This is a genomic window from Polaromonas sp. P1_E11 (assembly GCF_056405995.1).
Window position 1 is genome coordinate 1 of the sequence record NZ_JBFUBA010000001.1, and the last position, 112,374, is coordinate 112,374.

At 61.6% G+C, this 112,374-nt stretch carries 105 protein-coding genes, 1 tRNA gene and 1 pseudogene (1 of these 107 only partly in view); 45 read left to right on the top strand and 62 right to left on the bottom strand.

Going from position 1 to position 112,374, the window contains the following annotated elements:
- On the bottom strand, nt 1-1,037 hold a 1,037-nt coding region (locus AC1D11_RS00005; protein ID WP_477651413.1), incomplete at its 3' end, for a HAMP domain-containing protein.
- 199 nt (nt 1,038-1,236) lie between these two features.
- Here AC1D11_RS00005 and AC1D11_RS00010 point away from each other — a divergent pair.
- Nucleotides 1,237-2,055 carry a hypothetical protein gene (locus AC1D11_RS00010; RefSeq protein ID WP_477649376.1) on the top strand — a complete coding sequence of 273 codons (819 nt, stop codon included), beginning with the start codon at nt 1,237-1,239 and terminating at the stop codon, nt 2,053-2,055.
- 249 nt (nt 2,056-2,304) lie between these two features.
- A complete protein-coding gene (locus AC1D11_RS00015) occupies nt 2,305-3,075 on the top strand; it encodes a hypothetical protein (RefSeq protein ID WP_477649377.1) in 771 nt (256 codons plus the stop codon).
- Nucleotides 3,076-3,113: 38 nt separating this feature from the next.
- On the opposite strand, the gene AC1D11_RS00020 is transcribed toward AC1D11_RS00015, so the two are convergent.
- Nucleotides 3,114-3,299: a hypothetical protein gene (locus AC1D11_RS00020; protein ID WP_477649378.1), complete on the bottom strand. Its 186-nt coding sequence runs from the start codon at nt 3,297-3,299 to the stop codon at nt 3,114-3,116.
- A 389-nt stretch (nt 3,300-3,688) separates the two neighbouring features.
- Nucleotides 3,689-4,099 carry a response regulator transcription factor gene (locus tag AC1D11_RS00025; RefSeq protein ID WP_477650921.1) on the bottom strand — a complete coding sequence of 137 codons (411 nt, stop codon included), beginning with the start codon at nt 4,097-4,099 and terminating at the stop codon, nt 3,689-3,691.
- Between the two features lie 54 nt (nt 4,100-4,153).
- Between AC1D11_RS00025 and AC1D11_RS00030 the strand changes: the two genes are divergently transcribed.
- Nucleotides 4,154-4,711, top strand: a complete 558-nt coding sequence (locus tag AC1D11_RS00030; RefSeq protein WP_477650920.1) for a hypothetical protein — start codon at nt 4,154-4,156, stop codon at nt 4,709-4,711.
- Nucleotides 4,712-4,815: 104 nt separating this feature from the next.
- A complete protein-coding gene (gene katE / locus AC1D11_RS00035) occupies nt 4,816-6,990 on the top strand; it encodes a catalase HPII (protein ID WP_477651414.1) in 2,175 nt (724 codons plus the stop codon).
- A gap of 15 nt (nt 6,991-7,005) precedes the next feature.
- Here the strand turns inward: katE and AC1D11_RS00040 are convergent, their stop codons facing one another.
- From AC1D11_RS00040 to AC1D11_RS00050, 3 genes and pseudogenes are all read right to left on the bottom strand, one after another.
- Nucleotides 7,006-9,576 (bottom strand): penicillin acylase family protein, encoded by a 2,571-nt coding sequence (locus AC1D11_RS00040; protein ID WP_477649408.1) that lies wholly within the window; start codon nt 9,574-9,576, stop codon nt 7,006-7,008.
- A gap of 99 nt (nt 9,577-9,675) precedes the next feature.
- The gene (locus AC1D11_RS00045) at nt 9,676-10,608 is read right to left on the bottom strand and encodes an FHA domain-containing protein (protein WP_477649382.1); all 933 of its coding nucleotides are present in this window, start codon (nt 10,606-10,608) and stop codon (nt 9,676-9,678) included.
- A gap of 141 nt (nt 10,609-10,749) precedes the next feature.
- Nucleotides 10,750-12,177 (bottom strand): annotated as a pseudogene (locus AC1D11_RS00050) (aldehyde dehydrogenase family protein).
- Between the two features lie 294 nt (nt 12,178-12,471).
- Here AC1D11_RS00050 and AC1D11_RS00055 point away from each other — a divergent pair.
- A complete protein-coding gene (locus AC1D11_RS00055) occupies nt 12,472-12,813 on the top strand; it encodes a hypothetical protein (protein WP_457282784.1) in 342 nt (113 codons plus the stop codon).
- Between the two features lie 158 nt (nt 12,814-12,971).
- On the opposite strand, the gene AC1D11_RS00060 is transcribed toward AC1D11_RS00055, so the two are convergent.
- A complete protein-coding gene (locus AC1D11_RS00060) occupies nt 12,972-13,916 on the bottom strand; it encodes an LD-carboxypeptidase (RefSeq protein ID WP_477650918.1) in 945 nt (314 codons plus the stop codon).
- 77 nt (nt 13,917-13,993) lie between these two features.
- Between AC1D11_RS00060 and AC1D11_RS00065 the strand changes: the two genes are divergently transcribed.
- Complete coding sequence (locus tag AC1D11_RS00065) at nt 13,994-14,602, top strand: trimeric intracellular cation channel family protein (protein WP_477649384.1); 609 nt, start codon at nt 13,994-13,996, stop codon at nt 14,600-14,602.
- On the opposite strand, the gene tadA is transcribed toward AC1D11_RS00065, so the two are convergent.
- The 6 genes from tadA to guaB form a co-directional block, all read right to left on the bottom strand.
- A complete protein-coding gene (gene tadA, locus AC1D11_RS00070; protein WP_477649385.1) occupies nt 14,586-15,989 on the bottom strand; it encodes a tRNA adenosine(34) deaminase TadA in 1,404 nt (467 codons plus the stop codon). The genes AC1D11_RS00065 and tadA overlap by 17 nt on opposite strands.
- 64 nt (nt 15,990-16,053) lie before the next feature.
- On the bottom strand, nt 16,054-16,281 hold the full coding sequence (locus tag AC1D11_RS00075; RefSeq protein WP_477649386.1) for a hypothetical protein: 228 nt from the start codon (nt 16,279-16,281) through the stop codon (nt 16,054-16,056).
- Nucleotide 16,282: 1 nt separating this feature from the next.
- Nucleotides 16,283-16,921 carry an FMN-binding negative transcriptional regulator gene (locus tag AC1D11_RS00080; protein WP_477649387.1) on the bottom strand — a complete coding sequence of 213 codons (639 nt, stop codon included), beginning with the start codon at nt 16,919-16,921 and terminating at the stop codon, nt 16,283-16,285.
- A gap of 80 nt (nt 16,922-17,001) precedes the next feature.
- On the bottom strand, nt 17,002-17,586 hold the full coding sequence (locus tag AC1D11_RS00085; RefSeq protein ID WP_477649388.1) for a 2'-5' RNA ligase family protein: 585 nt from the start codon (nt 17,584-17,586) through the stop codon (nt 17,002-17,004).
- 11 nt (nt 17,587-17,597) lie between these two features.
- A complete protein-coding gene (guaA, locus tag AC1D11_RS00090; RefSeq protein ID WP_477649389.1) occupies nt 17,598-19,217 on the bottom strand; it encodes a glutamine-hydrolyzing GMP synthase in 1,620 nt (539 codons plus the stop codon).
- Nucleotides 19,218-19,288: 71 nt separating this feature from the next.
- Nucleotides 19,289-20,758 carry an IMP dehydrogenase gene (gene guaB / locus AC1D11_RS00095; RefSeq protein WP_477649390.1) on the bottom strand — a complete coding sequence of 490 codons (1,470 nt, stop codon included), beginning with the start codon at nt 20,756-20,758 and terminating at the stop codon, nt 19,289-19,291.
- Between the two features lie 165 nt (nt 20,759-20,923).
- Here guaB and AC1D11_RS00100 point away from each other — a divergent pair, with 165 nt between their 5' ends.
- On the top strand, nt 20,924-21,463 hold the full coding sequence (locus tag AC1D11_RS00100; protein ID WP_477649391.1) for a DUF4124 domain-containing protein: 540 nt from the start codon (nt 20,924-20,926) through the stop codon (nt 21,461-21,463).
- Between the two features lie 62 nt (nt 21,464-21,525).
- On the opposite strand, the gene AC1D11_RS00105 is transcribed toward AC1D11_RS00100, so the two are convergent.
- Nucleotides 21,526-21,885 (bottom strand): RnfH family protein, encoded by a 360-nt coding sequence (locus AC1D11_RS00105; protein ID WP_477649392.1) that lies wholly within the window; start codon nt 21,883-21,885, stop codon nt 21,526-21,528.
- Nucleotides 21,872-22,318, bottom strand: coding sequence for a type II toxin-antitoxin system RatA family toxin (locus AC1D11_RS00110; protein ID WP_477649393.1), 447 nt, complete (start codon nt 22,316-22,318; stop codon nt 21,872-21,874). Before AC1D11_RS00110 ends, AC1D11_RS00105 begins: the two co-directional genes overlap by 14 nt.
- A gap of 79 nt (nt 22,319-22,397) precedes the next feature.
- Between AC1D11_RS00110 and smpB the strand changes: the two genes are divergently transcribed.
- On the top strand, nt 22,398-22,931 hold the full coding sequence (smpB, locus tag AC1D11_RS00115) for an SsrA-binding protein SmpB (RefSeq protein ID WP_477649394.1): 534 nt from the start codon (nt 22,398-22,400) through the stop codon (nt 22,929-22,931).
- 130 nt (nt 22,932-23,061) lie between these two features.
- Entirely contained in the window at nt 23,062-23,436 is a 375-nt protein-coding gene (locus tag AC1D11_RS00120; RefSeq protein ID WP_477649395.1) for a COG4315 family predicted lipoprotein, read from the top strand.
- 9 nt (nt 23,437-23,445) lie between these two features.
- On the opposite strand, the gene AC1D11_RS00125 is transcribed toward AC1D11_RS00120, so the two are convergent.
- From AC1D11_RS00125 to AC1D11_RS00180, 12 genes are all read right to left on the bottom strand, one after another.
- Nucleotides 23,446-24,561 carry an enoyl-CoA hydratase/isomerase family protein gene (locus AC1D11_RS00125; protein ID WP_477649396.1) on the bottom strand — a complete coding sequence of 372 codons (1,116 nt, stop codon included), beginning with the start codon at nt 24,559-24,561 and terminating at the stop codon, nt 23,446-23,448.
- On the bottom strand, nt 24,558-25,433 hold the full coding sequence (locus tag AC1D11_RS00130; protein ID WP_477649397.1) for a DMT family transporter: 876 nt from the start codon (nt 25,431-25,433) through the stop codon (nt 24,558-24,560). Before AC1D11_RS00130 ends, AC1D11_RS00125 begins: the two co-directional genes overlap by 4 nt.
- A 176-nt stretch (nt 25,434-25,609) precedes the next feature.
- Complete coding sequence (typA, locus tag AC1D11_RS00135) at nt 25,610-27,436, bottom strand: translational GTPase TypA (RefSeq protein ID WP_457282768.1); 1,827 nt, start codon at nt 27,434-27,436, stop codon at nt 25,610-25,612.
- Between the two features lie 35 nt (nt 27,437-27,471).
- On the bottom strand, nt 27,472-28,518 hold the full coding sequence (truB, locus tag AC1D11_RS00140) for a tRNA pseudouridine(55) synthase TruB (protein WP_477649398.1): 1,047 nt from the start codon (nt 28,516-28,518) through the stop codon (nt 27,472-27,474).
- Nucleotides 28,519-28,607: 89 nt separating this feature from the next.
- On the bottom strand, nt 28,608-28,976 hold the full coding sequence (gene rbfA / locus AC1D11_RS00145; RefSeq protein ID WP_457282766.1) for a 30S ribosome-binding factor RbfA: 369 nt from the start codon (nt 28,974-28,976) through the stop codon (nt 28,608-28,610).
- A gap of 60 nt (nt 28,977-29,036) precedes the next feature.
- A complete protein-coding gene (gene infB, locus AC1D11_RS00150; protein WP_477649399.1) occupies nt 29,037-31,934 on the bottom strand; it encodes a translation initiation factor IF-2 in 2,898 nt (965 codons plus the stop codon).
- A gap of 28 nt (nt 31,935-31,962) precedes the next feature.
- Nucleotides 31,963-33,489 carry a transcription termination factor NusA gene (nusA, locus tag AC1D11_RS00155; RefSeq protein ID WP_457282764.1) on the bottom strand — a complete coding sequence of 509 codons (1,527 nt, stop codon included), beginning with the start codon at nt 33,487-33,489 and terminating at the stop codon, nt 31,963-31,965.
- Nucleotides 33,490-33,521: 32 nt separating this feature from the next.
- Nucleotides 33,522-34,124 (bottom strand): ribosome maturation factor RimP, encoded by a 603-nt coding sequence (gene rimP / locus AC1D11_RS00160; RefSeq protein ID WP_477649401.1) that lies wholly within the window; start codon nt 34,122-34,124, stop codon nt 33,522-33,524.
- Between the two features lie 459 nt (nt 34,125-34,583).
- The gene (locus tag AC1D11_RS00165) at nt 34,584-36,227 is read right to left on the bottom strand and encodes an ABC transporter ATP-binding protein (protein ID WP_477649402.1); all 1,644 of its coding nucleotides are present in this window, start codon (nt 36,225-36,227) and stop codon (nt 34,584-34,586) included.
- Nucleotides 36,227-37,381 (bottom strand): ABC transporter permease, encoded by a 1,155-nt coding sequence (locus tag AC1D11_RS00170; RefSeq protein WP_477649403.1) that lies wholly within the window; start codon nt 37,379-37,381, stop codon nt 36,227-36,229. The genes AC1D11_RS00165 and AC1D11_RS00170 overlap by 1 nt, the downstream gene beginning before the upstream one ends.
- A complete protein-coding gene (locus AC1D11_RS00175) occupies nt 37,347-38,381 on the bottom strand; it encodes a microcin C ABC transporter permease YejB (protein ID WP_477649404.1) in 1,035 nt (344 codons plus the stop codon). Before AC1D11_RS00175 ends, AC1D11_RS00170 begins: the two co-directional genes overlap by 35 nt.
- 119 nt (nt 38,382-38,500) lie before the next feature.
- Nucleotides 38,501-40,303, bottom strand: a complete 1,803-nt coding sequence (locus AC1D11_RS00180; protein WP_477649405.1) for an extracellular solute-binding protein — start codon at nt 40,301-40,303, stop codon at nt 38,501-38,503.
- Nucleotides 40,304-40,407: 104 nt separating this feature from the next.
- Between AC1D11_RS00180 and fabI the strand changes: the two genes are divergently transcribed.
- Nucleotides 40,408-41,217 carry an enoyl-ACP reductase FabI gene (gene fabI / locus AC1D11_RS00185; protein ID WP_477649406.1) on the top strand — a complete coding sequence of 270 codons (810 nt, stop codon included), beginning with the start codon at nt 40,408-40,410 and terminating at the stop codon, nt 41,215-41,217.
- Nucleotides 41,218-41,521: 304 nt separating this feature from the next.
- Here the strand turns inward: fabI and AC1D11_RS00190 are convergent, their stop codons facing one another.
- On the bottom strand, nt 41,522-42,262 hold the full coding sequence (locus AC1D11_RS00190) for a GNAT family N-acetyltransferase (RefSeq protein ID WP_477649407.1): 741 nt from the start codon (nt 42,260-42,262) through the stop codon (nt 41,522-41,524).
- A 156-nt stretch (nt 42,263-42,418) separates the two neighbouring features.
- A complete protein-coding gene (locus tag AC1D11_RS00195; RefSeq protein ID WP_477650928.1) occupies nt 42,419-42,766 on the bottom strand; it encodes a GFA family protein in 348 nt (115 codons plus the stop codon).
- A 163-nt stretch (nt 42,767-42,929) separates the two neighbouring features.
- On the opposite strand from AC1D11_RS00195, the gene AC1D11_RS00200 reads away from it, so the two are divergent.
- The gene (locus tag AC1D11_RS00200; RefSeq protein ID WP_477649889.1) at nt 42,930-43,859 is read left to right on the top strand and encodes a DNA ligase; all 930 of its coding nucleotides are present in this window, start codon (nt 42,930-42,932) and stop codon (nt 43,857-43,859) included.
- Between the two features lie 145 nt (nt 43,860-44,004).
- Here AC1D11_RS00200 and AC1D11_RS00205 read toward each other — a convergent pair whose 3' ends face one another.
- Both AC1D11_RS00205 and AC1D11_RS00210 read right to left on the bottom strand, forming a co-directional pair.
- Complete coding sequence (locus AC1D11_RS00205; RefSeq protein ID WP_477649890.1) at nt 44,005-44,430, bottom strand: DUF3592 domain-containing protein; 426 nt, start codon at nt 44,428-44,430, stop codon at nt 44,005-44,007.
- Between the two features lie 61 nt (nt 44,431-44,491).
- On the bottom strand, nt 44,492-46,780 hold the full coding sequence (locus AC1D11_RS00210) for an Orn/Lys/Arg family decarboxylase (RefSeq protein WP_477649891.1): 2,289 nt from the start codon (nt 46,778-46,780) through the stop codon (nt 44,492-44,494).
- A 199-nt stretch (nt 46,781-46,979) separates the two neighbouring features.
- Between AC1D11_RS00210 and AC1D11_RS00215 the strand changes: the two genes are divergently transcribed.
- The 4 genes from AC1D11_RS00215 (at nt 46,980) to AC1D11_RS00230 (ending at nt 48,892) form a co-directional block, all read left to right on the top strand.
- Entirely contained in the window at nt 46,980-47,405 is a 426-nt protein-coding gene (locus AC1D11_RS00215; RefSeq protein ID WP_477649892.1) for an NfeD family protein, read from the top strand.
- Between the two features lie 10 nt (nt 47,406-47,415).
- Nucleotides 47,416-48,333 carry an SPFH domain-containing protein gene (locus AC1D11_RS00220; protein WP_477649893.1) on the top strand — a complete coding sequence of 306 codons (918 nt, stop codon included), beginning with the start codon at nt 47,416-47,418 and terminating at the stop codon, nt 48,331-48,333.
- Between the two features lie 25 nt (nt 48,334-48,358).
- Nucleotides 48,359-48,733, top strand: coding sequence for a DUF2237 family protein (locus AC1D11_RS00225; protein ID WP_477649894.1), 375 nt, complete (start codon nt 48,359-48,361; stop codon nt 48,731-48,733).
- A 69-nt stretch (nt 48,734-48,802) separates the two neighbouring features.
- Nucleotides 48,803-48,892, top strand: a tRNA-Ser gene (locus tag AC1D11_RS00230).
- A gap of 172 nt (nt 48,893-49,064) precedes the next feature.
- Here AC1D11_RS00230 and AC1D11_RS00235 read toward each other — a convergent pair.
- From AC1D11_RS00235 to AC1D11_RS00250, 4 genes are all read right to left on the bottom strand, one after another.
- On the bottom strand, nt 49,065-50,195 hold the full coding sequence (locus tag AC1D11_RS00235; RefSeq protein ID WP_477649895.1) for a branched-chain amino acid ABC transporter substrate-binding protein: 1,131 nt from the start codon (nt 50,193-50,195) through the stop codon (nt 49,065-49,067).
- Nucleotides 50,196-50,416: 221 nt separating this feature from the next.
- Nucleotides 50,417-50,767 (bottom strand): hypothetical protein, encoded by a 351-nt coding sequence (locus AC1D11_RS00240; protein WP_477649896.1) that lies wholly within the window; start codon nt 50,765-50,767, stop codon nt 50,417-50,419.
- Nucleotides 50,764-51,201, bottom strand: a complete 438-nt coding sequence (locus AC1D11_RS00245; RefSeq protein ID WP_477649897.1) for a DNA polymerase III subunit chi — start codon at nt 51,199-51,201, stop codon at nt 50,764-50,766. The genes AC1D11_RS00240 and AC1D11_RS00245 overlap by 4 nt, the downstream gene beginning before the upstream one ends.
- Entirely contained in the window at nt 51,198-52,757 is a 1,560-nt protein-coding gene (locus tag AC1D11_RS00250; RefSeq protein WP_477649898.1) for a leucyl aminopeptidase, read from the bottom strand. Before AC1D11_RS00250 ends, AC1D11_RS00245 begins: the two co-directional genes overlap by 4 nt.
- A 70-nt stretch (nt 52,758-52,827) precedes the next feature.
- Here AC1D11_RS00250 and lptF point away from each other — a divergent pair, with 70 nt between their 5' ends.
- The 6 genes from lptF (at nt 52,828) to AC1D11_RS00280 (ending at nt 58,094) form a co-directional block, all read left to right on the top strand.
- Nucleotides 52,828-53,952, top strand: coding sequence for an LPS export ABC transporter permease LptF (gene lptF, locus AC1D11_RS00255; protein ID WP_477649899.1), 1,125 nt, complete (start codon nt 52,828-52,830; stop codon nt 53,950-53,952).
- The gene (lptG, locus tag AC1D11_RS00260; RefSeq protein WP_477649900.1) at nt 53,949-55,091 is read left to right on the top strand and encodes an LPS export ABC transporter permease LptG; all 1,143 of its coding nucleotides are present in this window, start codon (nt 53,949-53,951) and stop codon (nt 55,089-55,091) included. Before lptF ends, lptG begins: the two co-directional genes overlap by 4 nt.
- A 15-nt stretch (nt 55,092-55,106) precedes the next feature.
- Complete coding sequence (locus tag AC1D11_RS00265; RefSeq protein ID WP_477649901.1) at nt 55,107-55,484, top strand: sirohydrochlorin chelatase; 378 nt, start codon at nt 55,107-55,109, stop codon at nt 55,482-55,484.
- 90 nt (nt 55,485-55,574) lie between these two features.
- The gene (locus tag AC1D11_RS00270; RefSeq protein ID WP_477649902.1) at nt 55,575-56,519 is read left to right on the top strand and encodes a CysB family HTH-type transcriptional regulator; all 945 of its coding nucleotides are present in this window, start codon (nt 55,575-55,577) and stop codon (nt 56,517-56,519) included.
- Nucleotides 56,520-56,635: 116 nt separating this feature from the next.
- The gene (locus AC1D11_RS00275) at nt 56,636-57,811 is read left to right on the top strand and encodes a pyridoxal phosphate-dependent aminotransferase (RefSeq protein WP_477649903.1); all 1,176 of its coding nucleotides are present in this window, start codon (nt 56,636-56,638) and stop codon (nt 57,809-57,811) included.
- A 124-nt stretch (nt 57,812-57,935) separates the two neighbouring features.
- On the top strand, nt 57,936-58,094 hold the full coding sequence (locus AC1D11_RS00280) for a DUF3309 family protein (RefSeq protein WP_007856361.1): 159 nt from the start codon (nt 57,936-57,938) through the stop codon (nt 58,092-58,094).
- Nucleotides 58,095-58,348: 254 nt separating this feature from the next.
- Here the strand turns inward: AC1D11_RS00280 and hrpA are convergent, their stop codons facing one another.
- Complete coding sequence (gene hrpA / locus AC1D11_RS00285; protein ID WP_477650917.1) at nt 58,349-62,248, bottom strand: ATP-dependent RNA helicase HrpA; 3,900 nt, start codon at nt 62,246-62,248, stop codon at nt 58,349-58,351.
- A gap of 130 nt (nt 62,249-62,378) precedes the next feature.
- Nucleotides 62,379-63,599, bottom strand: a complete 1,221-nt coding sequence (locus AC1D11_RS00290) for a diguanylate cyclase domain-containing protein (protein ID WP_477648629.1) — start codon at nt 63,597-63,599, stop codon at nt 62,379-62,381.
- 237 nt (nt 63,600-63,836) lie between these two features.
- On the opposite strand from AC1D11_RS00290, the gene argA reads away from it, so the two are divergent.
- From argA to AC1D11_RS00315, 5 genes are all read left to right on the top strand, one after another.
- Nucleotides 63,837-65,186, top strand: coding sequence for an amino-acid N-acetyltransferase (gene argA / locus AC1D11_RS00295; RefSeq protein WP_457282738.1), 1,350 nt, complete (start codon nt 63,837-63,839; stop codon nt 65,184-65,186).
- 99 nt (nt 65,187-65,285) lie between these two features.
- Nucleotides 65,286-65,534 carry a DUF1272 domain-containing protein gene (locus AC1D11_RS00300; protein ID WP_477648628.1) on the top strand — a complete coding sequence of 83 codons (249 nt, stop codon included), beginning with the start codon at nt 65,286-65,288 and terminating at the stop codon, nt 65,532-65,534.
- Nucleotides 65,531-66,163, top strand: coding sequence for a LysE family translocator (locus AC1D11_RS00305; protein ID WP_477648627.1), 633 nt, complete (start codon nt 65,531-65,533; stop codon nt 66,161-66,163). Before AC1D11_RS00300 ends, AC1D11_RS00305 begins: the two co-directional genes overlap by 4 nt.
- Before the next feature lie 167 nt (nt 66,164-66,330).
- On the top strand, nt 66,331-68,037 hold the full coding sequence (locus tag AC1D11_RS00310) for a PAS domain-containing hybrid sensor histidine kinase/response regulator (protein ID WP_477648626.1): 1,707 nt from the start codon (nt 66,331-66,333) through the stop codon (nt 68,035-68,037).
- A complete protein-coding gene (locus tag AC1D11_RS00315) occupies nt 68,034-68,513 on the top strand; it encodes a response regulator (protein WP_477648625.1) in 480 nt (159 codons plus the stop codon). Before AC1D11_RS00310 ends, AC1D11_RS00315 begins: the two co-directional genes overlap by 4 nt.
- A gap of 55 nt (nt 68,514-68,568) precedes the next feature.
- Here AC1D11_RS00315 and AC1D11_RS00320 read toward each other — a convergent pair whose 3' ends face one another.
- On the bottom strand, nt 68,569-69,480 hold the full coding sequence (locus AC1D11_RS00320; protein ID WP_477648624.1) for a LysR family transcriptional regulator: 912 nt from the start codon (nt 69,478-69,480) through the stop codon (nt 68,569-68,571).
- A 124-nt stretch (nt 69,481-69,604) separates the two neighbouring features.
- Between AC1D11_RS00320 and gstA the strand changes: the two genes are divergently transcribed.
- Nucleotides 69,605-70,213 carry a glutathione transferase GstA gene (gstA, locus tag AC1D11_RS00325; RefSeq protein ID WP_477648623.1) on the top strand — a complete coding sequence of 203 codons (609 nt, stop codon included), beginning with the start codon at nt 69,605-69,607 and terminating at the stop codon, nt 70,211-70,213.
- Nucleotides 70,210-71,307, top strand: a complete 1,098-nt coding sequence (locus AC1D11_RS00330) for an NAD(P)H-dependent flavin oxidoreductase (RefSeq protein ID WP_477650916.1) — start codon at nt 70,210-70,212, stop codon at nt 71,305-71,307. Before gstA ends, AC1D11_RS00330 begins: the two co-directional genes overlap by 4 nt.
- Before the next feature lie 76 nt (nt 71,308-71,383).
- On the opposite strand, the gene AC1D11_RS00335 is transcribed toward AC1D11_RS00330, so the two are convergent.
- The 3 genes from AC1D11_RS00335 to imuA are packed head-to-tail and all read right to left on the bottom strand — an operon-like array spanning nt 71,384 to nt 76,821.
- A complete protein-coding gene (locus tag AC1D11_RS00335) occupies nt 71,384-74,572 on the bottom strand; it encodes an error-prone DNA polymerase (RefSeq protein WP_477648621.1) in 3,189 nt (1,062 codons plus the stop codon).
- Between the two features lie 7 nt (nt 74,573-74,579).
- Nucleotides 74,580-76,028 carry a DNA polymerase Y subunit UmuC family protein gene (locus tag AC1D11_RS00340; protein WP_477648620.1) on the bottom strand — a complete coding sequence of 483 codons (1,449 nt, stop codon included), beginning with the start codon at nt 76,026-76,028 and terminating at the stop codon, nt 74,580-74,582.
- A complete protein-coding gene (gene imuA / locus AC1D11_RS00345; protein ID WP_477648619.1) occupies nt 75,988-76,821 on the bottom strand; it encodes a translesion DNA synthesis-associated protein ImuA in 834 nt (277 codons plus the stop codon). The genes AC1D11_RS00340 and imuA overlap by 41 nt, the downstream gene beginning before the upstream one ends.
- A gap of 230 nt (nt 76,822-77,051) precedes the next feature.
- Between imuA and AC1D11_RS00350 the strand changes: the two genes are divergently transcribed.
- On the top strand, nt 77,052-77,801 hold the full coding sequence (locus AC1D11_RS00350; RefSeq protein ID WP_477648618.1) for an SDR family oxidoreductase: 750 nt from the start codon (nt 77,052-77,054) through the stop codon (nt 77,799-77,801).
- Nucleotides 77,802-77,820: 19 nt separating this feature from the next.
- On the opposite strand, the gene AC1D11_RS00355 is transcribed toward AC1D11_RS00350, so the two are convergent.
- A complete protein-coding gene (locus AC1D11_RS00355) occupies nt 77,821-78,327 on the bottom strand; it encodes a disulfide bond formation protein B (RefSeq protein WP_477648617.1) in 507 nt (168 codons plus the stop codon).
- 247 nt (nt 78,328-78,574) lie between these two features.
- On the opposite strand from AC1D11_RS00355, the gene AC1D11_RS00360 reads away from it, so the two are divergent.
- On the top strand, nt 78,575-78,985 hold the full coding sequence (locus AC1D11_RS00360; protein ID WP_477648616.1) for a VOC family protein: 411 nt from the start codon (nt 78,575-78,577) through the stop codon (nt 78,983-78,985).
- Between the two features lie 85 nt (nt 78,986-79,070).
- Nucleotides 79,071-79,346 carry a DUF2277 domain-containing protein gene (locus AC1D11_RS00365; RefSeq protein ID WP_477648615.1) on the top strand — a complete coding sequence of 92 codons (276 nt, stop codon included), beginning with the start codon at nt 79,071-79,073 and terminating at the stop codon, nt 79,344-79,346.
- A 49-nt stretch (nt 79,347-79,395) separates the two neighbouring features.
- On the opposite strand, the gene AC1D11_RS00370 is transcribed toward AC1D11_RS00365, so the two are convergent.
- Nucleotides 79,396-80,454, bottom strand: coding sequence for an SDR family oxidoreductase (locus AC1D11_RS00370; RefSeq protein ID WP_477648614.1), 1,059 nt, complete (start codon nt 80,452-80,454; stop codon nt 79,396-79,398).
- A 94-nt stretch (nt 80,455-80,548) separates the two neighbouring features.
- Here AC1D11_RS00370 and AC1D11_RS00375 point away from each other — a divergent pair, with 94 nt between their 5' ends.
- Entirely contained in the window at nt 80,549-81,436 is an 888-nt protein-coding gene (locus AC1D11_RS00375) for a LysR family transcriptional regulator (RefSeq protein WP_477648613.1), read from the top strand.
- Nucleotides 81,437-81,486: 50 nt separating this feature from the next.
- Here the strand turns inward: AC1D11_RS00375 and AC1D11_RS00380 are convergent, their stop codons facing one another.
- From AC1D11_RS00380 to AC1D11_RS00410, 7 genes are all read right to left on the bottom strand, one after another.
- On the bottom strand, nt 81,487-82,575 hold the full coding sequence (locus AC1D11_RS00380) for a sulfate/molybdate ABC transporter ATP-binding protein (protein ID WP_477648612.1): 1,089 nt from the start codon (nt 82,573-82,575) through the stop codon (nt 81,487-81,489).
- 11 nt (nt 82,576-82,586) lie between these two features.
- On the bottom strand, nt 82,587-83,513 hold the full coding sequence (gene cysW, locus AC1D11_RS00385) for a sulfate ABC transporter permease subunit CysW (protein WP_477650915.1): 927 nt from the start codon (nt 83,511-83,513) through the stop codon (nt 82,587-82,589).
- Nucleotides 83,510-84,403: a sulfate ABC transporter permease subunit CysT gene (cysT, locus tag AC1D11_RS00390; protein WP_477648610.1), complete on the bottom strand. Its 894-nt coding sequence runs from the start codon at nt 84,401-84,403 to the stop codon at nt 83,510-83,512. The genes cysW and cysT overlap by 4 nt, the downstream gene beginning before the upstream one ends.
- Nucleotides 84,404-84,414: 11 nt before the next feature.
- The gene (locus tag AC1D11_RS00395; RefSeq protein ID WP_477650914.1) at nt 84,415-85,422 is read right to left on the bottom strand and encodes a sulfate ABC transporter substrate-binding protein; all 1,008 of its coding nucleotides are present in this window, start codon (nt 85,420-85,422) and stop codon (nt 84,415-84,417) included.
- Nucleotides 85,419-86,024, bottom strand: coding sequence for an RBBP9/YdeN family alpha/beta hydrolase (locus AC1D11_RS00400; protein ID WP_477648633.1), 606 nt, complete (start codon nt 86,022-86,024; stop codon nt 85,419-85,421). The genes AC1D11_RS00395 and AC1D11_RS00400 overlap by 4 nt, the downstream gene beginning before the upstream one ends.
- A gap of 109 nt (nt 86,025-86,133) precedes the next feature.
- A complete protein-coding gene (locus AC1D11_RS00405; RefSeq protein ID WP_477650913.1) occupies nt 86,134-86,784 on the bottom strand; it encodes a peroxiredoxin in 651 nt (216 codons plus the stop codon).
- Between the two features lie 353 nt (nt 86,785-87,137).
- Nucleotides 87,138-88,070 (bottom strand): LysR family transcriptional regulator, encoded by a 933-nt coding sequence (locus tag AC1D11_RS00410; RefSeq protein WP_477648607.1) that lies wholly within the window; start codon nt 88,068-88,070, stop codon nt 87,138-87,140.
- Nucleotides 88,071-88,253: 183 nt separating this feature from the next.
- Here AC1D11_RS00410 and AC1D11_RS00415 point away from each other — a divergent pair, with 183 nt between their 5' ends.
- From AC1D11_RS00415 to AC1D11_RS00445, 7 genes are all read left to right on the top strand, one after another.
- Nucleotides 88,254-89,765: an ABC transporter substrate-binding protein gene (locus AC1D11_RS00415; RefSeq protein WP_477650927.1), complete on the top strand. Its 1,512-nt coding sequence runs from the start codon at nt 88,254-88,256 to the stop codon at nt 89,763-89,765.
- A 76-nt stretch (nt 89,766-89,841) separates the two neighbouring features.
- Nucleotides 89,842-90,759 (top strand): ABC transporter permease, encoded by a 918-nt coding sequence (locus AC1D11_RS00420; RefSeq protein WP_457282713.1) that lies wholly within the window; start codon nt 89,842-89,844, stop codon nt 90,757-90,759.
- Between the two features lie 9 nt (nt 90,760-90,768).
- On the top strand, nt 90,769-91,680 hold the full coding sequence (locus tag AC1D11_RS00425; RefSeq protein WP_477648606.1) for an ABC transporter permease: 912 nt from the start codon (nt 90,769-90,771) through the stop codon (nt 91,678-91,680).
- A gap of 12 nt (nt 91,681-91,692) precedes the next feature.
- Nucleotides 91,693-92,679 (top strand): ABC transporter ATP-binding protein, encoded by a 987-nt coding sequence (locus AC1D11_RS00430; protein WP_477648605.1) that lies wholly within the window; start codon nt 91,693-91,695, stop codon nt 92,677-92,679.
- Complete coding sequence (locus AC1D11_RS00435) at nt 92,676-93,536, top strand: ATP-binding cassette domain-containing protein (RefSeq protein WP_477648604.1); 861 nt, start codon at nt 92,676-92,678, stop codon at nt 93,534-93,536. The genes AC1D11_RS00430 and AC1D11_RS00435 overlap by 4 nt, the downstream gene beginning before the upstream one ends.
- Nucleotides 93,537-93,590: 54 nt before the next feature.
- Entirely contained in the window at nt 93,591-94,994 is a 1,404-nt protein-coding gene (locus tag AC1D11_RS00440; RefSeq protein WP_477648603.1) for a M20 family metallopeptidase, read from the top strand.
- Nucleotides 94,991-96,163, top strand: a complete 1,173-nt coding sequence (locus AC1D11_RS00445; RefSeq protein ID WP_477650912.1) for a M20 family metallopeptidase — start codon at nt 94,991-94,993, stop codon at nt 96,161-96,163. Before AC1D11_RS00440 ends, AC1D11_RS00445 begins: the two co-directional genes overlap by 4 nt.
- Nucleotides 96,164-96,533: 370 nt before the next feature.
- Here the strand turns inward: AC1D11_RS00445 and AC1D11_RS00450 are convergent, their stop codons facing one another.
- From AC1D11_RS00450 to AC1D11_RS00465, 4 genes are all read right to left on the bottom strand, one after another.
- A complete protein-coding gene (locus AC1D11_RS00450; protein ID WP_477648601.1) occupies nt 96,534-96,818 on the bottom strand; it encodes a hypothetical protein in 285 nt (94 codons plus the stop codon).
- Nucleotides 96,809-98,137, bottom strand: coding sequence for an RHS repeat-associated core domain-containing protein (locus AC1D11_RS00455; protein WP_477650911.1), 1,329 nt, complete (start codon nt 98,135-98,137; stop codon nt 96,809-96,811). The genes AC1D11_RS00450 and AC1D11_RS00455 overlap by 10 nt, the downstream gene beginning before the upstream one ends.
- A gap of 68 nt (nt 98,138-98,205) precedes the next feature.
- On the bottom strand, nt 98,206-98,439 hold the full coding sequence (locus AC1D11_RS00460; RefSeq protein ID WP_477648599.1) for a hypothetical protein: 234 nt from the start codon (nt 98,437-98,439) through the stop codon (nt 98,206-98,208).
- Nucleotides 98,440-98,562: 123 nt separating this feature from the next.
- Nucleotides 98,563-99,468, bottom strand: coding sequence for a LysR substrate-binding domain-containing protein (locus tag AC1D11_RS00465; RefSeq protein WP_477648598.1), 906 nt, complete (start codon nt 99,466-99,468; stop codon nt 98,563-98,565).
- Nucleotides 99,469-99,721: 253 nt separating this feature from the next.
- Here AC1D11_RS00465 and AC1D11_RS00470 point away from each other — a divergent pair, with 253 nt between their 5' ends.
- Nucleotides 99,722-100,372: an FMN-dependent NADH-azoreductase gene (locus AC1D11_RS00470; protein ID WP_477648597.1), complete on the top strand. Its 651-nt coding sequence runs from the start codon at nt 99,722-99,724 to the stop codon at nt 100,370-100,372.
- 130 nt (nt 100,373-100,502) lie between these two features.
- Here AC1D11_RS00470 and AC1D11_RS00475 read toward each other — a convergent pair whose 3' ends face one another.
- Together AC1D11_RS00475 and AC1D11_RS00480 are read right to left on the bottom strand one after the other, a co-directional pair.
- Nucleotides 100,503-100,859, bottom strand: coding sequence for a cyclophilin-like fold protein (locus AC1D11_RS00475; protein WP_477648596.1), 357 nt, complete (start codon nt 100,857-100,859; stop codon nt 100,503-100,505).
- Nucleotides 100,860-101,020: 161 nt separating this feature from the next.
- Entirely contained in the window at nt 101,021-102,166 is a 1,146-nt protein-coding gene (locus AC1D11_RS00480; protein ID WP_477648595.1) for an alpha/beta hydrolase, read from the bottom strand.
- Between the two features lie 186 nt (nt 102,167-102,352).
- Here AC1D11_RS00480 and AC1D11_RS00485 point away from each other — a divergent pair, with 186 nt between their 5' ends.
- The gene (locus AC1D11_RS00485; protein ID WP_477650910.1) at nt 102,353-103,255 is read left to right on the top strand and encodes a LysR family transcriptional regulator; all 903 of its coding nucleotides are present in this window, start codon (nt 102,353-102,355) and stop codon (nt 103,253-103,255) included.
- Nucleotides 103,256-103,397: 142 nt separating this feature from the next.
- Nucleotides 103,398-104,309 (top strand): TauD/TfdA dioxygenase family protein, encoded by a 912-nt coding sequence (locus AC1D11_RS00490; RefSeq protein WP_477648593.1) that lies wholly within the window; start codon nt 103,398-103,400, stop codon nt 104,307-104,309.
- Between the two features lie 331 nt (nt 104,310-104,640).
- Here AC1D11_RS00490 and AC1D11_RS00495 read toward each other — a convergent pair whose 3' ends face one another.
- From AC1D11_RS00495 to AC1D11_RS00520, 6 genes are all read right to left on the bottom strand, one after another.
- On the bottom strand, nt 104,641-105,189 hold the full coding sequence (locus tag AC1D11_RS00495) for an NADPH-dependent FMN reductase (protein ID WP_477648592.1): 549 nt from the start codon (nt 105,187-105,189) through the stop codon (nt 104,641-104,643).
- A gap of 138 nt (nt 105,190-105,327) precedes the next feature.
- Complete coding sequence (locus AC1D11_RS00500) at nt 105,328-107,262, bottom strand: family 2A encapsulin nanocompartment cargo protein cysteine desulfurase (protein WP_477650909.1); 1,935 nt, start codon at nt 107,260-107,262, stop codon at nt 105,328-105,330.
- Nucleotides 107,263-107,274: 12 nt separating this feature from the next.
- On the bottom strand, nt 107,275-108,207 hold the full coding sequence (locus AC1D11_RS00505; RefSeq protein ID WP_477648590.1) for a family 2A encapsulin nanocompartment shell protein: 933 nt from the start codon (nt 108,205-108,207) through the stop codon (nt 107,275-107,277).
- A gap of 85 nt (nt 108,208-108,292) precedes the next feature.
- Nucleotides 108,293-108,562: a helix-turn-helix domain-containing protein gene (locus AC1D11_RS00510; protein WP_092125932.1), complete on the bottom strand. Its 270-nt coding sequence runs from the start codon at nt 108,560-108,562 to the stop codon at nt 108,293-108,295.
- A complete protein-coding gene (epsC, locus tag AC1D11_RS00515) occupies nt 108,559-109,500 on the bottom strand; it encodes a serine O-acetyltransferase EpsC (protein WP_477648589.1) in 942 nt (313 codons plus the stop codon). The genes AC1D11_RS00510 and epsC overlap by 4 nt, the downstream gene beginning before the upstream one ends.
- 4 nt (nt 109,501-109,504) lie before the next feature.
- Entirely contained in the window at nt 109,505-109,975 is a 471-nt protein-coding gene (locus AC1D11_RS00520) for a rhodanese-like domain-containing protein (RefSeq protein WP_477648588.1), read from the bottom strand.
- Between the two features lie 366 nt (nt 109,976-110,341).
- On the opposite strand from AC1D11_RS00520, the gene AC1D11_RS00525 reads away from it, so the two are divergent.
- The 3 genes in view from AC1D11_RS00525 to AC1D11_RS00535 are tightly spaced (each overlapping or abutting the next) and all read left to right on the top strand, a layout consistent with a single transcriptional unit that may run on beyond the window.
- Nucleotides 110,342-111,370 carry an ABC transporter substrate-binding protein gene (locus AC1D11_RS00525; protein ID WP_477648587.1) on the top strand — a complete coding sequence of 343 codons (1,029 nt, stop codon included), beginning with the start codon at nt 110,342-110,344 and terminating at the stop codon, nt 111,368-111,370.
- Complete coding sequence (locus AC1D11_RS00530) at nt 111,367-112,221, top strand: ABC transporter ATP-binding protein (protein ID WP_457278541.1); 855 nt, start codon at nt 111,367-111,369, stop codon at nt 112,219-112,221. The genes AC1D11_RS00525 and AC1D11_RS00530 overlap by 4 nt, the downstream gene beginning before the upstream one ends.
- Nucleotides 112,214-112,374 carry the 5' portion of an ABC transporter permease gene (locus tag AC1D11_RS00535; RefSeq protein WP_477648586.1) on the top strand. 679 nt of this gene lie beyond the right edge of the window, so the window shows 161 of its 840 coding nt (coding positions 1-161); its start codon is at nt 112,214-112,216; its stop codon lies beyond the right edge, outside the window. The genes AC1D11_RS00530 and AC1D11_RS00535 overlap by 8 nt, the downstream gene beginning before the upstream one ends.

Below are 112,374 nucleotides of genomic sequence, written 5' to 3' on the forward strand. Positions count from 1 at the left end.
GAGGCAAAGGACCGCAGCTGGTCCACCATGGTGTTGATGGTGTTCTTGAGCTCCAGAATCTCGCCCTTCACGTCCACCGTGATCTTCTTCGAAAGGTCACCGGCCGCCACAGCCGTCGTCACTTCGGCAATATTACGCACCTGCGCCGTCAGGTTGGAGCCCATGGAGTTGACCGAATCGGTCAAGTCCTTCCAGGTACCGGCCACGCCCTGCACGTCGGCCTGCCCGCCCAGCTTGCCCTCGGTGCCCACTTCTCGTGCCACCCGCGTCACTTCAGCTGAGAAGGTCCCCAGCTGCTCCACCATCTTGTTGATGATCATGGCCGTACGCAGGAACTCGCCTTCCAGCGCCTTGCCTTCTGCTTCGAGGGCCATGCTCTTGGACAGATCGCCCTGGGCGACGGCACCAATCACACGCGCCACCTCGCTGGTTGGATGAACCAGATCCGCTATCAGGGAATTGATGGATTCGGCAGAGTCGCGCCAGAAGCCGGACGCATCAGGCACGAATGCACGCTCTTTCAAGCGGCCTTCCTTTCCGACCACCCGGCTCAATCGCTCCAGTTCTCGCGCCATCCGGACATTCTCGGAAACGACATCGTTAAATGCATCTGCAACCTTGCCCGGTACACCCGTCCAGTCCTGCGGCAACGACGCATGCATATCGCCTTTTTTAAGGTCGGTCAACGCCGCAAGAATAATTTTTGCCTGGTCTGCTGCCGTATCGGCGTCATCAAGCACGGTGTTAACCGCGACAGCGTTTTCCAGCCAGAAGCCGGATAATTTTTCTTCCGGCAGACGGCGGCTCACTCGCGCTGCGGAGCGGGATTTGGTAGCAAGTCCCTTGCAGCGGCTCGTGGTCGCCGCCGTCATGGCCGACAGCTGATTGAATTCAGCGGCTATTTTCCCGTAGACGCCTTCCCATTCGGTCGGAAGTGTGACTGCGAGTTCGCCCCGCCGCAACGCGCTCAGGGATTTGAGAATGAACTTGAGTTCAGTGTCGCGCTCCACCACCGAAAGCTTGGCCAGTGCCTCCATATCATTCATCCTGTATTGAAGGTAACGTTTTGTAGAAACGGGTGCCGAGATTACTCGCGAACATTCAGAATGACAATAAAAGCCCACACTATTTACCTAGGGTTCAGCAATTTTCGGCATGCCAGTCACAGCCTGTTCAACTGTAGGTTTTGGCTTACACGATCCTCGATTCAAACGCTGTATATTTTGAAGTTACGCCTTGAAAATATCGCAGCAGGATGTGTTCAAAAATGGCGAAGCCCTGCAACCGACCTTGCAGTTTTATTGGAGAATTTCCAACGGCACCCGCACCATGAATGCTCAATTTCACAGCACATCAATCCAGGAGACGGCATCAGCAAGATGCGTGACGGAGGCCGCGCAATACGCACTCCTGCGGCGGCTTGCCCCCGTGATCCGCCACAATTTGGCGGGAACGCTGCAGCCGATTGCCATGGTTGCGGCCATGCTGGAAAGGCGACTGCAGAAAGCAGACACAGACCAGGAAACGTTGCTGCGAAATGCACGCGACATCATGGCGTTATCCAAAGAGGCGGCCGCATCCTGCGTTGATTTGATGGGCTGGCTTGCCCCGCGCGAAAACAAGTCCGTCAAAGTCGCAGAAGGCATTGCGGACTGCCTGGGCATGGTGGCAACCCAGCTCTCGTTCAAGGGCATTTCCATTGTCGACAACACCGGCCAGCCCGATGTTGAGCTGTCCCAGTCGGCGCTGCGTAATGTGTTAACAGCTGCGATCATTACCCTGACCGACACGGCCACCGGACCCAGGGCACTGCTCATGGAAACTGAATTCACCGAGGGCTTCGTTTCCGTTCAGGCTTCATTGGTTGAACAGAGTGCGTCCGCACCGGCGCGGGTGCCTGAGAAGTCGTCGTATCGGCAACTTGAATGGCATGACCTGGAAGCGTTGGCGCTGCGGGAAGCCGTGCGCCTGACCCGTACGGAAAATCGGATCGCGCTGCTATTTGAAGCATCCCAAACAACGCCAGACAGGCTGGCCGAAGCGGCACAAGCCTGACCACATCTTTTTGGGCTCCCATTCCCTCCCTTCCTCCCTCCCTCTTTCGGCGATAAATGTAGGACGATGGAGCGTATGGCCCAATTGCCTGTTTTCCACTGGCACACTGAGATCATGAGCAACGTCAAACCCCTCGTGGTCACCTGTTGCCTGGCATTGGGCACATACCTGCCGCCGGCTGCCGCGCAAACGCAGCAAGCCGCCGCTGTTTCCGCAGAACCCCACGCCGCTGCCCTGCTCGAAAAGCATGTGGCATTGGCCGGGCAGCTGGCGCAGAACGCTTACCACAGGCCGCTTTTTCTGGAGTCTGCAGAAGGCACCAACACGGTCAGTGGAAGTGCGTATGCTGTACTGAATTCCCCTTTCAATACGGTTAGCGCCGCTTTCAAAAGTCCTAATCGCTGGTGCGAAATGCTGATGCTCCATATCAACACCAAATATTGCCACGCCAGTTCTGATAGCAGCCCCAGCACCCTGAAAATGAATATCGGCAAAAAAACCGCACAGCAGCTGGAGGACTCATTCGCGTTGCAATTCAACTATCGACTGACCGCCAGTTCTTCGGACTATCTGGGCGCCCAACTCAATGCCGATAAAGGGCCGCTGGGGACCAGCAATTACCGGATCGAATTGCAGGCGGTTCCGCTACCTGGTGGAAAAACCTTCATTCATTTGGGTTACTCCTATGGCTACGGCATCACCAGCCGCCTGGCCATGCAGGGCTACCTTGCCACGGTGGGCAATGGAAAAGTGGGATTCACCCAAATACGGCAAGACCAGAGCATGACGCATGTAGGCGGGATGCGCGGCGCGGTAGAGCGCAACACCATGCGTTATTACCTGGCGATTGAAGCTTACCTCGCCGCTGTGGACAAACCAGCCGCGCAGCAACTTGAAGCGCGTATGCTGCATTGGTTTGATGCCACGGAGCAGTACGCGCGGCAGCTTCATGAGGTAGACAAGAACACTTATCTCACCATGAAAAGGGCTGAATACCAGCGGCAGCAGGCCGCCCTGTAAGCTATTGCGCTGAGTGCCCGCGCGGGCCGGAGATAGGTTTAAACCGCCTGCGGCGGCACATTGGTAGCCGGCTCGCGAATCGGTAGCGTCGGCTCCGGCGGTGGATCATTGACCTCAGGCGGCGCGCCAGGTGCGGGAGGAATAATCACCGGCGGCACCTCGGTGGGAACATGGATGCCCGGGGTGCCGGGACTGGGTTCTGGAACGGGAACATGAAGTTGCATTGGATGCTCCGGGGCCAGGAGTTATCTGATCCAGCGTGGCAAGTGCGGACCAGCGCGGCGACGCAGCTGTGATCGCAGCACGATCATGGCCAATGCGCCGGCGGCGGCGGCCATCAATGCCGAGCGGCACGGGTATTCCGCGACCTGGATTCGAAGAGAACTCGTGAGAAGGGCCCGCTTATCGTGGGCGCGGACTGGCTGTAGCCGGGTCGCCCGGGCGTCGGATGGAAAACCGCCTGCTCCATGGGTCTGCTCCGCCAATACGGCCTCTTCGGCGGACGGAAAAATATCTTCTGACAGCTTGCGTGGACCTGCACCGGAACGGTAAACAGCCCCATCCGTAGGCTGGCCTGTTAACACTGCGGATTCATTCATGCTGTTCCCCGGTTTCAGGCTCGCTGGAGCTCGGATTCGTCATTCGCAACCCGGTCCAGTTTTTGGCTTTGAGTCACGCAGTAAGCCAGCAGGCAGTCGATTTCAGTCGATTTATCAAATACCGCATCGACACCCAACTCTGCACAGCGCCTGCGCATTTCGGGTGTTGCATAGTTGCTGAACACCACTATTTTTTGAAGCGGCCGGCGCGCGCGGCAAGCCTGCAATACCCCGAGACCGCTTCCTTTCTTGAGAAAGAGGTCGACGATGGCCAAATCCCATTGCGCCTGGTTGCGCATCAACCACTCTGCCCCCTGCTCTTCAGTATCAGACGTTCCAACCGCTTCCACCGGAGCGAGTTCTTCCAGCGTACTGATCAGGTTTTCGCGGATGGTCGGGTTGTCCTCTACGACATAGGTCTTCATTTTTGGCAACGTCATCGGCGTATCCCCGTCTGCAACTGGGCATGGATGTCTTTCATGGCTGCAAATTTAAGCGAAGCGTCTTCCAGTTTGTGCCGGAAGGACGAGCATGCCTGTGTAGGAGAAAAGGCCAGCGCGCCGCCAAGCGCTGAAACCTGGCGTCCACATGAACATTTTGCACACGCCGAAACGGTAAGCCATGTCTTACGCCAGGAGAAGAAAGGCCTTACAGGGCGCACCGGCATCCGGCTACTGGATATGGATCTGTGGGCCAGTATGGTCTATGCACCAGACAACGACACCGGGACACAAACCGGTAGAGCGCAAACCAAACGGGGAATCACCATGAAACTGATGGGCGGACTTTTGGCAGGCATGGCAGCAGGGTTGCTCACCGCCTGGCGAATTCATGCAAGCCCCCGGGATATCGACCTCGTCCATGCATTTCTCACCGCCCTTGTCTGCGCAGCAAGCCTGTTTTTGTGTTCAATGCTGTTGCCCGATGGCCTTGCCGACGCACTTCAGGAACTCATGGGCTGGTGCCTGGCCGGCACCGTTGCCGCACTGGCACTGCTGGCCTGCGTGAAGGGGCTGGAAGGTTTGCTCGATACGTGACGGCTATATTGCGCCGGCCAAACCGCCGGCCCGCCTGCTACCAAACCAGGCGCTCCTTCCTTTCACCCGCCCCTGACGCCATCTTTTAAGAAGAAAGACTTTTCATGCCGCCATCCAAGCGCAACGCTATCAACCCTGGCCGAAATGCGGAAGGTGCAAAAGACAAAAAGTCGCAGCTTGAGGGATTTTCTGCCGGCCCTGCTGCTGCCCTGACCACCAACCAGGGCCTGCAGATTCCGGACAACCATAACTCGCTGAAGGCGGGCGGGCGTGGCCCTACCCTGCTGGAGGATTTCATCCTTCGCGAAAAAATCACCCATTTCGACCACGAACGCATTCCGGAACGCGCTGTCCATGCGCGAGGTTCCGCTGCACATGGGTACTTCAAACCCTACAAGTCGATGGTGCAATACACCAGCGCCGCCTTTCTCCAGGACCCGGACGTGGAAACGCCGGTATTTGTGCGGTTTTCTACCGTGGCCGGCTCCAGGGGCTCTGCAGATACCGTGCGTGACGTGCGCGGGTTTGCCGTGAAGTTTTACACCTCCGAGGGAAATTACGACCTTGTCGGCAACAACATTCCCGTTTTCTTTATCCAGGACGCCATCAAGTTCCCAGACCTGATCCATGCAGTCAAGCCCGAACCGCACCATGAAATGCCCCAGGCGGCCAGTGCCCACGACACCTTCTGGGATTTTGCTTCGCTGATGCCCGAAACCACACACATGCTGATGTGGGCCATGTCAGACCGCGCCATACCGCGCAGCCTCCGCATGATGGAGGGTTTCGGTGTCCATGCATTTCGTTTTATCAATGCCCGCGGCGATTCGCACTTTGTGAAGTTTCACTGGAAACCCAAGCTCGGGATTCACGGACTGGCATGGGATGAAGCCCAGAAGATTKCCGGCAAAGATGCTGACTTTCACCGGCGCGACCTGTGGGAGGCCATCGAAAGCGGCAATTTTCCCGAATGGGAACTGGGCGTTCAAATCGTGGACGAAGGCAAGGAGGACGAACTGGGGTTCGACATCCTCGACCCGACCAAACTGATTCCGGAGGAACAGGTGCCCGTGCAGATCATCGGCAAGATGGTGCTGAACCGTAATCCGGATAATTTCTTTGCTGAAACCGAGCAAGTGGCATTCCATCCCGGCCACCTGGTGCCGGGCATCGATTTTTCCAATGACCCGCTGCTGCAGGGCCGCCTTTTTTCCTATACGGACACGCAGCTGTCACGCCTGGGCGGCGCCAATTTTCACGAAATTCCGATCAACCGCGCCGTCTGCCCGATGCACAACTTCCAGCGGGACGGCATGCACCGCCAGGCGATCAGCAAGGGGCGCGTAGCGTATGAGCCCAATACGCTGGGCAATGGGACAGAGTTCAGGGTTGATGGTGGAGCGCACGGCTTCCAGTCGTACCCCGAACAGGTAGAGCCACCCAAAATCAGGCGCCGCAGCCCTTCGTTCGATGACCATTTCTCCCAGGCGGCACTGTTCTGGAACAGCCAGAGCGCGGTGGAAAAAGACCATATCGTTGCGGCATTCCGGTTTGAGCTCTCCAAAGTGGAGGTCCCTGAAATCCGCCAGCGCATGGTAGACAACCTGGCTCATGTGGACCTGAAACTGGCCGCCCGTGTTGCAACGCCGCTGGGCATCAATCCGCCGGATCCCAAGGCGGCATCCGGCAGGCTGGGTTTCCGGGACTACCGAATCACCAGCAAGATCGAGGAAGACCCGGCTTTGCGCATGGTTGGCCGTACCGGCGGCAGCGTCAAAACGCGCAAAGTTGCCATCCTGGTCGCGGACGGTGTCGAGGCCGCAGCGCTCAAGCGCATCCAGCAAGACCTCCTGGACGCCGGTGCGCTGTGCAAACTCGTCGCGCCGCACCTGGGCACGGTTAGCACCTCGTCCGGCCGGCAGCTTGCGGTGGACCATACCTTCACGAATATGCCCTCCGTGATGTTCGACGCAGTGCTGATCCCCGGGGGAGGCGACAGCATAGGCACCCTGGCCGCCATGGGCGAAGCCGTGCACTTCGTGCTGGAGGCCTACAAGCATTGCAAAACGATTTGTGCCATTAACGATGGCGCCCAACTTTTAAGCACACTGGGTTTCAGCCTGGGCAAAGACCCGGAGCTGATCCACGTGCCGACGCCAGGAGTCCTGATAGCCGATGCACGCAAAGTGACTGAGGGGCAGGTTTCCCAAGACTTCATGGCAGCCATTGCCCTGCATCGCCACTGGGACCGGTTGAATGTCGACGCCATCCCGGCGTGAGACTTCAAAGGCCTTTCAGGGACTCAGCGTGAGCCGGTGCACGTAGGTTGACGGGTTCATCTGCAACGGCCGGTATTGCACTGCGGCCCAGCGGTCCTTCATGTCGCGATAGCGCCCGGAAAACACCAGGCCGCTTTGCCCCGTCTGGTAAATGAAGCGTGAGTTCTCCAGGTCCGCGAGGTCATACACGGCCCGCAAGGAAGCGGCCTGCCGGTTGGCAAAAGGCGCCGCGTCCCCGGTCGCCCAGTATTGCCCCACGTTGACGGTAAAGGCGTCCCCACCGGTAGGAACGCGGACATCGAAGAATTGCGCGAGCCAGGGAACGTTGCCGAATGGTTTGTGAGCTGACAGCGCGAAGTGCGCCCTGCCCCAACTCCAGGCTTCTACGTCGTTCCCATAGGCTGCCTGGAGGCGATCCAGCGCCCGGTTCAACGCAGCAACAGACTGCGCCGCACAACCAGCAGTGCCGCACCATTCTGTGTCGTTACGCTCGAGAATGTCTTCCAGCGTGCTCCTGAAATGGCGCTTGCCGTACAGGGCCTTGAACGCGGGCTCACCCAGTTTTGCACCGATGATGCCCCGTGTGAGCTCGTCTGCCCAGGCGGCAAACACCAGCGGCGCCACGCGGTCGGCATCCATGGTCCCGTCAAATCCTGCCATCTTGCGGCGTACCGCTTCCGCCAGCGGATGGCCGGGAGACCGCGACAGCGTTTCCTGCAGGAAAGGCAGGAGCCGCACCGTGGCCGGCGAGAACTGGTCACCCTGTATTTTTTGCATGGACTCCATGGTGTGCCTGGGTGTGGCAGCCAGCAATTGTTCGATGCGGTTGTAGCGGTAAGGCACGGTCCAGTCCTGCCCCATGAAGAAGGGGTACGCGGGTGGCGTAATGCGCTGGTTCGCCGTAGACCACCAGCCCTTGGCATCAATCACCGGATTGGCGGCCTCGGGCGTCTGCGCATAAGGCACCCAGCCTGCCCAGTCGTATCGCGCCTCCCACCCGGGTGACGGCGCGGTCCCGAGGATGTCGTTATCGGGTTTTCGCAGCGGCACCTTGCCGACCGCCTTGAAACCGGTCTGGCCGAAGACATCCGCCGTCACGACGTTTTGCATGGGCGAGTGATAGGCCGAAAATGCCGCCAGCAATTCCTGGGCAGACTGTGCCCGGTTGGCGCGCAGGCCTGCCAGCACGGTCTGGTTGTCGGCGTCCAATGCGCTCCAGCGCAGCGCAATCACATATTTGCGGATGTCGAGCAGGTCGGCATGCGACTTCTGGACATCGCTGAGAACGGGGCCGTGGCGGCTTTCCCGCACATTGAGCACCACGTCAGGCTGGCCTTTCACTTTGATCGTCTCGCTGCGAACCTTGAAGTCCTCCCAGGCCATGTCAGCGTTTGCGCCGCCCGCATGGGGTATGCGGTACTGCTGTGCATTGGCGGGGTTGATCTGCTCCAGGTACAAATCCTGCACATCCGGGGCCGTGTTGGTGAAGCCCCAGGCGACCTTTCCGGTATGCCCCATCACCACAAAGGGCAAGCCGGGCAATGTCGCGCCGATCACGTCCAGCGCCGGCGCGCTACCGCCGTTGGCTGTCTTGCCTTCGGGGGCCTGCAGCCGCGCGAAATACCAGACAGCCGGCGCCGACAGTCCCAGGTGCGGGTCGTTGGCGAGTAGCGGCTTGCCGCTGCCGGTGTGGGAGCCGGCCACCACCCAATTGTTGGAGCCTTTGCCCTCTACGTCACCGAGTGCCAAGGCCCAATCATTGATGCTCGAAGCCAGGGATGCGACGTCCAGCGGTTGATTTTCAGCCTCAAATAGCCTTCTAGACCTTGACTGACGGGCGCTGGCAGCTATCTTTTTAGTAGCATCCGGAAGGTCGGGCCGGTAAACGCCCAGGCCCGCATACAGTTTGGCAAAGTCCACTTTCGAGGCAGGCTGTTCGCCTGGGTAAGGCGGAAACAACTGCTGGAGCTCTGCGGGCTTCAGCAGCCGGGCCGCCGACAGGCGCGCGAACTCGGTGCCCCAGTTGCCGCCCAGGTCCAGCGCCATCATCAGCGACCATGCGACGCTGTCGGTGGGAGACCAGGCTTTGCCCGAAAGGCCTCCGGGTTTGACGCCCACGATATGGAACTCGGGAGACAGCGCCTGCGAAGAGCCCTGATAAAAAGCATTGATGCCGTCGCTGTAGGCCTGCATCGCATCGCGCCCCTCGGCCGGAAGGTTCTGCCATTGGCGCTCGGCGGCCTGCACAACACCCAGGGTGCGCAGCAACTTGTCGGTTTCAAGTGTGGCCGGGCCAAACACCTCGGACAGCTCACCGTGCATGACCCGCCGGTTGAACTCCAGTTGCCATCCACGCTCCTGGGCATGGACATAACCAAGGGCAAACCAGGCGTCGTGGGGCGACTGGGCCTTGATGTGGGTGACATCCGCGGTGTCGCGGGCAACCGATACGGAGCCACGCAAGCCCGCGGCCTGGAGTTCACCGTCGAGTGCCGGGAAGGTCCGGTAAATATAGAAACCCGCCGCAGTGGCGGCAATCAGCAGCAATACCAGCAGCGCAGCAGAAATGCGTTTGAACCAGACCATCATGTTCCATCGGGTGATACGGATAGCGCAGCCAGATGCCCATGGCAATGAGCCGTTGGCATGCCAGGCAGAACCGGGTCGGCCCCTGCCGGCACGACGCTATTTTGTTTGAAGATGGACTTTGCCGTCGGCAAACTTGAAACTGACGGTAGGCACAGTGAAGTCTTCAAAGGGGGCGCCCAGCGCAATCTCACCCTCTTGCAGCAACACACATTCCTGCCGGCGCAATGCCACCACAGCGGCGCTGTCGGAAAATCGCACCCAGGTGCCGTAACTGCTGACATCTTCAAGGTAAAACTTGCCGGCACGCCATTCAATCCTGGCGTGCCTGCGGGACACGCGGGGGTCTTGAACCACAAATTGCGCGTCCTGGTCTCGGCCGAGGAAAATCGGCAGATCACCTGATGCGAACTCGGTATTGATGTCCAGCCAGCACAACTCGATCGACGCCAGAGCCAGGGGCTGCGGGGCCGAGTGCGCCGTCAGGCTGGAAGGTACGGTAAATGATTCGGTCATGACCTCTGCCTGCCATTCGATACGGTGGACCAGGCAAGCTTCGGTGCGGCCGCGAATATCCATGGCGCCAAGATTTCGGGAGCGTACGAGTGTGTCGGCCGGCAGCTTTTCGATGACGGCTTCGGTCGCGAGTATCTGGTCCGGGCCCGACAGGTCACTTAACCGGGAGGCCACATTGACGGCGTCGCCGAAGCAGTCACCGTCCTGCTCGACAATTTCTCCGCGCGCAACACCCAGCTGCAACCGCATCTTGAGGTGCTCGGGCCAGTTCCGGATACGGTCGCGGTGAACCCGCTGCAGCTCGGTTACGGCGTCAACGGCGTCTGCGTTGTCTGGAAACACCACCAGCACACCGTCGCCCAGGTATTTCACAACGTGGCCGCGATAGGCCACACTGACCTTGCCTATCCACTGCGTCAAACGTGTGATGGCCTGAGTTGCCTTGGCATTGCCCAGCGATTCAAAAACCCCGGTGCTTCCGGTGAGATCGGCAAAAACGACGGTAACTTCTGCCATAGGGTCTATGTAACTGCTTGTAGCTATCTTGCGTAATTAAAACATAAGCATGATTACGACAAGAAGAAATTGCGCGCCGGCACCCGCACATGTAACTAAATGTTTTAACCCCCGTCAATCGGCAGGGTTGAGCCAGGCAGCTCAGGCCGCGGCGGCTTTTAGCTGGATGGCCTTGAATTCCAGAAATTCTTCAAAACCATAAACGCCGTTTTCGCGGCCATTACCCGATTGTTTGTAGCCACCAAACGGCGCCTGACCGTTGAAAGGTCCGCCATTGATATCCACCTGCCCGGTGCGCAGGCGGCGTGCCACTTTCATGGCCCGTTCGTCTGTGCCGCCCCACACCGCCCCGCCAAGACCATAAATGGTGCTATTGGCGATTGCCACGGCCTCGTCCTCATCCTTGTAGGAAATAACGACCAGGACCGGGCCGAAGATTTCTTCCTGTGCCAGTGTGTCTGTCGCCTTGATACCCAGGATGGTGGGTTGGACAAAATAGCCCTGCGCGAAATCAGGCGCCTCAGCACCGCCGGCAATCACATCCGCACCTTCTTCAATGCCGGTTCGGATAAACCCGAGGACGCGGTCACGCTGGGCTGCACTGACCAGCGGTCCGAGTTTGCTGGTTTCCACCAGGCTGGGGCCAATACTGAATTTCGCGACAGCTGCCTGTGCGAGCGCCTTGGCTTCCTCTTAGCGCCCGGCCGGCACCAGCATGCGGGTGTGCGCCGAACAGGTCTGGCCGCTGTTGAGCATGCAGGCCGATACAGTGCCTTTGACCGCAGCTTCGAAATTGGCATCTTCCAGGATGACACTGGCCGACTTCCCGCCGAGCTCGAGCGCTACCCGCTTGACCGACTGGCTGGCCAGTTCGCTCACACGTTTGCCTGCCCGGGTAGAGCCGGTAAAGCTCAGCATGTCGACTTCGGGATGCGTTGCCAGCACCTCGCCCACCACGGGGCCAACACCGTTGACCAGGTTGAACACGCCGGGCGGCAGGCCGGCCTCGTGAATGATTTCAGCCAGGATCATGGCGTTGACCGGGGCGATTTCGCTGGGCTTGAGCACCACGGTACAACCTGCCGCCATGGCGGGGGCGATCTTGAGCGTGATCTGGCTGAGCGGGAAATTCCAGGGAGTGATGCACCCCACGACGCCGATCGGCTCGCGTACCACGAGCGAGTTGCCGACCTGCTTTTCCCATTCGAACTGGCGGGCCACCCTGGCAAAGTTTCCCCAGTGCCATGCGGGCCCTCCTACCTGGACGGCCCGGGCCATCTTCAGGGGCATGCCCACCTCGCGCGCAATGGCCACGGCCAGGTCTTCGGTGCGGGCCTTGATGCCGGCAGCCACTTTATCCAGGTAAGCAGCGCGCGTCTCGACGGGCAACGCTGACCATCCGTCAAACGCAGCACGGGCCGCCAATACCGCAGCCTCTGCTTCCCCGACGGTACCGGATGGCACGGTTGCCATCACCTCTTCGGTGCTGGAATCATGGACAGGAAGGGTCTCCGAAGACTGGGCTTTGATCCATTGGCCGTTGATGTAATGCGCGGGATATGCGGTCATTGTGTTGTTCATGTCGGGTCTGGCTGGGGCTGCAAAATGGGACGAATGGTGGAAGGGTGACTTTTGTCTACAGCTGAAACTTAATGTAAGTCTAAAGATTTAAACACTGTTCAATACCAGAATCAACTTGACATCTAGTTACTAACTCCTTGATTCATTTGTTGTTTTGCGTTAACCATTTCACACAAAACGTCTTGCAAATGAACCGCCGCAGTCTTAATCTAACAGAACAAACCGTTCCTCGGGAACGTGAACAAATACCCTACGGATGCCCGGTAGAAAGTTGTGAGACACATGCGCTGGTTAAAACCGAATCTGAAAAGCAGTTTCATGGCTTTGCTGGGCACTGGTGAAGTCACTGCTTCCGTTCTGGAAGACCGCACCGAAGAAATCCGCCAATTCATCCTGGATGAGCTTGGCGAGTTTGGTGAAAAGCACTACCCCAAGATCACGCGCCGCGTGCGCTACGCCCAAGACGTTCAAGGCCTGTGGTACACCCGCGGCGACATCATGGCGGTGCTTGCTGCCATGCATGGAGAAACAGTTGCCCGCGAAAAAGTCAGCCGTATCAGCGACAAATTCAAGGGCATGCTGCCGCGCGGCCTCAGTTCCCGGTCCAGCCCCCTGACAACCTGACCTTCCAGCTTTTAGTTTTTTCGCTTTTTCCGCCTGTTTTTTTCCGTTTTCTTCCTGGCCTCCAAGGCTATTTTTAAACCAGCTTCGTGCTGGTTTTTTTTTGCCCTGAACGCCGCCGCCGGCAACGAAGCTCAGCCGGGCCGGCGTTTTAACGCCAGTTAGTGCTGGTGGCCCCAGAGCAGGAAGGCATCCCGGTCTTCTACCACCAAGGTGGTTTTGCAGCCCACAGGCAGCAGGACCTTGGTTGGCACGTGCCCGAACGGCAGGCCGGTCAACACGCGTGCCTTCACCTGACCCTGAAGCCAGGCAATGACGGTATCCAGCTTGAAGCCCTTGTCGTTCGGCGCCAGCTTGTAGTTGGTGAACTGGCCGAAAATGATTGCCTTCTGCTGCGCCAGAATGCCGGCTTGCAACAGTTGCGTGAGCATGCGCTCCACCCGATAAGGGTGTTCGCCGACATCCTCGACAAACAGGATGCCGCCTTTGACAGCCGGCAGATAAGGCGTTCCCACCAGCGCAGACAGGATGGCCAGGTTGCCACCCCAGAATACCGCGTCTTTAATGGTGAATCCGGCCCCAGCCTTTTGACCACGAGCGGAAGCAGCTATTAAATTCATAGCAGATTTGGGCAACTGCCAGCCGGTGCCTTCACCCTGCCCCGTGATCAGGTCGTCAAAGCAGGCTTCCATGATGTCGTCAGGTGCTTCCGCCCCAAAGTCGTCCAGCGAGGGGCCCGCCCAGGTCATCGCGCCGGTTTTGGCCAGCAAGGCCATCTGGAAGGCCGTGAAGTCGCTCAGGCCGACAAAGCGGGTGCCTCCGGCGGCAGCCTTGGCGACCGCCTTGTAGTTGATCTTCGGCAGGATCCGGGTGAGGCCGTAGCCGCCGCGGGAGATCAGGGCGATGTCGGCCCCGCTGGCTGCCGCACGGTGAATGGCGGCAAGCCGGGTTTCGTCGTCGCCGGCAAAACGCTGATGCTGCGCCAGCGCATCGGCATCGATTTCAACTTCATGTCCCTGGGACTCGAGGCGCTTCACGCCACGCTTGAAAGCTGCTTTGTCGCGCACCGCGCTGGAAGGAGAATAGATGTAGATATGTTTTTTCACGGATGCAAGTATCCCATCCCGCGAAGGACTTCGCCCCTTCCCTGCCGCGGATCGCAGCAGGTATAAACGAGTCAACCATGGTCCTTTACCTGCTTGACCTCTTCGGCGTTGCCGTGTTTTCAGTGAGTGGCGCACTGGCGGCGGGACGCCTGCAGCTTGATTTGCTGGGTGTGCTGGTCCTGGCCTCGCTGACGGCCATCGGCGGAGGCACCCTGCGGGACTTGCTGATGAACCGGCACCCGGTGTTCTGGATGGCCAACCCCACCTACCTGCTGGTGATCTGCGCGGCGGCACTGGGCACAGTGCTTTATGTGCAGCTCCTGCCGATTCCTGCGCAGGCCCTGCTGGTGGCCGATGCCTTCGGCCTGGCCCTGTTTGCCCTTTCAGGTGCGCAGCTGGCCGAGGCGGCACGGCTGTCGCCCATCATCGTGGTGTTGATGGGCACCATGACCGGCGTGGCCGGCGGCGTGATGCGCGACATCTGCAGCAACCAGATCCCCCTGCTGCTGCGCCAGGACATTTATGCCAGCGCGGCGATTGCCGGAATTGTGCTGTACCTGGCTCTGAAGACGCTGGGCCTGAGACCCTCCTGGGCGTTCGGCATCGGGCTGGTGGCCGTGGCGGCGCTGCGGCTGAGCGCCATTTTCCTGGGCTGGCATTTGCCGGTCTTCAAGCTGGCGGGCTGAAAAACCGCACTGCTTGCTGCGCAATCGGCTCACCGTGCTCTTGCACAAAGTGGCCGGCCTGCGGCAGCATCACGGGCTCGCGGCAACCGCGGATCAGGGCTTGCAGTTCCTTCATGACGGACGGGCCCAGCACCGGGTCCTGCGCACCCACCACCATCAATGTCCGGCCGGTCCAGTCGTTGTGCCAGAAGGCGCGCGCCTGGCGTGAAATGGCCGCGCCGTCAGCATCAGATGCATCCGGCACCATGGGCGGGAACGCGCGCAGCGCGCCGCGATGCCCTTTGTCCGGAAACGGCACGTTGTAGGCCGCGCACTCCGCGGGGCTCATCTGCGGATTGCCACGCGCAAAAAGGCGCGCCACATCAAACTCGGGGTTCCTGGCGCACATCTCGCGCCAGGCCACAAAGCCTGCAGGCAAGGGAGCATCCCCGGTGCCCAGCATGGTGTTCATGACCAGCAGGCCTTTGTAGCGATGCTGCGCAGCCATCGGCAGTGTCAGGCCCAGCAAGCCGCCCCAATCCTGCACCACCAGCACTACGTTCTGCAGATCCAGTTTTTCTACCAGCTCGAGCAGTATCTGGCGATGGGCGGTGAAGCTGTGAAAGCTGTCCTTCTTGGGCTTGTCGCTTTTGCCAAACCCGACCATGTCCGGGGCAACAACGCGGTGCCCGGCCTGCAGCAGCGGCGGGATCATCTTGCGATAAAGATAGCTCCAGGCCGGGTTACCGTGCAGGCACAGAAAGGTCAGACCGCCTCCTCCAGCTTTGTTTTCACCCTCACCCTCGTCAAGGTAATGCATGCGCAGTCCCTGCAGTGCCGGCAGGTCGCTCACATAACGAGGTGGCCACGGATAGCCCGGCAGGGCATCAAACGCGGCGTCGGGCGTGCGCAATGCATCGTCGCGCAGCGGATGGGCCAGCCGCGATGCCTCCCGCTGCTCATCCCTGCGCCGGCGAAAGAACTCCTGCAGCAGTGCGCTGCATTCCGCAGCCAGCACCCCACCCTGCAGTTGGGTCTGGTGGTTCAGCCGGGACTCGGCAAACAGGTCGATGACCGAGCCGGCGGCGCCGGTCTTCGGGTCGGTCGCGCCAAACACCACGCGTTTGAGGCGGGCATGCAGCATGGCGCCGCTGCACATGGCGCAAGGCTCCAGCGTCACAAACAGTTCGCAATCGTCCAGCCGGTAGTTACCCAGCGCCTGAGCCGCCGCACGCAACGCCACGATCTCGGCATGTGCCGTCGGGTCGTGCCCGTCTACCGGGGCGTTACGCCCCGTGGCAATTACCTCGCCACCCCGCACCACCACTGCGCCCACAGGCACTTCACCCAACGCGGCTGCCTGACGGGCCTGCGCAAGCGCCTGCTGCATGAAGGTGATGTCATTCATTTGCTATTATTTTAATAGCTGCTTGCGCTCGTCTTGAAAGGGCTACAGCCTTTTTCTTCTTGAATTATTTTTCGTCCTGCGACGGCCGGGGCTGCTGCATCAGGCTTTCCACGGACTGTTTGACCTGCTCCTGCACTTGCCGGCTTTGTTCTTGCGGCGTGGCGCCGCCAGAGACTGCGGGCACGCCAGCCGCCGGTGGGCTGGCCAGCTGGCTGCCCAACTGCTTCTTGACCAGGAACCCCACGATGGCCAATACGACCAACAGGCTCACGATGCTGAACATGGCGCGCATTTCAAGCCTCCGTTGATGTTTTGCCTGGGCCGGCCATGCCCAGGCGGGCCATCCAGTTGGCCAGACCGCGCTCGTTTTCGTTTCCGGCGGCGTACATGGCCTTCATCGCCGCGTGGGACTCGGGCCTGTGCTGGTTGATCTTGACCTTGCACTGAAGATCGGTCACCTGCAATTCAAAAGCCACAATGCCGGCCAGCATCTTGTGGGCAAACTCTTCGCCCAGGCCACGCCATTGCTCGGCGTAAGGTGGCTCATGGTCGCCAATCAGCTTTTTAAGCAGGCGGTCTTTTGCCAGGGAATCTTCGATCAGCGTGGCCTGCACGGTGCAATGCACGGCCAGGTAGTTCCAGGTCGGCACCCGCGCCAGGTCTGGGTAGACCTTGGGCGACAGGTAGGCATGAGGCCCCAGAAAGGTGGCCACGGCCTGCGGTCGTGCCTGCAGGTAGCGCCAGTGCGCATTGGGCTTGGCCACATGGCCCAGCAGCACCAGCTGATCGCCGCGATCTTCCAGATGCAGCGGCAGGTGCGTGACATACGGCAGACCGGCGTCGTCGACGCTGATCAGGCTGGCAAAGGGGTGTTCCTGGATCAGCGCCGCAGCCTTTGCGCGGTCGCCTTTGAATTGGGGCGGCATGTACATGGCCTGAAGCATAGGCCAAAAACTGGATTTGGCGGCGGCTTGACCAGTCGGAAATTTCCCTGGAATCCGTTACCGCGGGCTCAGGGGCGCAATGGCCAGCGGGCCAGTGGAACGTGCAGCGTCTGGCCGATCAGGCTGCGCACAAGGACAAACTCGCCGGCCGTCCAGGTGATGGGCTCAACCGCTTGTTCGGTCACCGCGCGGTCGTCGTAAAGCAAGGTGACGTGGGGCGTGTAGGCCGGTTTCGCCCAGCGCCCCAGCCCGGCCTTGGTCATCTCAATGCCCAGCGCCCGCTGGAACGCCATCAAGTCGGCAAGGCCGGCGTCACCGCGCAGGACAAAAGGTCGGTTGCGCGGAGAACTGGAGAAACTCGCGGTACGGTCAAAGGTGACGGAAAACGGTACCGCCTTGACCGCTGCGGCGGCTTGGCTCGCCATCTCGATGACGCCTTGGGGCAAGCCGGCGTAATCACCCAGGTGATGCAGCGTGATGTGAAAGCGCCCGGTTTTCAGCGGCGTGCCGTGAAGGCCGTGCTCTGTGCGCAATTGCCGAGCACACAGCGCAATACGCTCGGCGGTCTCAGCATCAGGAAAGAGCGCGAAAAACAGTCTGTCCGTCGGCGCCGGCGTGTCATCAAAGCCGGGTAAGGAGGATTGCCCGGGCACGGGTCAGTTCCTCATTCCCACTCAATCGTGGCCGGCGGCTTGCTGCTGACGTCGTAGGTCACGCGGTTGATGCCGCGCACTTCGTTGATGATGCGGCCCGACACCTTCTTGAGCAACGCGTAGGGCAACTCCGCCCAATCGGCGGTCATGAAGTCGCTGGTCTGCACGGCACGCAAGGCCACCACGTAGTCGTAAGTGCGGCCGTCGCCCATCACGCCCACGCTTTTGACCGGCAGGAAGACGGTGAAAGCCTGGCTGGTGAGGTCGTACCAGGTTTTCCCGGTCTCGGCGTCTTTGAAGTTGCGCAGCTCTTCGATGAAGATCGCGTCGGCGCGGCGCAGGAGGTCGGCGTATTCCTTCTTGACTTCGCCCAGGATACGCACACCCAGGCCGGGGCCGGGAAACGGATGGCGATACACCATGTCGTGCGGCAAGCCGAGTGCGACGCCCAGTTCGCGGACTTCGTCCTTGAACAGCTCGCGCAAAGGCTCCAGCAGCTTCAGGCCCAGTTGCTCAGGCAAGCCGCCGACGTTGTGGTGGCTCTTGATGGTGACGGCTTTTTTGCTTTTGGCGCCGCCGGATTCGATCACGTCGGGGTAAATCGTGCCCTGGGCCAGCCATTTGGCGCCCTTGTGGCCGCCGGTGCCGGCCTTAAGCCGGGCCGCTTCGGCCTTGAACACCTCGACGAACTCGCGGCCGATGATCTTGCGCTTGGCTTCGGGCTCGCTGACGCCTGCCAGATGGCCGAGGAACTGGTCGCTGGCATCGACGCGGATCACGTTGGCATGCAGCTTGCCGACAAACATCTCCATGACCATGTCGCCTTCGTTGAGGCGAAGCAGGCCGTGGTCGACGAACACACAGGTCAGCTGGTCGCCGATGGCGCGGTGGATCAGCGCCGCAGCCACTGAAGAGTCAACACCACCGGACAGACCCAGGATGACTTCCTCGTCACCCACCTGCACGCGGATTTTCTCGACGGCTTCGCTGATGTAGTCACCCATGACCCAGTCCTGGCGGGTGCCGCAAATATCGAGCACGAAGCGCTTGAGGATGGCGTTGCCCTGCTTGGTGTGCGTGACTTCGGGATGGAACTGCACTGCGTAAAAACGGCGGTCTTCATCGGCCATGCCGGCGATGGGGCAAGAGTCGGTGGAGGCCATAAGCTTGAAGCCCGGCGGCATTTCGGTGACCTTGTCGCCGTGGCTCATCCAGACGTCGAGCATGCCCTGGCCTTCGGGCGTGGTGTAGTCGGCGATGTCCTTGAGCAAGGCAGTGTGGCCTCGGGCCCGCACGTCGGCAGAGCCAAACTCGCGTTTGTGGCCGCCTTCAACCTTGCCGCCGAGCTGGTGCGCCATGGCCTGCATACCGTAGCAGATGCCCAGCACCGGCAAGCCCAGTTCAAACACCGCTTGCGGCGCCTTGTCGGTGGTTTCTTCGTAAATGCTGGCGTGGCTGCCGGACAGGATGATGCCCTTGAGCGTGCCGTCTTTGGCGTATTCGCGGACCCAGTCGTCGCTGACATCACAGGGATGAACTTCGCAAAACACGTGGGCATCGCGCACGCGGCGGGCGATCAGCTGGGTAACCTGGGAGCCGAAATCGAGAATGAGTATTTTCTGGTGCTGCATGAGGGTGTTACTCCAAGGCAAAAAAAGAAAAAGGCGTCTGGTTCATCAGACGCCTCAGGCCGCTTTCAGGCTCAATCAGCCCGGTAGTTCGGCGCTTCCTTGGTAATCTGCACGTCGTGGACATGGCTTTCGCGGATGCCGGCCGATGTGATTTCCACAAATTCGGCCTTGTCGCGCATGTCCTCGATGGTGGGGCAGCCGCAGTAGCCCATGCTGGCCCGCAGGCCGCCGGCCATCTGGAACACGATGGCGACCATGGAGCCCTTGTAGGGGACGCGGCCTTCAATGCCTTCAGGGACCAGCTTGTCGGCGTTCGGATTGCCGGTGCTGGATTCCTGGAAATAACGGTCGGCGCTGCCTTGCTGCATGGCGCCAATGCTGCCCATGCCGCGGTAGCTCTTGTAGCTTCGGCCCTGGAACAGGATCACTTCACCCGGGGCTTCTTCGGTGCCGGCGAACATGCCACCCATCATCACCGTGTTGGCGCCCGCCGCGATGGCCTTGGCGATGTCGCCGCTGTAGCGGATACCGCCGTCGCCGATGAGCGGAACGCCGGTGCCGCGCAAAGCCGTGGCGACGTTGTCGATGGCCATGATCTGCGGCACGCCCACGCCCGCCACGATGCGGGTGGTGCAAATGCTGCCGGGGCCGATGCCGACCTTGACGCCGTCGGCGCCGGCTTCCACCAGTGCCAGAGCCGCGGCGCCGGTGGCGATGTTGCCGCCAATAACGTCGACCTGGGGATAGTTCTGCTTGACCCAGCGCACCCGGTCGAGCACGCCTTTGCTGTGGCCGTGGGCGGTGTCCACCACAATGGCGTCGACGCCGGCTTTGACCAGCGCCTCGACGCGTTCCTCGGTGCCCTCACCCACCCCGACAGCCGCACCCACACGCAGCTTGCCGTGCAAGTCACGCGCTGCATTCGGGAAGGTGGTCTGTTTGGTGATGTCCTTGACGGTGATCAGGCCCTTGAGCTCGAAATCGTCGTTGATCAGCAGCACACGTTCGAGGCGGTGTTTGTTCAACAACGCCTTGGCGTCGGCCAATGAAGCAGTTTCAGAAATGGTGATCAGGCGCTCGCGCGGCGTCATGATGGTGCTGACCGGCACATCCATGCGGGATTCGAAGCGCATGTCGCGACCGGTGACGATGCCGACGACCTTGCCCCCGTCAATCACGGGGAAACCGGAAATGCCGAGTTGCTCGCTGAGCGCCATGACCTGGCGCACTGTATGCGTAGGGGTGATGACCACCGGGTCGCGCAGCACGCCGCTTTCGTAGCGCTTGACCTTTGCAACCTCGGCTGCCTGCTGCTGGGGCGTCAGGTTTTTGTGAACAATGCCTATGCCGCCTTCCTGCGCAATGGCAATGGCCAGCCGGGCTTCGGTGACCGTGTCCATGGCCGCCGAGACAAGCGGCAGGTTCAGGCGGATATTTCGGGAGAACTGGGTGGAAAGTGAAGTGTCCTTGGGCAGGACCTGGGAGAACGCTGGCACCAACAATACGTCGTCGAAGGTGAGCGCTTTGCCGAGTAGGCGCATAGGGATGGCTCCAAAAACACGATTGTACCCTTGTCGTCATACGCCGTCGGTACTTACCCCTAGCAGCCCTTCACGGCCTTCGCTCCTGCCTGCCAAGGGTTGTAAAAAAGCCGCTTTACCCAACAGCCGGAAGAAAACCGGACGGCACGGCGCTACACTGACGAAATGCACTCCAAATCCGTTTTTCGCCCCCTCCTGCTGGCACTCGCCTGCGGGTCATTTTCACTGACAGTGTTTGCCCAATGGCAGTGGATCGATAAAGACGGCCGCAAGGTCTATAGCGACCGTTCGCCGCCCGCCGACATCCTGGAAAAAAACATACTGAAGCGACCAGGCGGCATGGCGCGAACGGCAGCAGCCGCTGATCCCGCCCCAAATGCAGCCGATCCGGCCGCGCAGGCAGCGTCTGCACCAGCCGGCAAAGCCAGCGCGCCCAAGGTGTCCGGCAAGGACACCGAGCTTGAAGCCAAGAAAAAGCAGGCCGATAGCGAAGAAGCTGCCAAGAAAAAAGCCGAAGAAGAAAAGCAGGCCAAAAGCAAGGCCGATGCGTGCGATCGCGCCAAACGGTATTTGGGCACCCTGCAATCAGGCGTGCGGATTGGAACGACCAATGCCAAGGGTGACCGCGAAATCATGGATGACGCAAAGCGTGCGGAAGAATCCAAACGCGCCCAAGGTATCGTTGACGCAAGCTGCAGCAAATAGCCGTTGCAGGCGCCTTGCCAGCTCAGGTCGGCTGCTGTATCCGGCCTTCTTGCCTTCTATTCTTAATAACCCGCTTTGGCGCCGGGCCGCATTTTGGCGAACAGCCCGGCGCTTTTGGCGCCCTGCCGGCTGAAACGTTCTCGGCGTGCAACCTTGGGGTCCACCCGAAGTCCGCGGTAGACCTCAACCCTGTCGTGGTCATGCAGCGCATGCCCCAGGGTAGTTTTACGGCCCCAGATACCGACGACCGGGCGGCTGCCCTGCTGCAACTCCGGGAATTCATCAAAAACCCCGGCCGCAGCAAGCGCCTGTGCCACCGTGGTGCCCGCCGCCAGCTCCAGCGCCCACTCGCGGACCTGCCGCGGCGCCGCTGAATAAACCAACGTAACTTTGAGCGGCGCGCCGCCCTCAGGCTTCGCCATAGACGTCTTCAGCCCTTTTGACAAACGCATCCACCAGGCTTCCCGCTATTTTTTCGAAGACGGGACCGACCAGTGCCGCCAGCGCGGCATTGTCAAAGTCATAACGCAGCGTGAAATCCACCTTGCAGGCTCTTTCACCGGCCTTGCCGACAGGCGTGAAATCCCAGTGGCCGTCGAGCTTGGAAAACGGGCCGTCGACCAGCTTCAGGCTGACCTTCCGGTTTTTTTCGTGTGTGTTGCGGGTGGTGAAGCTTTGCGTCAGTCCGGCCAGCGAGATGCCGACCTTCGCTGTCATGCCGCGCGCGTCTTCCTCCAGCACAGAGGCCTGGTCACACCACGGGAGAAACTCGGGATACCTTGCGACATCAGTGACCAGCCCAAACATTTCGGCGGCGCTGTACCAGATTAAAACGGACTTGTGAACGGTTTTCATACAATCGAGGGCTGGGCGCAATTGTATTAGCCACTTCGCGGGCACTGTATTTTTCAGATTTCGCCCCTATCTTTTATCCATGGCCACCAAAGAAGCATCCTCCTCCAAAAAAGCGGCCACAGCGCCTTCCGCCAATCTGTCCCCCAAGGCAGCGGCGGCGGCCGTGCGCATTGCCGACAATAAAAAAGCCCTTTTCAATTACCAGATTGAAGAGCGCTTTGAGGCGGGCATGGTGCTCGAAGGCTGGGAAGTGAAGTCCCTGCGCGAAGGCAAGGTCCAGCTTACTGACGGCTATGTCGTCATTCGCAATGGCGAACTCTTCATCATCGGCTGCCAGATCAACCCGCTGGGCACGGCTTCGACCCACGTACGTCCCGACTCGGTACGCACCAAGAAGCTGCTGATGCACAAGGAAGAAATCCGCCGCCTGATCGGCAAGGTCGAACAAAAAGGTTTCACCCTGGTGCCGCTGAACATGCACTGGAAAGCCGGCAAGGTGAAATGCGAGATCGGCCTGGCCAAAGGCAAGGGCGAGCACGACAAGCGCGACACCATCAAGGACCGTGAAGGCAAGCGCGAGGTCGAACGCGCCATGAAGTCGCGCAACCGCTAGGGCTTATTCCAAAACGCGGCGTCCGCCGCTTGCCCTTCTCCGGAAATCGTGGAAGTATGTTTCGAGTAAGCCCGGGTCCACCGGTGTTTATGCTTGTGCAGCCATCCGCTGTTATCACCGGAGCTTTTCCATGAAATTCCTGACGACCGCCTTGTTGACCGCCGCCCTGCTGGGCGGCTGTGCTTCCACGACATCAAAACATCCCGCCACCGTCGCCGATGGCGTGCTGGTCGGGCCCAACGGCATGACGCTTTACACCTTCGACCGCGACACCGCCGGTAGCGGCAAGTCGGCCTGTAATGGCCAATGCGCGGCCAACTGGCCGCCCCTGGTGCCCACCGCGACGGCCCAGCCGCTGGGCGACTACACCATCATCACCCGTGATGATGGCAGCCGGCAGTGGGCGATAAAGGGCAAGCCGCTGTACTACTGGGTCAAGGACGCCAAGCCCGGGGACAAGACCGGCGACAACGTCATGAATACCTGGCGCGTCGCCCGTCCCTGAGCAAGCGACTCAGAGCCCGCGCAGCGGGTGTTCGTCCGCCGTCCAGGGGCTGACAAAAAAAGCATCGGCCATGCCGGGCTTCACGTCTTCGATGCGCGCGGGCATCCACTGCGGCTTGTAGTCCTTGTCAACGGCCAGCGCACGTATGCCTTCGACGGTTTCGCTGGCTGCGCCGGGCCGCAGGTGAAAGCACTGGTACACCATGTCACGCTCCATGCGCAGGTCGTCGGCCAGTGTCATGGTGCGGGCGCGGCGGATTTGCTCCAGTGTCACATGCAGCATCAGCGGTGAACGCTTGCGCAAGGTGGTGGCCGTCTTCAATGCCCAAGGGTCGGTTGAAGCCTCCAGTGCGTCCACGATGTGTTTGACCCGTGCCAGCGAAAAATAAGCATCAAAATGACCGGTAGCCGAAACAGGGCGGGCGCCACCAGCTATCAATTCAGTAGCAATCCACTGCTCTGCCTCAGAAGCTGAAGCGAAAGCCCGCCCGCCCAGGGCGTCCCAAAGTGCCGGCAGGCGGGCGGCTTCCAGCTTGACGTCCGCCAGACCGTAACCGATGGCTTCATCCGCGCCGATCACGTCACCCGTGAGTGCCAGGTACTCGCCGGCGTGGCCCGGACAACGGCTCAGGAAGTAGCCGCCGCCGACGTCCGGAAACAGGCCGATATTTGTTTCCGGCATGGCCATTTTGGTGTGCTCGGTGACGATTCGTACCTTGGCGCCCTGGCTGATTCCCATACCGCCACCCATGACCACGCCGTCCATGAAGGCGATGTAAGGCTTGGGATAGTTGTGGATCAAGTGGTTGAGCGCGTATTCCTCGGTGAAGAAATCCTCCAGCGCGGAATCGCCCGCGAAAACCGCCTGGTGGAAAAAGCGGATGTCGCCCCCCGCGCAAAAACCGCCGAAGAGGCTCTCGGGCGTGCCTGGCTGGCCCTTCTTGTTGGTGCCGCGTATCGCCACCAGATGAATCTCAGGGTCGTCACGCCAGGCCAGCAAGGCGGCGGACAGGTCCCGGATCATGGCCAGCGACAGCGCATTGAGCGCCTTGGGGCGGTTCAGGGTGATGAGCCCGGCACTGCCGCGCCGCTCGACCAGCACATCGTTTCTGCTGACGGTATTCATGCCCGCTGCCTCCATCCAACCAGTTCATTCACCACCAGCGCACCTATCACCAGCGCGCCGCCTGTCAGTACACTCGCGCCGGGCACCTCACCCGCGCCAAACCAGGCCAGCAAAATACCAAAAATCACTTCCAGCAGCGCCAGCAGGGCGACTTCCGGCGCCTTGAGAACGCCGGCGCACATCACCGACAGCACGCACGGGATGGCCAGCTGAACCAGGCCCAGCAAGGCCAGCAGGCCGACGTCATGTGGCGTAGCGGAAAACGGGAACGACAAGGGCAAGGTGGCCAACGATGAGATCACCGCCCCCACCAGCACGGCAGGCACCAGGTCGATGTTCTTGCCGTGGGCACGGCTGTGCTGCACCACGGTCCAGTTGCTGGCGCTCGCCAGCGGTACCATCAGGGCGACCAGCGTTCCACCCAGGTGGCTGGAAAGGTCCATCTGCCCGCCGTACATCCACGCAATACCGGCGCCCGCCATGGCAATGGCCAGCCAGGTGCGGCCGGGAATGCGGTGGCCGATAAACGCGCGTGCCAGCAAAGCCGTGATGAAAGGGCTGACCGCCATCGTCACCAGCACATTGGCCACCGTGGTGAGCGTGAGCGCCACCATGAAAGCCGTGAACATCACGCTCCAGCAGAAACCGGAAATCCAGAGCGCCGAGCCACCGTTGCGGATTTTGGTGAACACCGCCCTGCCCTGCCACAGCGGCAAGATGACCAGCAGCGAAACCACCGTGAAAAAGCTGCGCCAGAACGTGACTTCAAAACTGCGCGCCGACTCCAGGTGACGCGTGACCACACCCGCAATCGACCACATCATGGTCACGAAGATCATCAGGAAGACGGCTCTGGAATGCGTGAGTTTCATAGGCTTGTTATCTGGAGCCCCCACGGTCGCTCACTGCGTGTAGCTTCCTGCCCCCCGAGGGGGCCGCCCGCCTGTGGCCCGGCAAAGCCGGTTCCACGGCTCATGCTGGGTTGAAAGGCAGGGGCGAGGGCAGCTCCTGTTGGTGGCAAACGAGGAACGCTAGCCACCGTGAAGGCTCAGGACCTGCCTGCGCGCTTGCGATCGCTCTCTTTGAGGTGGCGCTTGCGCAGGCGAACCGACTTGGGCGTGATTTCAACCAGCTCATCGTCCTCGATGAACTCAACGCCGTATTCGAGCGTGAGTTCGATAGGCGGCGTGATCTTGATCGCGTCTTCCTTGCCGCTGACGCGGAAGTTGGTCAACTGCTTGGTACGTGTAGCGTTCACCACCAGGTCGTTGTCACGGCTGTGGATGCCGACGATCATGCCTTCATACACCGGGTCATTGGCGCGCACAAACATGCGGCCGCGGTCGTCCAGCTTGCCCAGGGCGTAAGTGAAGATTTCACCGTCGTCCATCGAGATCAGCACACCGTTTTTACGGCCGCCGATTTCGCCCTTGTGCGCTTCGTAGCTGTCGAAGATGTTGGAGATCAGGCCAGAACCACGCGTCAGGTTCAGGAACTCGTTGGTAAAGCCGATCAGGCCACGCGCCGGGATGCGGTACTCAAGGCGCACGCGGCCTCTGCCGTCCGGCTCCATGTTCACCAGCTCGCCCTTGCGCTCGCCCAATGCCTGCATCACGCCGCCCTGGTGCTGGTCTTCGATGTCGGCCGTGACCAGCTCGATAGGCTCGTGCTTTTCACCGTTGACGTCCTTCATCACGACGCGCGGCTTGGACACCGCCATTTCGAAGCCTTCGCGGCGCATGTTCTCCAGCAGGATGGTCAGGTGCAGCTCGCCGCGGCCCATGACTTCAAAGATGCCTTCTTCGTCGGTTTCGCTGACGCGCAGCGCCACGTTGTGCTGCAGCTCTTTTTGCAGGCGGTCCCAGATCTGGCGGCTGGTGACGTACTTGCCTTCGCGGCCGGCCAGCGGGCTGGTGTTGACGCAGAAGTTCATGGTCAAGGTTGGCTCATCGACCTTGAGCATGGGCAGCGGCGCGGGGTTGGTCGGGTCGGTGATCGTCACGCCGATACCGATGTCGGTCAGGCCATTGATCAACACGATCTCGCCGGGGCCGGCTTCCGTGGCCTGCACGCGTTCCAGTCCCTGGAAGGTCAAGACCTGGTTGACACGACCCTTGACGGCCTTGCCGTCCGGGCCTTCCATGACGACCACGTCCATCATGGGCCTGATCGTGCCCTGGCTGATGCGGCCGACGCCGATGCGGCCGACGAAAGTCGAGAAATCGAGAGCGGAAATCTGCAATTGCAGCGGCGCAGCGGGGTCACCCTTTTGCGCAGGCACGTGCTTGAGGATGGTGTTGAAGAGCGCCGACATGTCGGGGCCCCACTGCTCGTTCGGCGGACCTTCTTCGAGTGACGACCAGCCGTTGATGCCGGAGGCGTACACCACGGGGAAATCGAGCTGCTCGTCGGTGGCGCCCAGCTTGTCGAACAGGTCGAAAGCGGCGTTGATGACCTTGTCGGGGTTGGCGCCCGGCTTGTCGACCTTGTTGACCACCACAATGGGCTTGAGACCCAGGGCAAGTGCCTTCTTGGTCACGAAGCGCGTCTGGGGCATGGGGCCTTCCTGCGCATCGATCAGCAGCACCACGCCGTCGACCATGGACAGCGCGCGCTCCACTTCACCGCCGAAGTCGGCGTGGCCCGGGGTGTCGACGATGTTGATGTGCGTGCCTTCCCAGGTCACGGCGCAGTTCTTGGCCAGGATGGTGATGCCGCGTTCTTTTTCGATGGCGTTGTTGTCCATCACGGTGTCGACCACTTTTTCGTGCTCGGCAAAGGTGCCGGACTGACGCAGCAGCTGGTCAACCATGGTGGTTTTGCCATGGTCAACGTGGGCGATGATGGCGATATTGCGGATTTGGTTATGGCTCATGGTTGGCTTTCAGGAAGACTCGAAACGGTACGGGGTTAATGTTGGAAAGAAGAAGCCGCAACGCCTGTGGGCGCAGCAGCGAAATCGGGTGCGGAGTGTTCGGCCGGCGTTCTGGCGGCTTGCAAAATGTCCTGTATTTCAATCGGGCTCAGCAAACGCTGCGGAATCAATTCGTCGGCCGTGACATGGGCCGAGCCCAGGAACGCCGGCGGCTCGGTGCCATAGACCTGCACCAACGGCGCATCGGCGCCCCACTGCCCGGGCTCACCCCGGCGGCGCAAACCACTTAAAAACCGCCCTGCATTGTCGGCGTCCAATGTGACAGACGGGTACGCCGACACCAGCGACTGCGCCGGCAGCAGGCAGGCTTCGCGCTCGGGCTCGGTCATGGCTTCCAGGGCAGGCAAGGTCACGCACTGCTGCGCCGTGTAGCCGCCGGTCTCCAGCCGCCTGAGCGAACCCAGATGCGCGCCGCAGCCAATGGCTTCGCCAATGTCTTCACCGAGCGTGCGGATATACGTGCCCTTGCTGCAGGTCACTATGATTTTGATAGCTGCTTGCGCCCGGTTGTCATGGGCTAGAGCCATATTCAGCTTGAAAATGGTGATGTGACGGGCTTCCCGCTCCACCTCTTCGCCCTTGCGGGCGTATTCGTACAATGCCTTGCCGTCTTTTTTGAGCGCCGAGTACATGGGCGGAACCTGTGCTTGCGGGCCGGTGAAACGCTCCGTCAGCGACTCCAGCAAGGCCGGTGTAATCTCGGGTACGGGCCGGGTTTCAATGACATCACCTTCGGCGTCGGCCGTGGTGGTTTTCTGGCCCAGCAGCAGCACCGCTTCATACGTCTTGTCGGCGTCGAGCTGGATCTGGCTGAACTTGGTGGCGGCGCCAAAACACAGCGGCAATACGCCGGTGGCCAGCGGATCGAGCGTGCCGGTGTGGCCTGCCTTGTCGGCGCGCAGCAGCCATTTGGCCTTCTGCAAAGCCTGATTGCTCGACAGGCCCAGCGGCTTGTCGAGCAGCAGCACGCCATGCACGGGACGTCGCTGGATTTTCTGGCGATGTGAAGAGGTTTGCGTCATAAATTCCGACAGGCTCAGCGCGCGGGCTGGCCCGGGCGCTTCGTTGGCACCGTGTCCCTGAACCTGTCATCAAGGGAAACGGCGCGAACTCAGTCGTCTTGCGCGCGGGAAGAAACCGCCTTGGCAATCAAGGCGTTCATGTCGGCCGCACGTTCGGTCGTGCGGTCGAAGTGGAAATGCAGCGTCGGCACGGTGTGCGTCATCAGCCGCTTGAACAGGCCGTTGCGCAGGAACCCGGCAGCCTGGTTGAGCGCTTCTTCGCACTCTTTCGGGTCACCGACAAGCACACTGAAAAACACTTTGGCATGCGCATAGTCGGCCGTCACCTCGACGGCCTGCACGGTCACCATCCCGACCCGCGGGTCTTTGAGTTCGCGCGCGATCAGCTCCGTCAGATCGCGCTGGATCTGATCGGCGACGCGAAAACCGCGATTCGGGGTGGATGATTTTTTACGCATGTCAAAAAATGGTGGGGTCTGCGGAAAGGCTGGCAGCCAGGGGCTGCCGGCCAGCCGGGATCAGACTTCCAGTGTCCGCGCCACTTCCCTGATTTCAAAGAACTCCAGGATGTCGCCAACCTGGATGTCGTTGTAGTTCTTGATGTTCAAGCCGCACTCGAAGCCTTCCTTGACTTCCTTGGCGTCGTCCTTGAAGCGCTTGAGCGAGTCGAGTTCACCCGTGAAAACGACCACGTTCTCGCGCAGAAGGCGCAGGCGCGCTGTGCGGCGAACCACCCCGGCAGTGACCATACAGCCGGCGATCGAGCCGATCTTGCTGACCTTGAACACCTGGCGAATCTCGGCATTGCCGATGACTTCTTCCTTCTTGTCCGGCGTCAGCATGCCCGACATCGCGGCGCGAAGTTCGTCCACAGCGTCATAAATGATGTTGTAGTAGCGAATGTCCACGCCGTTGTTTTCGGCCTGCTTGCGGGCCTGGGCATCGGCACGGGTGTTGAACCCGATCACCACGGCCTTGGAGGCAATCGCCAGGTTGACGTCGGATTCGGAAATACCACCCACACCGGAGTACACGAGCTGGACCTTGACCTCTTCGGTCGAAAGCTTCAGCAGCGACTGGGCCAGCGCTTCCTGCGAGCCTTGCACATCGGCCTTGATGATGATGGGCAGCATCTTGACTTCGCCGGCGCCGATGTCGGAGAACATGTTCTCCAGCTTGGCGGCCTGTTGCTTGGCCAGCTTGGTATTGCGGAACTTGCCGGCGCGGTAGGTAGAGATTTCACGGGCACGGCGCTCGTCGAGCATGACCATGAATTCATCACCAGCCTGCGGCACTTCCGTCAAGCCCTGAATTTCCACGGGAATCGACGGGCCCGCCGTTTTGATCGGCTTGCCGTTTTCGTCCAGCATGGCGCGCACGCGCCCATAGGTCGAGCCGGCCAGCACCACGTCGCCGGCTTTCAGCGTTCCCGCCTGAATCAGCACGGTCGCCACGGGGCCACGGCCCTTGTCGAGGCGGGCTTCGATCACCAGGCCTTTGGCCAGTGCATCCACTGGCGCCTTGAGTTCAAGCACTTCGGCCTGCAGCAGCACCTGTTCGAGCAAGGCATCGACACCGGCGCCAGTATGGGCGGAGACGCCGACAAAAGGAACGTCGCCACCGAACTCTTCGGGAATCACTTCCTCGGTGACCAGTTCGCCCTTGACGCGCTCCATGTTGATACCGGGCTTGTCGATCTTGTTGATCGCCACCACGATGGGAACACCGGCCGCCTTGGCATGCTTGATGGCTTCCTTGGTCTGCGGCATCACGCCGTCGTCAGCCGCCACCACCAGAATCACGATGTCGGTCGCCTGGGCGCCGCGGGCACGCATGGCGGTAAACGCCTCATGGCCCGGGGTATCCAGGAAGGACACCATGCCGCGCGGGGTTTCCACGTGGTAGGCGCCGATGTGCTGGGTGATGCCGCCCGCTTCGCCGGAGGCCACTTTGGCGCGGCGGATGTAATCGAGCAGCGAGGTCTTGCCATGGTCGACGTGACCCATGACCGTCACGACCGGCGCACGCGGCAACAACTCGGCCTGCTGGCCTTGCACGTCTTCGTCGGCAAAGGCTTCCGGGTCATCCAGCGAAGCCGTCACAGCCTTGTGGCCCATTTCTTCCACCACAATCATGGCGGTGTCCTGGTCCAGCGGCTGGTTGATGGTGACCATCTGGCCAAGCTTCATCAGGTGCTTGATCACTTCGGATGACTTCACGCTCATCTTGTGCGCGAGTTCGGCCACGGTGATCGTTTCAGGCACGTGCACTTCAATGACCTTGAATTCGGTCGGCGCCACGAAGGTGGACTCCGGACGTGCTTCACGGTCATTGCGGCGGCCACGCGGGCCTCCACGGAAATTGCCACGGCCGGGCACAACGGGTGCGCCACGGCTTGGAATGCCCTTCTTCTTGGCGGCGTCGTCCTTCCATGTCGAAGACAGGTTCTCCGACTTGACTTCCTTCTTGCCAGCGGCGCCAGGGGCACCCGCAGCGGCCGGCGCACCCGGTTTGGCCGCGGCACCCGGCGCCCCGGCCGGCTTGTGCAGCGTGCCCTTGATGGCGGCTTTGGGGTCGACATGGGGCACCAGAACGCGCTTGGGCGCGGACATCATGGCGCGAATGCCGGCAGCTTCTGCTTCGGCCTTGCGGCGGCGGTCCTGGAGCTCTTGCGCCTTGGCCGCGTCAGCCTGGAATTCGGCGGTGGCTTTGGCCTTGGCAGTTGCAGCGGCAGCCGCGGCATCGGCCGCCTTCGTGGCCTGTACGGCCGCGGCGGTTTCAGCGGCTTTGGTGGCTTCAGCTGTTACTGGCGCGGCATCCTTGGCTTTTCCGGCTGGCTTGGCTTTCTTGACCACGGCCTCGGCGGCTGCAGCAGCCGCCTGCGCGGTTTGCTCGGCGGCCAGGCGCTCCTGCTCGCGCGCAGCATCCTTGGCGTCCTGCTCTTCGCGAAGACGGCGTTTTTCAGCGAGCTCCTGCTCCTGGCGGCGCAGCAGTTCTGCGTGGCGGCTGGCTTCTTCTTCGCGGCGAATCAGTTCAGCATCGTCGATGACGGGAGGTGCCGGCGGGGCGGCCACTTCAGGCTGCACTTCTTCCGCAGGCTGGTCGGAGCCATCGTCACGCTTGATAAAGGTACGCTTTTTACGCACTTCCACCTGGATGGTGCGCGCCTTGCCGGTGGCATCGGCCTGCTTGATCTCGCTGGTGGATTTTTTCACCAGGGTGATCTTCTTGCGCTCGGCCGTGACGGTGCCATGGCTGGCCTGCAGATAGCCGAGAAGCTTCTGCTTGTCCGCCTCGGACAAAGGGTCGCTGGCTTGCGCCTTGGCGACGCCCGCACTGGTCAATTGCTCGATCAGGGTTGCGGGGGATTTATTGAGTTCAGCTGCGAATTCAGCGACGGTGGTGGTACTGGACATATGTTTTTTTCCTGCAGGCCTTTCATGATCATTGCTCTTGGGCCGCTGCAGGTGCAGGGGTGTCAGCGGCAGCGGGTTCATCGGTAAACCAATGAGCGCGTGCGGTCATGATCAGGGCTTTGGCTTCGTCCGAAGACTGGCCGGTGATATCGGTAAGTTCGTCCACGGCCAGATCGGCCAGGTCGTCACGGGTATGGATGCCCGCTTCTGTCAGTTTGGCGATCAGCTCTGGCGTGAGGCCTTCGACGTCGCGCAGGTTCTGCGACACGCCTTCGGCATTTTCTTCCTTGGCGATTTCCATCGTCAAGAGCGCATCTTTGGCGCGCGTGCGCAGCTCATTGACGGTGTCTTCGTCGAAGGACTCGATCTCCAGCATTTCCTGCAGCGGCACATAAGCCACTTCTTCGAGGCTGGTGAAACCTTCGGAGATCAGGATGTCGGCGATTTCCTCGTCCACGTCGAGCTTTTCCATGAACAGCTTGCGGCTGGAATCGGTCTCGGTGGCCTGCTTTTGTGCAGATTCATCGGCCGTCATGATGTTGATCTTCCAGCCGGTCAGCTCGGCGGCAAGGCGCACGTTCTGGCCGCCGCGGCCGATCGAAATGGCCAGGTTTTCTTCATCGACGACGACGTCCATGGCGTGACGCTCTTCGTCGACCACGATGGATGACACGTTGGCCGGGGCCAATGCACCAATCACGAACTGGGCCGGGTCTTCGCTCCAAAGCACGATGTCGACACGCTCGCCGGCGAGCTCGTTGGTCACGCCGTTGACGCGGGTGCCGCGCACGCCGACGCAGGTGCCGATCGGGTCGACACGCTTGTCGTGCGACAGCACAGCGATCTTGGCGCGCGAACCAGGGTCACGGGCGCAGGATTTGATCTCCAGCAGGCCTTGTTCGATTTCAGGCACTTCCTGGCGGAACAGCTCGATCATGTACTCAGGCGCCGTGCGCGAGAGGATGATGGGCGCGCCGCGCAGGGTCGTGTCCACTTCCATGATCATGGCGCGGACGCGATCGCCGGAGCGCAGGTTTTCCTTCGGGATCATGTCGGAACGGCGCAGGCGGCCTTCCACACGGCCGGATTCGACAATGATGTCGCCCTTGTCCATGCGCTTGACGGTGCCGACAAAAATCTTGTCGCCACGCGACATGAAGTCGTTGAGCAGCATTTCGCGCTCGGCATCGCGGATTTTCTGCAGGATGACCTGCTTGGCCGCTTGCGCGCCAATGCGGCCGATCGGCAGGCTTTCCACCGGCTTTTCGATGTAGTCACCTTCTTCGATGTCGGCGATTTCGTCGCGTGCGTCGCTGACCAGCTCTTCGGCTTCAGGGTTCTGCAGGCCGGCTTCGTCAGGGACCACCAGCCAGCGGCGGAAGGTTTCGTAATTGCCGCTGTCACGGTCGACGGCTACGCGGATGTCCACTTCGCCTTCGTACACCTTCTTGGTGGCCGAGGCGAGCGCGAGCTCGACGGCGCCAAAAACGACGTCACGTTCCACATTTTTTTCACGCGAGATGGCATCAACCAACATCAACAGTTCGCGATTCATTTCACAAGCCTGCCTTTCTTCATTTCTTGAAATTAATTCTCTGCAAAGGGTTCGGCACCAGGCGTTATTTTGGGTTTACGCCCCTTGAAATCAACCACCGGCGCGAGGCGCGCCTGTTGAATCTCATCGAGGGTAAAACCCAACGCCTGCAGCGGTGCGGGAACCTTCTTCTTACTGACCTTCTGGCCGGGTTTGACGGCCGGCTCATCGCTCCATACGATCTGCCAGCCGGCAATGCCGTCCGCGGCCACGGCACGCTCCAGCGTGCCGCGAAACTTCTTGCGGCTGGCCGCGACGGTTGAACCGGCGCTGGCAGCCACACCAATGGGAGCCTTGAGCGTGATGTCGATCAGCTCACCGGCAAAACGCTCAAAATCTTTTTCGTTGCGCAAGGGCCTGTCGATGCCGGGGGAACTGACTTCCAGCCGCGCATATTCGGCGCCTTCGACTTCCAGGACAAACTGGAGCTGGCGGGTGACTTTTTCGCAGTCCTCGGCATTGATGAACTGTTCGGCGCCCTTGACGTAAGGCATATCGATCGTGACGCGCAGCAAACCACCGCCGGTGCGTTCTATCTCGACCAGCTCGTAGCCCAGCCCCGTCACAGTTTGCTCAATCGTCTCTTGCAATGCCATTCAGTCTCTTAAACCCGCTCTAAATCCGTATGTTCAAAAACAAACGCCCAAAAAAAATGGGCGGTGAAAACCCGCCCATTTGGTCGTGAAGCTCTTATTGTAACGTGCTGCGCCCTTTGATGCAAACAATTTCCGTGCCTGACACGCTAGAGAACGCCCGAACCGTCGATGTAAATCCTTCTGGTTACGACGCCCGCCCTGAGCATTGGAACAGGCCTGATGAGTCGGCCCAGGGCACATCCCTTTCGGTTAAACATTCCGGCATCACCGCCAGAAAGAACAGCGTGCAAATGAATGCATCGCTGCGTGAATGTGCAAATGACATCTCCTACTCACACCCCCCCATAAAAGATTTACAGCCTTAAAAAAATCAATTAAATCATATAGATTTTTGATTTAGTTAAAGTAATTTATGAAGTTTTCTTCGTGATCTCCGCAGCCCGTGGAGATGCATAATGTTCAAGCCGCCGTGACCAGAACCCGCGTATAGGGATGCTGCGGCGCATCCAGCACTTCGCTCAGCGAGCCTGACTCCAGTACGTCACCATCCTTCATCACCATGACCTCGTGGGCCATTGCGCGGATCACGTCGACGTCATGCGTGATCAGCAAATAACTGAGGCCACGCTCGCGCTGCAATCTTTGCAGCAGTCCCAGCACCTGTTTCTGGATGGTCACGTCCAGCGCGCTGGTGGGTTCGTCCAGCACCAGCAGGCTGGGGTTGACGATCAGCGCGCGCGCAATCGCCAGGCGCTGGCGCTGCCCGCCTGAAAATTCGTGTGGATAGCGTTGCAGCAAACCCGGAAACTGGGCCTCAGTCATACCGACATCGGCCAAGGCCTGCAGCGCCCGTTGGCGCCGCCCGGCCGGAGCCAGCTTGGGCTCATGCACCGTCAGCCCCTCTTCCACAATGGCTTCAACGGTCATGCGGGGTGACAGGGAAGAAAACGGGTCCTGGAACACAACCTGAACGGCGCGGCGGATCGCCTTGTTGCGTGCCGCATCCCGGCTCCAGGCCTGGCCGGCCGCCTGCAGCTGCCCAGAAAAAGGGAGCAAGCCCAGGCTGGCCAGCGCCAAGGTGGACTTTCCGGATCCCGATTCACCGATCACGCCCAGCGTTTTGCCCGGGGGGATATGAAAGCTGGCGTCTTTGACCGCTACAAATTCGGTTTTTTTAAACCACCCGCGTATGCCTGGAATGGAGACCGGATACGCCACGCGCAGGCGCTCCGCGCGCATGGTCGGCGCCGCACCCGGGTCCGCGCCGGTGCTGGCCGCCAGCCCGTCCCGCTGCGGCTTGCTGTCGATCAACTTGCGCGTGTAAGGGTGCTGGGGCCGCGCGAAAACCTCGGCCACGGTGCCCTGCTCCACGATGTGGCCGTTTTCCATCACCGCCACGCGGTCGGCAAACTTGCGCACGAGGTTCAGGTCGTGGGTGATCATCAGCACCGCCATGCCGTTGCGCTGCTGCAGCTCACCCAGCAAATCCAGAATCTGGCCGCGCAGGGTGACGTCCAGCGCCGTGGTGGGTTCGTCGGCCAGCAGCAGCCGAGGCTGGCAAGCCAGCGCCATGGCAATCATGGCCCGCTGCCGCTGCCCGCCCGAAAGCTGGTGCGGGAAAGAGTTTGCGCGTCGTTCGGGTTCGGTGATTCCCGTATCCGCTAGCAATTTGATAGCTGCTTGCGCACATTCTGCGGGTGTCAGGCCCTGTTTTAGCTGAAGAACTTCAGCAATCTGGTTGCCCACGCTAAACAGGGGGTTCAGTGCTGTCATGGGCTCCTGAAAGATCATCGCGATGTCGCGGCCCCGGATTCCGCGCAGGGACTGCTCCGGCAAGGACAGCAAATCCACGGGCGCCCTGGGCGGCGCACCGCTGGCGGCCCGGTCTGCCGCATCGATGCCGGTAAAAACAGCCTTGCCACCGACCACGGCGTTTTGCGCCAGCCGTAGCAGGCTCAGCGCCGTCACCGTCTTGCCCGAACCCGATTCGCCCACCAGCGCAAGCTTTTCGCCGGGTGCGATGGAAAAATCGATGCCGTGGACGACGGCTTTTCCTGCGAATGAAATCTGCAGGTTTTTGACATCAAGGAGCGGTGGTGTCATCAGTCGGCCTTCCTGGGATCCAGGGCATCGCGCAAGGCGTCGCCCATGAAGGTGAGGAGCAGCAGCGTGATCACCAGCACCGCGAAGGTAGACAGCGATATCCACCACGCATCGATGCTGTTCTTGCCTTGCGACAGCAATTCACCGAGCGAAGGCGTGCCCGGCGGCACCCCCAGCCCCAGGAAGTCCAGCGAAGTCAGCGCCAGAATCGCGCCGCTCATGCGAAACGGCAGGAAAGTCACCACAGGCGTTAGGCTGTTGGGCAGGATGTGGCGCCAGATGATGCTCAGGTTACCGACGCCCAGCGCACGCGCGGCGCGTACATAGTCCATCTGCCGGTTGCGCAGGAATTCGGCGCGCACATAGTCTGACAACCCCATCCATCCGAACAGGCTGAGCAGGATCAGCAACAACGCAACGCTGGGCGCAAAAACGGCGCTGAAGATGATAAGCAGATAGAGCTCCGGCACGGAGCCCCAGATTTCGATGAAACGCTGGAACAACAAATCGGTCTTGCCACCGAAATAGCCCTGTAGCGCCCCCGTCAGCATGCCGAGCAGCACGCCGGTGACCGTCAGCGCCAGCGCAAACAATACGCTGACCCGAAAGCCGTAAATCAGCTGGGCGAGCAAGTCGCGCCCCCGGTCGTCGGTGCCCAGCAGGTTGGCCCGCGTCGGCTTCGAGGGGTTGGGCTCTTTCGCAAAATAATTGAGGGTGTTGGGCCCGTAGGGGTTGAGCGTGTACAGCGCAAAATTGCTGCCACGCCCCAGTCGTTCGCGGATGTAGGGGTCGAGGTAATCGGTGGTGGTGTCGAAGTCCCCCCCAAAGGTTTTCTCGCTGTAGTCCTTGACCATGGGAAAGTAATAGCCTCCCTCATAGCGCACCAGCAGCGGCCGGTCGTTGGAGACGAGCTCGGCACAAAGACTGAGCACCACCAGCGTACAGAACACCACCAGGCTGTAAAACCCCAGCTTGTTGCGCCGAAACCGCCTCCAGGCGCGCCGCGCCGGGGAATTGGAAACGTACTTTTCTTGTACAGCGTCGCCGCGGACCGGGCTTTGCCCGTCCGCAGGAGGCGTCCCCTCGGGGGGAAGGCTGCCGGAGGTGGCTTCAGGGGGGCTAATCGAACCGTACACGCGGATCCACCCAGACATAAGACAAATCGGAAATCAGCTTGGTGAACAAGCCGATCAAGGTAAATAAGTAGAGCGTGCCCAGCACCACCGGGTAGTCGCGCCGGATGATGCTTTCATAACTGAGCAGTCCCATGCCATCCAGCGAGAACAGGGTTTCGATCAGCAGCGCACCGGTGTAGAACGAGCTGATAAAGGCCGCCGGGAAGCCGGTGATGAGGGGAATCAGCGCATTGCGGAACACATGCTTCCACAGCACCTGGCGCTCACCCAGGCCCTTGGCGCGGGCCGTCAGCACGTATTGCTTGCGGATTTCCTCCAGGAAGGAGTTCTTGGTCAGCATGGCCGTAACTGCGAAGCTGCCCAGCACCATGGCCGTGACCGGCAAGGTGATATGCCAGAGGTAATCGGTGATGCGCGCACCCCAGCTCAAAGTCTCCCAATTGGGCGAAGTCAGGCCGCGCAACGGAAACCACTGCAACTGGCCGCCGAAGATCACCAGCAGCGCGACACCCAGCACAAAGCCGGGAATGGCATAGCCGGTCAGCACCAGCAATGTTGTGACGAAATCGAAACGCGAGCCGGCACGCACCGCCTTGGCGACGCCCAGTGGCACAGCCACCAGGTAGCTGATGAAAAAGGTCCACAATCCCAGGCTGATGGAAACCGGGAGCTTTTCCTTGACCAGTTGCCAGACCTCCTTGTTGTGGAAGAAGCTTCTGCCAAGGTCAAAGCTCAAAAACTGCTTGAGCATCAGGTAAAAGCGCTCGGGCGCCGGCTTGTCGAAACCATAGAGCGCCTTGATCTGCTCGACGCGTTTCGGGTCGACGCCCTGCCCACCCCGGTAGCTCAGGCCGCCACCCTCGGCGCCGCCTCCACCACTGGGGCCGGCCTTGGCCTCGGCCATGTATTGCTCCACCGGCCCGCCCGGCACGAACTGCGTCACCACAAAGGTGATCAGCAACACCCCGAACAAAGTCGGGATCATCAACAGGCAGCGTTTGAGAATGTAGGCAAACATGGTCGATCAGCCCTCCCCTCGAATCCAGTGGCAGCGCGGAACTGGCTTAGCCAGGCCGCAGGTGCCGCCCCCTGCAAGGGGGGAAGGCGTTACGCGAAGCGAACGTCCGACGGGGGTGTTCATTTTTTAGCCCACCAGGTATCGATGATCCAGGTCTCGCCTGGCGCATAGGGTGGCATCTGGCCCGGCATGGCAAGGCGGCGTGCGTTGTAGACCACGCGATGGGTGCCGGCCGTCCATTCCGGCAGCAGGTAGTGGCTGTGCGCCACGATGCGTTCCAATGCACGGCAGGCGGGCAACAACTCGGCCTTGGTTTTGGCGCTGGTCATTTTGGTGATCATGGCATCAATCGCGGGATTGGCGGCTCCGCTGAAGTTACCCGACTCCTCAGTGGCGGCGGCCTTGCTACCGAACATGTCGGCGAACTCCTGACCCGGGTTGTTGGTGCCACCGTAGGCGATGGAGATGATGTCGAACTCGAATTTATCGAGGCGCTGCTGGTAGAGCGCGAAGTCGACCTGCCGGAAGTTGAGCTGGATGCCGAGCTTTTCGAGGGCGCGTATCCAGGGCGAAATCGTGCGCACACCGCCCTCGTTGCTATCCAGGTATTCCAGCACCATGGCCTCGCCTTTGGCGTTGCGCAGCTTGCCGTCCCGAACCTCCCAGCCGGCTTCCTTCAGGAGCACCTGGGCACGGCGCAAATTGGCGCGCAGCGAGGAGTCGCCGTCAGTACGCGCCGGCACATACATGGTGCCGAATGCCGCTGCGGGGATGTCCTTGCGCCAGGGTTCCATCAAAGTCAGCTCTTCGGGCTTCGGCAGTCCGGTGGCCTGGCAATCGGTGTTTCCGAACAAGCCGGACACGCGCTGGTAGGCGTTGTAGAACAGCTGGCGATTCATCCATTCGTAGTCGATCGCCAGGCCCAGAGCTTCGCGCACGCGCGGGTCCTTGAGCTTTTCACGCCGGGTATTGAGCACATAGCTCTGGAAACCCGTGGGCAGGCTGTGCTTGAATTCCCCCTTGACGAGTTCACCGTTGTCAAAACGTTTGCCCGTCAGGCGCCGGGCCCAGTCGCCGGCCGAGAAGAAACGCATGATGTCGAACTCGCCGGCCTTGAGCGCCTCAAGCTTGGCAGTGTTGTCCTTGTAAATCTTGACGGTGACGGTGTCGAAATTCCCTGTACCGACCCGCACATTGAGCTTCTCACCCCAGTAGGTCTTGTCGCGTATATAGCTGATGTCTTTGCCGAAGATCACCGGGCCGATGCGGTAAGGCCCGCTCCCAATGGGGATGTCGGTCACGACCTCATTGAAGGGCTTGGCCTTACCGGTGGCGTCCATGCCCCACTTGCGGCTGAACACCGCCATGCCGCCCACTTTCAACGGCAGTTCGCGGTTCGGTTTCCTGAAACGAAAGCGCACTGTCCGCTCGTCCACCACCTCGCAGGCTGCGACGTCTTCGAACACTGTCTTGTAGGACGGCGAGGTATGCGGGCCCATCAGGGTGTCAAAACTGTATTTGACGTCGGCCGCCAGCACCGGGTCGCCGTTGTGAAAGCGCGCTTCCTTGCGCAGGCGGAAGGTGGCCGTGAGCCCGTCAACCGACACCTCAACGTCTTCGGCCAGCAGCCCGTAGCCTGAGGCGGTTTCGTCCATCGCCCCCGTCAGCAGCGTGTCGAACATGAAGCTCGACAAATAGGCCGGCGCCGAACCTTTGATCGTGAAGGGGTTGTATTTGTCGAAGGTTGAGTAACGCAGGTTGCTGACCAGGCGCAGGTCCCCGCCTTTGGGTGCTGCGGGGTTGACGTAGTCGAAGTGGGCAAACCCCGCGGGGTACTTGAGGTCTCCCCAGAGCGCATAGCCGTGCGCGGCCCATGACGGTGATGAAAGACCCAGCAGGACCCAAACCAGCAAACTTCGCATGCGACAATTCTGCACTACTTAAGCTGGCAAGATTGCGGCGCACAGACACTGCGCCCCTGTCCCTTGCCTTCCCCTCCCCGCGAACTACCTACTGGAGCACCTGCATGGCCACCAACACCGGATTCCTCACTGGCAAAAAACTGTTGATCACGGGGGTCCTCTCGAACCGGTCCATCGCCTACGGCATTGCCAAGGCCTGCCATGCCCAGGGCGCCGAGCTGGCTTTCGGCTATGTCGGCGAGCGCTTCAAGGACCGCATCACCGAGTTTGCCGCCGACTTCGACTCCAAGCTGATTTTTGACTGCGACGTGGGCGACGACGCCCAGATCGACAAGATGTTTGCCGACCTCTCCAAAACCTGGCCGACCTTTGACGGCTTTGTGCACAGCATCGGCTTTGCACCGCGCGAGGCGATCGCCGGCGACTTCCTGGAAGGTCTGTCGCGCGAGGGTTTCAGGATCGCCCACGACATCAGCGCCTACAGCTTTCCGGCCATGGCCAAGGCGGCCCTGCCCTACCTCAATCCAAAGTCGGCCCTGCTGACGCTGACCTACCTGGGCGCGCTGCGTGTTCTGCCCAACTACAACACCATGGGCCTGGCCAAAGCCTCGCTGGAAGCCAGCGTGCGCTACCTCGCGGAATCGCTGGGCAGCAGGGGCCAGGGCATGCGTGTCAACGGCATCAGCGCCGGCCCGATCAAGACCCTGGCCGCAAGCGGCATCAAGGATTTCGGCAAGATGCTGAAAGCCACGGCAGCCAGCCCCATCCGCCGCAACGTGACGATCGAAGACGTCGGCAATGTGGCGGCATTCCTTCTTAGCGACCTGGCCAGCGGCGTGAGCGCGGAAATCACCTATGTGGACGGCGGCTTCAGCCAGGTCGTGGGCGGCATTACCGAGCAGGGTGAAGCCTGAGACAGAGCTCCTGCGCCCGACTCGCATGCCGGGTGTCTGCCCCGATGACGTTATTTGTTCGCTATGAAATAGATAGCTGCTTGCGCCCGACTTTATTGGGTTGCGGGCCAAATACACGCCTCAAATATGGCCTGAAAGCCCCCTTGAGGGCCGACTAAAGCCGGATATCAGGCAACAAAACTGCCGGATTCGGCTGCCCCAGGCCTCAAAATAGTGACAAAACAGGCTGCAAGCCAATGCAGACGAGCGCAAGCTGCTATAAAAATAATAGCTCCTTACGGCACCTCGCGTCAGGATTCAGGCGTCAAGCCTGCGTCCAATAGTCATAACTCCAGACCGTTTTAAAGCCCGCCCGCCGGTAAAGCGCCCGCGCCGGGGCATTGCCTTCTTCCACCTGCAGGAATACACGCTCAATGCCCCGCTGCATGGCCGCTTCGGCCATTGCGGCCAGTACGCGCCCTGCCAGCCCCTTGCCGCGGTGTGCCGGGTCGGTTCGCATGCCGTGGACACTGGACCATCCGTGGCTGAAAGCCGCCGCACCGGCGGCAATGGCCTTGCCGCCTTCGCGCACGCTGGCAAACACGGAATCACGTCCGCGGCTCAGTGACCTCACTCGGCTGGCGCCGTCCACGGGATCAAAACCCTCGGCCAGGAACAACGCGGCCCAGGCCTCATCCGGCGTGTTGGCTGTTTCAGCCAGGGCCTGCGCCGACACGCCACGCATGGACTTGACCTGCGCCACTTGCACCAGCACCGGCTTGCCTGCCGTGTAACCCCGCGCGCCCAGTTCGCGGCGCAAGGCATCAAAACAGGCCTCATTGGCCAGCCGGAAGACTGCCCGCATCCCGCGCGCGCGGTACAGCCCTTCGATGCTATCGATCACGCCGTCGGCGGGAGGCTGATGCAGCAGGGGCACGGCACTTTTGGCCCGGCTGACCGTTCCGCTGTCAAAGGGCAGCAACCAGCCACCGATTTCGAGCTGGTCCTCGGGTGATACGGCCGCCACAGTGGCGCGCTCGATATGTTCAATGTCGGTGGAAGTCATGGCGTCGATAAAAGAATGCCGGGGCCGGCTGGCCCAAGAGAGTCAAACAGCAATGAGTACAGGCCGGGAATACCGGCCCTGCGGGTACGGGCGAAGTGGCAGATTATTGCGTCCGCCAGGGTCCGGGAATAGAGGATCTGGGGGTTCCAGGAAGAGCTAGGAAGAACGCCCATCGAAATGCGTCACCTTGATGGTGTCCAGATCGATTCCCTCGAGGCAGCGGACGTTGATAGCTGCAATGCGATTGCCGGCAGGGTCCGTTCCTTCGCCATAGGGGTGAATGCCACAGGTGGGGCAGAAACGGTGGCTGATCACATGCTTGTTGAACTGATAGTTGCCGGCATTTTCATCGGGTGTCAGCAAACGGAGCTGGTCATGCGGCACAAACCACAGCAGCGACCCCTTGCGCTGGCAGATGGAGCAGTTGCAGGCCAGGGCGCTGTTCGGCTGGCCGTCGACCTCAAACGCGACTTTTCCACAATGGCAACTCCCTCTGGAAGTCATTTTTTCTGTCATAAGTTGATTCCTTTCATGGCCATTGCAGCCTTCATGGTTGACGGGGTTGCGCGGGCAACACAGGCACCCCCCAGAACGCTTGCACCGCGCAAATTTGAACTATAAACTGTACATTCATACAGTCATAAGTCAAGAAAAACAGGGAGGGCCCATGCGGCAACACATCACCCGCTCCGGCGAGCGGGCCAACACGGTCTTTTTTCGCCTCAAAACGCTTCACTGGCTGCTGGCACTCGCCGGCTTGCTGGCACCAGCGCTTCCGGTGCTTTCGGCATCCGCAGCTGCGCAAGCGCCGCCGCTGATGCTCGCCAAGGTGTACCAACCCGGCGTCACCCTTCAGGATTATTGGGTCAGTGAAAAATTCGACGGCGTGCGTGGCTACTGGGACGGGGAACAGCTGCTCACGCGCGGGGGTGAACGCATCGCCGCGCCGGCCTGGTTCACCGCAGGCTGGCCCAAAACACCCCTGGACGGCGAGCTGTGGGCGGGCCGCGGCCAGTTTGCCAGGGCGGTGTCTACCGTACGCCAGCAAACCCCGGGCGACGCTGCCTGGCGAGCCATGCGCTTCATGGTGTTTGACCTGCCCGCGCAAGGCGGCCCGTTCAGCGAGCGGATCCCGGCCCTCAATGGCGTGGTGAGCCGCATCGACCAGCCGTGGGTGCAGGCCGTGGGGCAATCGAAGGTGGCAAGCCATGCGGCCTTGCAAGGGCTGCTGGCCACCACCGTGAAGCGCGGCGGCGAAGGCCTGATGCTGCACCGCGGTACGTCTTTCTACAAAGGTGCACGCAACGACGACCTGCTCAAGGTCAAGACCCACGAAGACACCGAAGCCCGCGTGGTGGCGCATGTTCCCGGCAAGGGAAAGTACGCCGGCATGCTGGGCGCGCTACTGGTGGAAATGCCCGGTGCCGACGGCAAACCAGGACGGCGCTTCAAGCTGGGAACCGGGCTCAACGATGAGCAGCGCCAGAATCCGCCGCCCGTGGGCAGCACCGTCACCTACCGTTTTCGCGGGCTCAACGACAGCGGCCTGCCCCGGTTTGCCAGCTTCATGCGGGTACGGGAAGACCAGCTGCTTTAAAAGGTGGGCCGCAAGCCGGCGCTGCCGGAGACCAACGTGAGTTGGCCTCGCGCCCGCTGCATTCAACAGGAAAATAGCCTGTAGCGCTCGTCAGTCGTGCGCCTCCAGCTACAAAAAAAATAGCAAACGCCCCGGGGAGGCGGCTTTATTTTTTCTGGCTCGCCAGCAGGCCGAGGCCGGTGTAGCCCAGGCTGGCAATGACAAAGAACCAGCCCACCCACTTGAGGAAGGATGACCCGCCCGCTTCCTGCGCGAACCCCACCTGGCTCGGGTCCCCGGGCATGTAGTAGATGTTCACCGGCCTGCCCGCCTCAAAGTCCTTCAGCACGGCCTCGGGGAACGAGCGCTTGATCGTCATGGGCCGCCCGGCCTCGGTGCGGAATTTGAGTTCCGCCGTGTAGGTGGTGTGTCCCTTTTGGGAAAAACTCTTGTATTCCTTGATCGGCTCGACCACCGCCGTCTTGCCACTGGCCATGAGCAGCCGCAACTCGCTGTCCCCGCTGGCCTGCACGCGCAGGAACACTGCGCCGACGATGACGCCGAGCACCCCGAAGAGAATCGTCTTGAACATGCCACCACCCAATAAATATGGGAAGGACTATAGCAAACGAAAGTACCCGTTTTTCTTCCGTTCAGCGTTTGACGCAATCCGCGTAGTAGCGCGTCTTGCCCTTGGCATCCACCTGTTCCACAAGGCCGTGGATGTCTGTTTCAAAGCCTGGGCACTGGGCGTTGAACTCGCGCGAGAACTTCAGGTAGTCCACGATTTTCCGGTTGAACACCTCGCCCGGGATCAACAGCGGGATGCCCGGCGGGTACGGCGTAACCAGGCCCACGGTAATGCGGCCTTCCAGGTGGTCGATTTCAACCCGTTCCGTCGTGCGGTGGGCAATGTGGGCGTAGGCGTCGCTGGGTTTCATGGCGGGGGCCAGGTCGCTCAGGTAGACCTCCGTGGTCAGCCGTGCAATGTCGTACTTGGCGTATAGCGTGTGGATATGCTGGCACAGGTCAGCCAGGCCCATGCGCTCGTACTTGGGGTACTTCTGGCAGAACTCGGGCAGGATGCGCCACATCGGCTGGTTCTTGTCGTAGTCGTCCTTGAACTGCTGCAGCGCCGTCAGCAGCGTGTTCCAGCGGCCCTTGGTGATGCCGATGGTGAACATGATGAAGAAGCTGTAGAGGCCGGTTTTCTCGACGATCACGCCGTGCTCGGCCAGGAACTTGGTCACGATGCTGGCCGGAATGCCGGTTTTCGCAAACTTGCCGTTCAGGTCGAGGCCGGGCGTGACGATGGTGGACTTGATCGGGTCCAGCATGTTGAAGCCGGTAGCCATCTGGCCGAAGCCGTGCCAGTTGTTGGCGCCGTTTCTGGCCGTCTTGGCGCTTCGGGACTCGCCCTTGATGATCCAGTCCTGCGATTCGCCAATGCCCTCTTCGACCAACTTGTCCGGCCCCCAGACCTTGAACCACCAGTCGGTGCCGTATTCCTCGTCGATCTTGCGCATGGCGCGGCGGAAGTCCAGCGCTTCGGCAATGCTTTCCTCAACCAGTGCCGTGCCGCCGGGAGGCTCCATCATGGCGGCGGCCACGTCGCAGCTGGCGATGATGCTGTACTGCGGCGAGGTTGACGTATGCATCAGGTAGGCCTCGTTGAAGAGGTGCCTGTCGAGTTTGGTGTTCTGCGAATCCTGCACCAGCACGTGGCTGGCCTGGCTGATGCCTGCCAGCAGCTTGTGGATGGACTGCGTGGCGTACACCACTGCATTCTTCGGCCGGATGCGGCTTTTGCCCATGGCGTGATAGCTGCCGTAGAACGGGTGGAAGGCTGCGTGCGGCAGCCAGGCTTCGTCAAAGTGCAGGTTGTCTATGTAGCCGTCCAGCATGCCCTTGATGGTTTCGGTGTTGTAGAGCACGCCGTCGTAGGTGGACTGCGTCAGCGTCAGCACACGCGGCTTGACTTTGCTGCTGTCCACGCCCTTGAGCAGCGGGTTGGCGTCGATCTTGGCGCGGATCGCGTCTGGCTCAAATTCGCTCTGTGGAATCGGCCCGATGATGCCGAAATGGTTGCGCGTCGGCTTCAGGAACACCGGAATCGCCCCCGTCATGATGATGGAATGCAGGATGGACTTGTGGCAGTTGCGGTCAACGACCACCACGTCACCGGGCGCCACTGTGTGGTGCCACACCATCTTGTTGCTGGTCGAGGTTCCGTTGGTCACGAAGAAGCAGTGGTCGGCATTGAAGATGCGCGCGGCGTTGCGCTCGCTGGCGCCGATCGCGCCGTCATGGTCCAGCAACTGGCCGAGCTCTTCCACCGCGTTGCAGACGTCGGCGCGCAGCATGTTCTCGCCAAAAAACTGGTGGAACATCTGGCCCACAGGGCTTTTCAGGAAAGCAACGCCGCCCGAATGGCCCGGGCAGTGCCAGGAATAGGAACCGTCTTCGGCATAGTCGAGCAGTGCCTTGAAAAACGGCGGCTGCACGCCTTCCAGGTAGCTCTTGGCTTCGCGCAGGATGTGGCGCGCTACGAACTCGGGCGTGTCCTCGAACATGTGGATGAATCCGTGCAGCTCGCGCAGGATGTCGTTGGGGATGTGGCGCGAGGTCTTGGTTTCGCCGTAGACGTAAATCGGCACATCCAGGTTCTTGCGGCGTACTTCCTCGATAAAGGTGCGCAGGTTGAGTACGGCCGGGTCGAGGTCGGGGCCTGGTGAAAACTCTTCGTCATCAATCGACAAAATGAAGGCGCTGGCCCGGCTTTGCTGCTGGGCGAACTGCGAGAGGTCGCCGTAACTGGTCACACCCAGGACTTCGAAGCCCTCGGTTTCAATGGCTTGCGCCAGCGCACGGATGCCCAGACCGGAGGTGTTCTCGGAGCGGAAGTCTTCGTCGATGATGACGATGGGAAAGCGGAATTTCATGGCTTGGGCTGGAGTTCATGGTCGCCCTGAACCTGTCGGAGGGCATGGGAAACGCTCAAAGGGCATAGACAGGTTGAGCCCGGGCGGTGAGAGGAAGCTTTTTCCAAGCAGCGAAGTGTAAGGACATATTGTTGCGCTACGCTTGTCTTGGGGTCTAATTGCCCCAAAATGTAGCGGATGACCGACAAAAGGAGGAAGCATGAGTGAATCGACTATTTGGTGGCTGCTGGCGGGTACGGCAGTCGCGGTGGAGCTGGTAACCGGAACTTTTTACCTGCTGATGATCGCGGTGGGCTTGGCAGCCGCTGCAATTGCCGCTCATTTGGGCGCCTCGACGGCCCTGCAACTCGTTACGGCGGCCGTTGTCGGCTCGGCCAGCGTGGGCGTTACCCATTTCATTCGGGGTCGGGGGCCCAAGGCGTTATCGGCAGGAACCAATCCAGACGTCAACATGGATATTGGTGAAACGGTACAGGTCGATGACTGGCAAGCGGACGGCACGGCGCTCGTACGCTACCGCGGCGCGCAATGGGCGGTTATTCAGGCGATCGACGGTACGCCCTCAGCGGGCGCCCACCGTATTCGGGAAGTTATTGGCAGCAAATTGGTCGTAGAAAAAATCTGAGGGAATCACCATGTCATCTTATGTAGCACTCATTATTCTCATCGTCGCAGTGATCTTCGTCATCCGCGCCGTCAAATTCGTTCCACAGCAAAATGCCTGGGTCATCGAACGCATGGGTAAATATCACGCAAGCCTGACGCCGGGCCTCAACTTCCTGGTTCCTTTTATTGACCGTGTCGCCTACAAGCACAGTCTGAAGGAAATCCCGCTGGACGTTCCCAGCCAGGTTTGCATTACCCGCGACAACACCCAGCTCCAGGTCGACGGCATCCTCTACTTCCAGGTAACCGACCCGATGCGCGCCAGTTACGGTTCGTCCAACTACATAGTGGCCGTCACACAACTGGCCCAAACCTCGCTCCGCTCGGTGATCGGCAAACTGGAGCTCGACAAAACCTTTGAAGAGCGCGACATCATCAACGCGCAAGTCGTTGCTGCCATTGACGAAGCCGCCCTGAACTGGGGCGTGAAAGTGCTGCGCTACGAAATCAAGGACTTGACTCCTCCCAAAGAGATCCTGCATGCCATGCAGTCACAAATTACGGCAGAGCGTGAGAAGCGGGCTCTGATCGCTGCCTCTGAAGGCCGCCGCCAGGAGCAGATCAATATCGCAACCGGCGAGCGTGAAGCCTTCATTGCCCGCTCGGAAGGCGAAAAACTGGCGGCCATCAATAACGCGCAAGGTGAAGCCGCCGCCATCATGGCCGTTGCCGACGCCAACGCAAAAGCCATCGAAATGGTCGCGGCCGCGATCCGCCAGCCAGGCGGCGAACAGGCCGTACAGCTCAAGGTGGCCGAACAGGCGGTTGACGCCTATTCCAAGGTAGCCAGGGACGCCAAAACTACGCTGGTGGTACCCAGTAACATGACAGAAGTCACCGCCCTCATCAGCTCGGCCATGAAGATGGTGCAGGCAAACAAGGTGTGACGACGGGCTTTTCGCAGGCAAGACCATGAGCGCAAAAAATGTACTGGGCACGGATTTGGTGCCCTGCTCCTATGACCCGCTGACCGGCTACTTTCGTGACGGTTGCTGCAACACGGATGAATCGGATGCAGGGTCCCACCTCGTATGCGTTCGCGTCACACGTGAATTTCTGGCTTTTTCCGCCAGCCGCGGCAACGATCTTTCGACGCCGCAACCCGCGTACCGCTTTGCAGGCCTTCAGCCGAATGACCGCTGGTGCCTGTGCGCCAACCGCTGGCGCGAAGCGCTGGAGGCTGGCTTTGCACCGCCTGTTGTGCTGGAGTCCACGCACAGCAAGGCGCTGGAATTCGTCTCCCTGGCCCAGCTGGAAAAGCACCGGTTCCAGGGCGCTCTCCACTGAGCCTGTTGCGTGTCGGGTGCAATTCCTGCCTCCATCCGTACGCAGCACTGCTATAATCGAAGGCTTCGCGGAAGGGTGGATGAGCGGTTTAAGTCACACGCCTGGAAAGCGTGCGTAGGGTTAAACCTACCGCGGGTTCGAATCCCGCCTCTTCCGCCAAATAGTCAAGTTGCCGTGAGTTTCCACGCGGTGGCAAAAACTCCTAAAAGCCCAGCTTGCTGGGCTTTTTTGTGCCTGCTCCACTTTCGGCGCCTCACTTCCGGTCTTCCTGGATTTTTTCCGGGCAAAAAAAAGCCACCTCTCGGTGGCTTTTTTTGTTTGCGGTGAACGATCAGTTCAGGGCAGACTTCTTGCCGTCTTTGTAGACGTACAGGGTGATAGCGGGGTTCTTCAGTTCGCCATTGGGTTCAAAAGCGATCGTGGTGGTCACGCCCTTGAAGCTGGTTTCAGGCAGCTTGGCGGTGTAGACCTTTGGATCCCAGGAACCGGCACGCTTCATGGCGTCGACCAGAACGAAAGTAGCATCGTAGGTGTATGGGCTGTAAACCTGGAACTGGTTGGGGTACTTGGCGTCGTAACGCTTTTTCCATGCTTCGCCGCCTGGCATTTTGGCCAGCGATGCGCCACCTTCAGCGCAAACCACGTTACCGATGGTCTTGGCGCCTGCGGTCAGCTTGGCCAGTTCTGCGGTGCAGATGCCGTCGCCGCCGAAGTACTTGACGTTGCCCATGCCGAGCTGTTCCATCTGGCGCAACATTGGGCCGCCCTGTGGGTCCATGCCGCCGAAGAAGATTGCATCAGGTGCCTTGGCTTTGATGGCGGTCAGGATGGCCATGAAGTCGGTGGCCTTGTCGGTGGTGAACTGCTCGTCAACCACGGTCATGCCTTTTGCCAGGGCCGTTTTCTTGAACACTTCAGCAACACCCTGGCCGTAAGCGGTACGGTCGTCAATGATGGCGACTTTCTTCAGCTTCAGCGTGTCGGCAGCATAAAAAGCCAGGCCAGCGCCGAGGGCGTTGTCATTGGCAATGATGCGGTAGGTGGTTTTGTAGCCTGGCTTGGTCAGGTTGGGGTTGGTTGCAGCGCCCGTGACGTGGGGAATGCCGCAATCGTTGTAGACCTTGGAAGCAGGAATGGTGGTTCCGGAATTCAGGTGGCCGACCACGCCGGCGACTTTGGAGTCGCACAGCTTTTGTGCAGCGGCCGTGCCCTGTTTTGGATCAGCGGCGTCATCTTCAGCAACAATTTCAAACTTGACCTTTTTGCCGCCGATGACCACGTTTTGTGCGTTCAGGTCTTCGATGGCCATGCGCACGCCGTTTTCATTGTCTTTGCCGTAATGGGCTTGCGAGCCGGACAGCGGCGCCACGTGACCGATCTTGATCACTGCGTCTTGGGCAGAGGCAAAACCCGCTACTGCAGCGAGAGCAGCCACTACTGTCAGTTTTAATTTCATTTGCATAAAAACACTCCGATTAGGAAATTACCGTTAAAGGTTGAGAACAATTTTTTTACTCAACGGGGCCGAACATAACGCAATTTCCGGGCCCGCACCATAGCAACGTCCCTAGGTTAAATTCCGATAAGGGGGTTTACCCGGGGAGCAGATTGCCTTATGTGAACTTGTGTTTCAAGGGTTGAGCACAGCGAAAAACGCCCGTGTAAACAGTCGCTTGCACAGGCCTACGCGTCTGTGTTTGGCGGTGCCGCTTCGTGCTTCAAAGCCTGGTTCACAGATTGACGGACAACGTCCTCAATTTCTTCGCGCAGACGGGGAACCAGGGTTTGCGTGTGCTCCAGGATAAGTTGCCCCACCACCTCCCGCAAACGCCGCTCAAGGACCAGGTTCACCCGCTGGAGCACGCGTTGCACCATCTGCTCCTGAAGCTCGGCAGAAGCGGTGGACGCAGGCACAGGCAAGCCAGTCCTGGCCGTTTCCGGCGGCGCAGCCGGCGTCGACATCGGCGCGGGTATGGGCCGCACGACTTCCGTCAGCGTCGGCACGAACCGCGGCGGTGCGGGCGGGCGGTTCATGCACCCTCCCCGGCCGTCGCAAGGTCGTGACGTTTCATGGCATAGCCCCTGTCGGCGTAGTGCTTCCACCGGCTTCGCGCTGCAAGACGGTCATCGTCGGCCTGCGCCACGACTTCGATAAAACGTTCGAAGCGTTCAAATTCGGCGGGGATGCCATGTCCCAGGTTGACCAGTACGCCGTAATGCGGGCAGTCCTTGAGCGACTCGGCCAGCACCACCGGCGTTGCCGCCAATGTACTTTGGGGGGCGCCCGCACGGCAATGCGGCACAAATTCCGCAGGCGAAAAACTCCAGATCAACTGGTCCAGTTCCGCCAGCACCGCCGCGTCCCCCGTCACCACAACGCTGGCGCCGCTCAGGTAGGCCTTGCGAAGTAACCGGCAGCTGTAGGCCAGCTTGTCGGGCACATTGAAGTGAAAGGCGATTTCGGTCATGCCCGGGTTTTGGATGCGGGTTTGCGCCTGGACGCTGTTTTGGCTTTTTTGCCCGATGCTTGAGCCGAAGTCCCTGCCCTGGCTGGCACCACCTGGTCCAGCAGGTAGTCCAGCAGCAGCGGCACCGGCCTGCCGGTCGCACCTTTGGCGGCTCCGCCTTTCCAGGCCGTACCGGCAATGTCCAGGTGCGCCCATGGGAAACTGGCCGTGAACCGCTGCAGGAACTTGGCCGCGGTCACTGCACCCGCGGCACGCCCCGCCACGTTGGCGACATCTGCAAAATTGGTCTTGAGCCCTTCCGCATACTCGTCATCCAGCGGCATCCTCCAGCACAGGTCCAGGGACGATTCGCCTGCCGCCGACAAGGCCCCGGCCAAGGCGTCGTCGCTGGAGAAAAGCCCGCTGCGCACGCCGCCCAGGGCAATCACGCAGGCGCCGGTCAGCGTCGCGATGTCCACCACCGCCCGGGGCTTGAAGCGCTCAGCGTAGGTCAATGCGTCGCAGAGCACCAGCCGCCCTTCGGCGTCGGTGTTCAGGATCTCAATGGTCTGCCCGCTCATGCTGGTCACCACATCGCCGGGCTTGATGGCGCGGCTGCCCGGCATGTTTTCGCAGGCGGGAATCAGGCCTACCACATTGAGCGCCGGCCGCAGCTCTGCCAGCGCCCGGAAGGTGCCCAGAACGCTGGCGGCACCGCACATGTCGAACTTCATCTCGTCCATTTCGGCCGCGGGCTTGATGGAGATACCGCCCGTGTCAAAGGTGATGCCTTTGCCAACGAGCACGACGGGCGCCTCGGCCCTGGCCGCCCCCTCATAGCGCAGCACGATAAAGCGCAACGGCTCGGCCGAACCCTGCGCCACGGCCATGAAGGAGCCCATGCCGAGTTTGTCGACCTCTTTGGGCCCCAGCACTTCTACCTTGATGCCGCGCAGCTTGCCCAGTTCCCTGGCAGCACCGGCCAGAAGCGTCGGTGTCGCGTGGTTGGCCGGGCGGTTCGCCCACTCCTTGGCAAATTCAATGCCCTTGATCAGCGCTGCGCCTTTGTCAATGCCGGGTCGCGCTATTTGCGCACTTGCGGCGTCATTCACGGCAACCACCACCCGTTGCAACCTGCCGGGGCCGGCTTTTGCGTTCCTGGCGGCTTTGGACTTGGTGGTGGCGTAGGTATAAGTGGCATCACCGCAAGCGACCACGGCCGCGCGCACGGCTTCAGCCCGCAGATGGCCCACAGCCCCGAAGCAAATAGTCAGGTGCTGCACGTTCGCAGCCTTCAGGGCGCCCAGGCCGGCACTGACGGCAGCACGAACGTTTTTGGCACTGGCATCCCCTACGCCGGCCAATACGACCCGCCTGGCAGTGATGCCGGGAGCGCGGTACGTGCTCAGGAGCTTGCCCGGCTTGGCCTCAAAGTCCCCTGACTTGATCGCCAGCGATGCGAGCACCGAAAGAGGGTCGTTGCCGGAGCCCGGATCCTGGGGCACGAGAACCAGCAGCGCGTCGGTTTTTTCGCTGCAAATACGGGTGGGTGTCAGTGTTTTGAGTTCAAAGTCCATAATTCAGGGTCTGGTAAATAAACCAACGTAAAACAAAAAATAAAACGAAGCCAAGGCAGATATTCAGTCAATGTTATTCCAATCCACGATTCGCAAAGAGCTGGCACGCAGTTTTGGGGCCACGCTGGTGGTCCTGGTCACCATCGTGATGACCATTGTTCTGATCCGCACCCTGGGCCAGGCATCGCGCGGTTTCATCAATCCGCAGGACGTCATGCTGTTCATGGCCTACTCGGCGCTGGGACGCCTGCCGACCATCCTCACGCTGTCGCTGTTTATTGCGATGGTCAGTACCTTGTCGCGCATGTACCGCGACAGCGAAATGGTGGTGTGGTTCACCAGCGGCCAGGGCCTGGCGGGTTTTCTGCGACCGCTTTTCCGTTTTGCATGGCCTGTCCTGCTGGTCATAACGCTGATGGCTCTTTTTGTCTGGCCCTGGACCAACCAGCAAACCAAAGACATGCAAAGCCGGTATGAGCAGCGCGGCGACATCGACCGCATTGCCCCAGGCCAGTTCCAGGAATCCTCCAGCGGCAACCGGGTTTTCTTCATCGACCGCGACCTGGCGGGCGAGCGCTCCAGTAACAACGTGTTTATCGCTGCGACCGAAAAAGGCAAGAGTTCCATTACCACGGCCCGCTCGGGCCGCATCGAGACCAAAGGTGATGCGCAGTTCCTCATGCTCGAAAACGGCCAGCGCCTGGAAAACGTGATCGGGCAATCAGCGCTCAAAATCAGCGACTTCGAAGAGTACGGCACCAAAACCGGTGATAACAATCCGCTGACCGAAAACGCACCGGAAGCCAAACTGCTTTCCACCCGCTCCCTGATCAAGGCACCGACCCGCGGCAACCTCAGCGAGCTGGCGTGGCGGCTGGGGCTGGCGCTGGCATCCATCAACTTTGTCGTGCTGGCGGTGGCCCTGGCCAGCGTGAACCCGCGCGGCGGGCGCAGCGGCAACATGATCTTTGTATTGCTGACGTTTGTGGTCTACAACAACCTGGTCAACCTCGGGCAAAGCTGGATTTTTGTGGGCCTCATCAGTTTCAGCAACTTCCTGCTGGCACTGCACGGCGGCGTCCTGCTGCTGGCCCTGGCCTGGCTGTCCAAGCGACAGTTCAACTGGACGCTGCGGCCCGCCCGGCGCATCAACCGCACACCGCTGGCCGTACGCGACAGTGAAAGCCACGCATGAAAACCATACGCCGCCTGATCTACGGTGAAGTGCTAGCTGCCATCGCACTGGTGGCACTGGGCTTCCTGGCCCTGTTCTTCTTTTTTGACCTGGTCGATGAACTGCAATACCTCGGCAAGAGCAGCGGCATCAACGCAGCCGATATCTACCAGATCAGGCATGCATTGTTGTATGTAGGCCTGCTGATTCCCAATCATTTGTACGAGCTGCTGCCGATCTCCGTATTGATCGGCACCATCTTTGTGATGGCCCGACTGGCACAGAGCTCCGAATACACCATCCTGCGCACCAGCGGACTCGGCCCCTGGCGCGCGCTAAAGTTGCTGCTGGTCCTGGGGGCGCTGTTCGTGGTGTTCAGTTTCGCCGTAGGCGACTATGTGGCGCCTGCCAGCGAACGGGCCGCACAGCTGCTCAAGGCGCGCTACCAGAACAAGATCACCATCGGCCAGACCGGTGCCTGGCTGAAGGAAAAGCAGGCCTACAACACCTTTGTGGTCAATGTGAGGGCTCTCACCCCCGACAACGAAATGCAGGGTGTGCAGATTTTCGAATTCAACAACAAGGGATTGATCGTCTCCACCACACAGGCGCCGCTGGCAGCGTTCACCGCCGGCGATGCATGGGAATTGGACCAGGCCACGCGCACAGAATTTGATGTTCCTGCCGGTGCCAGCAGCGCCGCCAAACCCGGGGGCAGCGCCAAGGTCAACCGCGCGGTGCTAAAGAGCTTTCGCTGGCCCACCGAAATCAGCGCTGAAATGGTGTCGGTGGCGCTGCTCAAGCCTGAGCGCATGGGCACCATCGACCTGTTCAATTACGTCCGTCACCTGGACGCCAATGGGCAGACCGCGCAACGCTATGAAATAGAGTTCTGGAAAAAAGTCTTTTACCCGCTCAGCTGCCTGGTGATGGTGATTCTGGCACTGCCTTTTGCCTACCTTCACTTTCGCTCCGGTGGCATTGCCGGCTACGTGTTCGCCGGGGTGATGATTGGCATCAGCTTCTTCCTGCTCAACAACGTGTTCGGCTATATCGGCAACCTCCGCAACTGGCAGCCCTGGCTTGCGGCTGCCACGCCAGGCCTGCTTTATATGGCCGTCTCGCTGGGCGCGTTTGGCTGGCTGGTGCTCAGGCGTTAACGGACGCTGCGCGCCATGACGCCCTTGTTCCCCGCGCCGCGCGGCATCATCCTGCTTGCCCATGGCTCGCGCGACCCGCAGTGGCGCGACCCCATTGAGGCGGTTGCCGCTCAAGTCCGTCTCCGCGAGCCCGGCACCCCTGTCAGTTGCGCCTACGTGGAGCTTTGCCCTCCTTCATTGCCTGAAGCTGCTACAAATTTAATAGCTGCTGGCGCACGCCATATAAGGGTGTTTCCGCTTTTCTTTGGTATAGGCAAGCACGCCCGGGAAGACTTGCCGCTGCTGGTCGAACGCGTCAGGCTGGCGCATCCGGGCGTAGAAGTCGAGCTTCTGCCTGCAGCCGGGGAATACCGCGAATTGACCGCACTTATGGCCAGCATTGCCTTGTCATAACCGTGAAGGCACGGCGCATCTGTACGGCGGTTGGGCTCCTCCTTAGCGTAAAACAGGCATAATAAAATCAATAATTAGCCTGAATTCGATATGAACCTTCACCAATTCCGCTTCGTCCAGGAGGCCATCCGGCGCAACCTGAACCTGACAGAGACCGCCAAGGCCCTGCACACCTCGCAGCCCGGAGTATCCAAGGCCATCATCGAGCTTGAGGAGGAACTGGGCGTCGAGATCTTTGCACGGCACGGCAAACGCCTCAAGCGCGTGACGGAACCCGGGGAACACGTCCTCAAAAGCATTGAACTCATCATGCGCGAGGTCGGCAACCTGCGTCGCATTGGCGAGCAGTTTTCTGCCCAGGACAGCGGCACGCTCTCCATTGCCACCACCCATACGCAAGCCCGTTATGTGCTCCCGCAGCCCGTCGCCAAGCTGCGTGAAGCCTTTCCCAAAGTCAATGTCAGCCTGCACCAGGGCTCTCCCGACCAGGTGGCGCGCATGGTGCTTGATGAGGTGGCTGAAATCGGCATCGCGACCGAATCATTGACGCAGTACGAAGACCTGGTGACCCTTCCCTGCTACGAATGGCAGCACATGCTCGTCATTCCTGTTGACCATCCGCTGGCCAAAAAAGACAACATCACGCTGGAAGACCTGGCTGAGGAACCGCTGATCACCTACCACCCATCCTTCACCGGCCGTACCAAGATCGACCTGGCGTTTGCCGCCAAGCGCCTGCAGCCGCGCATCGCGCTGGAAGCCATCGACTCCGACGTCATCAAGACTTATGTGCGCCTGGGACTGGGCGTGGGCATCGTCGCAGAAATGGCCATCAAGGAAGACGGCACCAACAGCGACCTGATCGCCATCGCGGCGGGCCCGCTGTTCGGCATCAACGTGGCCCGCGTGGCCTTCAAGCGCAGCGCCTACCTTCGCAATTTCGTCTATAAATTCGCCGAACTGCTCAGCGACAAGCTGGACCGCGCCCTGATCACCAAGGCCATGGCCGGCCGTGTCAACGACTATGAGGTTTGACTTGGTTCCCCCCCGAAGCGGCCTGCGGCCGCCTCCCCCTCAGGGGGCGCCGCAAGCGGCCCCGCAAAGCCGGTTCCGCCGCGGCCGCTTGTAAAAGAAATGCATCCAGCTCAATCATGACCATGATCCTCGAACGCACCCCCACGCTCAAAACCAAGCTGCCCGCTGTCGGCACCACCATCTTCACGGTAATGTCCACGCTTGCCGCTGAAAAAGGCGCTGTCAACCTGGGCCAGGGTTTTCCTGATTTTGAGTGTGACCCGCAACTGGTCAACGCCGTCACGGACGCGATGACACAAGGCCTGAACCAGTACCCGCCCATGACAGGCGTTCCGGTGCTGCGCGAAGCCATCTCGGCCAAGGTGGCCAAACTTTACGGTCACCGCTACGACGCCAACACCGAGATCACCATCACCGCCGGTGCGACGCAGGCCATCATCACGGCCATCCTGGCTGTCGTTCACCCCGGCGACGAGGTCATCGTGCTGGAGCCCTGCTACGACAGCTACGTGCCCAACATCGAGCTGGCCGGTGGCGTCGTGGTGCGCGTTCCCCTCACGCCCGGCACCTTCCGGCCCGACTTCGACAAAATTTCCGCAGCGATCACATCCAGGACGCGGGCGATCATCGTCAACTCGCCGCACAACCCGAGCGCCACGGTATGGACCGAGGCCGACATGCTCACGCTGCAGGACATCCTGGCGCCCACCGACGTCCTGCTGATCAGCGACGAGGTCTATGAGCACATGGTGTTCGATGCGGCCCAGGGACGCGTGCATCAAAGCGCGGCGCGTTTTCCGGGCCTTGCCGCGCGTGCGTTCATTGTCAGCAGCTTCGGCAAGACTTACCACGTCACCGGCTGGAAGGTCGGCTACGTGGCCGCACCCGCTGCACTGACCACCGAGTTCCGCAAGGTGCACCAGTTCAACGTCTTCACCGTCAATACACCGGTGCAGTACGGGCTGGCCGCGTACATGGCCGATGCGCAGCCCTACCTGGACCTGCCGGCCTTCTACCAGCGCAAGCGCGACCTCTTTCGCGAAGGGCTGGCAAAAACCCGCTTCAAGCTGTTGCCCAGCGAAGGCAGCTACTTCCAGTGTGTGGACATCTCCGACGTGAGTGACCTGGACGAAGCCGGATTCTGCAAATGGCTGACGACCGAAATCGGCGTGGCGGCCATTCCCCTGTCGGCGTTTTACGGCAACGGCTTTGACCAGCGAGTGGTGCGGTTCTGTTTTGCCAAAAAAGACGAAACATTGAACACGGCCCTGCAGCGGCTGGCCAAACTGTAAGCGCGGCAAGCTGCCGTGTAATCCAGGGCTGTCAGTATTTGCCGACGGCTGGACAGGCGTTCATCCTGCTTGTTTGTGCCTCGCACCGGGAAACAATCACTTCACATAACAAGGAGTGCTTCAAATGTCCCTATCCCTCATCCTGCTGATCGTTCTTATTCTTATCCTCGTCGGCGCATTGCCAACCTGGGGTCACAGCCGCAGCTGGGGCTATGGACCCAGTGGTGGTATCGGCCTGGTGGTGTTGATCCTGGTCATCCTGCTGCTGATGGGACGCATCTAGTACGCGCCTTCCCCTGGTGATCCACCCGTAAAAATGGCCTTGCAATGCAAGGCCATTTTTATGCCGGCACACCAAATAGCCGGGCATCAACTATTCAGTTGAGCCCAGGCCTTTTAGCTACGGCATAACAAGCCTTCGGCAATTGTTAGCCTTCGCTTAAAAGCATGGCATCAACTATTCAGTTGAGCCCAGGCCTTTTAGCTACGGCATAACAAGCCTTCGGCAATTGTTAGCCTTCGCTTAAAAGCATGGCATCAACTATTCAGTTGCTGCCATGCTTTTTCCAGCCTTTTGATGCTGACCGGCTGCGGTGTGCGCAGCTCCTGCGCAAAGAAGCTCACACGAAGCTCTTCCAGCAGCCAGCGGAATTCCTGCATGCGCGCATCCACCGCGCCTTTTCGCTCAGCCACGAGCCGCCAGTAACGCTGCTCTTGCGGCCGCAATTCGGCCATCCGTGCGGCATCGCGTGCCGGGTCAGCGCGCCATTTTTCCAGCCGCAACGTGATGGCCTTGAGGTAGCGTGCGAAGTGCTGCAGTTGCCCATAAGGTGTGGCCGTCAGAAAGCGTTTGGGTACCAGGCGCTGCAGTTGCTGGGCGGCATCGGTTGCCGCTTCAGCGGCATTTTTGGTGTCCTTGATCTTGCGTTGGGCCACGGCGAATTCAGCCAGGATGCCGGCCGCCAGCCGGGCCACCTCACTGGCAATCAGCGTCAGGCGCCCTCGCCCATCGTCGATGCGTTTTTTGAACTCGGCTTCGTGCGTCGGCAATGGGTCCAGCAAAAACGCGCGGTCCAGCGCCACTTCGATGATCTGCTCGCGCAATTCCTCCAGCGTACCGCCGCCGGAGTTGTCGGCGGCGCGGCCCACCAGCATGTAGCTGGTGGCCATCTTCTGCAGCTCCGGCAGGTTCTTTTCCAGGTACTTCAGCGCATCCTTGATCTGCAGGGAGAACAGCCGGCGCAAGCCGGCGCGGTGCTTCGCGGCCGCCACATCGGGTTCGTCAAACACCTCGATCGTCACCGCATCGCCCAGGTCAATCAGTGCCGGAAACCCGATCAGCGTCTGGGCGCCCTTGCGGATTTCCATCAGCTCCGGCAACTCGCCAAAGCTCCAGCTGGTGTAGCGCTCCGGCGCTTTCGCCGCTATCTTTTCAGGAGCTGCTTGCGCTCGTCCTGATTGGGCTGCAGGCCGATTTGATGCTGAATTTTCGGAAAAAACGGGCTTTTCAAGCTCAGATCCGGGTGCTTTTGCCAGGTTTTTGAGTCCCGCCAGCGCCTGGAAGGCACCCCGTGCCTGCGAGCCCAGTTCGCCCTTGAGCGCGCCCAGGTTACGGCCCGCACCCAGCTGGCGGCCATGTTCGTCGACCACACGGAAGTTCATGAACAGGTGCGGCGGCAGCATGTCCAGCTTCATGTCATTGCGCTTGACGTCCAGCGAAGTCGCGTCGCGCACCAGCTTGAGCACCGCGTCGGTCAGCGAGCCGCTGCCGAACACCTCGGGTTGCAGCAACTGCTCAGTCATGCGGGCGGCGGTGTCGGGCAAGGGCACCAGGCGCGAGCGCGGGCGCTGGTGCAGCGTCTTGATCAGCGCCTGGACCTTGTCCTTGAGCATGCCGGGCACCAGCCACTCGCAGCGCTCTTCATTGACCTGGTTGAGCGCGAACAGCGGCACGTCCACCGTCACGCCATCGCGCGCGTCGCCGGGTTCGTGCAGGTAAGTCACCAGGCAATCCACGCCGCCCATTCGCAGTGTCTTGGGAAACGACTGGGTGGTAATGCCTGCAGCCTCATGCCGCATCAGTTCTTCGCGCGTCAAGAGCAGGAGCTGCGGCTGCTTTTTGACTTCCTCCTTGTACCAATGTTCGCAACTTGCACCACTGTGTACGCCAGCCGGGAGTTGCTGGTCATAAAAAGCGTAGATCAGTTCCTCGTCCACCAGCACGTCCTGGCGCCTGGCTTTGTGCTCCAGATCCTGCACCTGCTGGATCAGTTTCAGGTTCGCTGCGAGGAAAGGCAGCTTGGTGTCCCAGTTGCCAGCGACCAACGCTTCGCGGATGAAAATCTCGCGCGCCGTGACCGGGTCGACACGGCCAAAATTGACGCGCCGCCCGTTGTAGACCACCAGGCCGTAAAGCGTGGCTCGCTCCAGCGCCGTCACCTGCGCAGCCTTTTTCTCCCAGTGCGGGTCCAGCAGCTGCTTGGCTAAAAGATGCCCAGCCACCTGCTCTATCCAGGCCGGGTCAATGTTGGCGATGCCACGGCCAAAAAGGCGTGTGGTTTCCACCAGCTCGGCCACCACAATCCAGCGGCCCGGCTTTTTGCTCAGGCGTGCGCCGGGGTGTCGGTAGAACTTGATGCCGCGTGCACCCAGGTACCAGTCTTCCTCGTCGCTCTTGCAGCCGATGTTGCCCAGCAGGCCGCAGAGCATGGATAAGTGCAGCTGCTCATAGCTGGCGGGCTTGTCATTCAGAACCCACTTTTGTTCACCCACGACGGTATGCAGCTGCGAATGAATGTCGCGCCATTCGCGCACGCGGCGGATATTGACGTAGTTCTCGCGCAGCAGGTTTTCATACTGGCGGTTGGACAGCTTGTGGTCGGTGCCGTGGCCGCCGCGCGCGTCACCCAGCCATTTCCACAGCTTCAGGTAGCCGCTGAACTCGCTCTTCTCGTCATCGAACTTGGCGTGCTGCTGGTCGGCCTGGGCCTGTTTGTCCATGGGGCGGTCGCGCACGTCCTGCACACTGAGCGCACTGGCGATCACCAGTACCTCGTCCAGCGCGTTGCGGCCCTTGGCTTCCAGAATCATGCGGCCCACGCGCGGGTCCAGCGGCAGCTTGGCCAGCGTACGGCCGACGCCGGTCAATTCGTTGTCCTCGTCCACCGCCCCCAGTTCGGCCAGCAGCTGGTAGCCGTCGGCAATGGCGCGGCGTTGCGGTGGCTCGATAAAGGCGAACTCTTCCACATTGCCCAGGTGCAGCGCCTTCATGCGCAAAATCACCGAAGCCAGCGAACTGCGCAGGATTTCAGGGTCGGTGAAAGGCTGGCGGCCCTGGAAGTCCTTTTCGTCGTAAAGGCGTATGCAAATGCCATCGGCTACCCGGCCGCAGCGGCCGGCACGCTGGTTGGCCGCGGCCTGCGACACCGGCTCCACCATCAGCTGCTCAACCTTGTTGCGAAAGCTGTAGCGTTTGACGCGGGCGGTGCCGGCATCGACCACGTAGCGGATACCGGGAACGGTCAGCGAGGTTTCGGCCACGTTGGTGGCCAGCACGATGCGCCGCCCGCTGTGGCCGTCAAAAATGCGGTCCTGCTCGGCCTGGCTCAGGCGCGCGAACAGCGGCAGCACCTCGGCGTTGCGCGTCAACGGCTGGTGCGCCAGGTGCTTGCGCAGGTGGTCGGCTGCTTCGCGAATTTCTCGCTCGCCGGGCAAAAACACCAGGATGTCGCCCGCGCTGTGCGGGCTGAGCCAGAGTTCGTCGACGGCATCGGCAATTGCATCGTTCAGGTCGTGCTCGCGCGACTCCTCAAACGGCCGGTAGCGCTGCTCCACCGGAAACATGCGCCCGGACACCATGATCACAGGGGCAGGGCCTTTACTGGAAGCAAAGTAATCCGCAAAACGCTGCGCATCAATCGTTGCCGAGGTGATGACCACCTTGAGGTCAGGCCGGCGCGGCAGCAGCTGGCGCAGGTAGCCCAGCAAAAAGTCAATGTTCAGGCTGCGCTCATGGGCCTCGTCAATGATGATCGTGTCATAGGCCTTGAGCAGCGGATCGGTCTGCGTCTCGGCCAGCAAAATGCCGTCGGTCATCAGCTTGACTGAGGCGTCGCGGCTCAGCCGGTCCTGGAAGCGCACCTTGTAGCCCACCACGTCGCCCAGCGGCGTCTTCAGTTCCTCCGCGATGCGCTTGGCCACGCTGGACGCAGCAATACGGCGCGGCTGGGTATGGCCGATGAGCCGGCCCTGTCCGGCGGGGTAATTGAGCTTGCCGCGCCCCATGGCCAGCGCGATCTTGGGCAACTGGGTGGTTTTACCCGAACCGGTCTCGCCACAGACGATGATGACCTGGTGGGCCGCCATGGCGGCGGTGATTTCGTCGCGCTTGCCGGAAACGGGCAGCGATTCGGGAAAAGTGATGGCGAGGGGGGACAAGGATGGAAGCGAGAAAGAAGGCAAAAAGGAGAAACGGGCCAAGCGGCAACACTGCCGAAGCGCTCAATTATCGGGTGTTCCGGCCCGCAACAGACCGGGCATGGTTATGGCGCCGTGCAGGGCGCTGCGATCAGGCCGCCAGCACAGGCAAGTCCACGGCTTCCCCACTGGTCTCGTCAAACCACGCAATGCGGCTCGGGTAGCTGAGCGCTATGCGCGACATGCCCCGTCCTGTGCTCACCGCCGAAGAGGCGCGCGCGTCGGACTTGGAGACCCTGAGCACGCCAAGGCCGACTTCAGCGACCCAGCGCGTCTGCTGATTCCCTACCAGATCGCCTTCGAGCGTGGTGTTGAGCACCACCGACTTGGCCAGGGCCGACTGAACCCTGCGCGCGAGGTGAATCAACTGGCCGCTGTCATGGCAATTGCGCATCAGCAGTAAAAACCCGTTCTCTTCGAGGCGTCCCATTTCCACACCGGCGGGCACGGTGCGCCGCAGCCGCCCGGCGCACACAAACAGCGCGTGGTTCACTGCTGCGTGGCCGTAAAGCTTTTCCAGCACATACAGATTGGCAACCGACACCACCACCACACCCAGCGGCACCGGCTCATCGCGGTAGCGCCTGAAGGTTGCCTCCAGCATGTTGCCGGTTTCGCTGTGGGAGCGCATGCGCGTGACCGGGTCGTAGCTGGGGCCATATGCCATGGCCCGGTTCAGCTCGATCAGGTAGGAATAACGGGTCCACAGCACGGCCGCCATGGTGGCCAGATAACACGTGCCGGCGACGGCGGTCACCGCATGCACCTGCCACGGCACATGGGCACGGTCCATCGCCACCCAGCTCAACCCGGCAACGGCCACGAGCATGAAGAAGACGCCCGAGACGGCCACCCAGGCAAGCAGGTCCCCCCGAACGGCACTGCGAAGACTGAGCGCCATTGCCACCAGCCCCAGAAAACATGCCACCGCCAGGCTCAGTGCCAGGGCGTGGCGCGGGCTCAATGCCCAGCCAACCGCGATATCCAGAAGAGCCAGGCTCGCCAGCCAGGTCAAGGCGCGCCGGGCCGAGTCCGGATTGCGCAGGATGCCCAGGATGGAAAACAGCAGGTAAGCCAGCAGCGCAGACACCACGCTGGCAACGTGGGCCAGGAAACGGTCCAGAACATCGGCGTTCTCGATCGGTAACCAACCCAGGAAGGCCACCACAAAAAAAGTGGAGGCGATTGCCGAGACAGCCGCATTCACGGCAATACGCCGCAGGGACCGGATATAGGCAAATGCCGAACCGGCCAGCATCAGGCTGGCTGAGCCGAAATAGCAGCCCCAAAACCCGATCGCGTATTTGTCCATGAACCCGAACCATACCCCGCCGCCCCTCATTAAGCAAACCCTCAAATGGAGTACGCCGGCAAAAAGCACACCCTCGCCAAAGCCGGCATTTGCATCCCTCAGGCCGGCGGTGTCTCCCTTACACTCACTGGACTTTTTCCGTTTACCGGGGAAACAGCGCCCAGGGAGACCGCTTGCCTCTTTCGCGCCGTCCCCGGCTGCCCTTGACCCGCCACAACCGATCCCGAAAGCGCGCCCATGTCTGCCGTCTTCAATTTCACCTTTGTGCCCTGGTTCCGTTCGGTCGCACCCTACATACACACCCACCGCGGTAAAACGTTCGTCGTAGGCATTGCCGGCGAAGCGATTGCGGCGGGCAAGCTCCAGCACATTGCCCAGGACCTGGCACTGATCCAGAGCATGGGCGTGAAGATCGTGCTGGTGCACGGCTTTCGCCCGCAGGTCAACGAGCAGCTCAAGGCCAAGGGGCACGCCGCCAAATATTCGCACGGCATGCGCATCACGGACGAAGTCGCGCTCGACTGTGCCCAGGAAGCCGCCGGCCAGCTGCGCTATGAGATTGAAGCGGCGTTCAGCCAGGGCCTGCCCAATACCCCCATGGCCGGCTCCACGGTGCGGGTGATTTCGGGCAATTTCATCACCGCGCGGCCGGTCGGCATTCTCGACGGCGTGGACTTCAAGCACTCGGGCCTGGTGCGCAAGGTGGACACCGCCGCCATCGGCCGGGTGCTGGATTTCGGCGCCATGGTGCTGCTCTCGCCCTTCGGCTTCTCACCCACCGGCGAAGCCTTTAACCTGACCATGGAAGAAGTCGCCACTTCGGTGGCCATCGCCATGCAGGCCGACAAGCTGATTTTCCTGAGCGAGATTCCCGGCATACGCATCCACCACGACCAGCCCGAAAGCGAAGACAACCCCATCGACACCGAGCTGCCGCTGGCCGCCGCCGAAAAACTGCTGGCCACCCTGCCCAACGGCGAACGTCCCACCGACACCGCGTTTTACCTTCAGCACTGCGTCAAGGCTTGCAAGGCCGGCGTGGAACGCAGCCACATCCTGCCCTTCGCGGTAGACGGCGCACTGCTCCTGGAAATCTATGTGCACGACGGCATAGGCACCATGGTGATCGATGAAAAGCTCGAAGAGCTTCGCGAGGCCACGGAAGACGACGTGGGCGGCATCCTGCAGCTGATCGAGCCTTTTGAAAACGATGGCACGCTGGTCAAACGCAGCCGCACCGAAATCGAGCGCGACGCCGCCAACTACAGCATCATCGAACACGACGGCGTGATCTTTGCCTGTGCGGCGCTGTACCCCTACCCCGAAGCCAAAACGGCTGAAATGGCGGCGCTCACCGTTTCGCCGCAAAGCCAGGGCCAGGGCGACGGCGAGAAAATCCTCAAACGCATCGAGCAGCGCGCCCGCGCGGCCGGCCTGCAAAGCATCTTTGTGCTGACCACCCGCACCATGCACTGGTTCATCAAACGCGGCTTCGTGCAGGTAGACCCGGACTGGCTGCCCGAAGGCCGCAAGCGCAAATACAACTGGGATCGCAAGAGCCAGGTGCTGGTCAAGAAGCTTTCATAGACGTTCGGCTGGGAGAAAGCGGACTTAAAGCGGGGCTTTCTTCCCAGGGACTTTTTTCTTTAGCATCCAGTTAAATCCCGCACTCACACAGGACTCCACATGCTCCAACTCCGCCCCAATTGCGAATGCTGCAACAAGGACTTGCCCAACGAGTCGCCCGATGCGCGCATCTGCACCTTTGAATGCACCTTCTGCGCCGACTGCGTCGCCACCAAACTCCAGGGCGTGTGCCCCAATTGCGGCGGTGAATTCACTGTCCGGCCGCGCCGCCCGGCCGGCAAGCTGGCCAAGTACCCGCCCTCGACCGAGCGCGTCTACAAGCCCGAAGGCTGTGCGGTGGCCGCATGAACACCGCCACCCTGCTGCTTTTTTCCATCGTGGCACTGGTGGCCATCGCCACGCCCGGCCCCACGGTCCTGCTCGCGCTGGCCAATGGTTCGCGCTACGGCGTGCGCCGTTCCGTGCCCGGCATGCTGGGGGCCGTGGTGTCCGACTTTGTACTGGTCGGCGCGGTCGCATTGGGTCTGGGTGCGCTGCTGGCGGCCTCCGAGTTCTGGTTCTCGGTGCTCAAGTGGGCCGGCGCGGTCTACCTGGCCTGGTTGGGCATTCGCCTGCTGCGCTCGCGCGGCGGGTTTGAGATTCCCGCCGAAGGCAACACCGGCGCGCAACACGGCGGCCGCGCAATTTTCATGAAGTCCTTCCTGGTGGCCGTGACCAACCCCAAGGGTTACCTCTTTTGCTCGGCCCTGCTCCCGCAGTTCATTGACCCGGCTGCTGCCCAGGCACCGCAATACCTCGCCATTTCGCTGGTATTTGCCGGTATCGATTTTTCCGTCATGTTCGGCTATGCCTTCATAGGCGCACGCGCCATACGCCTGCTCAAGGCCTCGGCCACACGCTGGATAGACCGCGCCTGCGGCGGCGCGCTGCTGGCGCTGGCGGGCTCGCTGGCGTTCTACCGCCGGGCAAACAGCTAGGGCTGTACAGCCCCGCTATGTGCGCTGGCGCACGGACTTTTCAGACAAGACCTGTACACTGCCGGAGTCTTTGCAAAGACTTCGCATATCCCCGGCCAGGATTCTGGAAGCGCCGCCCATAGTCGGCGCTTCGCAGGGTCGTCGTTACTTTTACAGAAACATGGCCCATGTCACCTATTACCAGCCTGAGCGTTCTTGACGCCATTGCCAAAGCCGATGGCATAGAGGTCAAGCGCCAGGAAGCACTGCTCAAGACAGGCGCATTGCAGACGGCCATCCTGACGAGCGAAAATTTCTCAATCATCGCAACCGACGAAAAAGGCATCATCCAGCTCTTCAACGTCGGTGCCGAACGCATGCTGGGTTATATGGCGGCTGAAGTCGTCAACAAGATCAACCCCAGCGACATCCATGATCCGCAGGAAGTGATGGCCCGGGCCCAGGCGCTGAGCCTGGAGCTCGCCACCACCATCACGCCGGGTTTCGAGGCGCTGGCCTTCAAGGCCTCGCGCGGCATCGAAGACATTTACGAGCTGACCTATATCTGTAAAGACGGCAGCCGCTTTCCGGCCATCGTGTCCATCACGGCATTGCGCGACGATTTCGGCACCATCATCGGCTACCTGCTGATCGGCACCGACAACTCGGTACGCAAGCAGGTCGAAGTGGCCCTGAAGGAAGCGATGGCCGTGGCCGAAAAAGCCAATCTCGCCAAATCGGATTTCCTGTCCAGCATGAGCCACGAGCTGCGCACACCGCTCAGCGCCATCCTCGGATTTGCGCAGCTGATCGAGTCCGGCACACCCCAGCCCACGCCCTCGCAAAAACGCAGTGTGGACCAGATTCTCCAGGCCGGCTGGTACCTGCTGGAATTGATCAACGAAATCCTGGACCTGGCATTGATCGAGTCCGGCAAGCTGTCGCTGTCGCTGGAACCTGTGTCGCTGGCCGAGGTCATGCTTGAATGCGAAACGATGATCGAGTCACAGGCCGGCAAACGCGGCATTACCGTGACGTTTCCGAAATTCCCTGTGCCCTGCTTCGTGAATGCCGACCGCACCCGGCTCAAACAGGTACTGATCAACCTGCTGTCAAACGCGATCAAGTACAACACCAGCAGTGGAACGGTCTTGATCAACTGCGTGGATCTGCCGCAAAAGCGCATCCGCATCTGCATTGAAGACACGGGCGAAGGCCTGAGCCCTGCCAAGATCGAGCAGCTCTTCCAGCCCTTCAACCGCCTGGGCCAGCAAGCCACCACCGAACAAGGTACGGGCATTGGGCTGGTGATGACCAAACGCCTGATCGAGCTGATGGGTGGCGTCATCGGCGTCGAGAGCGTTGTCGGAAAAGGCAGTGTGTTCTGGATTGAAATGGACGTGACCGACGAAATTGCATTGCGAACAGAGCTGGCAGCCCTGGCACCGATCCTGCAAAGCCAGGTGGCTACCGATCCACGTGCCCATACACTTCTGTACGTAGAAGACAACCCGGCCAACCTGATGCTGGTGGAAGACCTCATCGCGCGCCGCTCCGACATCCGGCTGCTGTCCGCCCGCGACGGCATCAGCGGCATCGCGATGGCCAAGGCCTCGCAGCCGGACATCATCCTGATGGACATCAACCTGCCGGGCATCAGCGGCATCAAGGCATTGCAAATTCTGTGTGCCGATCCGTTGACGGCACACATTCCAGTGGTGGCGCTCAGCGCCAATGCCATACCCCGCGACATTGAAAAAGGCATGGAAGCCGGCTTCTTTCGCTACCTCACCAAGCCCATCAGGATCAATGAATTTATGGAAACCCTGGACCTGGCGCTGGCATTTTCCAAAACAAGGTCCACGCAGGCCCCCGTGCCGGAAAAAACCGCATGAACACCGAATTCGACATCCTGAACGGCAGCATCCTGGTGGTGGACGACCAGCCCGTCAATGTGCAGTTACTCGAGCAGCTGCTGGCAGGCGCCGGCTATACCCAGGTCAGGTCCACCATGAATTCGCTGGAGGTAGCCGCGCTGCACGCAGAGCACCGCTACGACCTGATCCTGCTCGACCTGAAAATGCCCGGCATGGACGGCTTCCAGGTGATAGAGGCGCTCAAGGAAGACAAACAGGACAAATACATCTCGGTCATTGTGTTGACCGCGGAGCCGGCCCACAAGCTGCGCGCCTTGCAGGCCGGCGCCAAGGATTTCATCAGCAAACCGTTTGACCTGGTCGAAGTCAGGACGCGCATCCACAATGCGCTGGAAGTGCGCCTGCTGTATAAAAAGCTGGAAAACTACAGCAAGCTGCTGGAGCTGGCCATGCAGCAGAGCACCGCAGAAACCGACGAAGCGCGAAGCCGCTAATAGCATCTGGCTGGACCAGGCGGCCAGGCCCATCTCTGTAGTCTGCGACCCGCATTTACTGCTTGAGCTTTTCAAGCAGGAAGTCGATGAACAAGCGCACCCGCAAGGGCACGTGCCGCCCGTGCGGGTACAGCAATGAAAACGGTCGGGACCGCCCCGCAAAAGGCTGCAACACCTCTTGCAGCCGACCCTGGCGCAAGTCTTCTTCGACGATAAAACGGTAAGTCTGCAGCAGGCCCGCGCCATGCCGGGCCAGCGTCACCCCGCCCAGCAGGTCTTCCGAGCAGCAATATCCACCGCTGGTTGCCACCTCCAGCTCCTTGCCTGCATCGCGGAACAGCCACGGAATTTTCTGACCGCTGCTGGGCAACAAAAACTGGATGCAGTCATGCTGCTGCAAGGCCTCCAGCGAGGTTGGGGTTCCCGCCTGCCGCAGGTACGAGGGCGCAGCCACCACCACCAGCGCGGTATCTTCCAGCTTGCGCGCGACCAGGCCTGAGTCGGGCTGTGCGCGCCCGCGTATGGCCAGGTCGTAGCCCTCGTCGGCGAAGTTGACATTGCGGTTGCTCAGGTTGACCTCGACCTGCACTGCTGGATAGAGCGCCCGAAAAGCCGGCAGCAGCGGCAGCACACGGTAGTGCCCGTAAGGTGTGGGCAGGCTGATACGCAGCACGCCGGCGGGCACCAGTTGCTGACCCGTGGCTTCGCGCTCGGCCTCCACCAGCTGCCCCAGGGCCTGCCGCGCCTGCTCAAAATAAGCGCGGCCGGCTTCGGTCAGCCGTATCTGCCGCGTCGTGCGCGTGAAGAGCCGCACGCCCAGCCTTTCCTCCAGACGCGACACCGAGCGGCTCACGGCAGCAGGCGTGAGGCCGGCACTGGTTGCGGCCGCCGTGAAGCTGCTGAGCTCTGCCGCAAGGCAAAAAAGCTCAATGCTTCCCAGCTGAAGATCATCAAATTGACGGCTCATGGTTTTGATTTTCTGTGGATTATCTATTACGCCATGTAACTTATGAAGTTAATAAACCTCCATTTATCTCGCCAGACATCATCAATAGCATGGGACCTTCCCAACTAACTTGATCAAGGAACCCATGAAACTGTTTTTCTCTCCCGGCGCCTGCTCACTGGCGCCCCACATTGTTCTGAAAGAAACGCAGCAGGCGTTCCAGCTTGAAAAGGTTGACACAGGCACCCACACCACCGCAGACGGCGCCGACTACTACGCCATCAACCCGAAGGGTGCGGTGCCCGTGCTGGAGCTTGAAAACGGCGAGCGCCTGACAGAAGGCCCCGTCATTGCCCAATACCTTGCCGACAAGGCAGGCCGCGCCGACCTGCTTCCGGCCGCCGGCAGCATGGACCGCTACCGCGTGATGGAGTGGCAGAACTACATCACCTCGGAGCTGCACAAAACCTTCACGCCACTGTTCAACCCTGACCTGGACAGCAGCGCCAAGAAAACCCTGGCCAGCGTTCTGCGCAAAAAATACGAATGGGTCAACACCCAGCTGCAGTCCAAAGACTATTTGCTCGGCCAGTCCTTCACCGTGGCCGATGCCTACCTGTTTGCCGTCACAGGCTGGGCCAGGTACGTGTCGCTGGACCTGGCGGACCTCAAACACCTGCAGGACTTCCTGGCACGTGTCGCCGGCCGGCCCGCCGTGCGCGAGGCGCTGAAGGCCGAAGGGCTGCTGGCATGAGCCGCTGGAAAACCACGGCCCTGACCCAAAGGCTGGGCTTGACGGCGCCGATTGTGCAGGGGCCCTTCGGAGGGGGTCTTTCCTCGGTTGCCCTGACCGCGGCGGTCTGCGAAAGCGGTGGGCTGGGCTCGTTTGGGGTGCATCACCTGACAGGCGCGCAAATTGAAGAGACGGCCCAGGCCATACGCCTGAAAACAAAACGTCCTTTCGCCTTGAACCTGTGGGTGCCGCATGAAAACAGTGAGGACCCGCCGCTCACAGACCCGCAGTTCGGGCAGCACCTGGCGCTGCTCGCGCCCTACTTCAAGGAACTCGGTGAACCCCTGCCAACCCGGCCGGAGCGTTTCAGCCCGCGCTACGAGGACCAGGTGCAGGGCCTGCTGGCAGCCCGGCCCGCGGTTTTCAGTTTTGTATTCGGCATTCCGTCGCCGGAGATCCTGCGCCAATGCAAGGCGCTTGATATCGTGACCGTGGGCGCCGCCACAACGCCTGAAGAGGCGATAGCGCTCGACAGCGCCGGCGTCGACATGGTGGTGGCAACCGGCTTTGAGGCTGGCGGGCACCGCGTTTCCTTTCTCCGCCCGGCCGAAAACTCGCTCACCGGCACACTGGCGCTGATCCCCCAGGTGGTCGATGCAATCAAGGCCCCGGTCATTGCCGCAGGCGGCATTGCGGATGGGCGCGGTATTGCAGCAGCCCTGGCGCTGGGCGCCCAGGGCGTGCAGATTGGCACGGCCTTCCTGGCGTGCGTCGAGTCATCCGCAAGTGACATCCACCGCCAGAAGTTATTCAGCGCCGACGCCAGGTACACCGCCCTCACCCGTGCCTTCAGCGGGCGGCTGGCGCGCGGCATTGAAAACCGCTTCATGAACGAGCTGAAGGCGCACGAAGACCACATTGCACCCTACCCGGTCCAGAACTGGCTGACAGGCCAGATGAAGCCGGCGGCCATTGCCCAGGGCAGAACCGACTTGATGTCGCTCTGGTCCGGTCAGGCCGCACCGCTGCTCAGGCACCGGGATGCGGGCTCGCTGATGCAGGCGCTGCAGCAGCAAACCGACGACGCGCTAAAGCGGGTTGCCGGGTCAGTCTGACCTTCAAGCAGGATTTGTCTGATGACCGCGCATGACGATGGATTGACTGAAGGTGCCTGATTGAGGTGCCGTCGCCTCAATGAAAATCACGGCTCGATGTGCCCAGCCGCCCCAGCAACGGCGTGAGATCTTCGAGCCGGTGCGCCACCAGGTTGCGCACCGCGCCGTAACCTTTGGCACTGCCTCGTTCTTCACTGCGCTGCCACGTGCCATACACCGCCAGCAGGCGCGCATGCAGCACCTCGGGGCGTTGCGCTTCGCGCAGCGATTTCCAGATGATCACATTGACCGGCCCGGTCTCGTCTTCCAGCGTGACGAAGATGGTGCCCTTGGCGGTTTGCGGCTGCTGGCGCACAGTGACGATGCCGCAGCCGGCCACCTCTTCGCCGTCGGGCAAGGCATTGAGCTCGCTGGCGCTCAGCAGGCCCTTGCTCGCCAGCCGTTCCCGCAGCAAGGCCACCGGGTGGCGCCGCAACGTGAGGCCGGTGGCCTGGTAGTCGAACAAAATGTTTTCGCCCTCGGGCGTGTCGGGCAAGGCCAGCGGTGTTTCGTGCGTGGGCACCGATTTCAGCAGGCGTGGCGCCAGTTTGATGGCCGAAGCCTCCCAGACCTGCTGGCGCCGGTGGCCCGCCAGCGGCAGCAGGGCATCGGCGGCGGCCAGTGCATTGATTTCGAGCGTACCCAGCTGGGCGCGCGACACCAGGTCTTCCGTCGAAGTGAAAGGCGCTTGCGCCCGCGCCTCCACCAGGCGCAGGGCGGCTTCTTCGCGCAAGCCAGCCACCAGGCGCAGGCCCAGACGCACCGCCGGCTGCGTCCCCGCAGGCAACACACCCTGCGGCTCCAGCGTGCAGTCCCATTCACTGTGCATGACGTCCACTGCGCGCACATCCACCTGGTGGCGGACAGCGTCTTGCACCAGTTGGGACGGTGTGTAAAAACCCATGGGCTGCGAATTGACCATGGCCGCCAGGAAGCAGGCCGGCTCGTGCCGCTTGAGCCAGCAGCTCACGTAGACCAGCTTGGCAAAACTGGCAGCGTGGCTTTCCGGAAAGCCGTAGTCGCCGAAGCCCAATATCTGGCTGAAGATGCGCTCTGAAAATTCGGCGCTGTAGCCGTTTTTGACCATGGCATTGACGAGGCGGCCATGAAAGCGGTCTACCCCGCCCTTGCGCTTCCAGGCCGCCATGGAGCGGCGCAGGTCGTCGGCCTCCCCGGGCGTGAAGTCAGCGGCGATCATCGCGATCTGCATGACCTGCTCCTGGAAGATCGGAATTCCCAGCGTGCGTTCCAGGGCCGGGTTCAGCGCCGGGTATTCCGGCACGACATCCTCGCCCCGCCGCTTTTTATCGCGCGCCTTCAGATACGGGTGCACCATGCCGCCCTGGATAGGCCCCGGCCGCACGATGGCGACTTCCACCACCAGGTCGTAGTAATTGCGCGGCTGCAGTCGCGGCAGCATGGACATCTGGGCCCGGCTTTCAATCTGGAAAACACCCACCGTGTCGGCTTCGCAAATCATGTCGTAGGTGGGCGTGTCGTCCGGCTCGATTTGATGCATCTCCAGCTGGCTGCCCCGCGTCTGGTTCACCAGGTCCAGGCAGCGCCGGATGGCTGACAGCATGCCCAACGCCAGCACATCCACTTTCAGCAGGCCCATGGCTTCCAGGTCGTCCTTGTCCCACTGGATGATGCGGCGGTCTTCCATCGAGGCCGGCTGCACCGGCACCAGCCGTGTGAGCTTGCCTTGGGTGAGCACAAAGCCACCGACGTGCTGGCTCAGGTGGCGCGGAAAGCCGATGAGCTGCGCCGACAGGTCAAACCATTGCAGCACCGGCCATTCCCTGCCCTCCAGCCCGGCTTCCTTGAGTTTTTCCTGCAGCACCTCGCTGCCGTCAAACCAGAAGTGCTCTTTGGCGAACAGGTCTATCAGTTCAGGTGCCATCGCCAGCGCCTTGCCCACATCGCGAATGGCGCTGCGCGGCCGGTAGCTGATGACGGTGGCGGCAATCGCGGCGCGGTCATGGCCGTACTTGCCATAGATGTACTGGATGACTTCTTCACGCCGTTCATGTTCGAAGTCCACGTCGATGTCGGGCGGTTCACTGCGCTCGCGGCTGATGAAACGCTCAAACAGCAGCCTGCTTTCCGCCGGGTTGACGGCCGTGACGCCCAGGCAAAAACACACCACCGAATTGGCCGCCGAGCCACGCCCCTGGCAAAGGATTTCCTTCTCTCTCGCAAACCGCACGATGTCGTGCACGGTGATGAAGAACATCTCGTATTCAAGTTCCTCGATGAGCGCCAGTTCGAAACCCAGCTGCCGCCTGATCTTGTGCGGTATGTGATGCGGGTAGCGGGTATGGGCACCCTGCCAGGTCAGCCGACGCAGCCACCGCGAAGGCGTTTCGGCCGCCGGCACCATGTCTTCCTGCGGGTAGCGGTACAGGTTGCGGATCTCATCGAGATTGAAATTGCACCGCGCCGCCACTTCCAGCGTGGCGCGCAACAGGCTGGCGGGGTAAATCTCGGCCAGGCGCATGCGCGGCCGCAAATGTGCTTCGGCATTCGGCTGCAGCGCAAAGCCGCATTCGTGCACCGGCTTGCCCAGCTTGATGGCGGTCATCACATCGTGCAGCGGCTTGCGCGAGCGCTTGTGCATCAGCACATGGCCGGCCGCCACCAGCCGTATGCCGGTGCGCTGCGCCACCTCCTGCAGCTGCTGCAGGCGCAGCGCGTCGTCCAGGCCCTGCAGCAGCTCCACCGCCAACCAGGAATTGATGCCAAAAAGCCCTGCAGCCCAGGCGCAATGAGCGCAAAGCGCTTCTGTATTGATAGCACCCGCGCCTGCTTCATGCAGGGGCGCCAGCAAGATTTCGCAATCCCCCAGCCGGGAGAAATCCGTTTCGCCCAACGCGACGCGATAGCTGCCCTTTTCCACCACGTCGCCCGCTTTGCGCGCTTCGGTGATGAACTCGCACAGGTTGCCCCAGCCCGCGGCATTGTGGGGCAGCACCACCAGCCTGAAGGCATCAGGCGCCTGCACCAGAAATTCCGCACCCGGCAGCAGCTTGAGGCCCAGTTCCTTTGCCACCTCATGCGCCCTGACCACCCCTGCCACCGAACATTCGTCGGTGATGGCCAGCGCCTGGTAGCCCAGCTCGGAAGCGCGTTCGGCCAGCTCCTGCGCGTGCGAGGCGCCGCGCTGGAAGCTGAAGTTGCTCAGCGCGTGCAGTTCGGCGTAATCGGGAAGTGCGTAGGCAGGCATGCGGGCCTCAGGCAAAAAAGCCATGCAAATACCAGGTGCGCTGCCGGCCGGCCTGGGCGGCAGAGCCCAGCCTTTCGCTGTAGACCCACAGCAAGCCGCCCTGCTGGCTGCGGTAGATGTAGTAGTCGCGGAACGCCCACGGCTTTTCACACAGGCCCGGCTCATTACTGCGGTTTTCGTGATCGGCCAGCAGCCATTCGGCAGCCTCCAGCCGCTGCGGCCCGGCCAGGCGCGTCAGCTTGCCCTGGTACACCGGGCTATTGCCTGCGGCTTGCAGCCTCAAAGGCTCGGGCAGCAGCCAGGCCGGGTACAAGGCTTCGGCCCTGGCCTTCGGAAAATCCGTGGAAGCGTCTTTTTTCAAGCGTTTTATGCCTCTGGCGGCCGGTGGCTGTGCGCAAGCAGCTATTGATTTAATAGCACTCCGGGCGCTCACCCAGCGCTGCATCAGCTCGGGCCGGTGGTCGGTGCAAGGTTGCCAGGCTTGCACATTGGCATCACCCAGGCGGGCGCTGAGCCGCTCGACCAGCTCCACCACGCTGTCACCCTGCCGGCGCGCTTCCATCAGCAGGCTGCCGGTGGCAGCGGCCGAGTCGGCCAGCAGCTCGGTGGCCAGCGACTGCAGCGTCAGGCTGTGCACCGGCGCCGGCAGCTTTTGCTGCGCCAGGTGCTCTGAGATGAGGCGTGCCACGTGGCGCAGGTCTTGGGCGGGCTGCGCGGTGCGAATCTCAAGCTCGCCGGTCGGAGGCACATCACGGCGTTTGTCCAGGTGCCAGATGATTTTCAGGGCGCAGAGCCCGCTCTGCCGCCCCAGCAGCCAGGCGTGCAGGTGGACCAGCAGGCACTCAACGCCCGCCATCAGCGCGGGGCCATGCGTCACCAATGCGTTGAGCTCCAGTTTTTCCTCAAAGTGTTCGGGCAGCACTTGCCACGCATAGTCGTCGGCTACAGTGCCGCGGGCACGGTCCAGCGCCTCCAGCAGCTCCGCGCCAAAACGCCGGGCCACGCCGTCACGCGGCAGGCGCAGCAGGTCGTCCCAGCTGCGGCAGCCAATGCGCTCCAGCACACCGAGGTGCGGGCGCGCGGCCGTCAGCGTGTGCATGGGCAGGTCGGCCACGCGTTTTTTCAACGCACCAGCCTGATCCTGCTGCAGCCGAAGCCGTCCGAGCGCTATCAAAGATGTAGCACCTTGCGCCCGTTCCATAAGGGCTACAAGCTGATTTGATTCAAAGAACAGCTCAATTTTCTGCGCCAGCAACTGCATCAGCCTGGCCAGCCCGCCAAACAGGCGCAGGCTGCCCGTTACGTCCATCAGCACCGCTTCATCGACCAGCGCCACGCGCGGCGTGAAGCCCAGCGCCAGGCTGGCCACCGCGCGCTGCAAAGCCCCGGTGTCCTGGGTCCATGGGTGCACCGCATCAGTGGTGGTCGAGATGCGCAATGCGATCCAGCAACGCATGGATGGGACTCCGGGGTGAAGTAACAGGCAGCGAAACCAGCGACGGCAGCAGGATGGGGGCAAGCTCTTCCCGCTTTTGCTCTTCCCGCTTTTGCCGGGCCCTGTCGCGGCTGGCCGCCAGCAAGGCCGACAGCCGGGCGGGCCGGGTATCGAGCAGCACAGGCGCAGCCAGCGGTGGGCCGCGGCGCTTGAGCACGTGGACCAGCAGGTTGCCGGCCTCGTTCACCGCGCCTTCGGCCAGCAGGCGCAGCGGCGCGGGCGAAGAGTCCTGCTGTGCCCGCGGCGGGCGGAAGACAAACAGCAGCTTGTTGTGCGCATGCGCGGCAATCTGCAGGCGGCGCAGATGGGCGCTGCGTGCATCCGGCAGCCAGGCCAGCACGCTGTGCACGTCGGCGCATTGCAGGGCTTCACGCGTGGCCCACAGCAGCGAAGGGGCATCGCCCGGCTTGCCGTGCACGCTGAGCAAGCGCTGCATGTTGAGCCGGCGCGCGCCCAGCGCCGGGCCAAAAGGCAACCAGGGCGCGCCCACCAGCACCGTGAGCCCGCCGGGCGTCTCTGCCTGCAGGGCTGCCAGCGCCGGCGCCATCAGGCCCCATTCATGCAGCCCGGCTTGCGGCTGCATCACCTCAATCAGCGCCCCCTGCGGCCAGCCACCGCCGGGCAAGACAGCATCCAGCACCGCATAGCCCGTGGGGACGGTCCGCAGGCTCGCGCTGCCCAGCTCGCCGGCACGCCATACATTGGCGTTGGCGAAGTCCGGCAAGGCGCGGTCCACGGGTGTTGGCGAAAGCATGGCGAGGGATTCAAATCTGGATAAATACTGTATTTATGTACAGTATATTGCTGATTCGGATCCTGGCAAATAAGGGGTATCACCCCACCCAACACGCCAGGCAAGCCGAAGTAAAAGCAGGCTCCCACATCCATAGGCCTGAAACGCATGTCCGGAACCAGCCAGCGCCGGGCATCGGCCAGTCCTACGCTTGGACCACCGGTACTTGCTACCTCATTCCAGGAAATTTGATGAACAGACTGCAGAACAAACGCGCGCTGATTACAGGCGGCACGTCGGGCATCGGCCTTGAAACGGCCAAACAGTTTTTGGCCGAGGGGGCCCGGGTGATGGTGACCGGCTCCAGCGACGAATCACTGGACGAGGCGCGGCAACATCTCGGCTCTGAAGCCATTTTTTCAAAAATCGACGCAGGCAATCTTCAGGAGCAGAAAAAACTGGCTCAAGGGGTGCAGGAATCTTTTGGGCAACTTGATGTGGCCTTCATCAATGCGGGCATCGGCGTCTTCATGCCGCTTGAAAGCTGGGACGATGCCGCCTTTGACCGCTCCATGGCCGTCAACCTGAAGGGCCCCTTCTTTTTGCTGCAGGCCTTGCTGGGCACATTGGCCAACCCGGCCTCCGTCATCCTGAACGCCTCGATCAATGCACACCTGGGCATGCCCGCCTCCAGCGTCTATTCGGCCACCAAGGCGGGGATGATTTCACTGGCCAAAACGCTGTCGGGGGAATTGATCGGCAGGGGCATCCGGGTCAACGTCGTCAGCCCTGGCACCGTGACCACGCCTATTTATGAAAAGCTGGGCCTGCCTGCCGAGGCCTTGCAGCAAATGAAAGACGGGCTGGTTGCGCTGACGCCGGCGTACCGGTTTGGCTTGCCCATCGAGATTGCCAAGGCCGTGGTGTTTCTGGCCTCGGACGAATCTACTTACGCCGTTGGCAGTGAATTCATCCTCGACGGCGGCCTGACCATCGCCTGACCGGCAAAGGCGCGCAGTCTTACCGCTTGCGCGCCTGGCGGGCAATCAGCAACAGGCCCACGACCGCAATCGCCACAAAACACAGGAAAGACCAGTTGGCGATCGAGCCGCCCAGAAAGGTCCAGTCGATTTTGGTGCAGTCGCCGCTGCCCTTGAAGATCATGGGAATGGCGCGCTTGAGCGGAAAGGTTTCGATCATTCCGTAAAAGTCGCGGCCGCAAGAAGCGATTTCAGGCGGATACCACTGCAGGAAACTTTGGCGCGCCGCCACAAAAGCACCAAAACCCGAGAGCAGCACCATCAGGCCTGAACCGGCGATCAGCAGGCCCCGGCTTTTGGCGATGGCCGTCACGCCCGCCACCACCGCCACCAGCACCAGCGCATACCGCTGCACGATGCACATCGGGCAAGGCTCCAGGCCCACCACGTGTTGCAGGTAAAGGCCAAAGGCCAGCATGGCCACGCAGGCCGCAGCAATCAGCACCAGCACGCGGCGCGGCATGGCGTCGAAATACGTCAAAAACATCAGGGAGCCCTCTTTTTTTCTGGATGAATTATGAATTGTCCAGGGGTTCGGGCGTTTGAGGCTGGATAAGTTCCCTTGGGCGATGCCTGCAGGCAGATTCTTCGTCGCCTTACCCTTCCCTGTCGCTCCATTCCTGCGGCCCCCTCTCGCCCTAATTTGCCAGCATTTGTCCTACAGATGGGGTGCCCCGGCGGGCGTAGATTTTCAGGACTTCAATTTTTGGGGACCAACCCGGAAAGGATCCACCATGGAAATACACCGCGGACGACTCATCGACCATGTCCACCTGCGCGCCCATGACCTCGCGGCCAGCAAGCGCTTTTACCGCGCCGTGCTCAAGTCACTGAACAAGGAAAGCGCCATCCAGGAAGCCGACGACCATTTTTCGGCCGACGAGTTGTGGATGGACCAGGCTGACGGATCTACCTCGCACGTTCATCTGGCTTTCCGGGCCAAAGACCATGCAGAGGTCAAAGCCTTCTACGAAGCGGCCCTGGCCGCAGGCGGCACCGACAACGGCGCGCCGGGCGAGCGAAAATACCACCCCGGCTACTACGCCGCCTTTGTGCTGGACCCGGACGGGAACAACATCGAGGTGGTGTACCACGGGCCTTTTGTGGCTTCGGCTGAGTCGGTGGTGATCAGGCCCGCTGAATAGATAAAACCAGGCTGAGCGAAGGGTTGCGGCTGGCGGCAAAATGCGCCGTGAAATGATTCCAAGTCTTTTGCCTCAAGGAGCCGCCATGTGCCGCAACATCAAGACCTTGTTCAACTTCGAGCCGCCGGCCACGGAACTGGAAATCCGTGACGCCTCGCTGCAGTTTGTGAGAAAGCTCAGCGGCTTCAACGTGCCGTCCAAGGCTAACGAGGCCGCGTTCGAGCGCGCTGTGGAAGAGGTGGCGGCCTCGGCACGGGTTCTTATCCGCACACTGATGACCAACGCCGAGCCGCGCAACCGTGAGGTAGAAGCAGAACGGGCGCGTGCCAGGTCTGCGCTGAGGTTTGGCACGAGCCAGTAGCCGCCCCCCCCCCAAGTCGACCTCACCCAGCTGGAAGCGTCTGACGACATCAAAAGGCTAAGCTGAACTTGCTGCAGCCGCAGCGGACACTTCCATGGTTGAAATCCCCGCCATGCGCACCAAGGCAGCCCAGCCCTTGCAGGGTTTCCTCCACAGCAATGTCCAGCGGCGTGTGCGGCTCCGCACCGAGCGCCGCCACCAGGGAGGTGTTGTCCATGCGTACCGGCGTGTTCCAGAGGTAGCGCATCCGGCGCAGCTCGCGCAGGGTTTCAACAAAGGGCGCGGCCAGCGTCACCGCCCACCAGGGAAAGGATTTGATAGACGGCTGAGGGCCACCGCGGCGTGCGACGACACGGCAGATCGCTTCAGCCAGCTGGCGGCCGTCGGCGTCCCACTGGCCGTTCATATGGAACGTTGCAAATGCAGGCAGAACGTCACGCCGCGCCAGCAAGGCGACCATGGTACGCGCCACATCCGGCAAATACGCCCACTGGTGACCGACGCCAGGCTTGCCTGGGAGCTTCACGGTGCGAACCTGAGCGCCCGGCTGAACCAGGCCTTGCGAGAACCAGCTGTTACCGGCTCTCGGCCCGAAAAAATCCCCCGCTCGCACGATGATCACCCGGCAGCAGCCCTGGCCGCTGTCGCTGGTCGCGTCCTTGAGCCGATGCTCGAGCTGCACGCGAATCGCACCTTTGGCAGTTTGCGGGTGTTGCGGCGAATCCTCCCGGAGGCAGGGAAATGCGTCTGGCCCGTAGTTGTAGACTGTGCCGGGCAGCACGATGGTCGCGCCCTGCGCCCGGGCGGCCGCAATCGTGTTGTCCAGCATGGGCAGCACCAGCTCGCCCCAGCGACGATAGCCGGGCGGATTGACTGCGTGCACTATCACGCCGCAGCCTTGTGCTGCCGCCATGACATCACCGGGATTCATCGCATCGCCATGCAGCCAGGTGATGCCGCCACGTTGCTCGCCCGGCCGCGGCTCGCCACGCCTGAGCGCGCGAACCTGCCAGCCTGCCGCCTCCAGTTGCCGCGCGACTTCCCCGCCGATGCCACCGGTTGCGCCCAGCACCAGTGCTGTGTTTGATTTGTCTTGTTTGCTGCTCATGCCATTCCCCAAAAAAGTGGTCATGGGGAAATTCTGGGCCCCGGGGCATCAAAATGGAATTGACTAAAGCAGGGTAACGGCTATACATTTTTGTATGGAAGAAGATGCTGGCTGGGAGCTTTACCGTTCATTTTTAGGGGTGCTGCACGAGGGTTCGCTCTCAGGTGCCGCACGGTCTTTGGGAGTGGCACAGCCTACGGTCGGACGCCATGTCGCCTCACTCGAAAAGTCGCTCGGCCTGGCGCTGTTCACGCGCTCACAAACCGGTTTTGCGCCGACCGAAGCCGCGCTGGGACTGCAGCCCTTCGCCGAGGAAATGGCCAGCGCCGCAGCCGCCCTGCGCCGTGCCGCCGAAAGCCAGGGTGACGGCGTTCGCGGCACGGTGCGGGTCACGGTGAGCGAAGTCATTGGTGTTGAAGTGCTGCCGCCCATCGTCGCGCAACTGCAGCGTACGCACCCGGGTCTGACCATCGAACTGGTGCTGACCAACCGCGTGCAGGACCTGCTGCAACGCGAAGCCGACATTGCCGTGCGCATGACACAGCCCAAGCAGGACCTGTTGATCGCTCGCAGCGTGGGCGAAGTGGAACTGGGTCTCTACGCACGACGCGATTACCTGGACGCGCGCGGCACGCCGCAGTCATCACCGGACCTGGCGCAGCATGCGCTGATAGGGTTTGACGAAGAGACACCCTTCCTGCGTTCGGCGCGCAAAGCCTTGCCCGCATGGAAGCGGGCGGCGTTTTCCACGCGTACCGACAGCGACCTCGCGCAACTGGCACTGATACGTGCCGGCGCCGGCATTGGCGTGTGCCAGTCAGCGCTGGCGGCGCGTGACCCCGCCCTGGTGCGGGTTCTGCCTGGCGAGTTGTCCTTCAAACTCGAAACCTGGCTGACCATGCACGAAGACCTGCGCCACAGCCCGCGTTGCCGTGTCACCTTCGACGCATTGGTCGAAGGTTTGCAGCAGCATATTGGTTGAAGTCGGGGAAGATTCGACCTGCATTGCCAGCTGCCTGCACGCGCCCGCAACTACCCCTCCACAAACACCCTCGCCTTGCGCGGCGTCACCACCAGCATGTCGCCCTCACGCAAACCCATCTCGGCAAATTGCTGCGAGGTCATCTGGGCTTCGATGATCGAGTCGCCCGAGACATTGCCTTTTTGTTCGTAGCCTTCCGCAGGAATCAGCTCCAGCCGCGCAATCGGGCCGATCACGATGGCGCGCTCCAGGTGGGCGACGATGCCTTCGGCGCCCGGCGCATAACGCTGCACATCCAGGTCGTGCGGGCGCACATAGGCAAAGGCCTTGGCGTCCTGCGCGCCGGCGTGTTCGGGTGAATTGAGGCGCAGGCCTTCGAGCTGGACTTCGCCTTCGTGGGCGCGGCCGTGGAACAGGTTCACGTCACCGAGGAAGCCGTACACAAAGGGGCTGGCCGGATGGTCCCAGACCTCCTGCGGCGAACCGATTTGCTCGACCTTGCCCTGGTTCATCAGCACCACGCGGTCGGCGACTTCCAGCGCTTCTTCCTGGTCGTGCGTCACAAAAATACTGGTGACATGCAGGTCGTCGTGCAGGCGGCGCAACCAGCGGCGCAGCTCTTTGCGCACCTTGGCGTCGAGCGCGCCGAAGGGTTCGTCGAGCAGCAGCACCTTGGGCTCCACCGCCAGCGCGCGCGCCAGGGCAATGCGCTGGCGCTGCCCGCCCGAAAGCTGCGACGGAAAGCGCTCGGCCAGCCAGTCGAGCTGCACAAGGTTGAGCAACGAATGCACTTTTTCCTTGATCTGCGCCTCGCTGGGCCGTTGGCCGCGCGGCTTGACGCGCAGGCCGAAAGCCACGTTCTCAAACACCGTCATATGGCGGAACAAGGCGTAGTGCTGGAACACGAAGCCGACCTGGCGCTCGCGCACATGCACGTCGGTGGTGTCTTCACCGCTGAAGAGGATGCTGCCGCGGTCGGCTGTTTCCAGCCCTGCAATGATGCGCAGCAGCGTGGTCTTGCCGCAGCCCGAAGGGCCGAGCAAGGCGACCAGTTCGCCCGATTGAATGTCCAGGCTGACATCACCCAGTGCCTGGAAGTCGCCAAAATGTTTGCTGACGTTGCGGATTTCGATGCTCATGATGTTTTCCTTTAGCGAGCGGCTGCCACAGCAGCCCCATCAACGGGACTCTGCGGACGCTCAGGCGGCAAATCAGCCGCGGCTTTCATTTCTGCTTCGTGGCGCCATTCGGCCACCGACTTGATGACCAGGGTGACCAGCGCGAGGATGGCCAGCAGCGATGCCACGGCGAATGCGGCCACCGACTGGTATTCGTTGTACAGAATTTCCACATGCAGCGGCAGCGTGTTGGTCTGACCGCGAATGTGGCCCGACACCACCGACACCGCGCCAAACTCGCCCATGGCCCGTGCGTTGCACAGGATGACGCCATACACCAGGCCCCACTTGATGTTGGGCAGGGTCACATGCCAGAAAGTTTGCCAGCCGGTGGCGCCCAGCACGATGGCGGCCTGCTCTTCGTCGTTGCCTTGTGCCTGCATCAGCGGAATCAGCTCACGCGCGATGAACGGAAACGTCACGAACACGGTGGCCAGCACAATGCCGGGCACGGCAAAGATGATCTTGATGTCATGCGCCAGCAGCCACGGCCCGAACCAGCCCTGCGCGCCGAAGATCAGCACGTAGATCAGGCCGGCCACCACGGGCGACACGGAAAACGGCAGGTCGACCAGCGTCGTCAACACCGATTTACCGCGGAATTCGTACTTGGCAATGGCCCAGGCGGCTGCCACGCCAAACACCAGGTTCAGCGGCACCGCAATCGCGGCGGCAATCAAGGTGAGCTTGATGGCCGACCAGGCGTCGGGCTCCTGCAGCGCGGCAATGTAGGCGCCAAAGCCCTTGCGCAGGCCTTCGGTGAACACGGCGGCCAGCGGCAGGATCAAAAACAGGAACACAAACAGCAACGCCACCGTGATCAAGGTGTAGCGCACCCAGCGTGCTTCGGTGGTGCCGGACGCGACACGGCGAACAGGTTGATTCAATGGGCCACTCATATTGGTGCCCCCGCATTGCGGCGTTGCCAGGCTTGCAGGCCGTTGATGACCAACAGCAAGACAAACGACACCAGCAGCATCACCACCGCCACCGCAGTCGCACCGGCGTAATCATATTGCTCCAGCTTGCCGATGATGATGAGCGGCGTGATTTCAGAAATCATGGGCATGTTGCCGGCAATGAAGATGACCGAGCCGTATTCGCCAATCGCGCGCGCAAAGGCCATGGCAAAACCGGTCAGCAAGGCAGGGGTGATGTGCGGCAGGATGACCTTGGTGAAAATCTGCAGGCGTGTGGCGCCCAGCGAAGTGGCGGCTTCTTCGAGTTCTTTCTCGGCGTCTTCCAGCACCGGCTGCACCGTGCGCACCACAAACGGCAGGCCGATGAAGATCAGCGCAATCACCACGCCGGCCGGCGTGAACGCCAGCTTGATGCCCATGGGCTCAAGGTACTGGCCTATCCAGCCGTTGCCGGCCAGCAAAGCCGTCAGCGAAATGCCGGCCACGGCTGTGGGGAGCGCAAAAGGCAAGTCCACCAGCGCATCGACGATTTTTTTACCCGGAAATTTGTAGCGCACCAGCACCCAGGCCAGCAGCAGGCCAAACACCAGGTTGACGAGTGCAGCGATCAGCGACGCCCCAAACGTGAGGCGGTAAGACGCCAGCACACGCGGCGACGTCACCGCAGTGACGAACTGGTCCCAGCTCAGCGTGAACGTTTTGAAAAACAGCGCAGAGATCGGGATCAGCACGATCAGGCTGAGGTACAGCACGGTGTAGCCCAGCGTGAGGCGGAAACCGGGCAGCACGCGTTTTGCGGCGCGTTTGCTGTCCGCAGGAACACCCGGCACCACCGCGGAAGGCGGCGCCACAGAAGACAAGGCAGTCATGGTGGTGCGATCTACTTGACGGTGTAGAGCTTGTCGAACTGCCCGCCGTCGTTGAAGTGCACTTTTTGCGCTTCACCGAGGCTGCCGAAGACGTCTTGCACCGTGAAGAGCTGCAGCGGCTTGAAGGTACCGGCGTATTTTTTCAGGATGGCCTGCGAGCGCGGACGCAATGCATGCCGCGCGGCAATTTCCTGTCCTTCGTCTGAATAGAGGTAGTTCAGGTAGGCCCTGGCCAGCTCGGCAGTGCCCTTCTTGGCCACGGTGCGCTCCACCACCGCCACCGGGTTTTCCGCCACGATGCTAATGGACGGGTAGACCGCGTCCACCTTGCCTTCGCCGAACTCCTTGTTCACCGACAGCACTTCGGACTCAAAAGTGATCAGCACATCGCCGATATTGCGTTGCAGGAACACGGTGGTCGCGTCGCGCCCACCCTTGCCCAGCACCGGCACGTTTTTGTACAGCTTGCCGACGAACTCGGCGGCTTGCGCATCGGTGGCGCCCTTCTTCTTGGCATAACCCCAGGCGGCCAGATAGGCGTAGCGGCCATTGCCGCCGGTTTTCGGATTCACCAGGATCACCTGGATGCCGGGCTTGATGAGGTCGTCCCAGTCCTTGATGCCCTTGGGGTTGCCGTTGCGCACCAGGAACAGCATGGTCGACGTGGTCGGAGATGCATTGTCCGGAAACTTCTTCGTCCAGTCTTTGGCGACCACGCCGGCGCCGGCCAGGAAGTCGACGTCGGTCGAGGTGTTCATGGTCACCACGTCGGCGTCCAGGCCGTCAGCCACAGAGCGCGCGATGGCGCTGGAGCCGCCGTGCGACTGGTCGATCTTGATGTCTTTGCCCGTGGTCTTCTTGTAGTGGGCAATGAAAGCGGCGTTGTATTCCTTGTAAAACTCGCGCGCCACGTCATACGAGCCATTGAGAAGCGTTTGTGCCGAGGCCGTGCCGGAGAATGAAGCGCCCGCGGCCAGTGCCAGCGTTGCAAGCGCGATTTTTATTTTTGAAGAAGTCATGCCGTTTCCAGGGATCCAAAAGAAGAAGACGAAGAATTTGCCGAAGAAGAAAAATCAAGACGGGGCGCCGTCAGCGATGCATCACCTGCCAGCGACTGCAGCAATGCAATGCCCAGCGGCCACTCGCCGTGGCCCGATTCCACATTGATATGGCCGGCGTCCTGCATGCGCACAAACTCGCTGCCCCAGGCGCGGGCATAGGCACCGGCCAGGCGCACCGGGCAATACGGGTCGTTGCTGCTGGCCACCAGCACGCTGCGGTAAGGCAGCTTCTGGTAGGGCACGGGCGCAAAGTCGCTCAGCACGGCACGGCGCTCCGGGTCTGCCGGCGCCACCAGCAAGGCGCCATGAATGCGCTCTGCCGCCTCAGGCGGCAGGTGCGTCGTCGCAATGCAGCCCAGGCTGTGCGCCACGATGACGACCCGCTCGTCCTGCAGCAAGATGGTGTTGGCCAGCGACGCGACCCAGGCCTTGCGCGAAGGCGTGATCCAGTCGTCCTGGCGCACGCGCACCGCATTGCTCAGGCGTTCAGCCCACAGGCTTTGCCAGTGGCCGGGGCCCGAGTCGCGCCAGCCAGGGACGATGATGAAGCGCACTTTAATGATCCTTTGTCAGTTCACGACGTGCAATTTCCCGCCGGGCCGCCCCAAGGGAAATTAGCCCCCTCGGGGGGCAGCGTATTACGCGAAGCGAAAAGCGTGGGGGCCATATTTACTTATTAGGCTGGGGCGTGACGCGCAGGTAAGGCTTGATCGCCTTGAAACCCTTGGGAAACCGCTGGGCGAGTTCGGCCGGGTCCTGCAGGCTGGGCACGATGATCACGTCGTCGCCGTCTTTCCAGTTCACCGGCGTGGCCACCTTGTAGCCGTCGGTCAGCTGCAGCGAGTCGATCACGCGCAGGATCTCATCGAAATTGCGGCCCGTGCTGGCGGGATAGGTAAACGTGGTGCGGATGGCTTTTTTCGGGTCAATGATGAACACGCTGCGCACGGTGGCCGTGGGGCCGGTGCTCAGGGCATTTGGGTGAATCATGTCGTACAGGTTGGCCACCTTGCGGTCGGCATCGGCCAGGATGGGGAAATTCACCGTGGTGTTTTGCGTCTCGTTGATGTCGTTGACCCACTTGCCGTGGGATTCCAGCGCATCCACGCTGATGGCGATGGGCTTGACGTTGCGCTTGGCAAATTCACCGCTCAGGGCCGCGGTCTTGCCGAGTTCGGTGGTGCAGACGGGTGTGAAATCTGCGGGGTGCGAAAACAGCACCACCCATGAATCGCCAGCCCATTCGTGAAAGGAAATCTTGCCGGCGGTGGAGTCCTGTGTGAAATCGGGGGCGGTATCGCCGAGTCTGAGAGTGGTCATGCTGTGCTCCTTGATTGCTGATCAAAGCATTGTGGGGAGCAAGCGTTAAAACTCAAAAGAATATATCGCTCTTAATTTATCTCAATAATCGAATAACGATCAAAGGACTGGCATTTTCCGATGCTATTGTTTTGATAGCTGCTTGCGCACAGCGTTGTTGGGTCACTGGCCATTTGTGTCTTCAATAGTTGCGCCACAAGCATCCTGGCGGCATCAAAACACAGCCGCGACACCCTGATTCAAGTTTTTTAGCTGTTTTCAGGCAAAAAAATTGGCTCCAACCCAATGGTATCGGGCGCAAGCAGCTATCGTATTGATAGCAACCCGGCACAAGCTTCCCGGCAATTGGCAGCTCAGGCCGGTGAACCCGACAGCTCCGTCTTCAGGTGCGCCAGAAAGGCCTGCGCCGCCCGCGACAGCGTGCGGCCCGCGGCCGTCTGCACTTCCACATTGCGCAAATCCAGGCCGCGGTCGCGCAAGCGTATGCAGGCAAACTCGCCGCGCTGGACCTTGTAGCGCACCGATATTTCGCCCGCAATGGTGACGCTTTCCGGGTAATGGCGCAAAAAGTCGTTCAGGCTGCTGACGTAGTTGCTGGTCAGCACCGGCGATACGGTCAGGCCCTGCAGGCTGCAGGCGATGTCAAACAGCTGCCGCACGGTGGTATTTGTTTCCGGCAGCACGATCGGATAAGCCAGCAGCTGCTTCAGGCTGATCTGCTTGAACTGGGTCAGCGGATGGTCGTAACGCATGGCCGCCATCACCGGCGACGGCTGCACGTGCTCTACCTGAATGCCGCTTTCGGGAGTCCGGCTCATGGTGAGGGCGATGTCGGCATCGCCATGCAGGACGCGGCGTGAGCATTCCGCCGGGGGGTGCGCACCCAGGTGAAACTGGATGCCGGGATGCGTCTTCATGAAGTCGCTGATGGCCTTGGGCAGGAACTCCATCGCAAAACCTTCGGTGCAGGCCAGGCGCACCCGCCCGCGCTGCATGCCTTGCAGCGCCTGGATCTCATGCACCACCCGCTCCGAGTCGTGTGCCGATTTGAGCGCGTGCACGGCCAGCATCTCCCCGGCGGCGCTGGGCACCATGCCCCTGGGATGGCGGTCAAAAAGCGTTGCACCCAGCAGGTCTTCCAGGTGCGCGATGTGGCGGCTGATGGCCGACCCCGCGACATTCAGGCGCTGGGAGGCTTCGCTGATGGAGCCGCAGCGCACGACCTCCAGGAAGTAGCGCAGCGCGGTGTCCTGCAATTGACGGGCAACCTGGGGAGAAAGGGTCATGGGCGTCGGGTGATGGCGGAGCTGCCAGGGCATGGGCAGCCAGAGCATTGCCGATTTGGCAACGCAATCATACATATTCTCTAATGCATGGAATGGTCTTTCGGTCTGGTTCTTGCGCAGAATGAGCCGTCTCCACTCCCCACGCCATGACGAAGGACTTTTATGAAGCAATTTTTCACCACGATGGTGCGTCAAAGTTTTGTGCTTGCGGCCTTCGGTGCGGGCCTGACTGCAGCCCACGCAGGCAAAGCCAACGACACCCTGGTTTACGCCTCGGACAGCGAGGTTGAGAACGTCAGCCCGTACCACAACAACATGCGTGAAGGCGTGATCCTGGCCAACCTGGCCTGGGACACGCTGGTCTACCGTGACCCTAAAACCGGTGAGTTCAAACCCCAGCTGGCCACCGCCTGGAAATGGGAATCCGCCACCGCGTTGCTGGTCACCCTGCGCCAGGGTGTCACCTTCCACAACGGTGACAAGTTCAGCGCCGACGATGTGGCCTACACCTTCAATGTGGTCACGGCGCCGGAAGCCAAGATCGCCACGCGCCAGAACACGGGCTGGATCAAAAACGTCGAAAAACTCGGCGACTACCAGGTCCGCATCAATCTGAAGGCGCCGTTTCCGGCCGCGATGGACTACCTGGCCGGGCCCACGCCGATCTACCCCGCCGCTTACATGAAGAAGGTGGGCCTGGAGGGCTACAGCAAGGCGCCCATTGGCACCGGCGCCTACAAGATCACCGCGGTGGTGCCAGGCCAGGGCGTGACCATGGTGAAGAACACGGCCTACTTCAAGGAAAGCCCGGCCGGCCAGCCGAATATCGGCACGGTCAAGTTTGTAGTGATCCGCGACCCGGAAGCGCGCGTGGCCCAGCTGATGACGGGCGCGGTGGACTGGATCTGGCGCGTGCCGTCCGACCAGGCCGAGTCGCTCAAGTCCAGGCCCAACACCACTGTGCTGAGCGGTGAAACCATGCGCGTGGGTTTCATGTCGATCAACAGCAACGGCACCACGCCGGAAGCCCTGCCCTTCAAGGACATTCGGGTACGCCAGGCCGTCAACCACGCCATCAACCGCAAGGGCCTGGCCGACAGCCTGGTGCGCGGCGGCAGCCAGCCGGTGTATTCGCCGTGCTTTCGCACCCAGTTCGGATGCGAAACCGAAAAAGAGGTGAAGTACACCTACGACCCGGCCAAGGCCAAGGCACTGCTGGCGGCCGCGGGTTACCCCAACGGCTTCGACACCGACCTGTGGGCTTACCGCGAGCGTGAATATGCCGAAGCCATGGTGGGCGACCTGCGCAAGGTGGGCATACGCGCGCGCCTGCATTTTGTGCAGTACCCGGTACTGCGCACCGAAATCTACTCGGGCCGCGCGCCCCTGACCTTCCAGTCCTGGGGATCGTTCTCCATCAACGACGCGTCCGCGTTTGTCGGCAACTACTTTGAAGGCGGCCCGGACGACACGGCCAAAGACCCGCAGGTGATTGCACTGCTGAAAACCGCCGACAGCACAGTGGACAAGACCGAGCGCAAGAAGAAATATGCGCAGGCCCTGCAGCGCATCAGCGAGCAGGCCTACATGGCGCCCATGTTCTCCTACTCCACCAACTACGCCTTCACGCCGGACCTCAAATTCACGGCGCATGCGGACGAGCTGCCGCGCTTCGGCCAGGCCAGCTGGAAGTAGCCACGATGGCCCGGCCGTGCGCCGCATGGCTGGGCTGACCCGCGCAGTCCGCTAACGCAACAACCGGGGCACTCCCATGCTGCAATACATATTCCGCCGCTTTCTGGTGGCCCTGAGCGTCATGCTCACGGTGGCCGTCGTCAGTTTCATGCTGCTGCACCTTTCCGGCGACCTGGCGGCCTCCATCGCCGGCGCCGAGGCCAACGCCGCAGCCGTCGAGGAAGTGCGCGTCCAGTACGGCCTGAACCGCCCCATCACCACCCAGTTTTTTGACTGGCTGTGGGGCGCGCTGCACCTGGACTTCGGGCGTTCGTTCTTCTTCCAGAACACCGTGATGGAACTCATCGGCGAGCGCCTGCCCATCACGCTCAAGCTGGGCGCCGTGTCTTTGCTGCTGGCGGTGTCGGTGGCGATTCCGCTGGGCGTGCTGGCCGCCGTCTACCGCGACACCTGGATAGACCGGCTGGCCCTGATGGTGGCGGTGGTCGGCCAGGCCATGCCCAACTTCTGGTTTGCGCTGACGCTGATCCTGCTCTTCGCTGTCGGGCTGCACTGGCTGCCCGTTGCGGGCAACACCACCTGGCAGCACTTTGTGTTGCCGGCCATTGCGCTGGGCTACTACGCCATGCCCTCGCTGATGCGCCTGACCCGCGCGGGCATGCTCGACGTGCTGGGCGCGGACTACATCCGCACCGCGCGCGCCAAGGGCCTGAGCCCGGCGCGTGTGGTGTTCAAGCACGCCTTGCGCAACGCCATCATTCCGGTTGTCGCCCTCGCGGCCGTGGAGCTGGGTTTCATGCTGGGCGGCTCGGTCGTCATTGAGTCGGTCTATTCGATGCAGGGCCTGGGCCAGCTCGCCTGGGACTCCATTTCGCGCAACGACTACCCCGTGGTGCAGGCCGTGGTGCTGATCATTGCCGTGTTCTACATCGGGCTGACGTTCCTGGCCGATGTCTTCAACGCTGCACTCGACCCCCGCATGCGCACACGCTAGGACATCACCATGAACGCTCCTTCCCTGACCGTTTCCGCCGCGCCGGCGCTGCCGCTGCCGCCCATTCCCGCGTGGCGCCGCAGCCTGCGGCGTGTGCTGGGCCACCGCGGAATGACGCTGGGCAGCATCCTGCTGGGCCTGGCCGTGGTGGCCGCCCTGTTTGCGCCCTGGCTCAGCCCGCATGACCCGTATGCGCAGGACGTGACCCAGCGCCTGATCCCGCCGTTCTGGCACGACAAGGGCAGCTGGGAGCATGTCTTCGGCACCGACAAGCTCGGGCGCGACTACCTGAGCCGCCTTTTGTACGGCGCCCGCGTATCGCTGGGCATCGGGCTGGTCGCGGCGCTGGTGTCCGGGCTGATCGGCACCACCATGGGCGTGCTGGCCGGCTATTTCGGCGGCCGCACCGACGCCGTGGTCAGCTACATCATCACCACCCGGCTGGCCATGCCGGTGGTGCTGGTGGCGCTGGCAACGGCTTCCCTCATTGGCGGTTCACTGCAGGTGGTCATCATCCTGCTGGGCCTGCTGCTGTGGGACCGCTTTGCCATCGTCACGCGCTCGGCCACGCAGCAGCTGCGCGATGCCGAATTCATCGCCGCCGCCAAGGCGCTCGGCGCGTCCACGCCGTACATCCTGGTGCGCGAACTGCTGCCCAACCTGATGGGCCCGCTGACCGTGGTGGCCACGCTGGAGATGGCGCACGCGATCCTGCTGGAGTCCACCCTCTCCTTCCTGGGCCTGGGCGTGCAGCCGCCCACGCCGTCGTGGGGGCTGATGGTGGCCGAAGGCAAGGCCTACATGTTCTTCCAGCCCTGGGTGATCCTGGTGCCCGGCGTGGTGCTGGCCCTGCTGGTGCTGGCCATCAACCTGGTGGGCGACGGCCTGCGTGACCTGACCGCGCCCGACGGCCGCAACTGAAAGGGAACCCCCATGGACATTTTGCTGGACGTGAAAAACCTGCGCGTCGACCTGCCGACACCGGGCGGCATGCTGCACGCCGTGCGCGGCATCGACTTCCAGGTGCGGCGCGGGGAAATGCTGTGCCTGGTCGGCGAGTCCGGCTGTGGCAAGTCGATGACGTCGCTTGCGCTGATGGGCCTGCTGCCGCGCAAGGCCGTGCGCACCGCCGACCACATCCGCTTCGGCGGTGTGGACCTGCAGGGCCTGCCCGAGCGGGAAATGTCCGCGCTGCGCGGCTCGCGCATGGCGATGATTTTCCAGGAGCCGATGACGGCACTGAACCCTTCGTACACACTGGGCGACCAGCTTTGCGAGGCGCTGCGCGCGCACCGCCAGGTCAGCATGGCCCAGGCGCGTGAGCGTGCGCTGTACCTGCTTGAACGCGCGGGCGTGCCGCAGGCCGCAGACCGTTTGCGGCAATACCCGCACCAGCTATCAGGCGGCCTGCGCCAGCGCGTGGTGATTGCCATGGCGCTGATGTGCGAGCCGGACCTGATCATTGCCGACGAGCCCACCACCGCGCTGGACGTCACCATCCAGGCGCAAATCCTTAGGCTGATCCGTGAGCTGCAAAAGGAGTTCGGCTCCGCGGTGGTCTTCATCACCCACGACCTAGGCGTGGTGGCGCGCATCGCCGACCGCGTGGCCGTGATGTATGCGGGCGAAGTGGTGGAAACCGCGCCGGTGGCCGAACTGTTCGCCCACCCCGCCCATCCCTACACCCGCGGGCTGCTCAACTGCATTCCGGTACGCGGCAAGACCCTGCCCGGCAGCCGCCTGCAGGCGATCCCCGGCGTCGTGCCCAGCCTGGTGGGCAAGGTGGAAGGCTGTGCCTTTGCCAACCGCTGCAGCCAGGTACAGGCAGGTTGCGCCGCCACCCCGCCCTATGTGGCGCTGGACGCGGAGCATGCCGTGCGCTGCGTCGCGGCTTCACCCTTGCTGGCGGAGGCCGCATGAACCCCACCACCCCTTTGGCAACGCCCCCGGGCGGCAGCGAAGACATTGCGCTGGAGCTGTGCGCGCTCAGCCGCGTGTTCAAACTCAAACGAGGGCTGTTCACGGCGCCCGGTGAAATCAGGGCGGTGAATAACGTCTCCCTGCGCATCCGCAAGGGCGAAACCCTGGGCCTGGTCGGGGAGTCAGGCTGCGGCAAAAGCACCTTGGCCAAAATGCTGCTCGGGTTGCTACCGCCCACCTCCGGCAATGTGCTGGTCAACGGCAAGGAAGTCGACAGCAGCCAGCGCCGCGCCCTGGCGCGCCACATCCAGCCCATCTTCCAGGACCCGTATTCATCACTGAACCCGCGCCGCACGGTGGCTGGCATTGTCGGCGTGCCGCTGGCCCTGCACAAGGTGGGCACTGCACAGGAACAGCAGCGCAAGGTGCGCGAGATGCTCGACCTGGTCGGCATGCCCGAGCGCACGCACAGCCAGTACCCCAACCAGCTTTCGGGTGGGCAGCGCCAGCGCGTGGCGATTGCGCGGGCGCTGGTGCTGCGCCCCGACATCCTGATCTGCGACGAACCGACATCGGCGCTTGACGTGTCGGTGCAGGCGCAGATCCTGAACCTGCTGATGGACCTGAAGGCAGAGTTCGGGCTGACCTACTTCTTCATCAGCCACGACCTGGGCGTGGTCGAACACCTGGCGGACCGCGTTGCCGTGATGCACCGCGGCGCCATCGTCGAGCTGGGCACGCGCGAACAGGTCTTTGCCCGGCCCGAGCACCCCTACACCCGCATGCTGCTGGCCTCTGCCCTCACGCCCGAGCCCGGGCTGGGCGTGCCCGACATCGCCGCCGAAGCCGTCGCCTGACGTTTTACCCCTCCATTTCACCGCGCAATTTCCCTTTAATTTCAAGGACCTCTCATGAGCCGTACCCAAGCCGTGGCCCAGACCCTCGCCTGTTTCGACGACGGGCGTTTCCAGCAAACGCTGGACCGCCGCGTTGCCTACAAAACCGAAAGCCAGGACGCTGCCAGCGGCCCCATCCTGCACGCCTACCTGCGGGACGAAATCACGCCCAAGCTCACGGAGCTGGGCTTTGCCTGCCGCATCGTCGACAACCCGGTGCCGGGCAAAAGCCCTTTCCTGCTGGCCGAACGCATCGAGCCCGGCGCCGCCTTCACCGTGCTGACCTACGGCCACGGCGACGTGGTGCGCGGCTACGACGCCCAGTGGCGCGAAGGCCTGAGCCCCTGGAAGATCGTGGTGGACGGCAACCGCTGGTACGGCCGCGGCACCGCCGACAACAAGGGGCAGCACACCATCAACCTGACCGCACTCGAGCAGGTGCTGGCCGTGCGCAGCGGGCGCCTGGGCTACAACGTGAAAATCATCCTGGAAATGGGCGAAGAAGACGGCTCGCCCGGCCTGAACGAAGTGTGTGCCCTGCACCGCGATGCGCTGGCGGCCGACCTGTTCCTCGCCTCCGACGGCCCGCGTGTATCGGCTTCGCGCGCCACGCTGTTTCTCGGCTCGCGCGGCGTCTTCAACTTCGACCTGCACCTCAAGCTGCGCGACGGCGGCCACCATTCGGGCAACTGGGGCGGCCTTTTGCGCAACCCCGGCATCCGCCTGGCCCATGCGATTGCCAGCCTGGTGGACGCCCGCGGCCGCATCCTGGTGCCCGGCCTGCTGCCCACCGCCATTCCGGCCAGCGTGCGCACCGCGCTGCAGGACATCGAGGTCGGCGGCGGCCCGAACGACCCGGAGATCGATCCCGACTGGGGCGAGCCCGGCCTCTCGCCGGCCGAGCGCGTGATCGGCTGGAACAGCCTGGAGGTGTTGGCCTTCACCACCGGCAATCCGGCCATGCCGGTGCATGCCATTCCGGCCGAGGCGCGCGCGCACTGCCACATGCGTTATGTGGTGGGCAGCGACCCGGCGAATTTTCTGGCGCACATCCGCAAGCACCTGCTGGCCCACGGCTTTGACGATGTGGAAGTGCGCGGCACCGACATGACCATGGCCGCCACCCGCCTCGACCCCGACAACGCCTGGGTGCGCTGGGGCATGGCGTCCATCGAGCGCAGCACCGGCCGCCGTCCGGCCTTGCTGCCCAACCTCGGCGGCTCGCTGCCGAACGATGTGTTTTCTGAAACGCTGGGCCTGCCCACGCTGTGGGTGCCGCATTCGTACCCCGCCTGCTCCCAGCACGCCCCCAATGAACACATCCTGGTGGACACCACCCGCGAATCGCTGCAGATCATGGCAGGCATGTTCTGGGACCTGGCCGAAGAAGGCGCCGGCGTGATGGAGGAATGCGCATGAGCGCCGTGATGAGCACCCTGCAAGCGCAGAGCTGCTCCGCCACCGAATGGCTGGCCGGCCAGCGCCCCGCCATGCAGGCGGCCCTGGCCACACTGGTCGACATCGACTCCAGCAGCCACGACAAGCCAGGCACCGACCGCGTGGCCCAGGCCATGGCAGGCTGGCTGCAAACCGCCGGCATCAGCGCCGAACACCGCGGTGACGTCGCCGAGGGTGACGTGCTGCTGGCCCGCCTGCCGGGCGCGCAACCTGCGGCAGCGCCGGTGGTGTTGATGGGCCACCGCGACACCGTGTTCCCCACCGGCACCGTGGCCCAACGCCCCTGGCGCGTGGACGGTGAGCGCGGCTACGGCCCCGGCGTCTCCGACATGAAGTCCGGCCTGGTGCTGCAATGCTTTGTGATGATGGCGCTGCAAAAACTGCCGCCGCTGCCCTTCCCGGTGCTGGGCCTTTTCACGGCCGACGAAGAAATCGGCTCGCAAAACGGCCGCATCGCCATCGAAACCCATGCGCGCGGCGCACGGGCAGTCTTCAATTCCGAACCCGGCCGCGTCAGCGGCAACCTGGTCACCGAGCGCAAGGGCGGCGCCACCTTTTTGATCGAAGTCACCGGCCGTGCCACCCACTCGGGCATGAACCACGCCGACGGCGCCAGCGCCATCGGCGCCCTGGCGCAGCTGGTCACCGCCTTGCATGCGTTAACCGATTACAGCTGCGGCATCACCACCAATGTCGGTTTGATCAGCGGCGGCATGTCCACCAACACCGTAGCGCCCGCCGCGCAGGCCAAGCTCGACGTGCGCTTTCGCACCCTGCCCGAGCGCCAGGCGGTGTTCGCCAGCATTCACGCCCTGGCCGCCGCACCCGGCGTGCCGGGCACCACCATCCGCATCACGCAGATGTCGGAGTCGCTGCCCCTGGAGTCCGAAGCCAGCAGCGACCTGATGCAGCGCTACAAAACGAGTGCAGCCGAAGTCGGTTTCGACGTTGCCGGAGAAGCCACGGGCGGTTGTTCCGACGCGGGCTTCACCGCCTCGCTGGGCATTCCCACGCTGTGCGGTGTCGGCCCGGTGGGCGCCAAGGCCCATACCGATAACGAATACTGCTGCCTCGATACGCTGGTGCCGCGTGCGCAGGCGTTGGTCAAGACGGTATTGAGTTTGGCTTAAGCGGACTTCGCCGTGGGAGGCGACAGGCAACCCACGACTGTTAACTTTCGCGTCGACGTGACCCACCTTTTCGCCGTCGCTTGACCCACATCGAAACCTTGAAATGTGGATCGCCAGTCCTGCGCAAAAGGGCGTCACCAGTGGCTCAGCGCTCAATGAAAAAGAGGATCAAACAAGCACGAAAATCCACAACTCCCATATAGTGGCCGCGCCAGCCCGAGAACTCTCAATTGCTTCGTGCAACTCAATACGTTGATAGGTCATTTTTTAAGGCCGCAAACTTGGCAAATAGAAACCAAAGCCTTGATCTCGTGCTGGAATGGGAGTTCCATTTCTGATGTGGGTGTACTCGATGGCGTCGGTGGAAAGTCTAGTTCCCATCGGGCTTTAGGCGAGCACCATTAAGCGTCATATAACAGTCAACAAAACCGGCAATTTCCCCAGGGGCATAAACCGTTAGAAACGTGTCATTGGGTGCAACGGTAAAACTCAAATTTGACGTGTCGCTATCAAAAACTGCATGCACCTCAATGCGCTGACCTGGTTGAATCAGAAAATACTCGGAAAGCGGTTCCAACAGCACCTTAATCGGCTCACGACTCTCATTTTGCAACGGCAGCTTTAAGGATAGGTTTGGCATATTTTCTATTTCCATTGTTTAAGAATTTGCGCGATGTAAGCCGCCCGCTCGGGGGCAACGGCACCGCCGCGACCTGCGGCCGCAGCTGCGTTGTATAGATTTCGCACAGCTTCGACTTCCGCTCTACTCATGCTCGCCTGAACTCGCGCCAATGTAGCGGCGTCTAGCGCGCCTCGAGCAGTCTGCACACCTTCAAGGCCATCGCCCCATCGAAAAATCTGTTTTAACTCTGGAGCCTTACGCAAAGCAAAGACCTCTGATTTCAAGGCCTCGCGTGTAACCGGCGCACTGCACATCATCGGAGCTGCGGCAGAACCAATCAGCCCCAAAGCATTGGGGGTCAGTGCGCCAGCAATAACGGGCATCGACACTGCCCTCGTCCAAGCCCCCGCTCGTACTGCATCATCGAGTGTATTATTTCTTCGCGCGCTCGCTAGAGTTGTAAGGTCAAAAAAGCTTGGTCCGTCAGGAGATAATCCCAACGAATCTGCAAGACTCAGTGGATTCCCCCCCACATATGCAAAAGTATTGATCCCGCCAGCCAGCCCAATCGGATCAGACTGCGTATAGCGCCCAATGCGGGGGTTGTATTCCCGGTTCCAGTTCTGGAGAAGCCCGCTCTCTGCATCAAATATTTGGCCAGGGAATCTTTGGTTGAAGCTGAAGGCACCGAGGCCATTCGGGCTCTGGTCAGGTGCTGTCGCGCCAAACGCCTCCGCCGTATCCCATCGCCACACAACCGCTTCATCGCTTTGCCGCGTAATGATGCGCGGCGCACCGATCTGGTCGGTCGAAACGTTGTACAGGCTGATGACAATGTTGCTTCCTGCGGCCGTACCCGTCTGCTTGACTACTCCCACCGGCAAGCCCAAGTAAATGGTTTCATACAGCGGTGTTCCATTGGCGTCGTATTCGCCCAGCAGCTTGCCTTCTTCGTCATAAACGTAGTAAGTCGCACCCGTAGGCACCAGCGCCGGCGGCCCGGTCTTGCCAACCCGCAACTCCAGCGCGCTGTAGCTGTAGCTCACGGTGCCGCCGGCATTCGTCATCGTCGCCAGTCTCCCGCGGTCGCTGTAGGTGTAGCTGTTGGTCCCATCACTCGTGATGTTGCCGGCCGCATCATGTTGGACGGTGGCCGTGCCGGTGCTGTCCTGGGTCTGGTTCAGCCGGTTGCTGGTGCTGGCGATGGTGTTCGGGTAGCTCGTGCCGCCGATGGCCTTGGCGGTTCGGTTGCCGGTAGCGTCATAGCTGTACTGGATCGCAGTGCTGCCCAGGGTCGCGCTGGTCAAGCGGTTCAGGTTGTCATAACCAAAGCTCTGGTCCAGGCTGGGCACCGCTGTTCCGTTGCCGTACCCGCCTCATCATAGATATCGCATAGATCAATCCGCCATTGATCGGACAATCAATGACCAGACGGAGCTGAAAGCCACTCGATGACCCAACCGGACTCATTGAAGTATTCGGCGAGGGCCACTTCGTCGATTACCCAACTATCGTGCACAGAGTTCATGTCCGACGATTTGGAAGTCAGAATTAATAAACCGCCTGTTGCTTCGGAATCATTGATAACCTTGACATAGCTTCCGGCCTCTTCGCCTTCAATGATTAAACCTTTCTGTCCTATTGGAATATGCATAAGTTACTCACTAAAGGGGATGTGATTATTCGTAGTGGGTCTTGCAGAGCCTGGAGCATATATTTCTAAATGCCCATGTGGCACACCTGGGGCGTGATTACCTTGAATTGCCAGGCCAGGCCGTCAAACCAGCTCTTCACCCCGCATCCGCTCCCCCAGGAAGTCCAGAAAGCTCCGGACCGCCGGAATCTGACCGCGCCGTGAAGTGAACACCGCATGCGCCACGCCAGGGCGAAGCGTCCAGCCCGGCAGCACGGGCACCAGCAATTGGGCCTGCTGTTCTACCGCGCTCAGGGACTCGGGCAAAAAACTCATGCCGGTGCCGGCCAGCACGGCCAGCTTCAGTGTTTGCAGGTCGTCGGCCACATAACGCGGCTGGTGCTGCAGCACAAACTCCTTTCCGTCGGGGCCCAACAGCGTCCACGACGCCCGGCCATCGACCCAGGACATGGCCACGGTGTCGAGCTTGTGCAGGTCTTCCGGCTTTTCGGGCGTGCCCTGGCGCCTCAGCAAATCCGGGCTGGCCAGCAGGCGCCCGGCGCCCGCGCCCAGGTTTTTCACGATCAGGCTGCCGCTGTCTTCCAGCGTGGGCCGCACGCGCAGGGCAATGTCGATGCCCTCTTCCACCAGGTCAATCACCCGGTTGGTCACGCGCATGTCGACTTTCACGTGGGGGTGAAGCGCCATGTAGCGCGGCACCAGGTAACCCACCGTGCTTTGTGCCAGCGTCACCGGGCAGGTGATGCGCAGCGTGCCGCGCGGCTCGACCTGCATTTGCGCCACGGCTTCCGATGCGGCCAGCGCCTCGTCGCGCATGGCGCTGCAGTGGCGCAGGTAAATCTCGCCGACCTCGGTCAGTGAAAGCTTGCGGGTGGTGCGCTGCAACAGCCGCGCGCCCAGCCGCGCCTCCAGCTCGGCCACGCGGCGCGACAGCCGCGACTTGGGCAGCCCCAGCGCCCGGCCGGCCGCGGCAAAGCCGCCCCGCTCCACCACTTCGGCGAAGTACAGCATGTCATTGAGGTCTTGCATGGGAAAAGTCCTTTCGTCGCCTTTCGCCGCCTTTACTCGCCTTGCGCCGGGTGCGACGGCGCCGGATCGAAGGCATTTTGCGATTTTGCGGTGTTTATTGTCTCACCAGTAGAACGATAAGTCGCATTATTGCCAACTTATCAAACACTCGACTCATCTGCACAATCTATCCCATGGCTGCGGTTCAAGGTGAACACGGCCTGAAAACCGGTTTATCCCACCCGATCAATCACTTCAATTCAAGGAATTCACCATGACCAAGCTTCTTCACATCGACTCCAGCATCCTTGGAGGCAATTCGGTTTCCCGCCAGCTCACCGCCCAGATCGTGGCCTCATGGCGCGCCGCCAACCCCGGCACCGAAGTCAGCTACCTCGACCTGGCAGCCGACACGCCTTCCCACCTCTCCGCCGAATCACTCGGCTTCCGCATGCCTGCCGGCACGGCGCTGAGCGACGTGCAAAAGCGCGAAAACGCCGTGTCTGAAGCACTGGTGTCGCAATTCCTGGCCGCCGACGTGATCGTTGTGGGCGCACCGCTCTACAACTTCGCAATTCCAAGCCAGCTCAAGGCCTGGATCGACCGCATTGCGCAAGTCGGCCGCACCTTCAAGTACACCGACAAGGGCCCCGTGGGCCTGGCCGGCGGCAAGACGGTGATCGTGGCTTCTGCGCGCGGCGGCGTCTATTCAACCAGCGACGCGATGACAGCCCTGGAACACCAGGAGAGCTACCTGAAAGTGGTGTTCGGCTTCTTCGGCATCACCGACGTGCGTTTTGTGCGCGCTGAAGGCCTTGCCATGGGCGAAGCCGCCAAGGCTGCCGCACTGGAAGCCGCGCAGATTGAAATCGTGACCCACACGCAAAAGCCTGCCAACCAGGAAAAAGCCGCACTGGCTGCCTGAGTTGCCGGCGTCCGGCCCTGACGCCGCAACGCCGCACAGAAAAAAGCCCGCAACTGCGGGCTTTTTTTATTTCGCCAACATCACATCATCTGCCCGATGCACTCGGCCAGACGCACTGTGCCATGCAGCGTCATGGAGGAGCCTGTTCGACCCTCACCGCGACAGGGCCGGGGCGCCGCATGGCGTCCAGCCCTGAATCAAGCCGCCCAAGGCGGACAAGGCCGTCTGAAAAAGCGAAGTCCTTGTGATAAATGGCCAGATTGCCCCAGGGAGCGTAATAACCGATGTCGCCGATGGAGGGCTTGTGCCCCACCGGTGCGCCCTTCGTTGACAGCGCACGCGGCAAGTCAGCGACTTTTTCCGTGGCTGCGTAGTCTTTCAGGACCAGGTTCAGCGGCAGCAGCGCCGCAAAATCTCTGGCGCTATCGTGCGTATCGAGCGTTGCCGTCGCAATGACGATGCCATCCACGCTCATCTGAATTTTCATCACGGAGCCCTTCCTGCGGGGTGTCGGGTCAGATGGTTGTTGGGAAACTGCCCGAGTGTCGCCGCCCGCAGCAGCGAGACTACTCGTGAAAAACAGTGGAAGCATCAGCGAGGCGCAAAACCTCCGTCTGTGCGCGGCAGCGTTGCCCGACCGAACTGCCATCAGGCGCCGGTCTGCACCAGGTGCTTGCCGAAGAACGCAGTCAGTTTGCCCCAGGGAATCAGCGTCACCCGGTCATACAAATCCACGTGGCCGGCGCCGGGAACAATAAACAGCTCCTTCGGTTCAGCCGCCCGCTTGTAGGCGTCTTCGCTGAACTCTTTCGAGTGCGCCTGGTCGCCCGTGATGAACAACATGGGGCGAGGCGAGATCGTCTCGATGTCATTGAACGGGTAAAAGTTCATGAACTTGACATTGCTGGCCAGGGTCGGGTGGGTGGTGGTTCGCGGCGATCCACCTATGGGCGTGTATTCGCCTCGCGGCGTGCGGTAGAAATCGTAGAACTCGCGCTGGATGGGGTGCGTGTCTGCCGTCAGTTGATGGACGGTGCCGCTGGTGTACTGAACAGCGCCGCCCTTGAATTCCACATCGCGTTGCTCGGCGGCGGCGGCGATGATCTGCTTGCGCTGCTCGAGCGTCTGCGAGTGATTGAGGGCGTCGCGGTTGGCCGCGCCCATGTCATACATGCTCACCGTGGCGATGGCTTTCATGCGCGGGTCGATCTTCGCCGCACTGATGACAAAACTGCCGCTGCCGCAGATTCCGATGGCACCTATCTGCAGCCTGTCTACAAACGCCTGGCTGCCGAGGTAATCCACTGCAGCGCTGAAATTCTCGGCGTACAGGTCCGGCGCAACGGCATTGCGCGGCTGGCCGTCGCTGCCGCCCCAGAAAGCGAGATCCAGGGACATGGCAACAAAACCCTGCTCCGCCATTTTGGTGGCGTACAGGTTCGCGCTTTGCTCCTTTACCGCGCCCATGGGGTGGCCCACAACAATCGCCGGATTGCGCTTTTTCCGGTCAAGCGTTTTGGGAATGAAAAGATTCGCCGCGACGTTCATCCGGTACTGATTCCTGAAAGTCACCTTCTGTACGGTCACCTTGTCGCTCTTGTAAAAGTTATCAGCACCACCGGGCCTGCCCGGGGCGGCCGGCGTATCCGCCGCAAAGGCTGAGCCGCCGACAGCCGAGAGCATGCCGGCCGCAGCCACGCCTGTTCCAGTCATTTTCAAAAACTCACGACGACCGGAGGTGTCGCTGGACAGTTCGACCGCTGCGCGGCCGTCGTTCTCTGATGGTGTTTTCATGGTCGATGTTCCTCTTTGGTTGGTTCGGAAGGCACTACGCGTGACGGTTGCCCTTGTTCGACGTGGTCCGTGTTCCGTTCGCAGTTCCTGAAGTTTGCCAAGTACCTTTACCATTGACTAGGTAATGAATCCTTAATGAATTTGTTAGCATGGCTAATCAGTAGCCTACGAAACGGAGACCTGCAAATGCCTAGACGCAACCTCAACGACCTGCTGGCCTTTGTCACCGTGGCGCGCCAGGGCAGCTTCACCCGGGCCGCCGCCACGCTGGGCGTGACCCCGTCAGCGCTGAGCCAGGCAATCCGGGGTCTGGAAGAAGGCTTGAAGATCCGGCTGCTCACACGCACCACGCGTAGTGTCGCGACGACGTCTGCGGGCGAGCGGCTGATGAAGGCGATCGGCCACCGGTTCGACGAGATTGAGTCGGAACTCGACGCCTTGACCGACCTGCGCGACAAACCTGCAGGCACCGTGCGCATCACCTGTGGCGACCATGTGCTGCAAAGCACCCTGCTGCCCAAGCTCGCACCGCTGCTTCGCGAGTATCCGGACATCAAGCTGGAGTTCGACGTGAACTATGGTTTTCGCGACATCGTGACCGACCGTTTTGATGCCGGCGTACGCCTGGGAAACACCATCGACAAAGACATGATCGCCGTGCCCATCGGCCCGCCGCTGCGCATGGCGGTCGCGGCTTCACCCGGTTATTTTGCGGTCCATTCCATCCCAAAAACACCGCACGACCTCACCGCGCACCAATGCATCAACCAGCGCATGCCGACTTCCGGCGGGCTGTACGTCTGGGACTTTGAGCGCCGTGGCCGCCAGCTCAATGTCCGGGTGGATGGCCCGCTGATCTTTAACACGACAACGCCGCAGGTCGACGCGGCACTGGCGGGGTTGGGCATCGCATTGCTGCCGGAAGACGAACTGACAGCGCACATTGAAGCCGGGCGGCTGGTGCGCGTTCTGCAGGACTGGTGCCCAAAATTTTCCGGCTACCACCTGTACTATCCCAGCAGGCGCCAGCCTTCACCGGCCTTTTCGCTGGTGGTGAAAGCGTTGCGGGTGAGTGGATCCGGGAGATAAGATGGTTGGCGTCCTCGTGTGGCGAAGCCGAACAGACTTAAAAGTAATTAACAAACGACGAATAGGTAGTTCGCTTTGCACGGCGGCACTCCTACATTTATGGGCTGACCGGCGCCCCAGGGCGCAGATGAGAAAGATGAAGATGACAGCGACTTTGACTCCGAACGATCGTGCCGATGCATCGGCAGCAACGCATGGCCCCTCCTCCATCGAGATCCGGCCTTTTGACGCCCCGCTGGGTGCCGAAGTGCTGGGCATGGATTTGTCCACACCGCTCAGCACGGCGGACTTCAGCCGCATCCACCGCGCACACCTGGACCACCACGTGCTGGTCTTTCGCGACCAGCGCATCACGCCGCAGCAGCACGTTGATTTCAGCCGCCGCTTTGGGCCGCTGCAGATTCATGTGCTGAAAAACTTCCAGCTGCAAAACCACCCGGAAATCCTGATCGTTTCCAACATCAAGGAAAACGGCGAACCCATCGGCCTGGGCGACGCCGGCCATTTCTGGCACTCTGACCTGTCCTACAAAGACAAACCCAGCCTGGGCTCATTGCTGCATGCCCAGGAGCTGCCCTCCGAAGGAGGCGACACGCTCTTCGCCAACCAGCACACCGCCTGGGACACCCTGCCCGACGCGCTCAAAACTGCTGTACAGGGCCTGCGCGCCGAACACACCTACCTCGCCAAATACGAAGAGCTGCGCAGCCGCAACCCGTGGCGGCCCAAGCTCACGCAGGAACAGGTTGAAGAGGTCAAACCGGTGGTCCACCCGGTGGTGCGCACCCACCCCGAAAACGGCCGCAAGGCACTCTTTGTCAGCGAGCATTTCACCACCCGCATCCTGGGCATACCAGAGGACGAAAGCACCGCGCTGCTGGGCGAACTGTTCGAACACACCTCACGCCCCGAACTCATCTACCGCCACCAGTGGCAGCCGCACGACATGGTGTTCTGGGACAACCGCTCAGTCACCCACCTGGCCGCAGGCACCCCCGACCACCTGCGCCGCAAGCTCTACCGCACCACCATCGAAGGCGACGCCCCGTTTTAAGCAAGAGCTTGCGTCCGGTATTCGGATTGCGGTTTTAGGTATTCCTCGACCCCATCCCTTCTGTATGCGCCGAGGAGCGCAGGTCCAGGCGGATCAGGGATCGCGATTGTCTGAGCCGAAGGCGAGTTCGAGCGAGACCCCGCCTGGACCGAGCACCGCAGGTTGCCCGCAGCGAAGCGAAGGGACGCAGACAGCAGGGTCGCCTTTTCTTTTGCTTACTTTTCTTTTGGCGAAGCAAAAGAAAAGTGAGTAGCTGCCGGGCTACCCCCGGCCAGCCACTCTAAGCAGAAAACACAGCAGCCGAACAAGAGCAGCAACGGGAAACGCACCATCAGGCGTGCTTCTTGACCCACCCCACATAAGCATCCACCCACCCCTGCAAAAACTTGCGGCTGCCTTCACTGATGCCGCCATCAGCGTCGTACAAACCTTCCTTGTTGTGGACAAAAGCCTCAGGCTGGCCCAGCGTAGGCACATTCAGGTAGGCCAGGATATTGCGCAGGTGCTGCTGGGCAAGCGCGGTGCCAATGGCGCCAACCGATGCCCCGATCACGCCGGCAGGCTTGCCGTCCCATGCACTCTGGCCATAAGGGCGTGAGGCATGGTCAATGGCATTTTTCAGCACACCGGGAATCGAACGGTTGTATTCGGGCGTGACAAACAGCAGGCCCTGCGCCGACTTGATCTCGCCCTTGAGCCGCTTCACCTCTGCCGACGGATTCCCGTCGTCGTCCTGGTTGTAGGGCGGCAGGTCGTCAATGCGCACATGGGTAAAGCTGAAGTCCGCGGGAAACAGCTTTTCAAGCGCGCCTGCGAGTTTTTTGTTGAACGAATCCTTGCGGATGCTGCCGACGATGACAGCGATGTTGTATTGGGCCATGGGGTTCTCCAAAATAAGAAGGAAGGGAAGAAGGCGAAAGAAAATGCCAAAACTCATATGTAAGGCATTTTCGAAAACCCCGCTGTAGGACGGCAAGCTAAACCGCCCTTCTCTCTCTACCCTCCGCCCTTTAGACGATCAACCCGCGCGGCGCTGCCCCGCCAGCCGCTTGACCACCGTCACTAACCGGTCGATTTCGTCAAAGGTGTTGTAGAAAGCCAGCGACGGCCGCACCGTGGTCTCTACACCAAAGCGCCTGAGAATCGGCTGCGCGCAATGGTGACCGGTTCGCACGGCAATGCCTTCTTCGTTGAGCGCATGGCCGACCTCTTCGGTGCTGTAGCCCGCCAACACAAAAGACATCACGCTGGCCTTGTCGGCAGCCGTGCCGATCAGGCGCACGCCCGGGATCGTTCCCAGCTGTTGCATGCCGTAGACCAGCAGGTCGTGTTCATAGCGTGCGATGTTTTCTATGCCGACGCGGTTCACGTAATCGATGGCTGCACCAAGCCCTACCGCATCGGCAATGTTGCCGGTGCCGGCTTCGAACTTGTTGGGAATCGGCTGGAACACGGTTTTCTCAAACGTGACATCGGCAATCATGTTGCCGCCACCCTGCCAGGGCGGCATGTCTTCCAGCACTTCACGCTTGCCCCAGACCACGCCGATACCGGTGGGGCCGAAGACCTTGTGGCCCGAGAACACGAAGAAATCTGCGCCCAGCGCCTGCACATCGACCCGCATGTGCGAGACGGATTGCGCGCCGTCGACCAGCGCCTTCGCGCCGGCCCGGTGCGCCATCTCGACGATCTCTTTCACCGGCACCACGGTGCCCAGCGCGTTGGAAACCTGCGTGACAGCCACAATTTTGGTGCGGTCGTTCAGCAGCTTGCGGTATTCGTCGAGCAGCACCTGGCCCGAATCGTCGACCGGGATCACGCGCAGCTTTGCGCCTTTGGCGGCGGCAAGCTGCTGCCAGGGCACGATGTTGGCGTGGTGCTCGAGGTTGCTGACGATGATTTCGTCGCCCTCGCCCACATGCTGGCCGCCCCAGCTCTTGGCCACCAGGTTGATGGCCTCGGTGGTGCCGCGCACGAAGATGACCTCGTTCACGTCGGGCGCATTAATGAACTTCTTCACCCGCTCACGTGCGCCCTCATAGGCGTCGGTAGCACGCGCGGCAAGCTCATGCGCTGCGCGGTGGATGTTGGAGTTTTCATGCGCGTAGAAATGCGCGATGCGGTCTATCACCGACTGCGGTTTGTGTGTGGTGGCGGCGTTGTCGAACCACACCAGTTGCCGGCCGTTGACGCGCTCCTGCAGGATGGGAAAGTCGCGGCGCACGGCGTGCACATCAAACGCCGGATGCGCCGACTGGCCTGCCAGCGGCACGGTGGCGTGCGGTGCGGGTTTGGCGGGCGTAACGTAACCCGTGGGCAGTACCACTGAATCGACGAAGTAGAACTTTGGCTCGGCGGGTGTGGCCTCTGGTGTGCGTGCGACATCCGCTGGGCCGTAAACAGAAGGCACACCCGGCTGGCTGAACGGCAAGCTCGCCAGGCCGTCCAGGCTGGCATCGCGCCCACCCGCGCTCGGCTGGCCATGCCGGTCGCCAAGAAAATAATACGGCGCAGCGCCCGCAGGCGGCTGCGCGGCAGCGGCTGCTTCGGGCACGCCCAAAGCAGCACCACCTATTCGCGGCTCGTAGGCTGGCAACACGCTGACGGCCGTGTCGGGTACACCGTTACCCGCCACCGCGTGCGGCAGCAAAGCCGGTGCGCGGTTGGCCAGTGACGGCAGTTGCGCAGGTGACGCCGGAACCAGATTGCTGCCCGGAATCTGCCCTTGCGGAATCGGCGTACCCGGAACGCCCGGGCCAAAACCGGCCGGGCTGGCCAGCGGCGAGCCTGGCGGTGCCAGGTGCAAAGGCCCCTGCACGCCAGGCACGGGTGAAGCAGGCAGCGTGGGCGCCTCGCCTGGCAGGGCCGCGAACAAGGCGGTAGCCATGCGTGACAGCAATGCCGTGTCGATGGGCGACTCAGGCTGCACAGCCTGGGGAGTGGAAGCGAGCATGTTCACCGCGCTTTATTTATAGGTATCAGGGTAGTCGTGGTATTTGCCGATCTCGACGTCGTCGAGCACGGCCAGCGCATCGGTGGTCAGCACCGCGAGCGAGCAGTACAGCGAGATCAGGTAAGACGAGATCGCATGATTGTTGATGCCCATGAAGCGCACCGACAGACCCGGGCTTTGTTCGCCGGGCAGGCCAGGCTGGAACAAACCGACCACGCCCTGGCGCTTGTCGCCCACGCGCAGCAGCAAAATCTTGCTCTTGCCGTCGGCCACCGGCACCTTGTTGGAAGGGATCAGCGGGATGCCGCGCCAGGTGATGAACTGCGAGCCGAAGAGACTGACCGTGGGCGGCGGCGTGCCGCGACGCGTAGCTTCACGGCCGAAGGCGGCAATGGCCAGCGGGTGCGTGAGGAAGAACGCGGGTTCCTTCCACACCTTGGTCAGCAGTTCATCCAGGTCGTCGGGCGTGGGAGCGCCGGTGAGCGGGAAGATGCGCTGCTCGTCCGTGACTTGCGCCAGCAGGCCGTAGTCAGGGTTGTTGATGAGCTCGCTTTCCTGGTTTTCCTTGATGGTCTCAATCGTCAGGCGCAGTTGTTCCTTGATCTGGTCATGCGGGCTGCTGTAGAGGTCGGAGATGCGCGTGTGCACGTCCAGCACGGTGCTGACGGCGTTGAGGAAAAATTCGCGCGGTGCTTCTTCGTAGTCAACAAAGGTGCGCGGCAGCTGGTTTTCTTCTTCGCGGGCTGTGCATTTGACCTTGATCGACTCCGGGTTCTTCACCTTGTTCAGGCGGTAGATACCGGCCTCGACAGGCACCCATTGCAGCAGGTGGGTGAGCCAGCGCGGCGAGATGGTCTCAAGTTGCGCTGTGGTTTTGGTTGCATTGGTTAGTTGCCGCGCGGCGTTATCGCCGAGTGCGGTGGTTCCGCCCACTGTTGCCGACATGTAAAAACTCCCTCGTTAGAGAATGAAAATCAGGATGAAATGAAAGAAACGACGGCTTGCAGTGTCGGAGGCTTGAGGGCTCGCTTCAACATGCTATAGCCATCAAGTTGATGCCCCGCACCAGATTGGCCTGGCTGATGGCCTCGCCGCGCGTGACCAGCGACGAAGGCGACATGCCCAGCGCGACTGCGAGTTTTTCGACCGTGACCAGCGAGGCAATCGCCCTGCCCCGCTCGATCTCGCCCACATAAGAGCGGTTGAGGTCCGAACGTTCAGCCAGCCCTTCTTGCGACCATCCCTGGGCTTCGCGCGACTGGCGCACCGCGATGCCGAAGCTTTCAACCAGCGCGGTCATATGAGTGCACTCCCCAGCGACTGCGGCGCGGCTTCCACGACGGGCGAGTCCCGCGACACCGCCTGCGTGACATTGCCGCCTGCCGGCACGTCATAGGTGATCCACACGTTGCCACCTATCACTGCCCCCTTGCCCAGCGTCACCCGGCCCAGGATGGTGGCACCGGCGTAGATCACCACGTCGTCTTCCACAACCGGGTGGCGCGGCAGGCCTTTCTGCAGCTTGCCTTCGAGGTCTTTCGGAAAGCGCTTGGCCCCCAAAGTGACGGCTTGGTACAGGCGCACACGCTGGCCGATCACGGCAGTCTCGCCAATGACAACGCCCGTGCCGTGGTCGATAAAGAAGCCGGGGCCAATCTGCGCGCCCGGATGAATGTCAATGCCGGTCTGCGCGTGCGCCAGCTCGGCCACGATGCGCGCCAGCAGCGGCAGGCCCAGCCGATAGAGCTGGTGCGCCAGCCGGTGATGAATCATCGCAAGCACACCCGGGTAGCAGAGCAGCACTTCGTCCACGCTGCGGGCGGCCGGGTCGCCGTTGTAGGCGGCCAGCACATCGCTGTCGAGCAGCTGGCGGATGCCGGGCAAGGCACCGGCAAAGGTGCGCGCGGCCAGCAACGCTTCGGCCTCGACGTCGGCGTCGCCCCGGCCCTGGTGGCGCGCGCTGTAGGTCAGCTCCAGCCGCATCTGCGCCAGCAGGCCATGCAAGGCAGAGTCCAGCGTGTGGCCGACATAAAAATCTTCACTCTCCTGGCGCAAGTCAGGCGGGCCCAGCCGCATGGGAAAGAGCGCGCCCTTGAGCGCATCGATCACCTGGGCCAGCGCGTCACGCGAAGGAAACTCACGCCCGCCCGGCTCTCGTGAACGCTTTTGCGATTCACGCCATTGCCGCCGCACCGCATGCAGATCACCCACGATCTGGTTGACATCAAACACCGCCATGGCTTCAGTCCTGTTCCCACGGCAGGCCCCGGAACCGCCAGCCGTCGGCCACGCCGCGATGCTGCTGCGCATCGATCTCGCCTTCAAAACCTTCGAGCACGTTGTAGACCTGCGTGAAGCCCGCCTTGGCGGCCGCCTCGGCTGCCAGTGCCGAACGCTTGCCGCTGCGGCACAACAAAAGCACCACGGCCTCCTTGCCGCCCACTTTGGCTTCAAGTTCGCGCACAAAGCGCGGGTTGCGCGTGAGCGCAGTTCCCGTTGCCCAGGCCACGTGGAGGCTATTCGGCACATGGCCGACAAATTTGCGCTCTTCACCCGAACGCACGTCTACCAGCAGAGCCTCGCCGGAAGAAAAAAGCTGCCACGCAAGCTGCGGCGGCACGCCGCCTGCATAAGGCAGACCGGCTTGCTGTGCAGCCTCTCGCGCCTCTTCCAATGCTTTAGGCAAAACCAGCTCAGATGTTTCAGAAGTCATCGTCATTCCCGGAAAGTCTGTTCAATACAACCCGGATCAGCCGCCATTTCGATGGGGATGGCCAGCTGCCGGAATCATTGAACGCACTCTAGAGCGTGAGATTCAAAACACCAAAGAATAAAAAGGAGGTTCTTAAAGCCGAAAACATCTTAGGCACTCATTGATGCCGGATGACACGCAGATCCCGTTCTTCCGCACGTCCCCTGCCTGTACCGAACTGAGCAGCCCGTGCCAGCCAATCACCAGGCAACTGTTCCAGATGCAACAGTCTGGCCCTTCAAACCCGTTAAATCCCCCGAAATCGACCCCAAATCACTGGCACGGATGCTGCGATGTTGAGCTTGTCAACCACTCACTCCTCACGCCATGAACATCACTCGCTTCCTCGGTCTCACAGCTTTGTCGTTTGGCCTCCTGTCCGCTCAAGGCCATGCCGCGCCCCCGATTGAAAAATCAGAAATCCGCTACCAGGGCTGGGCCGGCCAGGTCACCTGGATCGAACTGGCTGAAGACCTGGGCTACCTGGCGCCGCTCAAAGCCAAATGGGTAGGCAATACCATCAGCGGCCCGCAGGACATCCAGAGCGTGGTCACTGGCGATGTCGACCTGGGTGGCGCCTTCAACGGCGCGGTCGTGAAGCTGCTGGCCAAGAAAGCGCCGATCAAGGCGGTGTTGGGCTACTACGGTGTGGACGAAAACACCTGGACCGGCTACTACGTCAAGGAGGACAGTCCCATCAAATCCGCACGCGACCTGATCGGCAAAAAAGTCGCGGTGAACACGCTGGGCGCGCATCACGAGTTCATGGTCCGCGAGTACCTGGAGCGCGCCAAAGTCAGCGACGCGGAGGCCAAGCAGGTCACCCTGGTGGTCACGCCCCCGGTGACTGGAGAGCAAGCGCTGCGCCAGGGCCAGGTGGAAGTCACCACCCTGGGCGGTGTGCTGCGCGACAAGGCGCGCGAACGTGGCGGCATACGCCCGCTGTTCACAGACCGCGACCTGTATGGCAACTTCACCGCGGGCTCCATCGTTCTGCACAACAAGTTCATCGAACAAAACCCCAACACCAGCCGCCATCTGGTGTCAGCGCTGGCGCGTTCGATCGAATGGGCGCGCAACACACCGCCGGCCGAGGTTCGGGCACGCTTCGTCAAGATCATTGACGGCCGCAAGCGCGCCGAAAGCGCCGACACCATCCAGTACTGGAAAAGCACCGGCGTGGCGGGCACAGGCGGCGTGATCAAGGACAAGGAGCTGCAGATCTGGATCGACTGGCTGGTCAAGGACGGCCTGCTCAAACCCGGCCAGGTCAAGCCCACAGACCTGTACACCAACGCGTTCAACCCTTATTCCAATGCTTCCAACAGCGGCGACAAGCTGGCGGCCGCCAAATGAGCGCCGCAAAAATCCGCTTCGAAAATGTCAGCAAAGAGTTCACCGTCCGCGCGGACGACGGCGGCGCCGCCAAACGATTTGTTGCCGTACATGACGTGACGCTTGACGTTCGCCCCGGCGAGTTCCTGGTGCTGGTCGGGCCCAGCGGTTGCGGCAAGTCCACCTTGCTTGACCTGCTGGCCGGTTTGGCCCTGCCCACCAGCGGCCGCGTGCTGATTGACGGTCAACCCATCACCGGCCCGGCACGCGACCGGGGCGTGGTGTTCCAGCAGTACGCCCTCTTCCCCTGGTTAAGCGCCTTGGACAACGTGGCCTTTGGCCTGGAAGTCGCGGGTGTCGGCAAACGCGCCCGGCGCGAGAAGGCCGCGCACTACCTGGAGCTGGTGGGCCTGACCGACTTTGCCAACCGCTTTCCGCATGAACTCTCCGGCGGCATGAAGCAGCGCGTGGCCATTGCGCGCAGCCTGGCTTACGAGCCCCAGGTGCTGCTGATGGACGAACCTTTTGCCGCGCTCGATGCGCAGACACGCGAAACGCTGCAGGAAGAACTGGTCGAAATCTGGCAACGCACCGGCAAGACGATTGTGTTCATCACGCACGGCATCGACGAAGCTGTGGTGCTGGGCCAGCGCGTGGCCATCATGACAACCCGCCCGGGACGCATCAAACAGATCGTGGACATCCCCGAATCCTTGCGCAGCGGCACCGACGACGTGCGCTCGCTGCCGCTGTTCGGCGAGCTGCGCCACGAAATCTGGTCGCAGCTGCATGACGAGGTGGCGTCTGCCCGCCGCGAGCGCCGCGCCCGTATTTCCTCGCAACCCATCCTCAAGGAAATTGCCCATGTCTGACATTGCCCTGAACGCAGGGACCGCCCCTCTGACGCTGCATACGCCGCCGCTCTGGAAGCGCCTGCAGGCGCAAGTTGCCAATGCCACCTGGCGCTCCGGCCTGATCGTGGCGCTGGCCCTGCTGTGGGAATTGGCGCCGCGCCTGGGCCTCAC

What these genes read in the sequence shown, in the direction of transcription:
- AC1D11_RS00020 (WP_477649378.1), bottom strand. Translation starts at nt 3,299, where the DNA reads ATGCAACTTCATGTTCCCGTTCCAGAACCCAGTCCCGGCACCCCGGGC.
- AC1D11_RS00025 (WP_477650921.1), bottom strand. Translation starts at nt 4,099, where the DNA reads ATGAAGACCTATGTCGTAGAGGACAACCCGACCATCCGCGAAAACCTG.
- AC1D11_RS00030 (WP_477650920.1), top strand. Translation starts at nt 4,154, where the DNA reads ATGGCTGCAAATTTAAGCGAAGCGTCTTCCAGTTTGTGCCGGAAGGAC.
- AC1D11_RS00040 (WP_477649408.1), bottom strand. Translation starts at nt 9,576, where the DNA reads ATGGTCTGGTTCAAACGCATTTCTGCTGCGCTGCTGGTATTGCTGCTG.
- AC1D11_RS00045 (WP_477649382.1), bottom strand. Translation starts at nt 10,608, where the DNA reads ATGGCAGAAGTTACCGTCGTTTTTGCCGATCTCACCGGAAGCACCGGG.
- AC1D11_RS00055 (WP_457282784.1), top strand. Translation starts at nt 12,472, where the DNA reads ATGCGCTGGTTAAAACCGAATCTGAAAAGCAGTTTCATGGCTTTGCTG.
- AC1D11_RS00065 (WP_477649384.1), top strand. Translation starts at nt 13,994, where the DNA reads ATGGTCCTTTACCTGCTTGACCTCTTCGGCGTTGCCGTGTTTTCAGTG.
- tadA (WP_477649385.1), bottom strand. Translation starts at nt 15,989, where the DNA reads ATGAATGACATCACCTTCATGCAGCAGGCGCTTGCGCAGGCCCGTCAG.
- AC1D11_RS00075 (WP_477649386.1), bottom strand. Translation starts at nt 16,281, where the DNA reads ATGCGCGCCATGTTCAGCATCGTGAGCCTGTTGGTCGTATTGGCCATC.
- AC1D11_RS00080 (WP_477649387.1), bottom strand. Translation starts at nt 16,921, where the DNA reads ATGTACATGCCGCCCCAATTCAAAGGCGACCGCGCAAAGGCTGCGGCG.
- guaA (WP_477649389.1), bottom strand. Translation starts at nt 19,217, where the DNA reads ATGCAGCACCAGAAAATACTCATTCTCGATTTCGGCTCCCAGGTTACC.
- guaB (WP_477649390.1), bottom strand. Translation starts at nt 20,758, where the DNA reads ATGCGCCTACTCGGCAAAGCGCTCACCTTCGACGACGTATTGTTGGTG.
- AC1D11_RS00100 (WP_477649391.1), top strand. Translation starts at nt 20,924, where the DNA reads ATGCACTCCAAATCCGTTTTTCGCCCCCTCCTGCTGGCACTCGCCTGC.
- AC1D11_RS00105 (WP_477649392.1), bottom strand. Translation starts at nt 21,885, where the DNA reads ATGGCGAAGCCTGAGGGCGGCGCGCCGCTCAAAGTTACGTTGGTTTAT.
- AC1D11_RS00110 (WP_477649393.1), bottom strand. Translation starts at nt 22,318, where the DNA reads ATGAAAACCGTTCACAAGTCCGTTTTAATCTGGTACAGCGCCGCCGAA.
- smpB (WP_477649394.1), top strand. Translation starts at nt 22,398, where the DNA reads ATGGCCACCAAAGAAGCATCCTCCTCCAAAAAAGCGGCCACAGCGCCT.
- AC1D11_RS00120 (WP_477649395.1), top strand. Translation starts at nt 23,062, where the DNA reads ATGAAATTCCTGACGACCGCCTTGTTGACCGCCGCCCTGCTGGGCGGC.
- AC1D11_RS00125 (WP_477649396.1), bottom strand. Translation starts at nt 24,561, where the DNA reads ATGAATACCGTCAGCAGAAACGATGTGCTGGTCGAGCGGCGCGGCAGT.
- AC1D11_RS00130 (WP_477649397.1), bottom strand. Translation starts at nt 25,433, where the DNA reads ATGAAACTCACGCATTCCAGAGCCGTCTTCCTGATGATCTTCGTGACC.
- typA (WP_457282768.1), bottom strand. Translation starts at nt 27,436, where the DNA reads ATGAGCCATAACCAAATCCGCAATATCGCCATCATCGCCCACGTTGAC.
- truB (WP_477649398.1), bottom strand. Translation starts at nt 28,518, where the DNA reads ATGACGCAAACCTCTTCACATCGCCAGAAAATCCAGCGACGTCCCGTG.
- rbfA (WP_457282766.1), bottom strand. Translation starts at nt 28,976, where the DNA reads ATGCGTAAAAAATCATCCACCCCGAATCGCGGTTTTCGCGTCGCCGAT.
- infB (WP_477649399.1), bottom strand. Translation starts at nt 31,934, where the DNA reads ATGTCCAGTACCACCACCGTCGCTGAATTCGCAGCTGAACTCAATAAA.
- nusA (WP_457282764.1), bottom strand. Translation starts at nt 33,489, where the DNA reads ATGAATCGCGAACTGTTGATGTTGGTTGATGCCATCTCGCGTGAAAAA.
- rimP (WP_477649401.1), bottom strand. Translation starts at nt 34,124, where the DNA reads ATGGCATTGCAAGAGACGATTGAGCAAACTGTGACGGGGCTGGGCTAC.
- AC1D11_RS00165 (WP_477649402.1), bottom strand. Translation starts at nt 36,227, where the DNA reads ATGACACCACCGCTCCTTGATGTCAAAAACCTGCAGATTTCATTCGCA.
- AC1D11_RS00170 (WP_477649403.1), bottom strand. Translation starts at nt 37,381, where the DNA reads ATGTCTGGGTGGATCCGCGTGTACGGTTCGATTAGCCCCCCTGAAGCC.
- AC1D11_RS00175 (WP_477649404.1), bottom strand. Translation starts at nt 38,381, where the DNA reads ATGTTTGCCTACATTCTCAAACGCTGCCTGTTGATGATCCCGACTTTG.
- AC1D11_RS00180 (WP_477649405.1), bottom strand. Translation starts at nt 40,303, where the DNA reads ATGCGAAGTTTGCTGGTTTGGGTCCTGCTGGGTCTTTCATCACCGTCA.
- fabI (WP_477649406.1), top strand. Translation starts at nt 40,408, where the DNA reads ATGGCCACCAACACCGGATTCCTCACTGGCAAAAAACTGTTGATCACG.
- AC1D11_RS00190 (WP_477649407.1), bottom strand. Translation starts at nt 42,262, where the DNA reads ATGACTTCCACCGACATTGAACATATCGAGCGCGCCACTGTGGCGGCC.
- AC1D11_RS00195 (WP_477650928.1), bottom strand. Translation starts at nt 42,766, where the DNA reads ATGACTTCCAGAGGGAGTTGCCATTGTGGAAAAGTCGCGTTTGAGGTC.
- AC1D11_RS00200 (WP_477649889.1), top strand. Translation starts at nt 42,930, where the DNA reads ATGCGGCAACACATCACCCGCTCCGGCGAGCGGGCCAACACGGTCTTT.
- AC1D11_RS00205 (WP_477649890.1), bottom strand. Translation starts at nt 44,430, where the DNA reads ATGTTCAAGACGATTCTCTTCGGGGTGCTCGGCGTCATCGTCGGCGCA.
- AC1D11_RS00210 (WP_477649891.1), bottom strand. Translation starts at nt 46,780, where the DNA reads ATGAAATTCCGCTTTCCCATCGTCATCATCGACGAAGACTTCCGCTCC.
- AC1D11_RS00215 (WP_477649892.1), top strand. Translation starts at nt 46,980, where the DNA reads ATGAGTGAATCGACTATTTGGTGGCTGCTGGCGGGTACGGCAGTCGCG.
- AC1D11_RS00220 (WP_477649893.1), top strand. Translation starts at nt 47,416, where the DNA reads ATGTCATCTTATGTAGCACTCATTATTCTCATCGTCGCAGTGATCTTC.
- AC1D11_RS00225 (WP_477649894.1), top strand. Translation starts at nt 48,359, where the DNA reads ATGAGCGCAAAAAATGTACTGGGCACGGATTTGGTGCCCTGCTCCTAT.
- AC1D11_RS00235 (WP_477649895.1), bottom strand. Translation starts at nt 50,195, where the DNA reads ATGCAAATGAAATTAAAACTGACAGTAGTGGCTGCTCTCGCTGCAGTA.
- AC1D11_RS00240 (WP_477649896.1), bottom strand. Translation starts at nt 50,767, where the DNA reads ATGAACCGCCCGCCCGCACCGCCGCGGTTCGTGCCGACGCTGACGGAA.
- AC1D11_RS00245 (WP_477649897.1), bottom strand. Translation starts at nt 51,201, where the DNA reads ATGACCGAAATCGCCTTTCACTTCAATGTGCCCGACAAGCTGGCCTAC.
- AC1D11_RS00250 (WP_477649898.1), bottom strand. Translation starts at nt 52,757, where the DNA reads ATGGACTTTGAACTCAAAACACTGACACCCACCCGTATTTGCAGCGAA.
- lptF (WP_477649899.1), top strand. Translation starts at nt 52,828, where the DNA reads ATGTTATTCCAATCCACGATTCGCAAAGAGCTGGCACGCAGTTTTGGG.
- lptG (WP_477649900.1), top strand. Translation starts at nt 53,949, where the DNA reads ATGAAAACCATACGCCGCCTGATCTACGGTGAAGTGCTAGCTGCCATC.
- AC1D11_RS00265 (WP_477649901.1), top strand. Translation starts at nt 55,107, where the DNA reads ATGACGCCCTTGTTCCCCGCGCCGCGCGGCATCATCCTGCTTGCCCAT.
- AC1D11_RS00270 (WP_477649902.1), top strand. Translation starts at nt 55,575, where the DNA reads ATGAACCTTCACCAATTCCGCTTCGTCCAGGAGGCCATCCGGCGCAAC.
- AC1D11_RS00275 (WP_477649903.1), top strand. Translation starts at nt 56,636, where the DNA reads ATGACCATGATCCTCGAACGCACCCCCACGCTCAAAACCAAGCTGCCC.
- AC1D11_RS00280 (WP_007856361.1), top strand. Translation starts at nt 57,936, where the DNA reads ATGTCCCTATCCCTCATCCTGCTGATCGTTCTTATTCTTATCCTCGTC.
- AC1D11_RS00290 (WP_477648629.1), bottom strand. Translation starts at nt 63,599, where the DNA reads ATGGACAAATACGCGATCGGGTTTTGGGGCTGCTATTTCGGCTCAGCC.
- argA (WP_457282738.1), top strand. Translation starts at nt 63,837, where the DNA reads ATGTCTGCCGTCTTCAATTTCACCTTTGTGCCCTGGTTCCGTTCGGTC.
- AC1D11_RS00300 (WP_477648628.1), top strand. Translation starts at nt 65,286, where the DNA reads ATGCTCCAACTCCGCCCCAATTGCGAATGCTGCAACAAGGACTTGCCC.
- AC1D11_RS00305 (WP_477648627.1), top strand. Translation starts at nt 65,531, where the DNA reads ATGAACACCGCCACCCTGCTGCTTTTTTCCATCGTGGCACTGGTGGCC.
- AC1D11_RS00310 (WP_477648626.1), top strand. Translation starts at nt 66,331, where the DNA reads ATGTCACCTATTACCAGCCTGAGCGTTCTTGACGCCATTGCCAAAGCC.
- AC1D11_RS00315 (WP_477648625.1), top strand. Translation starts at nt 68,034, where the DNA reads ATGAACACCGAATTCGACATCCTGAACGGCAGCATCCTGGTGGTGGAC.
- AC1D11_RS00320 (WP_477648624.1), bottom strand. Translation starts at nt 69,480, where the DNA reads ATGAGCCGTCAATTTGATGATCTTCAGCTGGGAAGCATTGAGCTTTTT.
- gstA (WP_477648623.1), top strand. Translation starts at nt 69,605, where the DNA reads ATGAAACTGTTTTTCTCTCCCGGCGCCTGCTCACTGGCGCCCCACATT.
- AC1D11_RS00330 (WP_477650916.1), top strand. Translation starts at nt 70,210, where the DNA reads ATGAGCCGCTGGAAAACCACGGCCCTGACCCAAAGGCTGGGCTTGACG.
- AC1D11_RS00335 (WP_477648621.1), bottom strand. Translation starts at nt 74,572, where the DNA reads ATGCCTGCCTACGCACTTCCCGATTACGCCGAACTGCACGCGCTGAGC.
- AC1D11_RS00340 (WP_477648620.1), bottom strand. Translation starts at nt 76,028, where the DNA reads ATGCGTTGCTGGATCGCATTGCGCATCTCGACCACCACTGATGCGGTG.
- imuA (WP_477648619.1), bottom strand. Translation starts at nt 76,821, where the DNA reads ATGCTTTCGCCAACACCCGTGGACCGCGCCTTGCCGGACTTCGCCAAC.
- AC1D11_RS00350 (WP_477648618.1), top strand. Translation starts at nt 77,052, where the DNA reads ATGAACAGACTGCAGAACAAACGCGCGCTGATTACAGGCGGCACGTCG.
- AC1D11_RS00355 (WP_477648617.1), bottom strand. Translation starts at nt 78,327, where the DNA reads ATGTTTTTGACGTATTTCGACGCCATGCCGCGCCGCGTGCTGGTGCTG.
- AC1D11_RS00360 (WP_477648616.1), top strand. Translation starts at nt 78,575, where the DNA reads ATGGAAATACACCGCGGACGACTCATCGACCATGTCCACCTGCGCGCC.
- AC1D11_RS00365 (WP_477648615.1), top strand. Translation starts at nt 79,071, where the DNA reads ATGTGCCGCAACATCAAGACCTTGTTCAACTTCGAGCCGCCGGCCACG.
- AC1D11_RS00370 (WP_477648614.1), bottom strand. Translation starts at nt 80,454, where the DNA reads ATGAGCAGCAAACAAGACAAATCAAACACAGCACTGGTGCTGGGCGCA.
- AC1D11_RS00375 (WP_477648613.1), top strand. Translation starts at nt 80,549, where the DNA reads ATGGAAGAAGATGCTGGCTGGGAGCTTTACCGTTCATTTTTAGGGGTG.
- AC1D11_RS00380 (WP_477648612.1), bottom strand. Translation starts at nt 82,575, where the DNA reads ATGAGCATCGAAATCCGCAACGTCAGCAAACATTTTGGCGACTTCCAG.
- cysW (WP_477650915.1), bottom strand. Translation starts at nt 83,513, where the DNA reads ATGAGTGGCCCATTGAATCAACCTGTTCGCCGTGTCGCGTCCGGCACC.
- cysT (WP_477648610.1), bottom strand. Translation starts at nt 84,403, where the DNA reads ATGACTGCCTTGTCTTCTGTGGCGCCGCCTTCCGCGGTGGTGCCGGGT.
- AC1D11_RS00395 (WP_477650914.1), bottom strand. Translation starts at nt 85,422, where the DNA reads ATGACTTCTTCAAAAATAAAAATCGCGCTTGCAACGCTGGCACTGGCC.
- AC1D11_RS00405 (WP_477650913.1), bottom strand. Translation starts at nt 86,784, where the DNA reads ATGACCACTCTCAGACTCGGCGATACCGCCCCCGATTTCACACAGGAC.
- AC1D11_RS00410 (WP_477648607.1), bottom strand. Translation starts at nt 88,070, where the DNA reads ATGACCCTTTCTCCCCAGGTTGCCCGTCAATTGCAGGACACCGCGCTG.
- AC1D11_RS00415 (WP_477650927.1), top strand. Translation starts at nt 88,254, where the DNA reads ATGGTGCGTCAAAGTTTTGTGCTTGCGGCCTTCGGTGCGGGCCTGACT.
- AC1D11_RS00420 (WP_457282713.1), top strand. Translation starts at nt 89,842, where the DNA reads ATGCTGCAATACATATTCCGCCGCTTTCTGGTGGCCCTGAGCGTCATG.
- AC1D11_RS00425 (WP_477648606.1), top strand. Translation starts at nt 90,769, where the DNA reads ATGAACGCTCCTTCCCTGACCGTTTCCGCCGCGCCGGCGCTGCCGCTG.
- AC1D11_RS00430 (WP_477648605.1), top strand. Translation starts at nt 91,693, where the DNA reads ATGGACATTTTGCTGGACGTGAAAAACCTGCGCGTCGACCTGCCGACA.
- AC1D11_RS00435 (WP_477648604.1), top strand. Translation starts at nt 92,676, where the DNA reads ATGAACCCCACCACCCCTTTGGCAACGCCCCCGGGCGGCAGCGAAGAC.
- AC1D11_RS00440 (WP_477648603.1), top strand. Translation starts at nt 93,591, where the DNA reads ATGAGCCGTACCCAAGCCGTGGCCCAGACCCTCGCCTGTTTCGACGAC.
- AC1D11_RS00445 (WP_477650912.1), top strand. Translation starts at nt 94,991, where the DNA reads ATGAGCGCCGTGATGAGCACCCTGCAAGCGCAGAGCTGCTCCGCCACC.
- AC1D11_RS00450 (WP_477648601.1), bottom strand. Translation starts at nt 96,818, where the DNA reads ATGGAAATAGAAAATATGCCAAACCTATCCTTAAAGCTGCCGTTGCAA.
- AC1D11_RS00460 (WP_477648599.1), bottom strand. Translation starts at nt 98,439, where the DNA reads ATGCATATTCCAATAGGACAGAAAGGTTTAATCATTGAAGGCGAAGAG.
- AC1D11_RS00465 (WP_477648598.1), bottom strand. Translation starts at nt 99,468, where the DNA reads ATGCAAGACCTCAATGACATGCTGTACTTCGCCGAAGTGGTGGAGCGG.
- AC1D11_RS00470 (WP_477648597.1), top strand. Translation starts at nt 99,722, where the DNA reads ATGACCAAGCTTCTTCACATCGACTCCAGCATCCTTGGAGGCAATTCG.
- AC1D11_RS00475 (WP_477648596.1), bottom strand. Translation starts at nt 100,859, where the DNA reads ATGAAAATTCAGATGAGCGTGGATGGCATCGTCATTGCGACGGCAACG.
- AC1D11_RS00480 (WP_477648595.1), bottom strand. Translation starts at nt 102,166, where the DNA reads ATGAAAACACCATCAGAGAACGACGGCCGCGCAGCGGTCGAACTGTCC.
- AC1D11_RS00485 (WP_477650910.1), top strand. Translation starts at nt 102,353, where the DNA reads ATGCCTAGACGCAACCTCAACGACCTGCTGGCCTTTGTCACCGTGGCG.
- AC1D11_RS00490 (WP_477648593.1), top strand. Translation starts at nt 103,398, where the DNA reads ATGACAGCGACTTTGACTCCGAACGATCGTGCCGATGCATCGGCAGCA.
- AC1D11_RS00495 (WP_477648592.1), bottom strand. Translation starts at nt 105,189, where the DNA reads ATGGCCCAATACAACATCGCTGTCATCGTCGGCAGCATCCGCAAGGAT.
- AC1D11_RS00500 (WP_477650909.1), bottom strand. Translation starts at nt 107,262, where the DNA reads ATGCTCGCTTCCACTCCCCAGGCTGTGCAGCCTGAGTCGCCCATCGAC.
- AC1D11_RS00505 (WP_477648590.1), bottom strand. Translation starts at nt 108,207, where the DNA reads ATGTCGGCAACAGTGGGCGGAACCACCGCACTCGGCGATAACGCCGCG.
- AC1D11_RS00510 (WP_092125932.1), bottom strand. Translation starts at nt 108,562, where the DNA reads ATGACCGCGCTGGTTGAAAGCTTCGGCATCGCGGTGCGCCAGTCGCGC.
- epsC (WP_477648589.1), bottom strand. Translation starts at nt 109,500, where the DNA reads ATGGCGGTGTTTGATGTCAACCAGATCGTGGGTGATCTGCATGCGGTG.
- AC1D11_RS00520 (WP_477648588.1), bottom strand. Translation starts at nt 109,975, where the DNA reads ATGACTTCTGAAACATCTGAGCTGGTTTTGCCTAAAGCATTGGAAGAG.
- AC1D11_RS00525 (WP_477648587.1), top strand. Translation starts at nt 110,342, where the DNA reads ATGAACATCACTCGCTTCCTCGGTCTCACAGCTTTGTCGTTTGGCCTC.
- AC1D11_RS00530 (WP_457278541.1), top strand. Translation starts at nt 111,367, where the DNA reads ATGAGCGCCGCAAAAATCCGCTTCGAAAATGTCAGCAAAGAGTTCACC.